This window comes from Actinacidiphila oryziradicis (genome assembly GCF_005047355.1).
Classification (GTDB): Bacteria; Actinomycetota; Actinomycetes; order Streptomycetales; family Streptomycetaceae; genus Actinacidiphila; species Actinacidiphila oryziradicis.
In genome coordinates, this window is sequence record NZ_SUMC01000019.1 from 1 (window position 1) to 113597 (window position 113597).

The 113597-nt window shown below is 70.7% G+C and carries 104 protein-coding genes, 1 tRNA gene, 2 pseudogenes and 1 riboswitch (1 of these 108 running past the window's edge); of the genes and pseudogenes, 60 read left to right on the forward strand and 47 right to left on the reverse strand.

Annotation, left to right across the window (positions count from 1 at the left end; translation table 11 throughout):
• Nucleotides 1–145 precede the first annotated feature (145 nt).
• The gene (tkt, locus tag FCI23_RS20195) at nt 146–2224 is read right to left on the reverse strand and encodes a transketolase (RefSeq protein ID WP_136725335.1); all 2079 of its coding nucleotides are present in this window, start codon (nt 2222–2224) and stop codon (nt 146–148) included.
• Nucleotides 2225–2617: 393 nt separating this feature from the next.
• On the opposite strand from tkt, the gene FCI23_RS20200 reads away from it, so the two are divergent.
• From FCI23_RS20200 to FCI23_RS20215, 4 genes are read left to right on the forward strand one after another with little or no spacing between them, the layout of a single operon-like run.
• Nucleotides 2618–3568, forward strand: a complete 951-nt coding sequence (locus tag FCI23_RS20200) for a heme o synthase (RefSeq protein ID WP_136725336.1) — start codon at nt 2618–2620, stop codon at nt 3566–3568.
• A gap of 27 nt (nt 3569–3595) precedes the next feature.
• A complete protein-coding gene (locus FCI23_RS20205; RefSeq protein ID WP_136725337.1) occupies nt 3596–3931 on the forward strand; it encodes a hypothetical protein in 336 nt (111 codons plus the stop codon).
• Between the two features lie 59 nt (nt 3932–3990).
• A complete protein-coding gene (locus FCI23_RS20210; protein WP_136725338.1) occupies nt 3991–5343 on the forward strand; it encodes a type I glutamate--ammonia ligase in 1353 nt (450 codons plus the stop codon).
• Nucleotides 5343–6449 (forward strand): amidohydrolase family protein, encoded by a 1107-nt coding sequence (locus FCI23_RS20215; protein ID WP_136725339.1) that lies wholly within the window; start codon nt 5343–5345, stop codon nt 6447–6449. The genes FCI23_RS20210 and FCI23_RS20215 overlap by 1 nt, the downstream gene beginning before the upstream one ends.
• A gap of 201 nt (nt 6450–6650) precedes the next feature.
• Here FCI23_RS20215 and FCI23_RS20220 read toward each other — a convergent pair whose 3' ends face one another.
• The 3 genes from FCI23_RS20220 to FCI23_RS20235 all read right to left on the reverse strand — a co-directional run bounded on the left by FCI23_RS20220 (nt 6651) and on the right by FCI23_RS20235 (nt 9839).
• Nucleotides 6651–7643, reverse strand: coding sequence for a COX15/CtaA family protein (locus FCI23_RS20220; protein WP_246143857.1), 993 nt, complete (start codon nt 7641–7643; stop codon nt 6651–6653).
• A 496-nt stretch (nt 7644–8139) separates the two neighbouring features.
• Nucleotides 8140–8916: an ABC transporter permease gene (locus FCI23_RS20230; protein WP_136725340.1), complete on the reverse strand. Its 777-nt coding sequence runs from the start codon at nt 8914–8916 to the stop codon at nt 8140–8142.
• Complete coding sequence (locus FCI23_RS20235; protein ID WP_136725341.1) at nt 8913–9839, reverse strand: ABC transporter ATP-binding protein; 927 nt, start codon at nt 9837–9839, stop codon at nt 8913–8915. The genes FCI23_RS20230 and FCI23_RS20235 overlap by 4 nt, the downstream gene beginning before the upstream one ends.
• A gap of 156 nt (nt 9840–9995) precedes the next feature.
• Here FCI23_RS20235 and FCI23_RS20240 point away from each other — a divergent pair, with 156 nt between their 5' ends.
• The 8 genes from FCI23_RS20240 to FCI23_RS20275 all read left to right on the forward strand — a co-directional run bounded on the left by FCI23_RS20240 (nt 9996) and on the right by FCI23_RS20275 (nt 16580).
• Nucleotides 9996–10724, forward strand: a complete 729-nt coding sequence (locus FCI23_RS20240; RefSeq protein ID WP_136725342.1) for a helix-turn-helix transcriptional regulator — start codon at nt 9996–9998, stop codon at nt 10722–10724.
• The gene (gene sufB / locus FCI23_RS20245; protein ID WP_136725343.1) at nt 10721–12142 is read left to right on the forward strand and encodes a Fe-S cluster assembly protein SufB; all 1422 of its coding nucleotides are present in this window, start codon (nt 10721–10723) and stop codon (nt 12140–12142) included. The genes FCI23_RS20240 and sufB overlap by 4 nt, the downstream gene beginning before the upstream one ends.
• A 59-nt stretch (nt 12143–12201) precedes the next feature.
• A complete protein-coding gene (gene sufD / locus FCI23_RS20250; protein WP_136725344.1) occupies nt 12202–13368 on the forward strand; it encodes a Fe-S cluster assembly protein SufD in 1167 nt (388 codons plus the stop codon).
• Complete coding sequence (locus FCI23_RS20255) at nt 13368–13685, forward strand: non-heme iron oxygenase ferredoxin subunit (RefSeq protein ID WP_136725345.1); 318 nt, start codon at nt 13368–13370, stop codon at nt 13683–13685. Before sufD ends, FCI23_RS20255 begins: the two co-directional genes overlap by 1 nt.
• A gap of 7 nt (nt 13686–13692) precedes the next feature.
• A complete protein-coding gene (sufC, locus tag FCI23_RS20260; protein WP_136725346.1) occupies nt 13693–14463 on the forward strand; it encodes a Fe-S cluster assembly ATPase SufC in 771 nt (256 codons plus the stop codon).
• Nucleotides 14460–15728 (forward strand): cysteine desulfurase, encoded by a 1269-nt coding sequence (locus tag FCI23_RS20265; RefSeq protein ID WP_136725347.1) that lies wholly within the window; start codon nt 14460–14462, stop codon nt 15726–15728. The genes sufC and FCI23_RS20265 overlap by 4 nt, the downstream gene beginning before the upstream one ends.
• A gap of 61 nt (nt 15729–15789) precedes the next feature.
• Nucleotides 15790–16245 carry a Fe-S cluster assembly sulfur transfer protein SufU gene (gene sufU / locus FCI23_RS20270; protein ID WP_136725348.1) on the forward strand — a complete coding sequence of 152 codons (456 nt, stop codon included), beginning with the start codon at nt 15790–15792 and terminating at the stop codon, nt 16243–16245.
• Entirely contained in the window at nt 16242–16580 is a 339-nt protein-coding gene (locus tag FCI23_RS20275; RefSeq protein WP_136725349.1) for a metal-sulfur cluster assembly factor, read from the forward strand. The genes sufU and FCI23_RS20275 overlap by 4 nt, the downstream gene beginning before the upstream one ends.
• Nucleotides 16581–16649: 69 nt before the next feature.
• Here the strand turns inward: FCI23_RS20275 and FCI23_RS20280 are convergent, their stop codons facing one another.
• Nucleotides 16650–17873 (reverse strand): serine/threonine-protein kinase, encoded by a 1224-nt coding sequence (locus FCI23_RS20280; protein ID WP_246143858.1) that lies wholly within the window; start codon nt 17871–17873, stop codon nt 16650–16652.
• 158 nt (nt 17874–18031) lie between these two features.
• Between FCI23_RS20280 and FCI23_RS20285 the strand changes: the two genes are divergently transcribed.
• From FCI23_RS20285 to FCI23_RS20310, 6 genes are all read left to right on the forward strand, one after another.
• Nucleotides 18032–18700: a ThuA domain-containing protein gene (locus FCI23_RS20285; protein ID WP_136725351.1), complete on the forward strand. Its 669-nt coding sequence runs from the start codon at nt 18032–18034 to the stop codon at nt 18698–18700.
• Between the two features lie 79 nt (nt 18701–18779).
• Nucleotides 18780–19100 (forward strand): DMT family transporter, encoded by a 321-nt coding sequence (locus tag FCI23_RS20290; RefSeq protein WP_136725352.1) that lies wholly within the window; start codon nt 18780–18782, stop codon nt 19098–19100.
• Nucleotides 19100–19645, forward strand: coding sequence for a TetR/AcrR family transcriptional regulator (locus tag FCI23_RS20295; protein WP_136725353.1), 546 nt, complete (start codon nt 19100–19102; stop codon nt 19643–19645). The genes FCI23_RS20290 and FCI23_RS20295 overlap by 1 nt, the downstream gene beginning before the upstream one ends.
• A gap of 125 nt (nt 19646–19770) precedes the next feature.
• Complete coding sequence (locus FCI23_RS20300; RefSeq protein WP_246143859.1) at nt 19771–20994, forward strand: MFS transporter; 1224 nt, start codon at nt 19771–19773, stop codon at nt 20992–20994.
• A 154-nt stretch (nt 20995–21148) separates the two neighbouring features.
• Entirely contained in the window at nt 21149–22141 is a 993-nt protein-coding gene (dapD, locus tag FCI23_RS20305; protein WP_136725354.1) for a 2,3,4,5-tetrahydropyridine-2,6-dicarboxylate N-succinyltransferase, read from the forward strand.
• Between the two features lie 564 nt (nt 22142–22705).
• Complete coding sequence (locus FCI23_RS20310; protein WP_136725355.1) at nt 22706–24187, forward strand: hypothetical protein; 1482 nt, start codon at nt 22706–22708, stop codon at nt 24185–24187.
• A 154-nt stretch (nt 24188–24341) separates the two neighbouring features.
• Here FCI23_RS20310 and FCI23_RS20315 read toward each other — a convergent pair whose 3' ends face one another.
• Nucleotides 24342–25550: a TerD family protein gene (locus tag FCI23_RS20315; RefSeq protein ID WP_136725466.1), complete on the reverse strand. Its 1209-nt coding sequence runs from the start codon at nt 25548–25550 to the stop codon at nt 24342–24344.
• A 123-nt stretch (nt 25551–25673) separates the two neighbouring features.
• Between FCI23_RS20315 and argG the strand changes: the two genes are divergently transcribed.
• The gene (argG, locus tag FCI23_RS20320) at nt 25674–27122 is read left to right on the forward strand and encodes an argininosuccinate synthase (protein WP_136725356.1); all 1449 of its coding nucleotides are present in this window, start codon (nt 25674–25676) and stop codon (nt 27120–27122) included.
• 192 nt (nt 27123–27314) lie between these two features.
• On the opposite strand, the gene FCI23_RS20325 is transcribed toward argG, so the two are convergent.
• Nucleotides 27315–27851 carry an alpha/beta fold hydrolase gene (locus FCI23_RS20325; protein ID WP_136725357.1) on the reverse strand — a complete coding sequence of 179 codons (537 nt, stop codon included), beginning with the start codon at nt 27849–27851 and terminating at the stop codon, nt 27315–27317.
• Nucleotides 27852–27880: 29 nt separating this feature from the next.
• Here FCI23_RS20325 and FCI23_RS20330 point away from each other — a divergent pair, with 29 nt between their 5' ends.
• On the forward strand, nt 27881–28171 hold the full coding sequence (locus FCI23_RS20330) for a hypothetical protein (protein WP_136725358.1): 291 nt from the start codon (nt 27881–27883) through the stop codon (nt 28169–28171).
• A 109-nt stretch (nt 28172–28280) separates the two neighbouring features.
• On the opposite strand, the gene FCI23_RS20335 is transcribed toward FCI23_RS20330, so the two are convergent.
• Nucleotides 28281–29090, reverse strand: coding sequence for an NAD-dependent epimerase/dehydratase family protein (locus FCI23_RS20335; protein ID WP_136725359.1), 810 nt, complete (start codon nt 29088–29090; stop codon nt 28281–28283).
• Between the two features lie 204 nt (nt 29091–29294).
• On the opposite strand from FCI23_RS20335, the gene FCI23_RS20340 reads away from it, so the two are divergent.
• The 3 genes from FCI23_RS20340 to FCI23_RS20350 are packed head-to-tail and all read left to right on the forward strand — an operon-like array spanning nt 29295 to nt 31760.
• Nucleotides 29295–30227 carry a 5-dehydro-4-deoxyglucarate dehydratase gene (locus tag FCI23_RS20340; protein WP_136725360.1) on the forward strand — a complete coding sequence of 311 codons (933 nt, stop codon included), beginning with the start codon at nt 29295–29297 and terminating at the stop codon, nt 30225–30227.
• A gap of 33 nt (nt 30228–30260) precedes the next feature.
• Nucleotides 30261–31472, forward strand: a complete 1212-nt coding sequence (locus tag FCI23_RS20345; protein WP_136725361.1) for a hypothetical protein — start codon at nt 30261–30263, stop codon at nt 31470–31472.
• Between the two features lie 42 nt (nt 31473–31514).
• Nucleotides 31515–31760: a hypothetical protein gene (locus FCI23_RS20350; RefSeq protein WP_136725362.1), complete on the forward strand. Its 246-nt coding sequence runs from the start codon at nt 31515–31517 to the stop codon at nt 31758–31760.
• A 79-nt stretch (nt 31761–31839) separates the two neighbouring features.
• On the opposite strand, the gene FCI23_RS20355 is transcribed toward FCI23_RS20350, so the two are convergent.
• Both FCI23_RS20355 and FCI23_RS20360 read right to left on the reverse strand, forming a co-directional pair.
• Nucleotides 31840–32241: a PIN domain-containing protein gene (locus tag FCI23_RS20355; protein ID WP_211265414.1), complete on the reverse strand. Its 402-nt coding sequence runs from the start codon at nt 32239–32241 to the stop codon at nt 31840–31842.
• A gap of 20 nt (nt 32242–32261) precedes the next feature.
• The gene (locus FCI23_RS20360; RefSeq protein ID WP_136725363.1) at nt 32262–32537 is read right to left on the reverse strand and encodes a hypothetical protein; all 276 of its coding nucleotides are present in this window, start codon (nt 32535–32537) and stop codon (nt 32262–32264) included.
• Between the two features lie 196 nt (nt 32538–32733).
• On the opposite strand from FCI23_RS20360, the gene FCI23_RS20365 reads away from it, so the two are divergent.
• The 4 genes from FCI23_RS20365 (at nt 32734) to FCI23_RS20385 (ending at nt 37661) form a co-directional block, all read left to right on the forward strand.
• Nucleotides 32734–33432, forward strand: a complete 699-nt coding sequence (locus FCI23_RS20365; protein ID WP_136725364.1) for a GntR family transcriptional regulator — start codon at nt 32734–32736, stop codon at nt 33430–33432.
• 147 nt (nt 33433–33579) lie between these two features.
• Entirely contained in the window at nt 33580–34485 is a 906-nt protein-coding gene (locus FCI23_RS20370) for a dihydrodipicolinate synthase family protein (RefSeq protein ID WP_136725365.1), read from the forward strand.
• A 35-nt stretch (nt 34486–34520) separates the two neighbouring features.
• On the forward strand, nt 34521–36239 hold the full coding sequence (gene araD, locus FCI23_RS20375; protein WP_211265415.1) for an L-arabinonate dehydratase: 1719 nt from the start codon (nt 34521–34523) through the stop codon (nt 36237–36239).
• 261 nt (nt 36240–36500) lie between these two features.
• Nucleotides 36501–37661: a serine hydrolase domain-containing protein gene (locus FCI23_RS20385; protein ID WP_136725367.1), complete on the forward strand. Its 1161-nt coding sequence runs from the start codon at nt 36501–36503 to the stop codon at nt 37659–37661.
• A gap of 82 nt (nt 37662–37743) precedes the next feature.
• On the opposite strand, the gene FCI23_RS56505 is transcribed toward FCI23_RS20385, so the two are convergent.
• From FCI23_RS56505 to FCI23_RS20405, 5 genes are all read right to left on the reverse strand, one after another.
• On the reverse strand, nt 37744–37893 hold the full coding sequence (locus FCI23_RS56505; RefSeq protein ID WP_169316864.1) for a hypothetical protein: 150 nt from the start codon (nt 37891–37893) through the stop codon (nt 37744–37746).
• Nucleotides 37894–37973: 80 nt separating this feature from the next.
• Nucleotides 37974–38819 carry a carbohydrate ABC transporter permease gene (locus tag FCI23_RS20390; protein WP_136725368.1) on the reverse strand — a complete coding sequence of 282 codons (846 nt, stop codon included), beginning with the start codon at nt 38817–38819 and terminating at the stop codon, nt 37974–37976.
• The gene (locus tag FCI23_RS20395; protein ID WP_136725468.1) at nt 38816–39700 is read right to left on the reverse strand and encodes a carbohydrate ABC transporter permease; all 885 of its coding nucleotides are present in this window, start codon (nt 39698–39700) and stop codon (nt 38816–38818) included. Before FCI23_RS20395 ends, FCI23_RS20390 begins: the two co-directional genes overlap by 4 nt.
• Nucleotides 39701–39830: 130 nt before the next feature.
• Nucleotides 39831–41105, reverse strand: a complete 1275-nt coding sequence (locus tag FCI23_RS20400) for an ABC transporter substrate-binding protein (RefSeq protein WP_136725369.1) — start codon at nt 41103–41105, stop codon at nt 39831–39833.
• 10 nt (nt 41106–41115) lie between these two features.
• Nucleotides 41116–42177 (reverse strand): carbohydrate kinase family protein, encoded by a 1062-nt coding sequence (locus FCI23_RS20405; protein WP_246143860.1) that lies wholly within the window; start codon nt 42175–42177, stop codon nt 41116–41118.
• A 120-nt stretch (nt 42178–42297) separates the two neighbouring features.
• Here FCI23_RS20405 and FCI23_RS20410 point away from each other — a divergent pair, with 120 nt between their 5' ends.
• The 5 genes from FCI23_RS20410 to FCI23_RS20430 all read left to right on the forward strand — a co-directional run bounded on the left by FCI23_RS20410 (nt 42298) and on the right by FCI23_RS20430 (nt 50989).
• Complete coding sequence (locus FCI23_RS20410) at nt 42298–43050, forward strand: DeoR/GlpR family DNA-binding transcription regulator (RefSeq protein ID WP_136725371.1); 753 nt, start codon at nt 42298–42300, stop codon at nt 43048–43050.
• Nucleotides 43047–44390: a 6-phospho-beta-glucosidase gene (locus FCI23_RS20415; protein ID WP_136725372.1), complete on the forward strand. Its 1344-nt coding sequence runs from the start codon at nt 43047–43049 to the stop codon at nt 44388–44390. The genes FCI23_RS20410 and FCI23_RS20415 overlap by 4 nt, the downstream gene beginning before the upstream one ends.
• Nucleotides 44391–44404: 14 nt before the next feature.
• Nucleotides 44405–47590 (forward strand): alpha-mannosidase, encoded by a 3186-nt coding sequence (locus tag FCI23_RS20420; RefSeq protein WP_136725373.1) that lies wholly within the window; start codon nt 44405–44407, stop codon nt 47588–47590.
• Nucleotides 47581–47859, forward strand: coding sequence for an endonuclease/exonuclease/phosphatase family protein (locus FCI23_RS20425; RefSeq protein ID WP_136725374.1), 279 nt, complete (start codon nt 47581–47583; stop codon nt 47857–47859). The genes FCI23_RS20420 and FCI23_RS20425 overlap by 10 nt, the downstream gene beginning before the upstream one ends.
• A gap of 139 nt (nt 47860–47998) precedes the next feature.
• The gene (locus tag FCI23_RS20430; protein ID WP_246143861.1) at nt 47999–50989 is read left to right on the forward strand and encodes a glycoside hydrolase family 2 TIM barrel-domain containing protein; all 2991 of its coding nucleotides are present in this window, start codon (nt 47999–48001) and stop codon (nt 50987–50989) included.
• Between the two features lie 131 nt (nt 50990–51120).
• On the opposite strand, the gene FCI23_RS20435 is transcribed toward FCI23_RS20430, so the two are convergent.
• A complete protein-coding gene (locus FCI23_RS20435; protein ID WP_136725375.1) occupies nt 51121–51765 on the reverse strand; it encodes a helix-turn-helix domain-containing protein in 645 nt (214 codons plus the stop codon).
• Nucleotides 51766–51936: 171 nt separating this feature from the next.
• Here FCI23_RS20435 and FCI23_RS20440 point away from each other — a divergent pair, with 171 nt between their 5' ends.
• Genes FCI23_RS20440 through FCI23_RS20455 form a run of 4 tightly spaced genes read left to right on the forward strand, consistent with a single transcriptional unit; the run spans nt 51937 to nt 55102 of the window.
• On the forward strand, nt 51937–52464 hold the full coding sequence (locus FCI23_RS20440; RefSeq protein WP_136725376.1) for a flavin reductase family protein: 528 nt from the start codon (nt 51937–51939) through the stop codon (nt 52462–52464).
• Nucleotides 52461–53357, forward strand: a complete 897-nt coding sequence (locus FCI23_RS20445; RefSeq protein WP_136725377.1) for an MBL fold metallo-hydrolase — start codon at nt 52461–52463, stop codon at nt 53355–53357. Before FCI23_RS20440 ends, FCI23_RS20445 begins: the two co-directional genes overlap by 4 nt.
• Nucleotides 53358–53408: 51 nt before the next feature.
• The gene (locus FCI23_RS20450; protein WP_136725378.1) at nt 53409–54263 is read left to right on the forward strand and encodes an FAD-binding oxidoreductase; all 855 of its coding nucleotides are present in this window, start codon (nt 53409–53411) and stop codon (nt 54261–54263) included.
• Nucleotides 54264–54319: 56 nt separating this feature from the next.
• Complete coding sequence (locus FCI23_RS20455; RefSeq protein ID WP_136725379.1) at nt 54320–55102, forward strand: creatininase family protein; 783 nt, start codon at nt 54320–54322, stop codon at nt 55100–55102.
• Nucleotides 55103–55146: 44 nt separating this feature from the next.
• On the opposite strand, the gene FCI23_RS20460 is transcribed toward FCI23_RS20455, so the two are convergent.
• From FCI23_RS20460 to FCI23_RS20480, 5 genes are all read right to left on the reverse strand, one after another.
• Nucleotides 55147–55758 (reverse strand): DsbA family protein, encoded by a 612-nt coding sequence (locus tag FCI23_RS20460; RefSeq protein WP_136725380.1) that lies wholly within the window; start codon nt 55756–55758, stop codon nt 55147–55149.
• 97 nt (nt 55759–55855) lie between these two features.
• Entirely contained in the window at nt 55856–56881 is a 1026-nt protein-coding gene (locus FCI23_RS20465; RefSeq protein WP_407646002.1) for a LacI family DNA-binding transcriptional regulator, read from the reverse strand.
• Between the two features lie 35 nt (nt 56882–56916).
• Nucleotides 56917–57813: a carbohydrate ABC transporter permease gene (locus tag FCI23_RS20470; protein WP_136725381.1), complete on the reverse strand. Its 897-nt coding sequence runs from the start codon at nt 57811–57813 to the stop codon at nt 56917–56919.
• On the reverse strand, nt 57810–58757 hold the full coding sequence (locus FCI23_RS20475) for a carbohydrate ABC transporter permease (RefSeq protein ID WP_136725471.1): 948 nt from the start codon (nt 58755–58757) through the stop codon (nt 57810–57812). The genes FCI23_RS20470 and FCI23_RS20475 overlap by 4 nt, the downstream gene beginning before the upstream one ends.
• A 17-nt stretch (nt 58758–58774) precedes the next feature.
• Nucleotides 58775–60070: an ABC transporter substrate-binding protein gene (locus FCI23_RS20480; RefSeq protein ID WP_136725382.1), complete on the reverse strand. Its 1296-nt coding sequence runs from the start codon at nt 60068–60070 to the stop codon at nt 58775–58777.
• 159 nt (nt 60071–60229) lie between these two features.
• On the opposite strand from FCI23_RS20480, the gene FCI23_RS20485 reads away from it, so the two are divergent.
• From FCI23_RS20485 to FCI23_RS20515, 7 genes and pseudogenes are all read left to right on the forward strand, one after another.
• The gene (locus tag FCI23_RS20485) at nt 60230–62233 is read left to right on the forward strand and encodes a beta-galactosidase (RefSeq protein ID WP_136725383.1); all 2004 of its coding nucleotides are present in this window, start codon (nt 60230–60232) and stop codon (nt 62231–62233) included.
• A 199-nt stretch (nt 62234–62432) separates the two neighbouring features.
• Nucleotides 62433–62858, forward strand: coding sequence for a glycosyl hydrolase 53 family protein (locus FCI23_RS20490; protein ID WP_407646001.1), 426 nt, complete (start codon nt 62433–62435; stop codon nt 62856–62858).
• Between the two features lie 95 nt (nt 62859–62953).
• Nucleotides 62954–64534 carry a glycosyl hydrolase 53 family protein gene (locus tag FCI23_RS20495; protein ID WP_136725384.1) on the forward strand — a complete coding sequence of 527 codons (1581 nt, stop codon included), beginning with the start codon at nt 62954–62956 and terminating at the stop codon, nt 64532–64534.
• A gap of 215 nt (nt 64535–64749) precedes the next feature.
• Nucleotides 64750–65634 (forward strand): alpha/beta fold hydrolase, encoded by an 885-nt coding sequence (locus FCI23_RS20500; RefSeq protein WP_136725385.1) that lies wholly within the window; start codon nt 64750–64752, stop codon nt 65632–65634.
• A gap of 47 nt (nt 65635–65681) precedes the next feature.
• Nucleotides 65682–66011: pseudogene (locus FCI23_RS20505) on the forward strand (alpha/beta fold hydrolase); the annotation flags it as partial.
• Nucleotides 66012–66146: 135 nt separating this feature from the next.
• Nucleotides 66147–66377, forward strand: a complete 231-nt coding sequence (locus tag FCI23_RS20510) for a Scr1 family TA system antitoxin-like transcriptional regulator (protein ID WP_136725386.1) — start codon at nt 66147–66149, stop codon at nt 66375–66377.
• Between the two features lie 11 nt (nt 66378–66388).
• Nucleotides 66389–66577, forward strand: coding sequence for a DUF397 domain-containing protein (locus tag FCI23_RS20515; protein WP_136725387.1), 189 nt, complete (start codon nt 66389–66391; stop codon nt 66575–66577).
• A 44-nt stretch (nt 66578–66621) separates the two neighbouring features.
• Here FCI23_RS20515 and FCI23_RS20520 read toward each other — a convergent pair whose 3' ends face one another.
• Both FCI23_RS20520 and FCI23_RS20525 read right to left on the reverse strand, forming a co-directional pair.
• The gene (locus FCI23_RS20520) at nt 66622–67599 is read right to left on the reverse strand and encodes an MBL fold metallo-hydrolase (protein ID WP_246143863.1); all 978 of its coding nucleotides are present in this window, start codon (nt 67597–67599) and stop codon (nt 66622–66624) included.
• The gene (locus tag FCI23_RS20525) at nt 67583–68170 is read right to left on the reverse strand and encodes an ArsR/SmtB family transcription factor (RefSeq protein ID WP_169316867.1); all 588 of its coding nucleotides are present in this window, start codon (nt 68168–68170) and stop codon (nt 67583–67585) included. The genes FCI23_RS20520 and FCI23_RS20525 overlap by 17 nt, the downstream gene beginning before the upstream one ends.
• A gap of 187 nt (nt 68171–68357) precedes the next feature.
• On the opposite strand from FCI23_RS20525, the gene FCI23_RS20530 reads away from it, so the two are divergent.
• Nucleotides 68358–68762 (forward strand): VOC family protein, encoded by a 405-nt coding sequence (locus FCI23_RS20530; RefSeq protein WP_136725390.1) that lies wholly within the window; start codon nt 68358–68360, stop codon nt 68760–68762.
• A 5-nt stretch (nt 68763–68767) separates the two neighbouring features.
• On the opposite strand, the gene FCI23_RS20535 is transcribed toward FCI23_RS20530, so the two are convergent.
• Together FCI23_RS20535 and FCI23_RS20540 are read right to left on the reverse strand one after the other, a co-directional pair.
• Nucleotides 68768–68841 (reverse strand) — tRNA-Trp (locus tag FCI23_RS20535).
• Between the two features lie 74 nt (nt 68842–68915).
• Nucleotides 68916–70445, reverse strand: a complete 1530-nt coding sequence (locus tag FCI23_RS20540) for an aldehyde dehydrogenase family protein (protein ID WP_136725391.1) — start codon at nt 70443–70445, stop codon at nt 68916–68918.
• Nucleotides 70446–70561: 116 nt separating this feature from the next.
• Here FCI23_RS20540 and FCI23_RS20545 point away from each other — a divergent pair, with 116 nt between their 5' ends.
• A complete protein-coding gene (locus tag FCI23_RS20545; protein WP_136725392.1) occupies nt 70562–71350 on the forward strand; it encodes an IclR family transcriptional regulator in 789 nt (262 codons plus the stop codon).
• Nucleotides 71351–71388: 38 nt separating this feature from the next.
• Here the strand turns inward: FCI23_RS20545 and FCI23_RS20550 are convergent, their stop codons facing one another.
• Both FCI23_RS20550 and FCI23_RS20555 read right to left on the reverse strand, forming a co-directional pair.
• A complete protein-coding gene (locus tag FCI23_RS20550; RefSeq protein ID WP_136725393.1) occupies nt 71389–72285 on the reverse strand; it encodes a hypothetical protein in 897 nt (298 codons plus the stop codon).
• Nucleotides 72285–72878: a SigE family RNA polymerase sigma factor gene (locus tag FCI23_RS20555; RefSeq protein ID WP_136725394.1), complete on the reverse strand. Its 594-nt coding sequence runs from the start codon at nt 72876–72878 to the stop codon at nt 72285–72287. Before FCI23_RS20555 ends, FCI23_RS20550 begins: the two co-directional genes overlap by 1 nt.
• Nucleotides 72879–73342: 464 nt before the next feature.
• Here FCI23_RS20555 and FCI23_RS20560 point away from each other — a divergent pair, with 464 nt between their 5' ends.
• The 3 genes from FCI23_RS20560 (at nt 73343) to FCI23_RS20570 (ending at nt 77222) form a co-directional block, all read left to right on the forward strand.
• Complete coding sequence (locus FCI23_RS20560; RefSeq protein ID WP_136725395.1) at nt 73343–74425, forward strand: amidohydrolase family protein; 1083 nt, start codon at nt 73343–73345, stop codon at nt 74423–74425.
• 1264 nt (nt 74426–75689) lie between these two features.
• Entirely contained in the window at nt 75690–75893 is a 204-nt protein-coding gene (locus FCI23_RS56510) for a hypothetical protein (protein WP_169316868.1), read from the forward strand.
• Nucleotides 75894–76202: 309 nt separating this feature from the next.
• Nucleotides 76203–77222: an SCO1860 family LAETG-anchored protein gene (locus FCI23_RS20570; protein WP_136725396.1), complete on the forward strand. Its 1020-nt coding sequence runs from the start codon at nt 76203–76205 to the stop codon at nt 77220–77222.
• 92 nt (nt 77223–77314) lie between these two features.
• On the opposite strand, the gene cobC is transcribed toward FCI23_RS20570, so the two are convergent.
• The 14 genes from cobC to FCI23_RS20645 all read right to left on the reverse strand — a co-directional run bounded on the left by cobC (nt 77315) and on the right by FCI23_RS20645 (nt 97609).
• A complete protein-coding gene (gene cobC / locus FCI23_RS20575) occupies nt 77315–78400 on the reverse strand; it encodes an Rv2231c family pyridoxal phosphate-dependent protein CobC (protein WP_136725397.1) in 1086 nt (361 codons plus the stop codon).
• Entirely contained in the window at nt 78384–79298 is a 915-nt protein-coding gene (locus FCI23_RS20580; protein WP_136725398.1) for a sirohydrochlorin chelatase, read from the reverse strand. Before FCI23_RS20580 ends, cobC begins: the two co-directional genes overlap by 17 nt.
• On the reverse strand, nt 79295–81265 hold the full coding sequence (cobJ, locus tag FCI23_RS20585; protein ID WP_136725399.1) for a precorrin-3B C(17)-methyltransferase: 1971 nt from the start codon (nt 81263–81265) through the stop codon (nt 79295–79297). Before cobJ ends, FCI23_RS20580 begins: the two co-directional genes overlap by 4 nt.
• Nucleotides 81262–82110 carry a precorrin-4 C(11)-methyltransferase gene (gene cobM / locus FCI23_RS20590; RefSeq protein WP_136725400.1) on the reverse strand — a complete coding sequence of 283 codons (849 nt, stop codon included), beginning with the start codon at nt 82108–82110 and terminating at the stop codon, nt 81262–81264. The genes cobJ and cobM overlap by 4 nt, the downstream gene beginning before the upstream one ends.
• On the reverse strand, nt 82107–82841 hold the full coding sequence (gene cobI / locus FCI23_RS20595) for a precorrin-2 C(20)-methyltransferase (protein WP_136725401.1): 735 nt from the start codon (nt 82839–82841) through the stop codon (nt 82107–82109). The genes cobM and cobI overlap by 4 nt, the downstream gene beginning before the upstream one ends.
• Nucleotides 82838–84439 (reverse strand): cobyrinate a,c-diamide synthase, encoded by a 1602-nt coding sequence (locus tag FCI23_RS20600; protein WP_136725402.1) that lies wholly within the window; start codon nt 84437–84439, stop codon nt 82838–82840. The genes cobI and FCI23_RS20600 overlap by 4 nt, the downstream gene beginning before the upstream one ends.
• The gene (gene cobO, locus FCI23_RS20605; RefSeq protein ID WP_136725403.1) at nt 84433–85038 is read right to left on the reverse strand and encodes a cob(I)yrinic acid a,c-diamide adenosyltransferase; all 606 of its coding nucleotides are present in this window, start codon (nt 85036–85038) and stop codon (nt 84433–84435) included. The genes FCI23_RS20600 and cobO overlap by 7 nt, the downstream gene beginning before the upstream one ends.
• Nucleotides 85038–87044 carry a putative cobaltochelatase gene (locus FCI23_RS20610; protein ID WP_136725404.1) on the reverse strand — a complete coding sequence of 669 codons (2007 nt, stop codon included), beginning with the start codon at nt 87042–87044 and terminating at the stop codon, nt 85038–85040. The genes cobO and FCI23_RS20610 overlap by 1 nt, the downstream gene beginning before the upstream one ends.
• Nucleotides 87045–87198: 154 nt before the next feature.
• Complete coding sequence (cobN, locus tag FCI23_RS20615) at nt 87199–91074, reverse strand: cobaltochelatase subunit CobN (protein WP_136725405.1); 3876 nt, start codon at nt 91072–91074, stop codon at nt 87199–87201.
• A gap of 41 nt (nt 91075–91115) precedes the next feature.
• Nucleotides 91116–92711 carry a cobyric acid synthase gene (locus FCI23_RS20620; protein ID WP_136725406.1) on the reverse strand — a complete coding sequence of 532 codons (1596 nt, stop codon included), beginning with the start codon at nt 92709–92711 and terminating at the stop codon, nt 91116–91118.
• The gene (locus FCI23_RS20625) at nt 92708–93907 is read right to left on the reverse strand and encodes a cobalamin biosynthesis protein (RefSeq protein ID WP_246143864.1); all 1200 of its coding nucleotides are present in this window, start codon (nt 93905–93907) and stop codon (nt 92708–92710) included. Before FCI23_RS20625 ends, FCI23_RS20620 begins: the two co-directional genes overlap by 4 nt.
• 80 nt (nt 93908–93987) lie before the next feature.
• A riboswitch (cobalamin riboswitch) is annotated at nt 93988–94178 on the reverse strand.
• A gap of 123 nt (nt 94179–94301) precedes the next feature.
• Nucleotides 94302–94499, reverse strand: coding sequence for a hypothetical protein (locus FCI23_RS20630; RefSeq protein ID WP_136725407.1), 198 nt, complete (start codon nt 94497–94499; stop codon nt 94302–94304).
• 23 nt (nt 94500–94522) lie between these two features.
• Nucleotides 94523–95758, reverse strand: coding sequence for an inorganic phosphate transporter (locus FCI23_RS20635; protein ID WP_136725408.1), 1236 nt, complete (start codon nt 95756–95758; stop codon nt 94523–94525).
• A gap of 459 nt (nt 95759–96217) precedes the next feature.
• Nucleotides 96218–97609, reverse strand: coding sequence for an NAD(P)/FAD-dependent oxidoreductase (locus FCI23_RS20645; RefSeq protein ID WP_136725409.1), 1392 nt, complete (start codon nt 97607–97609; stop codon nt 96218–96220).
• 117 nt (nt 97610–97726) lie between these two features.
• On the opposite strand from FCI23_RS20645, the gene FCI23_RS20650 reads away from it, so the two are divergent.
• From FCI23_RS20650 to FCI23_RS20660, 3 genes are all read left to right on the forward strand, one after another.
• Complete coding sequence (locus FCI23_RS20650) at nt 97727–98419, forward strand: class II aldolase/adducin family protein (protein ID WP_136725410.1); 693 nt, start codon at nt 97727–97729, stop codon at nt 98417–98419.
• A gap of 190 nt (nt 98420–98609) precedes the next feature.
• Entirely contained in the window at nt 98610–99725 is a 1116-nt protein-coding gene (locus FCI23_RS20655) for an alpha/beta hydrolase family protein (protein ID WP_136725411.1), read from the forward strand.
• Nucleotides 99726–100013: 288 nt separating this feature from the next.
• Complete coding sequence (locus tag FCI23_RS20660) at nt 100014–101396, forward strand: hypothetical protein (RefSeq protein WP_211265416.1); 1383 nt, start codon at nt 100014–100016, stop codon at nt 101394–101396.
• 30 nt (nt 101397–101426) lie between these two features.
• Here FCI23_RS20660 and FCI23_RS59850 read toward each other — a convergent pair.
• Nucleotides 101427–101847, reverse strand: a pseudogene (locus tag FCI23_RS59850) (VOC family protein).
• Between the two features lie 248 nt (nt 101848–102095).
• Between FCI23_RS59850 and FCI23_RS20670 the strand changes: the two are divergent.
• From FCI23_RS20670 to FCI23_RS20680, 3 genes are all read left to right on the forward strand, one after another.
• Nucleotides 102096–103694, forward strand: coding sequence for an ABC-F family ATP-binding cassette domain-containing protein (locus FCI23_RS20670; protein ID WP_136725412.1), 1599 nt, complete (start codon nt 102096–102098; stop codon nt 103692–103694).
• 391 nt (nt 103695–104085) lie between these two features.
• On the forward strand, nt 104086–104307 hold the full coding sequence (locus FCI23_RS20675; protein ID WP_211265417.1) for a helix-turn-helix domain-containing protein: 222 nt from the start codon (nt 104086–104088) through the stop codon (nt 104305–104307).
• A gap of 119 nt (nt 104308–104426) precedes the next feature.
• Nucleotides 104427–105218 (forward strand): enoyl-CoA hydratase/isomerase family protein, encoded by a 792-nt coding sequence (locus FCI23_RS20680; RefSeq protein WP_136725414.1) that lies wholly within the window; start codon nt 104427–104429, stop codon nt 105216–105218.
• A gap of 300 nt (nt 105219–105518) precedes the next feature.
• Here the strand turns inward: FCI23_RS20680 and FCI23_RS20685 are convergent, their stop codons facing one another.
• Nucleotides 105519–106157 (reverse strand): nucleopolyhedrovirus P10 family protein, encoded by a 639-nt coding sequence (locus tag FCI23_RS20685; protein ID WP_136725415.1) that lies wholly within the window; start codon nt 106155–106157, stop codon nt 105519–105521.
• A gap of 135 nt (nt 106158–106292) precedes the next feature.
• On the opposite strand from FCI23_RS20685, the gene FCI23_RS20690 reads away from it, so the two are divergent.
• Genes FCI23_RS20690 through amaP form a run of 5 tightly spaced genes read left to right on the forward strand, consistent with a single transcriptional unit; the run spans nt 106293 to nt 108566 of the window.
• On the forward strand, nt 106293–106787 hold the full coding sequence (locus FCI23_RS20690; RefSeq protein WP_136725416.1) for an Asp23/Gls24 family envelope stress response protein: 495 nt from the start codon (nt 106293–106295) through the stop codon (nt 106785–106787).
• Complete coding sequence (locus tag FCI23_RS20695) at nt 106784–106966, forward strand: hypothetical protein (RefSeq protein ID WP_136725417.1); 183 nt, start codon at nt 106784–106786, stop codon at nt 106964–106966. The genes FCI23_RS20690 and FCI23_RS20695 overlap by 4 nt, the downstream gene beginning before the upstream one ends.
• Before the next feature lie 4 nt (nt 106967–106970).
• Nucleotides 106971–107342 (forward strand): Asp23/Gls24 family envelope stress response protein, encoded by a 372-nt coding sequence (locus FCI23_RS20700; RefSeq protein WP_246143865.1) that lies wholly within the window; start codon nt 106971–106973, stop codon nt 107340–107342.
• Entirely contained in the window at nt 107339–107962 is a 624-nt protein-coding gene (locus tag FCI23_RS20705; protein ID WP_136725418.1) for a DUF6286 domain-containing protein, read from the forward strand. The genes FCI23_RS20700 and FCI23_RS20705 overlap by 4 nt, the downstream gene beginning before the upstream one ends.
• A gap of 7 nt (nt 107963–107969) precedes the next feature.
• A complete protein-coding gene (gene amaP, locus FCI23_RS20710) occupies nt 107970–108566 on the forward strand; it encodes an alkaline shock response membrane anchor protein AmaP (RefSeq protein ID WP_136725419.1) in 597 nt (198 codons plus the stop codon).
• 91 nt (nt 108567–108657) lie between these two features.
• On the opposite strand, the gene FCI23_RS20715 is transcribed toward amaP, so the two are convergent.
• The 4 genes from FCI23_RS20715 to FCI23_RS20730 form a co-directional block, all read right to left on the reverse strand.
• Entirely contained in the window at nt 108658–110442 is a 1785-nt protein-coding gene (locus tag FCI23_RS20715) for a glycoside hydrolase family 15 protein (protein ID WP_136725420.1), read from the reverse strand.
• A 49-nt stretch (nt 110443–110491) separates the two neighbouring features.
• Nucleotides 110492–111310, reverse strand: a complete 819-nt coding sequence (locus FCI23_RS20720) for an SURF1 family cytochrome oxidase biogenesis protein (RefSeq protein WP_136725421.1) — start codon at nt 111308–111310, stop codon at nt 110492–110494.
• Nucleotides 111311–111360: 50 nt separating this feature from the next.
• Nucleotides 111361–111612, reverse strand: a complete 252-nt coding sequence (locus tag FCI23_RS20725) for a hypothetical protein (RefSeq protein ID WP_136725422.1) — start codon at nt 111610–111612, stop codon at nt 111361–111363.
• Nucleotides 111613–111704: 92 nt separating this feature from the next.
• The gene (locus FCI23_RS20730) at nt 111705–112685 is read right to left on the reverse strand and encodes a DEDDh family exonuclease (RefSeq protein ID WP_136725423.1); all 981 of its coding nucleotides are present in this window, start codon (nt 112683–112685) and stop codon (nt 111705–111707) included.
• 103 nt (nt 112686–112788) lie between these two features.
• Here FCI23_RS20730 and FCI23_RS20735 point away from each other — a divergent pair, with 103 nt between their 5' ends.
• Nucleotides 112789–113597: the 5' portion of a zinc-dependent alcohol dehydrogenase family protein gene (locus FCI23_RS20735; protein ID WP_136725474.1), read on the forward strand. 235 nt of this gene lie beyond the right edge of the window; only the first 809 of its 1044 coding nucleotides appear in the window; it begins with the start codon at nt 112789–112791; its stop codon lies off the right edge, out of view.

A 113597-nucleotide genomic window follows, 5' to 3' on the forward strand; every position in this document is an offset into this window, starting at 1 on the left:
CTGGAGTCGATCAGCTCGGCGAGGTTACCGGACGTGATCCGCTTGCGGGACAGGTCGTCGAGCCAGATCGCGACGCCTTCGTCGGAGAGGCGCTTGAGTGCGTCTGTCATGGGTTCTGCATCTCCTCAGAGTGAAATACGTCAGCTCAGCGGTCCGCGGCGGTCAGCGAGTCGCGGGCGGCGCCGACCACGGCCTCGGCGGTGAGACCGAACTCGCGGTAGAGCACCTTGTAGTCGGCGCTTGCCCCGAAGTGCTCCAACGACACGATCCGGCCGTCCTCGCCGACGAAGCGGTACCAGGTGAGAGCGATGCCGGCTTCGACGGCGACACGCGCCTTCACCTCACGGGGCAGGACCCTGTCGCGGTAGGCCTGGTCCTGCTCCTCGAACCACTCCACGCAGGGCATGGAGACCACCCGGGTGGGGATGCCGTCTGCCTGCAGCTGCTGTCGGGCCTCGACGGCGAGCTGGACCTCGGAGCCGGTGCCGATGAGGATGACCTGCGGGGTTCCGCCGTCGGCCTCGAACAGGACGTAGCCGCCCTTGGCCGCGTCCTCGTTGGCCTCGTACGTCGGCACGCCCTGGCGGGTGAGGGCCAGGCCGTGCGGGGCGGGCTTGGTGGCGTGGCGCTTGAGGATCTCGCGCCAGGCGGTGGCGGTCTCGTTGGCGTCCGCCGGGCGGACGACGTTCAGCCCGGGGATGGCGCGCAGCGCGGAGAGGTGCTCGACGGGCTGGTGGGTCGGGCCGTCCTCGCCCAGGCCGATGGAGTCATGCGTCCACACGTAGGTGACCGGGAGCTTCATGAGGGCGGCGAGGCGGACGGCGGGGCGCATGTAGTCGGAGAACACCAGGAAGGTGCCGCCGTAGATGCGGGTGTTGCCGTGCAGGGCGATGCCGTTCATCGTCGAGCCCATGGCGTGCTCGCGGATGCCGAAGTGCACCGTGCGGCCGTAGGGGTTCGCCTCCGGCAGCGGGTTGTCGGCCGGGAGGAAGGAGGACGAGGCGTCGATGGTGGTGTTGTTGGATCCGGCGAGGTCGGCGGAGCCGCCCCACAGCTCCGGGATGACCGCGCCGACCGCTTGCAGGACTTTGCCGGAGGCGGCACGGGTCGCGACGGCCTTGCCGGTCTCGAAGGACGGCACCGTCTCCTGCCAGCCGGCCGGCAGCTCGCCCGCGGAGATGCGGTCGAACGCGGCGGCGCGCTCGGGGTTGGCGGTGCGCCATTCCTCGAACCGCTTGTTCCAGCGGGCGTGTGCCTCGCGGCCGCGGTCCAGGACCTCGCGGGTGTGTGCCAGGACCTCGTCGGCGACGTCGAAGGACTTGTCCGGGTCGAAGCCCAGCACGCGTTTGGTGGCGGCGACCTCGTCGGCGCCGAGGGCGGAGCCGTGGGCGGCTTCGGTGTTCTGCGCGTGGGGGGCGGGCCAGGCGATGATGGTGCGGGCGGCGATGAGGGAGGGGCGGTCGGTGACGGCCTGTGCGGCCTGGTAGGCGGCGTGCAGGGCCTGGATGTCGAAGTCGCCGTCTGCTGAGGGCTGGATGCGCTGGACGTGCCAGCCGTAGGCCTCGTAGCGTTTGTCGACGTCCTCGGAGAAGGCGGTGGCGGTGTCGCCTTCGATGGAGATGTGGTTGTCGTCGTACAGGGCGATGAGGTTGCCGAGTTTTTGGTGTCCGGCGAGGGAGGAGGCTTCGGCGGAGATGCCCTCTTCGAGGTCGCCGTCGGAGACGATCGTCCAGATGGTGTGGTCGAAGACGGATTCGCCGGGGGCGGCGTCGGGGTCGAACAGGCCGCGTTCGTAGCGGGCGGCCATCGCCATGCCCACCGCGTTGCCGATGCCCTGGCCCAGTGGGCCGGTGGTGGTCTCCACACCGATGGTGTGACCGTGCTCGGGGTGGCCGGGGGTGAGCGAGCCCCAGGTGCGGAAGGCCTTGAGGTCATCGAGCTCAAGTCCGTATCCGGACAGGTAGAGCTGGGTGTAGAGGGTCAGGCTGGTGTGTCCGGGCGAGAGGACGAAGCGGTCCCGGCCAGTCCAGTTCGGATCCGCCGGGTCATGCCGCATCAACTTCTGGAACAACAGGTACGCGGCGGGCGCCAGGCTCATGGCCGTACCTGGATGGCCGTTACCGACCTTCTGCACGGCATCGGCCGCCAGAACCCGGGCGGTATCAACGGCCCGCCTGTCCAGCTCGGTCCAGTCGAGATCTGTGGTGGTCGGCTTGGTGCTCACCCTCGGTCAGGGCTCCTCTCCACATGTTCGAACGCCGGTGACTCGATGCCTACCGGCGCTGCCGAGCCTACCCCTGCGGGGGTGTTCACCTTTTCGAACCGTGGGCTCGACGCCTGGGGCAACCAGTCTCCGGTATCGGGCATTCCCGGCGCCAGAGCCGGCCTGTATCCAGCCTCTCCCGGCCAGCCTGAATCCGCCCGTTGAACACAATGAAGCAAGCACAGGACACCCCAGTAGTGATAAGGCGTCCAACACGTGCCGCGGCGTGCCACCCCCCCCGGGGCAGGCGGAGCATCGGCTGCGTCTAGAGTGGCGTGGTAAGCGCAAGGACTCACCGGGTTTTTATGTCATCCCGGACTTGCTTGACTTCACTTCGTCTGTGCAGGGGTGTTCGTGACGGCCGTCGAATCCCGACCCGCAGGGGCCATTGGGTCCAACCAAGCTCCGGGTCACCGGCCGTTCGGAGCCCGCGTCATGGCGTTTATCGCGCTGACCAAGCCCCGGATCATCGAGCTGTTGCTGCTCACCACGGTCCCCGTGATGTTTCTGGCGGCCGGCGGCGTCCCGGACCTGTGGCTGGTCGCGGCCACCATGCTCGGCGGCTATATGTCCGCCGGGGGTGCCAACGCGCTCAACATGTACATCGACCGCGACATCGACGCGCTCATGCACCGCACCGAGCAGCGTCCGCTGGTCACCGGCATGGTGTCACCGATCGAGTGTCTGGTGTTCGGCATCGGTCTGGCAGTGGTCTCGACTGTGTGGTTCGCCGTCCTGGTGAACCCGTTGTCCGCGGCACTGTCACTCGCGGCCATTCTCTATTATGTGTTCGTCTACACCCTCGGCCTCAAGCGGCGCACCTCGCAGAATGTCGTGTGGGGCGGTATCGCCGGGTGCATGCAGGTGCTCATCGGCTGGTCGGCGGTGCGCGACGAGCTCTCCTGGGCCGCCTTCGTTCTTTTCCTCGTCCTTTTCTTCTGGACACCGCCGCACACCTGGCCCCTCTTCATGAAGGTCAAGGACGATTACGAGCGGGCCGGCGTGCCCATGCTCCCGGTGGTCGCCGGCAACCAGGTCGTCGCCCGGCACATCGTGATCTACAGCTGGGTCATGGTGCTGGTCTCCCTCACCCTGTGGTGGCCGCTCGGCGCCACCGGCTGGCTCTACCCCGTGGTGGCGGCGGTGCTCGGCGCCCTCTGGCTCAAGGAGGCGCACGCGCTGCAGGCCCGCGCGAAGGCCGGTGTGATGGGCGCCAAGCTCAAGGAGATGCGGCTGTTCCACTGGTCCATCACCTACGCGACACTGCTGTTTGTGGCGGTCGCGGTGGACCCGTTCCTGCGCTAGCCGCTACCCGCCGGTAGCATGCTTCCCATGGCTGACACCACTGAGCGCCGCGTCGCACGGCTCGCCAAGCAGATCAACGCCTTCGCGAAATCGCACGGAGGCAGTGCCGAGGGCAGTCTCGCCTATATAGGCAGGATCGGCACTCGTATCGTCCTCGTCGGCGAGAACGGCGAGTGGGGCGACCTGGTGGCGCCCACGCACGACATTGCCCAGCGCGCGGCCGAACGTGCCGGGATCACCGTCCACGAGACCCTCGACGGCGATCTCGCGGCCAAGATACGTACCGGCCCGTACGAGTGGAAGCGTATGGCGGCCCCCCTCTCAATCCGACGCAGCCAGATCGGTGCTCCCGCCAACACCTGACGCCGTGCCCGTCCGTTAGGACCATACAGAGAAGTGGTCCGGCAAACGGGAGGCGTGCGGTGGAACCCGGGACAAGCGCGGCACGGGAGCGGCAGCGGCTGCTGGCGCGGCAGGAGGCGGCGCGGCTGAGTGCCGAGGGCGTACGGGCGGTTGCGCTCACGTTCGTCGACAACGCGGGCATCACGAGAGTGAAGAGCGTCCCGACCGCCCGGCTCGCCCACGCCGCGCACCGCGGCGTGGGGATGTCGCCGGCCTTCGACGTCTTCACCTCTGACGACTCCATCGCCGCTTCCCCACACCTGGGCGGACCCGACGGCGATCTTCGGCTCTTCCCCGACCTGAACCTGCTCACCATCCTCGCCGCCCAGCCGGGATGGGCGTGGGCGCCGGTCGACCGCTACGACCAGCAGGGCGTTCCGCACCCCGCGTGCCAGCGGCAGTTCGCGCGCCGCATGACGGCGCTGGCGGCGGAGCGCGGCCTGGAGCCGCTGATGGGCTTCGAGACCGAGTGGATCGTGGACCCGCCAGGCAGCGGGCCCGCGTACGGGATGGCCCGGGTCGTGGAGCGGTCCGAGTACCTTCTCGAACTCCACGACGCGCTCGCCGCGCAGCGCATCGAGGTGCTCCAGATCCACCCCGAATACTCCCCGGGCCAGTTCGAGGTCTCCACCGCCCCCGCCGACCCGGTCCGCGCCGCCGACCAGCTGATCCTGGTCCGCGAGACCGTACGGGCCGTCACCGCCCGGCACGGACTGCGCGCGTCCTTCGCGCCGGCCTTCACCGCCGGACAGGTCGGCAACGGCTGCCACCTCCACGTGGGCCTGCGGCGGCCGGGCGGCGGCAACCCGCACCGTGACCCGGACCGGCCGTACGGCCTCGCGGCGGACGCCGAAGCGTTCCTCGCCGCTGTCCTGCGCTCGCTGCCCGCCCTCTGCGCGGTCGGCGCCCCCTCACCCGCCAGCTATCTGCGGCTCGTCCCCTCCCACTGGGCCGGGCCCTACCGCTGCTGGGGAGTGGAGAACCGGGAGACCGCACTGCGGCTGGTACCGGGCGACCCCACCGACCCGGACGACGGCCACGCGGAGCTGAAGTGCTTCGACGCCGCAGCCAATCCGTATCTCGTCGTCGGCGCCGTACTCGCGGCCGGGCTCGCCGGGGTCGACGCCGGTCTTGAGGCGGGGTACGCACTGCCCGAGCCGGTGCGCGGCGACCCGGCGGCCCGCGGCGACCAGGAGCGGCTGCCGGCTTCGCTCACCGAGGCCGCCGCCCACTTCGAACGTGACGACGTGCTGCGCGAGGCATTCGGCGAGGTCCTGCACGGCGCGGTGCTCGCGGTCCGCAGGGCAGAGGCGAAGCGCTTTGCCGACAGCACCCCGGAGGAGATCGCCGACGCCACCCGGTGGAGCTACTGATGATCGAGCTGCCACCGCTGGTCGACCATCACTGCCATGGGATTGTCCGTGGCGAGCTCGGCCTCGGCTCCTTCGAGGCCTATCTCTCGGAGGCCGCAGCCCCGGCCACGCCCGGCACCACCTTCTTCGACACCCAGACCGGCTTCGCGGTCCGCCGCTGGTGCCCGCCGCTGCTCGGCCTGGAACCGCACTGCTCGCCGGCCCGTTACCTCGCCCGCCGCCGCGAGCTCGGCGCCTACGAGACCTGCCGCCGGCTACTGCGGGCCACCGGCATCGGCACCTACCTGGTCGACACCGGGCTCCCCGGCGATCTCACCTCCCCGGCCGAACTCGCCTCGGCCGGCGCCGCCGCCGCGCACGAGGTCGTCCGCCTGGAACAGCTCGCCGAGCAGGTCGCCGACACCTCCGGGTCGGCCGAGGCCTTCGTCGCCAATGTCGCCGAGGCCGTGCACAGCGCCGCCCAGCACGCCATCGGCTTCAAATCCATCGCCGCCTACCGCCACGGCCTCGCCCTCGCCCCCGACCCGCCCGGCCCTGCCGACGTCCGCCGCACTGCCGCCGACTGGCTGGCCGAGCGCCCCGTCGGTGGCCGGCTCACTGACCCCATACTCCTGCGCCACCTGCTCTGGACCGCGGTTGCCACCGGCCGCCCACTCCAGCTCCACACGGGCTTCGGTGACCCCGACCTCCGCCTCGACCACGCCGACCCAGCGCTCCTCACCGGCTTCGTCCGCGCGACCGCCGGCCTCGGCACGGATCTTGTGCTGTTGCACGGCTACCCGTACCACCGGAACTCTGCCTACCTCGCCAACGTCTTCCCGCATGTCTACGCCGACATCGGCCTCGCCCTCACTCACACCGGCTCCCGCGCCGCCGCCGTCCTCGCCGAGTTCCTGGAACTGGCCCCCTTCGGCAAGCTCCTCTTCTCCACCGACGCCTACGGACTGCCCGAGCTCTACGTCGTCGGCGTGGCCCTCTTCCGCGACGCGCTGACCCGGCTGCTGGCCGGGTGGGTCACGGAGGGCGCGTGGTCTGCGGCGGACGCGTGCCGGGTCGCGGCGATGGTCGGCGCGGATAATGCGCGCCGGCTCTACGGGCTGGACTGACGCGGGGTCACCTGGGGCGGGGCCTTCCCCAGAATTTACCGGCGTTGTGGTCAGACGTGGCGCAGGGCGATGGGGGCACCTCCCATGCCCTTAAGGCTATGGGGGAGGGTGAGCACAACGCCAACCACCGGCCCGCACATGAACGCCGGGGCCCGGGGCAGAGCCCCGGTTTCGGGAAGGACAGCGGCAGGCGCCGGCCCGCTACGCGGTCGGGGCGGGCTGCGGCGCCTGTAGTTCCGCCGGCGCGGGGACGGGCGTATCGGCGTGGGGGCGCTCACGCAGGGACAGCAGCACCCGCACCACCGCGATCCAGATCAGCGCCGCGCCGAGCATGTGCAGCCCGACCAGCAGTTCGGGCAGGTGGGTGAAGTACTGGACGTAGCCGATCACGCCCTGGGACAGCAGCACCACCAGTAGATCGCGCACCCGGTGGCGCGGCCCGCCAGGGGCGTCCACCGCGCGCAGCATGAACCAGAGGGCGGTGGCCAGGCCGCAGACCACCCACGCGAGGTCGGCGTGGAGTTGGGCGATCGTCTTCCAGTCGATGGGCACGCGCGGCACATCGCTGCGGTCACCCGCGTGCGGCCCGGCGCCGGTCACCAAAGTGCCGACGGCGATGAGGGCTCCGGTGGCCGCGGCCAGCACCCAGGTGAGCTGGACGACGGGCTTGCCGACAAGCGGGCGGGGCGCGCCGTCGCCCTCGCGGGAGCGCTGCCAGGTCAGCACCGCGAACGTGATCAGCAGGGGGGAGAGCATGAAGTGCGAGGCGACAACGTACGGATTCAGGTGGGTCAGCACCGCCGCCCCGCCGAGCACCGCGTTGCCCATGACCACCCAGAACTGCGCCCAGCCGAGCCGGGTCAGGCCGCGCCGCCAGGGCTTGGCCGAGCGGGCTGCGATGATGGCCCAGCCGACCGCCGCGCACAGCACATAGGTGAGCATGCGGTTGGTGAACTCGATCGCGCCGTGGATGCCCATCGCGCTGGTCGTGGTGAGGCTGTCGTTGGTGCAGGTGGGCCAGGTGGGACAGCCGAGGCCCGAGCTGGTCAGCCGCACCGCGCCGCCGGTGACCACGATGAGGACGCTCATCACGACCGCGGCCATGGCCGCCCGCCGGACCGTCCCGGGGGAGGGGGTCCAGTGCTGGGCGATATAGGCGAGCGGGTTTCGCACGGCTTGGGTTGCGTTCGGCACCCGCTCATCGTAGGCGCCCCGCACCGTCGGACGGAGTGGGGGTGGGCCGTGGCGCCAGACAGGCACGCAGCTTCAGGCCGTCGGCATCTGCTCTACGCAGGCGCGGCCAAGGGTGACGGCACCACCGACGACAGCACGGCCTTCGCCGACGCATACGCGTACGCCGAGGGGCGCCTCCAGGACCACAGCGCCCGGACGGCGATCGACATCCCGCCGGGCAAGTTCCTGATCACCGAGCCCGGCGGGCCTGGCGCTTCAGGGGCTCGGGCCTGCGGAGCAGCGAGATCGTCTTCGCGCCGAAGACCGCTCAGGACGCCTTTCTCTGCCGAAGGGGCGACAGGTGCCGGAACATCGCCTTCGAGGGACTCCGCTTCACCTCCGGGCCCTGCTCGCCAGCCACGCCAGGGACGCCTTCCTCACCCTGGACAAGGGGCGGGACACGGGCCTCGCACGCTTCACGGACTGCGTCACGCCGTCCTGAACGCGGGCGCGACGGCTACTCCCAGCGGAACCAGCGCGCCGCCGCCCCAAGCCCCAGCACGGCCCAGACCGCCAGGATCCCGAGGTCGCCCCAAGGCATCCCCGCGCCGTGCTGGAGGACATCCCGCAGCCCGCCCGACAGCGCCGAGATCGGCAGCAGCCGCAGGCCGTCCTGCGCCGCGGCCGGGAACTTGTCCAGCGGCACCATGACCCCGCCGCCGACGAGCAGCAGCAGGAACACCAGGTTGGCGGCGGCCAGGGTCGCCTCGGCCTTGAGGGTCCCGGCCATCAGCAGCCCGAGTCCGGAGAACGCGGCGGTGCCGAGCACCAGCAACAGAAGGACGGACAGGGGGTTGCCGTGCGGCGACCAGCCCAGAGCGAAGGCGATCACTGTCAGCAGCATGATCTGCAGCACCTCGGTGACCAGCACCGATCCGGTCTTCGCGGTCATCAGCGCCCAGCGCGGCAACGGCGACGCTCCGAGCCGCTTGAGCACTCCGTACCGCCGCTCGAAGCCGGTGGCGATGGCCTGCCCGGTGAAGGCGGTGGACATCACCGCGAGCGCCAGGATGCCTGGGGCCAGGAAGTCGACGGCCTTGCCGGCACCGGTGTCGAGGATGGAGACGGCGCTGAAGAGCACCAGCAGCAGCGTCGGGATGACGACGGTGAGCAGTAGCTGCTCGCCGTTGCGCAGCAGCATCCGGGTCTCCAGCGCGGTCTGGGCGCCGATCATGCGGGAGAGCGGAGCCGCGCCGGAAGCGGGGGCGAATGTTCCAGTGGCGCTCGTACTCATGCGCGCAGCTCCTTGCCGGTCAGCTCAAGAAAGACGTCCTCCAGCGTGCGCCGCTCGACCGCGAGGCGGTCCGGCATGACGCCGTGCTGCGCGCACCAGGAGGTGACGGTGGCGAGCATCTGCGGATCGACCTTGCCCTCGATCCGGTAGCTGCCGGGCGTCAGCTCGGCGGCGGCGGAGTCGGCGGGAAGCGCCTTGAGGAGGGAGGCGAGATCGAGCCCCGGCCGCCCGTTGAAGCGCAGGGTGTTCTCGGCGCCGCCGCGGCACAGCTCCTCGGGGGTGCCGTGGGCTATGGGCCGGCCGTGGTCGATGATCACGACGTCGTCGGCGAGGTGTTCGGCCTCGTCCATGAAGTGCGTGGTCAGTACGGCTGTCACGCCGTCGGTCCGCAGCTCCCGTACGAGGTCCCAGGTGGCCCGGCGGGCCTGAGGGTCGAGCCCGGCGGTCGGCTCGTCGAGGAAGACCAGCTCGGGGCGGCCGACCACCGCCATGGCCAGCGCCAGCCGCTGCTGCTGCCCGCCGGACAGCCGCCGGTAGGGGGTGCGGCCGCAGGAGTCGAGGCCGAGCCGTTCGATCAGCAGGTTCACGTCGACCGGGTGGGCGTGGAGTTTCGCGGTGTGCCGCAGCATCTCCTCGGCGCGGGCGCCGGGGTAGACACCGCCGGACTGGAGCATGACGCCGATCCGTGGCCGTAGAGCCGCCGCGTCGGTGATCGGATCGAGCCCCAGCACCCGTACGGTCCCGGCGTCCGGCCGCCGGTATCCCTCGCAGGTCTCGACGGTTGTGGTCTTCCCGGCGCCGTTGGGCCCGAGGACGGCGGTGACGGTGCCGCGGGCGACGGTCAGGTCGAGCCCGCTCACTGCCGTTTTGGCGCCGTACCGTTTGACCAGTCCGGCCACCTCGACCGCAGGCTCGATTCGCATACCGGTGAGTCTAGGGAGCCGCGCCGGGGCACCGTACGGCCCCCCGGAAATGCGTCTGGGCGGCCCAGCCCTTAGGGGTGCCTAAGTGACGCACCCCACCGTGGACCACGCGGACGCCGCTTGCAGGAGTCCGGTGAATTAAGCAACACTGTCATTGTGGAAATCACGGGAGAGGCTCAGGAGGAGCAGACGACCGGGGAGCGGAGCACCCGCAACCGGGTCGCCCGGTCCATCCTGGACCACGGCCCGTCCACCGCCGCCGATCTGGCCCAGCGGCTCGGTCTCACCCAGGCGGCCGTACGCCGCCATCTGGATGCCCTCGTCGCCGAGGACGTCGTCGAACCGCGCGAGCAGCGGGTCTATGGCGCGCGCGGCCGCGGGCGTCCGGCCAAGGTCTTCGCGCTGACCGACTGCGGCCGGGACGCCTTCGACCAGGCCTATGACCAGCTGGCGGCCGACGCGCTCCGCTGGATCGCCCAGTCCGCGGGCGGTGGGGAGACCGGAGAGGCCGCGGTGTCGGCCTTCGCCCGGGCCCGCCTCGCCACTCAGACCGAGCGCTACCGGGCCGCGATCGAGGCCGCCGAGCCGGAGGAGCGCACCCAGGCTCTCGCCAGGGCTCTGAGCAAGGACGGGTACGCTGCCACTACGCGCGGTGCGCCCGCCTCCGCCGGTGAGCAGCTCTGCCAGCACCACTGTCCGGTGGCGCATATCGCCGAGCAGTTCCCGCAGCTGTGCGAGGCGGAGGCCGAGGTCTTCTCCAGCCTGCTCGGCACCCATGTACAACGTCTGGCCACCATCGCCCATGGCGACGGGGTGTGCACGACTTTCATTCCGCAAGCTCATATCACCACATCCGCTAGCACTTCCGGGAGGAACCCCGCATGACTGCTCCCACGGAGACCACTCACCCGGAGCTCGACGGCCTGGGCACCTACGAGTTCGGCTGGGCCGACTCCGACGTGGCCGGTGCCGCTGCCAAGCGGGGCCTGTCCGAGGAGGTCGTCCGCGACATCTCGGGGAAGAAGTCCGAGCCCGAGTGGATGCTCAAGCTGCGGCTGAAGGGTCTGAAGCTCTTCGGGAAGAAGCCCATGCCCACCTGGGGCTCGGACCTTTCCGGCATCGACTTCGACAACATCAAGTACTTCGTCCGGTCGACGGAGAAGCAGGCGGAGTCCTGGGAGGACCTGCCCGAGGACATCAAGAACACCTACGACAAGCTGGGCATCCCGGAGGCCGAGAAGCAGCGCCTTGTCTCCGGTGTCGCCGCCCAGTACGAGTCGGAGGTCGTCTACCACCAGATCCGCGAGGACCTGGAGGAGCAGGGCGTCATCTTCCTGGACACCGACACCGCGCTCAAGACGCACCCGGAGCTCTTCCAGGAGTACTTCGGCACCGTGATCCCGGTCGGCGACAACAAGTTCGCCTCGCTGAACTCGGCCGTGTGGTCCGGCGGATCGTTCATCTACGTCCCCAAGGGTGTCCACGTCGACATCCCGCTCCAGGCCTACTTCCGGATCAACACGGAGAACATGGGCCAGTTCGAGCGGACGCTGATCATCGTCGACGAGGACGCCTACGTCCACTACGTCGAGGGTTGTACGGCGCCGATCTACAAGTCGGACTCGCTGCACAGCGCCGTCGTGGAGATCATCGTCAAGAAGGGCGGCCGCTGCCGCTACACGACCATCCAGAACTGGTCGAACAACGTCTACAACCTGGTCACCAAGCGTGCCGTGGCCTACGAGGGCGCGACCATGGAGTGGGTCGACGGCAACATCGGCTCCAAGGTGACGATGAAGTACCCGGCCGTCTACCTGATGGGCGAGCACGCCAAGGGCGAGACGCTCTCCATCGCCTTCGCCGGCGAGGGCCAGCACCAGGACGCGGGCGCCAAGATGGTCCACATGGCGCCGAACACCTCGTCCAACATCGTCTCCAAGTCCGTGGCGCGTGGCGGCGGCCGCACCTCCTACCGCGGTCTGATCGAGATCGGCGAGGGCGCCGAGGGCTCCAAGTCCAACGTCCTGTGTGACGCCCTGCTGGTCGACACGATCTCCCGCTCGGACACGTACCCGTATGTGGACGTCCGTGAGGACGATGTGTCCATGGGCCACGAGGCGACCGTCTCCAAGGTGAGTGACGAGCAGCTCTTCTACCTGATGAGCCGGGGTATGACCGAGTTCGAGGCCATGGCGATGATCGTGCGTGGCTTTGTCGAGCCGATCGCCAGGGAGCTCCCGATGGAGTACGCGCTGGAGCTCAACCGGCTGATCGAGCTGCAGATGGAAGGCGCGGTCGGCTAGCGCCCACCCCCCTTCCCCACCAGCGACGTCCATCCAGAGAGAGAGCTGTACGACAAGCCATGGCTGAGACCATCCCTGCCGGCGCCACTACTGACGGGGCCATCACGGTGGGCCACCCCGCCGATGCCCGGGTGAGCGCGGCCCCGTCCTTCGACGTGGCCGACTTCCCGGTGCCGCACGGCCGCGAGGAGGAGTGGCGGTTCACTCCGCTGGAGCGGCTGCGCGGCCTCCATGACGGCACCGCCGTCGCCGATGGCGGCGTCAAGGTCGAGGTGACCGCGCCGGAAGGCGTGATCGTCGAGACGGTCGGTCGCGACGACGCCCGGCTCGGCCGGGCCGGCAAGCCGGTGGACCGGGTCGCCGCGCAGGCGTACAGCTCCTTCGAGAAGGCGTCCGTCATCTCGATCCCCAAGGACACCGTGCTCACCGAGCCGGTCCGGATCGCCGTCCACGGCGAGGGCGGCATGGTCTACGGCCACCAGGTCATCGAGATCGGCGCCTTCTCCGAGGCGGTCGTGGTCCTCGACCACACCGGCGAGGCGACGCTCGCCGCCAATGTCGAGTACCTGATCGGCGACGGCGCCAAGCTCACCGTCGTCTCCGTACAGGACTGGGGCGACACCGCCGTCCACGCTGCCCAGCACACCGCGCTGGTCGGCCGTGACGCCACCTTCAAGTCGGTGATCGTCACCTTCGGCGGCAGCCTGGTGCGGCTCAGCCCCCGGGTCGTCTACGGCGGCCCCGGCGGTGAGGCCGAGCTCTACGGCCTGTACTTCACCGACCAGGGCCAGCACCAGGAGCACCGGCTCTTCATCGACCACGACACGCCGCACTGCCGCTCCAACGTCGCCTACAAGGGCGCGCTGCAGGGCCAGGACGCGCACGCGGTCTGGATCGGCGACGTACTCATCCGCGCCGCCGCCGAGGGCACGGACACCTATGAGCTCAACCGCAACCTCGTCCTCACCGACGGCGCCCGCGTGGACTCGGTCCCCAACCTGGAGATCGAGACCGGCGAGATCATCGGAGCCGGCCACGCATCCGCGACCGGCCGCTTCGACGACGAGCAGCTCTTCTACCTGATGGCCCGCGGGATCCCCTCCGACGAGGCCCGTCGGCTGGTCGTACGCGGCTTTTTCGGCGAGCTCGTCCAGCAGATCGGCCTGCCCGATCTGGAGGAGCGCCTGATGGCGAAGATCGACGCCGAACTGGAGGCGTCCGTCTGATGCCTTTCGTACGCGTGTGCGCGCTCAGCGAGCTGGAGGACGACACCCCGAAGCGGGTGGAACTCGACAGCACCCCGGTCGCGCTCGTGCGCACCTGTGGCGAGGTGTTCGCGATCAACGACATCTGCTCGCACGCGAACGTCTCGCTGTCCGAGGGCGAGGTGGAGGACTGCCAGATCGAGTGCTGGCTGCACGGCTCCAGCTTCGACCTGCGGACCGGAAAGCCGTCCGGGCTGCCCGCCACGCGGCCGGTCCCCGTATATCCCGTAAAGATCGAAGGGGACGATGTGCTCGTCTCCGTCACACAGGAGTCCTGAGGCATCCATGGCAACGCTTGAGATCCACGACCTGCACGTGACCGTCGACACGGAATCGACAGACCGCCCCCTCGAGATCCTGCGCGGTGTCGACCTGACCGTGAAGCAGGGCGAGACCCACGCCATCATGGGCCCCAACGGCTCCGGCAAGTCCACCCTCGCCTACTCACTGGCCGGACACCCCAAGTACACCGTCACCGGCGGCACCGTCACCCTCGACGGCGAGAACGTGCTGGAGATGACCGTCGACGAGCGCGCCCGCGCCGGTGTCTTCCTCGCCATGCAGTACCCGGTGGAGATCCCCGGAGTGTCGGTCTCCAACTTCCTCCGCACCTCGGCGACCGCGATCCGCGGCGAGGCCCCCAAGCTGCGCACCTGGGTGAAGGAGGTCCGGGAGGCCATGGAGCGCCTCCAGGTGGACCCGTCCTTCGCCGAGCGCAATGTCAACGAGGGCTTCTCCGGCGGCGAAAAGAAGCGCCACGAGATCCTCCAGCTGGAACTGCTCAAGCCGAAGATCGCGATCCTCGACGAGACCGACTCCGGTCTGGACGTCGACGCGCTCCGCATCGTCTCCGAGGGCGTCAACCGGGTCCGTGAGACCGGCGAGGTCGGCACCCTGCTGATCACCCACTACACGCGCATCCTGCGCTACATCAAGCCCGACTATGTCCACGTGTTCGCAGCCGGCCGGATCGCCGAGTCCGGCGGCGCCGAGCTCGCCGACAAGCTGGAGAACGAGGGCTACGAGGCATACACGAAGGGCGGCGCGTCCGAGTGACTTCCCCCCGTCATGGGCTCGCGGATCTCCTCGACACAGAGGCGATCCGTAAGGACTTCCCGATCCTGGACCGGCTGGTCCACGACGGGAGGAAGCTCGTCTACCTGGACAACGCCGCGACCTCGCAGAAGCCGCGCCAGGTGCTCGACGTGCTGAACACCTACTACGAGCGGCACAACTCCAACGTCCACCGCGGCGTGCATGTGCTCGCCGAGGAGGCCACGGCGCTGTACGAGGGCGCGCGTGACAAGGTCGCCGCCTTCATCAACGCGCCCAGCCGCGACGAGGTCATATTCACCAAGAACGCCTCCGAGTCGCTGAACCTCGTCGCCAACATGCTGGGCTTCGCAGACGAGCCCTATCGCGTGGACCGCGAGACCGAGATCGTCATCACGGAGATGGAGCACCATTCCAACATCGTGCCGTGGCAGCTGCTCTCGCAGCGCACCGGCGCGAAGCTGAAGTGGTTCGGCCTGACCGACGACGGCCGGCTCGATCTGTCCAACATCGAGCAGGTCATCACCGAGAAGACGAAGATCGTCTCCTTTGTCCTCGTCTCCAACATCCTGGGCACCATCAACCCGGTCGAGGCCATCGTCCGCCGCGCCCAGGACGTCGGCGCCCTGGTGCTGATCGACGCCTCCCAGGCCGCCCCGCACATGGTGCTGGACGTGCAGGCGCTCGGCGCGGACTTCGTGGCCTTCACCGGCCACAAGATGTGCGGTCCGACCGGCATCGGCGTCCTCTGGGGCCGCCAGGAGCTGCTGGAGGACCTGCCGCCCTTCCTCGGCGGCGGCGAGATGATCGAGACCGTCTCGATGCACTCCTCCACCTATGCCCCGGCACCGCACAAGTTCGAGGCCGGTACGCCGCCGATCGCCCAGGCGGTCGGGCTCGGCGCGGCGGTGGACTACCTCACCGCGATCGGCATGGAGAAGATCGCCGCCCACGAGCACGCGATCACCGGGTATGCCGTCCAGCGGCTCCTGGACGTCCCCGGCCTCAGGATCATCGGTCCCGCCACGACGGAGGACCGCGGCTCCGCGATCTCGTTCACCCTTGGCGACATCCATCCGCACGATGTGGGGCAGGTGCTCGACGAACAGGGCATCGCCGTCCGTGTCGGCCACCACTGCGCGCGGCCGGTCTGCCTGCGGTACGGAATTCCTGCGACCACGCGAGCGTCGTTCTATCTGTACTCCACCCCGGCCGAGGTCGACGCCTTGGTCGACGGGCTGGAGCAGGTACGGAACTTCTTCGGTTAATGAGGCGCAGCGGTCGATCGGACGCAGCGGTGACGAGGACGAGGACGAGGACGGCTGACTGGTGAAGCTCGATTCGATGTACCAGGAAGTGATCCTGGACCACTACAAGCATCCGCACGGGCGGGGACTGCGCGACGGCGACGCCGAAGTGCACCACGTCAATCCCACGTGCGGCGATGAGATCACACTCCGCGTCAAGCTCGACGGCGCGGTCATCGGGGACGTTTCGTACGAGGGGCAGGGCTGCTCCATCAGCCAGGCCAGTGCCTCCGTACTCAACGAACTGCTGGTGGGCAAGGGCCTTCCGGAGGCGCGGAAGATCCAGGAGACGTTTCTGGAGCTGATGCAGTCCAAGGGCCGGATCGAACCGGACGAGGCGATGGAGGAGATCCTGGAGGACGCGGTCGCGTTCGCCGGTGTCTCCAAATACCCGGCGCGCGTAAAGTGCGCTCTGCTGAGCTGGATGGCGTGGAAGGACGCGACCGCCCAGGCGCTGTCCCAGGAGGAAACCGCATGAGCGACAACGAGACCGTCACCCTCAAGCCCGCGAGCGAGGAAGAGGTCCGCGAGGCCCTCTACGACGTCGTCGACCCCGAACTGGGCATCGACGTCGTCAACCTCGGCCTGATCTACGGCATCCATGTCGATGACTCCAATGTCGTCACCCTCGATATGACGCTCACCTCGGCGGCCTGTCCGCTGACGGATGTCATCGAGGACCAGGCGAAGTCGGCGACGGAGGGCATCGTCAGCGACCTCAAGATCAACTGGGTCTGGATGCCGCCGTGGGGCCCCGACAAGATCACCGACGACGGCCGCGAGCAGTTGCGGGCGCTGGGGTTCAACGTCTGAGGTATGTCCGGTACGGCTGAGGGGCGCCACTCGCCAGTGGCGCCCCTCAGCCGTACCCCATGTCGTTGCCTACTCGTCTTTCACCTTCTTCGGCTTCTTGGTCTTCTTGGCTTTCGCCGTTGCCGTCGCCTCCGCGCTCGTGGCTGCTGCCGCCGGTGTGGTCGGAAGGCTGTCGCTGGCCGGGGCGGATAACCCGGTGGAGGCGGTGGATGCGGTGGAAAGCGCTGGCGCGGGAGGCGTCATGGCGGAGGACGGGCCGGCGGAAGCCGTGCCTGCGGTCGGCGTCGCGGTGCCCGGCGCGGGAGTGGTGCCCGGCGTCCGCGCATTCTCGGCGGGCGGGCGGTCGAGGGCGCCGTTCTTGTCGTGGTAAGAGGACACGCCGACGAACACCGCAGTTGCCAGTGCTAAGGCGCCGGCCGCACCTGTCGCCAGCCTTCTCGCTCCGGCCCTGGGCGACAAGTGGGGGGGCGTCTCCTCGACGGTGTCCTGCTGCGACGACTGTGCGGGCGCCGGTGCGGCTTTGGCCACCGGGACCACCGCCAGGGCCGGGGAGGCGAACCAGCCGGCGGCCTGCCGGGCGGTGGGGCGTTCGGCGGGGTCCTTGGCCAGCATGCGCAGCAGACGGGCCTCGAAGGCTTCCGGCAGGTCCGGGCAGAGCTGCCGTGGCGGCACCGGTGAGTCGTGGACGTGCTGATACATGACGGACGCGGGTGTATCCGACCGGAAGGGCGGATGGCCGGTCAGGAGCGCGTAGAGGACGCATCCGAGGGCGTACACATCGCTGGCCGGATCGGTGGGGTGTCCGACGACGCGTTCCGGGGCGAGATAGTCGATGGTGCCCATGACATGGCCGACCCGGGTAAGGGCAGTGGACGACTCGTTGGTGAACCGGGCGAGGCCGAAGTCGCCGACCTTCACGGTGCCGTCGGAGGCCAGCAGCAGATTGGCCGGCTTGATGTCCCGGTGGATGATTCCCTGAGCGTGTGCGGCGGCCAGCCCGGCGGCGGCCTGGGCCGCGATGGCGGCGGTGCGCGGGTGGTTCAGCGTCCCTGTCATGGCCAGTTCGCGCTGCAGACTGTGCCCGTCGACCAGCTCCATGACCAGGTACAAGCGTTCTTCGTGGGCGCCGAAGTCGTACACGGTCACCACATGGGGATGGTTCAGTCGCGCGGCGGTCCGGGCCTCCTGGCGGAACCGGGCGGTCGTCGCTTCGCTCTCGAAGACGCCCCGGAGCAGCTTGACGGCCACCGGGCGCCCCAGCAGTTCGTCCGACCCCCGCCAGACCTCGCCCATGCCCCCTTCACCGAGCCGCTCCCCAAGCCGGTACCGGTCTGCCACCAACACCCGTGCGCCACCCCCTAGTTCAGGCCAACGAGCGATTCAGCGTACCGACTGGTTATGACAAAGAGAACACCTTCTCGATCTAGGAACGCTCATGGGACGCTTTGCTCATGCCGTCGTCACACCTGCCAGGCGGTGTCCTGGTCTTCACCCGCACCACTGCCTACCGTCACGACTCCATTCCGGCGGGCATCGACGCCCTGGGCGAGCTGGCCGCCGGTGAGGGACTGAAGACGTACGCCACCGATGACCCCGGTGTCTTCACCGCGGGTGACCTCGCCTCGTACTCGGCTGTCGTCTTCCTCTCCACCAGCGGCGATGTCCTCACAGAGGAGGGCAAGGCCGCCCTGGAGCGGTACATCGGCTCGGGTGGCGGCTTCGTCGGGGTGCATTCGGCGGCCTGCACCGAGTACGGGTGGCCGTACTACGGCGAGCTGGTGGGCGCGCGGTTCGACGGGCACCCGGACATCCAGCCCGCCGTGGTCACTGTGGAGGACGCCGGCCATCCGGCCACCGCGCACCTTCCCGAGCGGTGGGAGTGGACCGACGAGTGGTACAACTTCCGCGCCAACCCGCGCCCCGGCGTCCGGGTCCTGGCGACCGTCGACGAGCGGCTCTACGAGGGCGGCACCATGGGGAATGACCATCCCCTGGTGTGGTGCCACCGGCTCGGCGACGGCCGGGCGTTCTACACCGCCCTCGGCCACAGCGCCGAGGCCTATGCCGATCCGGCCTTCCGCGCCCATCTGCTGGGCGCGCTGCGATGGGCCAGGGGATAGACCTGGCCCAGGGCCTTTCCAGGCGGGGCAAGAGAGGCGATACGTACAGTCGTACACATCGTTGTGTACGCTTGTACACATGCCATATGTGATCCTGGGCACCGCCATACTCGCCGAAGTGCTCGGAACGACCTCGATGAAGTACAGCGAGGGCTTCAGCAAGCTGTGGCCCTCGCTCGGCTCCGCCGCCGGGTACCTGATCGCGTTCGCGCTGCTCGCGCAGGCGCTGAAGACCATGCCGGTCGGTACCGTGTACGCGATCTGGGCCGGCATCGGCACTGCCGCCGTCGCCGCGATCGGCATGGTCTTCCTCGGCGAGGCGGCCACCGCGGCCAAGATGATCGGGCTGCTGCTGGTGATCGCCGGTGTGATCGTCCTCAACCTCGGCGGGGCCCACTGATGGTCCGGCGCTACGACCCCGAGCGGCGCCAGCGCCTCATCGACGCCGCGATCAGAGTCGTCGGCGAACGCGGCATCGGCGGTCTCAGCCACCGGGCCGTCGCCGCCGAGGCGGATGTCCCGCTCGGCTCGACCACGTATCACTTCTCGACCCTCGACGACCTGCTGGTGGCCGCCCTCCACCAGGTCAATGAGCGGTTCATGCTGGAGATCACCAGCTGGGAGGCGCTCGTCGGACCGGAGGACGACTTCGCCGACGCGCTCGCCCGCCTCGTCGAGGAGCTGATCACCCGGGACCGGCCCCGGATCGAGCTGGAGTACGAGCTCTATCTCGCCGCGCTGCGCCGCCCCGCCGTGCGGCCGATCGCGGCGGAATGGGTGGATCTGATGGCCGACATCCTGGCCCTGCGCACCGACCGCGGTACCGCGCAGGCGCTCGCCGCGCTGATCGACGGTATGTCACTGCAGGCACTGCTGACCGGTCGTGCATTTGACCGCGAGCAGGCTCGGCGAATGTTTGATCGAATCCTCATGGACCCCCGCTGACCTTGCCTTTTCCGGTTCCGCGCTGGCCGATACCGGCCGCGACCTAATCCGTCCACCGGTGCTCCCCGCACGGGCCTGCGGAATAGATCGATTCTTGTGCAGAGGCGATTCCAAGGGGCAGGTAGATGAAGCAGGCGATGAAGGACATACCGAAGGCCGTATGGCTGCTGGCCGCAGGCATGTTCGTCGTCGCCGCGGTGAGTTTCACCTTTGTCTACCTCTTCGTCTACCTCACCGGCCCGCGGGGCCTCAGCACCTCCGAAGCGGGCCTGATCGCCGGCATCGGCGGCGTCGGCATGGTCGCCGGCAACTTCACCGGTGGCTGGTTCGGCGACCACCTGGGCCACCGCCGTACCGTCATCGCGGGCATGGTGGTCTCCGGTGCCGGGCTCGCCCTGCTCCCGCTCGTCCCGACCGGCGCGCTGCTGATCCTCTTCCCGGTCTGCCAGTACGGCACCGGCATGACCCGCGCCTCCAACGGCGCACTCATCGCCTTCTCTGTCCCCGAGGGCTCCCGCCGCCAGGGCTTCGCCCTGCTGCGCTTCTTCGCCAACGCGGGCGTCACTGTCGGACCGCCGCTCGGCGCGCTGATCGCCGCGCACTACTCGTACGGCTGGCTCTTCGTCGCCGACGGCGCCGGCATGCTCTTCTTCGCCGTCTGGGCCGCCATGATCCTTCCCGCCAACGGCAACAAACGCCAGCGGAAGGAGGACCTCCCCGCGGACGCCCCCAGCCTGTGGACCGCGCTGCGGGGCCGTCCCGCGGTCCTCGTCGTCCTCGCCGCGGTCCTCGTCGCCGACACCATCTACCGCCAGCAGTACTCCACGCTGCCGGTCTTCCTCGACGACCACGGCTTCAGCACCGGCTTCTACGGCGCGCTCATCGCCATCAACGGCGGCCTCGTCATCCTGCTGGAACTTCCCGTCACCGTCGCCCTCCGCAGGCGGGCGCCCCTGCTGGTGATCGGCTCCGGCCTGCTGCTCGTCGCCCTTGGCTACGCCGCCCTCATCGCGGGCGGCCACATCGCCACCGCCATCGTCATGATGGCGCTGCTCACCGTCGGCGACATCCTCTACAAGTCGCCCTCCACCGCCTACGTCGCCGACCACGCCCCCGACCACCTCCAGGGCCGCTTCCAGAGCATGTACTCGGGCGCCTCCATCAGCGGCGTGGTCCTCGCCGCCCCTCTCGGCGGCGTGCTCTACCAGGCCGCGCCGGGCCTGCTCTGGCCGCTCTGTACCGCGCTCGGCGTGGCCGCCGCCATCGCGGTGCTCGGTGCCCACCGCCGCCACGGCCTCCGGCCCGCCCTGGCCGACCAGAGCCCGGTGTCGGCAGCGGCCCAGTCCTGACGCCGCACCTGTGGCCCTTTCAGGGCAGGGGAGCACGTCAAGGGCATGTTCCCGCCCCTAGGAGCCAGGCGCCTCGGGACGGCCGCCGCGGACGCCGGTCTCGCACTCCGGGCCGGTTGGGCAACGGGCCGGACCAGCGGCTAGCGTTCGACGCATGACTGACTCGACCACCCTTACCCCCACCACCGGTGCCGTGGCCGCCGGCCTGGCCACGATCGCCGCCGACGGCACCGTCCTCGACACCTGGTTCCCGGCGCCGGTGCTCAGCGACGCGCCCGGGCCGGCCGGAACCGAGCGCCTTGGTGCCGACCATGTCGCGGAGCTGCTGGGCGACAACGCACGGAAGGCGCTGGGCCCGGACCCACGCCGAGGGGTCGAGATCGTCGCCGTACGCACCGTTATCGCCTCCACCGAAGACAAGCCTCTCGACACGCATGACGTGTATCTGCGCCTGCACCTGCTCAGCCACCGCCTGGTGAAGCCCAACGGCCAGAGCCTCGACGGCATCTTCGGCCTGCTCGCCAATGTCGCCTGGACCTCCCTCGGCCCGGTCGCCGTCGACACGCTCGAGAGCGTCCGCCTCGCCGCCCGCGCAGAGGGCCTGCATCTCTCTGTTTACGGCATCGACAAGTTTCCCCGCATGACGGACTACGTCGCCCCCTCCGGCGTCCGTATCGCCGACGCCGACCGCGTCCGCCTCGGCGCCCACCTCGCCGCCGGCACCACCGTCATGCACGAGGGCTTCGTCAACTTCAACGCTGGCACCCTCGGCACCTCCATGGTCGAGGGCCGCATCAGCCAGGGTGTCATCGTCGGCGACGGCTCCGACATCGGTGGCGGCGCCTCGATCATGGGCACCCTCTCCGGTGGCGGCAAGCAGATCATCTCCATCGGCGAACGCTGCCTCCTCGGCGCCGAATCCGGCATCGGTATCGCCCTCGGCGACGACACCGTCGTCGAAGCCGGCCTCTATGTCACCGCCGGCACCCGCGTCACCCTCCCCGACGGCAAGATCGTCAAAGCCCTTGAACTCTCCGGCGCCAGCAATCTGCTCTTCCGCCGCAACTCCACGACCGGCACGGTCGAGGTCCTGCCCCGCACCGGCTCCTGGGGCGGCCTGAACGAGGTGCTCCACAGCCACAACTGACCTGCCCGCGCGCCGTGGCCGCGATGGCCTCCGGCCCGGGCTGCCGGTCGCGGTGGCCCGGGCACCGTCGAGCCGCGCCGCTTTGGCCTCTGTCCGCCGCGGCGGACAGAGGGGCGACGGGGCCGCCGGGCGCCGGCCATGTGCCGGCGCGACGCCGCAGCCCGGAGCCGATCCACGGCTCTGCCGGGCGGATCCTCGGGGCCGTTGCCGCGCCGATACCGCGCCGTGACGGCGAGACGTGCGGTGGTGCGGACCGCGGTGGCGGACCGGTAGCAGCCCGGATGCGCACTGGAGCATCGGCCACGCCGCGTCGGCGGGCCGGGGTTGCGACCGCTGGACGGGCCCCGGTTCTCAAACGCCGTCCGGCACAGGACACAGCGCAGGCACAGCCACACCGTTCCGGTCTGATCCGGAAGTGGACGCCCGGGTTTCTACGCGCGTCAACCCGCTGCTCCGCCAAGGTCGTTGTCCAAGCACCGGACATGCGGTGGCCGGGCCCGAAGACGTCTAGGCTATGAGGGCGCTTCTCGCGCACCCCGCCCCCGTATGAGGAGATGTTCCGCCATGGCCGCTGACCGCCTCGACCTGCCGCCCGTACGGCTGCTCCCCGAGGACGAGCTGGCGCGGCAAGCGCTCGCCGCACCTCTGCTCCAGCGGGCGGTACTACTGGCGCGCTGGGCCGCACCGCATGTCCAGGTGGACGCGATGGGCGAGCTGGCCGAGGCCGACCTGCGGCGCGCCGCCGCCGAACTGGGACTGGAGGACGAGCCGGACGGCCTGCCCGACACCGCGCAGGCATGGGGTGTCGCCGTCGACTCCGGGCTGGTCGAGCTGGAGGTCGACGAGTCGGCGGCGGAGGCCGCGGGGCTCGACGAACCCGCCGGACAGGCGGCGCCCGGCGAGGCGCTCACGCAGCTGGACGGCGGCCGGCCGCAGGACGTGCTTGAGGTATGGCTGGCGGCGGTGGAGACCGCGCTCGCCGAGGCCGCCTCGCCCGACCTGGAGGGGCTCCTCGACGATCTCGGCCCGGACGGCGAGGTCGACCAGGACGCGACCGGCTGGGACCCGGAGGAGGAGGCCGAGTTCCTCGACGGGGCGCTGGGCAACCTGTACCTCTTCAGCGCGCTGGAGGAGAACGAGACCGGGACGGTGCCCCTCCCCGTGCTGGCCGCCTCCATGGTGGTGCCGGAGGAGATGGAGGACCCGACGGACGCGGTCCTGGAAGAGGTCACCGAGGTGATGATGCGCCTCGACGAACACTTCCGGCTGCTCATCAGCACCGGCCTGATCGACTACGAGCCGGTCGACGAGGCGCTGATCGAGGAGGAGGACCTGGAGGACGACGAGGCGGCCACGACGATGCAGCAGCTCGACCCCGACGAGGTGTCCCGCTACGGCCTGGTCCGGCTCACCCCGCTCGGCGTCTACGGAGTGCGCGCCCGCATGATCGAGACAGGCGTGCACGCGCCCGCCTCCGGGGATCTCGCCGACCAGCCCGCCACCGAACTGCTCGAAGCCCTCTTCGACTACCCCGACCATGCCGCCCGCCGCGAGGCCGACCAGTGGCTCGCCGCCCGCAAGCCCGCCGACGCCGCCCGCGAGCTGCTGCACGCGGCACGCGGCGACGACCGCAACGCCCCGGCCCGGCGGCTGGTCGCCCAGCAGACCCTCAGCCTGCTCGGCGGCGAGGCCGAGGGCGCTCTCCGTGAAGTCCTCGAGGACCGGCAGCTCGGTGGCCTCGCCCGGGTGTGGCTTGCCGAACGGGACGCCACCGACGTACCGCCGCCGGACGAGGAGATGGTCTTCTGGCTGACCATCGACACCCTCGCCGCCCAGCTCGACGCCGATGACGACGCGGAGCTGCTGGAAGAGCTGGTCACCGATCTCGTCGCACGGCACGACGGGTTCTTCTCGACGGCCTGGCGGGTCGACCACCCGGCGACCGCGGATGTGCTGGAGGCCATGGGGCGGCTCCACCCCGACAAGCAGCTCGCCAAGGAGGCCAGGAAGGCCGCTTTCAAGGCGCGGTCGGCCAACAGCGTCTGAGCGCGAGAAATCGCGCGGTAGTCCCCGCACTTTACGTGTGGCAGAGACAGCCGGGTCCGGCGCCGCCCCCGGCTACGGACCGCTCGCCGACCCGGCGGCCCTGCTCGCGCTGTGACGGGTGGGCGCCCTGCCCCGCGGGGCGCCCACCTCCTTGTCAGAGCACTTGTGCGGCTGGCTTGACCATCCCCTTCGCCGTGCGGGAGTCGACGAACTCGCCGAGCGCCGTCATCTCCCACTCCCCGGTGGCCTGCCGGACCAGCTTGGCCATCATCACGCCCGTGCGCGCCTCGGCGTTCGTCAGGTCGAAGCGCACCAGCTCCTCGCCGCTCGTGCCGTCGATCAGGCGGCAGTAGGCATTGGCGACATGGTTGAACTTCTGGCCGGAGAACGAATTCACGGTGAAGACCAGCCCGGTGACCTCCGGCGGCAGGCCGCCCAGATGGACCGTGATCGACTCGTCGTCGCCGCCACCCTCACCGGTGAGATTGTCCCCGGAGTGCTGAATCGCGCCATTGATGATCGAGAGCCGTCCGAAATAGCAGGTCTCGATGTGATTGTGCTCGGGGCCGTACGCGATCACCGAAGCGTCCAGGTCGATTGCCTTGCCCCCGCGCGCCGGCTCCCAGCCGAGGCCCATCTTCACGGTCGACAGCAGCGGCTTCCCGCCCTTGACCAGCGACACCGTCTGATTCTTCTGCAGGCTCACCCGGCCCTTGTCCAGGTTGACCTTCCCGGTCCCCGGCGCGGGCGCGGGTGCCTGCGCCGCGGGCGGGCCGGACGGCGGCGGGGGGAGGTGAACGGCGGGGGCGCCCGTCGGCGGCGGACCGAAGCTCTGCGGGGCCGCGGCCGGGGCTTCGGCCGCCTCGTCGACGCTCACCCCGAAGTCCGTGGCGACGCCGGCCAGCCCGTTCGCGTACCCCTGCCCGACCGCACGGACCTTCCAGGCGCCGCCACGCCGGTAGACCTCGACCACCACGAGCGCGGTCTCGGTGCTGAGCCGGGGAGGCGTGAAAGTCGCGAGCACACTGCCGTCGTCCGCGCTGCGGATCGTCGCGGTCGGTTCAAACCCGGCAAACGTCGAGCCGGCGCCGCCCGCCGCGTCCGGGCTCACGGTCACGACGATCTTCTCGATCTCCGCCGGCACGGCCGCCGTGTCGACGCTGATGGCGTCGGGGGTCGCGCCGCCGCCCGGCCTGTGGGTCACCCCAGGCCCCTGCGGCTGGTTGTAGAAGACGAAGTCGTCGTCCGAGCGCACCTTGCCGTCAGCGGTGAGCAGCAGGCCGGACACGTCCAGCCGCACGGGCGCGGAGACGTCCACGGTCACGCGGGGCACCGACAGCGGGATGTTCGAGCCGGGAGTCATATCGGTCATGCCACCAATAACGATCCTCGGCGCTTTGCAGTTCCATTACCTCGTACGACTCAATGCCGATCCCAAAGGATCCCGCGCTTTGCATGATCATGCATCGTTCTGCATACTCTTCCCATGTCCAAGGTTCTCACCTCCCTGCCCACCGGCGAGCGCGTCGGCATCGCCTTCTCGGGCGGCCTCGACACCTCGGTCGCGGTCGCGTGGATGCGCGACAAGGGTGCCGTCCCGTGCACCTACACCGCCGATATCGGCCAGTACGACGAGCCAGACATCGCTTCGGTACCCGGCCGCGCGTCGACGTACGGCGCCGAGATCGCGCGCCTGGTCGACTGCCGCGCGGCGCTGGTCGAGGAGGGCTTGGCCGCACTCGCCTGCGGTGCGTTCCACATCCGCTCGGCCGGGCGCCCCTACTTCAACACCACGCCGCTCGGTCGTGCCGTCACGGGGACCCTGCTGGTCCGGGCGATGTTCGAGGACGACGTACAGATCTGGGGCGACGGCTCGACATTCAAGGGCAACGACATCGAACGGTTCTATCGGTACGGCCTGCTCGCGAACCCCCACCTTCGCATCTACAAGCCCTGGCTCGACGCGGACTTCGTATCCGAGCTCGGCGGCCGCAAGGAGATGTCGGAGTGGCTCCTCGCCCACGGCCTGCCCTACCGCGACAGCACCGAGAAGGCCTACTCAACCGACGCCAACATCTGGGGCGCCACACACGAGGCCAAGACCCTGGAGCACCTCGACACCGGCATCGAGACCGTGGACCCGATCATGGGCGTGCGATTCTGGGATCCCGCAGTCGAGATCGCTGCCGAGGACGTGACGATCGGCTTCGACCAGGGCCGCCCGGTGACGATCGACGGCAAGGAGTTCGCCACCCCGGTCGACCTGGTGATGGAGGCGAACGCGATCGGTGGACGGCACGGCATGGGCATGTCGGACCAGATCGAGAACCGGGTGATCGAGGCCAAGAGCCGCGGCATCTACGAGGCGCCTGGGATGGCGTTGCTGCACGTGGCGTACGAACGGTTGGTCAACGCGATCCACAACGAGGACACCCTGGCGCAGTACCACAACGAGGGACGGCGGCTTGGCCGGCTGATGTACGAGGGCCGCTGGCTCGACCCGCAGGCGCTGATGGTGCGAGAGTCACTGCAACGCTGGGTCGGTACGGCGGTCATCGGCGAGGTGACGCTGCGGCTGCGGCGTGGTGAGGACTACTCGATCCTGGACACCTCCGGCCCGGCTTTCAGCTACCACCCGGACAAGCTGTCGATGGAGCGCACCGAGGACTCGGCGTTCGGTCCGGTGGACCGGATCGGCCAGCTCACCATGCGTAACCTCGACATCGCCGACTCGCGCGCCAAGCTCGAGCAGTACGCCGGCCTCGGCATGGTCGGCACCACCCATCCTGGGCTCATCGGTGCCGCCCAAGCAGCCGCGACCGGACTGATCGGCGCGATGTCGCAGGGCGGCGCCGAAGTCATCGCCTCACGCGGCGAGGTCTCCGGCGACGACGAGATGCTCGACCGCGCCGCGATGGAGTCCGGCACCGACTGACTGGCCGGTGGACGTCGCGGCCCGACGAGTTGGAGCGCCGGGCCGCAGCACTGCCGGCGGATGAACTCCGCCCGCCGCACCGGATCGCCGGCTCGGCGCCGGCGGCATTGAGCTGTTCCTCTCAGGCCGCGTGCCACACGTCGTCGACAACACGCGACAGTTGAATACGTGTCCCCACCAGTACCGAAGCCGTTACCTGCGCGTTTTGCGAAGTAGATCTGCGATTGCTTGGAGCACGGCATCGGGGCGGTCCTCGTGGAGCCAGCCGTGCCCGGCGTCATCGAGGATCTGGTGCTCACCGTGCGGGACGGATGCAGCCAGTTGCGCGTGCAGCGTGGTTTTGGCGTCGTTGATCTGACGCAGTGTTTCTTCGGGCCACAGCTGGGCCTGGGTGTCGTCGTGCCCCAGGACGGTGAGCACGAGCAACGGCACGTCGGGGAGATCCGGTGCGCGCCGGAGTTCACCGGCGACCTCGCCGTATAGGTTCCGGTCCTCGTGCAGGCCGGCCTTCCACGCGGTGGTGAGGTGGTGTTCGATGAGCGGCTGGCGGACGGGCTCCGGCCATTTCGCGAAGAGCGGTGCGGCTTGGTCGCGGGCTTGCTGGAGCTGCTCCGGCGTCGGCTCCGGCCACTCCTGGTTGTGCATCTGCTCCACCTTCTCCCGCGCCTTCTGGGGTGCGCGGTCGTGGAGGTCCTCGTGGAAGGGATCCATCAGGAGCAGGCCGGCCACCTCGTCGGGGAAGCGCTGCGTGTAGTGGCGTGCGTACGCCCCTCCCAGGGGCCTACGCCAGTTGCGACCGGAAGGCCACCTACGCTGGGCTGGCGGACTATGACGCGCCCTTCCACGACCGCTTCACCGGTGGCACCTTCCTGCCGTCCCTGTCCCAGCGCCGAGACTTCGCCGAACTCACTGCGGCGAACGAACTCGATCTTGCCCTCGTCAACCCGGAGTTCCGCGCCCGGGTGGGGCGGAGCCCTGCGGGAACTCTTCACCGGTTCCGGCCGCTGCTCAGCGATCAAGCGTGGACTGTCGTAGAGGAAGTGTTCTGACAGGAACGTGGATCGGTGGGCCCGAGCGGTGAGGACGGGCTGATACCCGCTCCGACGGAGGTATCGCGGCGCCGGTAGCCGGTGGCCAGGGCCGTCAGAACCGGCCCTGTCAGTGCGGCCAGGTCGGCGGGTTCGTGGTGAAGGCGCCGCCCAGGTAGGTGTGGTCGGGGTTGGCCGGGTCCAGCTCGCCGTGTTCGGCGATGAGCTTTCCGGCGTACGGCTCGGAGTCGTCCTGCGGGTCGTAGCCCAGTGCCCGGGCGGTGGAGAGGTCCCACCACAGCCGGGTATTGGCCGAACTGCCGTAGATGACGGTGTGCTTGACGTCCTCCGCCGTGAGCGCCGCGTGCAGAAGCCGGGCGCAGTCGGCCGGGCTGAGCCAGATCGACAGCATCCGTACGTTCGTCGGCTCGCGGAAGCAGGAGCCGATGCGGACCGATACCGTCTCCACGCCGTGAAGGTCCCAGTAGAGCTGGGCGAGGTCCTCGCCGAAGCCCTTCGAGAGGCCGTAGAAGGTGTCGGGACGGCGCGGGGTGCTGACGGGGATCAGCGGATCGTCACCCACCGGGCGCGGGGTGAATCCGACGGCGTGGTTGCTGGAGGCGAAGAGGACACGCCGTACGCCTTCTTCGCGCGCAGCCTCGTAAAGGTTGTAGGTGCCCTCGATGTTGGCGCGGAGGATCTTCTCGAAGGGGGCTTCGAGGGAGATGCCGGCGAGGTGGATGATCGCGTCGATTCCTCGTACGGCCTCGCGTAGCGCGTCCTTGTCGGCGAGGTCGGCGGTGATCGCGTCGGGTGCGCCGTCGACGGGGACGAGGTCGAGGAGCCGCAGTTCGTAGCCGTACTGGGGCAGGAGTTCGCGCATCAGGGTGCCCACGCCGCCGGCGGCGCCGGTGAGCAGGACGGTGCGGGGAGCGGGCATGGCGCGGGGTCTCCTCGGTCGGCTCGGCAGATGCGTGGACACGATTCACATCCGTGGGCAGGCTAAGGAGCGCGTTCTTGCCCGTCAAGGCTGCTCACGCAAGGGCCGGCCGCTTGACCCGCACTTATGTGCTGCTTTAGCGTAGCCGTGTTCACAAGCATGGACGTCAATCACATGAGCGTACGGAATGGCAGGGAGCCCCTGATGAGCTCGACCTCACTCGCCGAACGTCTCGACGGACTGCTCTTCTTCCCTGTGACGGCCTACCGCCCGGACGGCTCTCTGGACCTCGACGTCTTCCGTGCGCATGTCCGGGGCGGCATCGAGGCCGGCGCGGCGGCCGTCTTCGCGTGCTGCGGCACGGGCGAGTTCCACGCGCTCACCCCTGAGGAGTTCAGACTCTGCGTCATTGCGGCGGTCGAGGAGACGGCCGGGCGTGTGCCGGTGGTCGCGGGTGCGGGCTACGGCACCGCGCTCGCCCTGCAGTACGCGCGCATCGCGGAGGAAGCGGGCGCCGACGGACTGCTCGCGATGCCGCCGTACCTCGTCGTACCGGACCAGGCGGGGCTGTTGCGGCACTATGCTGCGCTCGCCGCCGGGACGTCGCTGGACGTCATCGTCTACCAGCGCGACAACGCGGTGTTCGCCCCCGCGACCGTCGTCGAGCTGGCAAAGGTCCCGGGCATCATGGGGCTCAAGGACGGCCTGGGCGACCTCGGCCTGCTCCAGCACATCATCAGCGAGGTCCGCACCGCGCTCCCCGCGCAGCCGTTCCTCTACTTCAACGGCCTGCCCACCGCCGAAATGACCGGCCTCGCCTACCGGAGTATCGGCGTCACGCTCTACTCCTCGGCCGTCTTCGCCTTCGCGCCAGAGATCGCCCTCGCCTTCCACCGCGCGCTGGGAGCGGGTGACGACGCCACCGTCAACAAGCTCATCGACGGCTTCTACCGTCCCTTCGTCGACCTCCGCAACCAGGGACGCGGTTATGCGGTCTCCCTGGTCAAGGCCGGTGTCCGGCTGCGCGGCCTGGACGTCGGCGAGGTCCGCCCGCCGCTCTCGGAGCCGACGACCGCGCACATCAAGGAGCTGGCCGAACTGATCGAGCGCGGCACGGCACTGCTCGCCCACAACTGAGCGCTGCTCGCCCACAACTGACCGGGAGCCCCGTTGAGAGCCGCCACCTATCTCTACCCCTGGGACATCGTCGGCGATCCCGACGCCCCGCGCCGCATCGCCGATCTCGGCGTCGAACAGGTCACCCTCGCCTCCGCGTACCACTCCACCCGCGCCCTCACTCCCCGCCACCCGCGCCACCGCATCGTCACCGCCCCCCACGCCGCCGTCCTCTACCGCCCCGACCCGGCCCGCTGGACCGGCCGCGCCCTGCGCCCCTACCCCCAGACCTGGATACCCTGCGCCGACCCGTACGCCGAGGCCGCCGAAGCTCTCGCCGCCGCAGGGCTCTGCGTCCACTCCTGGGTCGTCCTCGCCCACAACTCCCGCCTCGGCGGGGAGTTTCCCCGTACCTCCGTGACCAACGCCTACGGCGACCGCTACCCCTGGGCTCCCTGCATCGCCCAGCCCGGATTCCGTGCGTACGCCACCGCCCTCGCCGCCGAGGCCGCCGTCCGCCCCGGCACCGACGGCACCGAACTGGAATCGGCCGGCTGGTACGGCGTGGCCCACCTCCACGCCCACGACAAGATCGGCGGTGTTTCGCTCCCCGGCGCCGCCCAGTACCTGATGTCGCTCTGCTTCTGCGACACCTGCCAGGACGGCTACGCGAGCCTCGGCCTGGACGCCGACGATCTCCAGTTGGCGGTACGGGCGGCCCTCGCGCCCATCTGGTCCGGCGAATACGCCCCCGCCCCCGGTGCGCCCACCGACCGCACCGCCGAATGGGCGGAGGTCGAAAGGCTCCTCGGCACCGACCTCGCCACCGCCACCCTCGCCCACCGCACCGAGGCCGCCAGCACCCTGCAGCGGGACCTCATCGCCGCCGTACGGGCCGAAGCCGCCGACCCCGCCTTCCAAGTCCTCCTCCACGCCGACCCCGCGCCCCACCGCGCGGGCGCCAACGCCGGGGTCGACCCTGCCGGCATCCTCGCCCACGCCGACGGCCTCGTCCTCCCCTGCACCGGCGCCCCCGACGCCCTCATCCCCTTCGCCGCGCACCGCCGCCCCGGCACCACCCTCGCCGCCAACCTCGGCATCGTCACCGGCATGGGCGGCACCCCCCACACCCTCGTCGCCGACGCCGCGCGAGCAGCTGCCCTGGGCGCCACCGAGCTGCGGCTCTACCACGCGGGCCTGGCCGCCGACGCCGACCTCGCGGCAGTGCGCGAGGCCCTCGCGGAGCTGCGCAGGCCCTCGCCCTGATAGAACTGGGCCACTCGTTCTTCTGCCTGTGGGGGGCCTTCCGTGCGTGCAGTACGTCCCGTCGTCATCGCCGTATTCGCCGTATCCGTCACGCTCTGCCTGGCGGGGTGTTCGGCCACGCACAAGAGCGCCGGCGCCGATCCTTCGCCGTCGATCTCACCGTCGCGCGCCGGCTTGCCCTCGGCCGCTCCGCTGTCGACCGCCGGCCGGCCGGCGGGGGCGGGTCTGCCGAACATCCAGGACGCAAGCCAGTACCCGGGAGCCAAGCACACCACCACCGCACCGTGAGGTGGCCGCCGAGGTGGCATTCCTGCCGCCGGTAACCCGATGAGGCCGTAGCCGTAGCCGTAGCGGCAGACGGTGGGGCTCACAGGAGTTTGAGTGAGGTTCGCTTCCCGCTCGGCCCCAGGTGGTCGAGGAGATGCCGGATGTCCTCGGGGTCCGAGGTGGCGACCACGGCACCAAGGCTCGCCGCGATCACCGCCACTGCGCCATCAACGGGGTCGGAGGTCGAGGCGCGGCCCAGGAGTTCGCCGATTTCGCGCGCGGAAGTGTCGTCGAGGGGCGCGATGTCGCAGCCTTTCAGGAGCTGTGCCGCCCGGGCTTGCCGGGAGCCGTCGCGCCAGACTTGTGCGACAACTGGTGCGGGCACCAGGGGCACGCCTCCTGCCGTCAGGTAGGAGCGGTGGGTGCGCCAGATGTCCACCCGGCCGCGTTCGGCGGCGATCAGAGCTCCGGCGTCGTAGACGACCGGCCGCAGTACAGCCACGCTGAATCCCCCTTGTGTGCTCAGGCCACATCGTGGGCCGAAGCGGTGTCCTCCGGCGGCGCCGGTCGCGTGACCTCGTCCATGAAGTCGTCCACCCACACCTGTCGCTCGGGCGTGGGAGGCCCGATCTCCGCGAGTACTTCCTCTGCGGCGCTCAGCCCGGCCTGGATCTTCGCGGCGCGCTCGGCGGCCTTCGACAGCCAGGCGGACACGCTCAGGCCTTCGTTCTCGGCCGCCTCCTTGGCTGCGGCGAGCGTCTCACTGGGGATGGTGATGGTGACCCGCTCCAGGCTCATACTGTCGATCTTACTGCTGGGCTGCTCTTTGGATACCTCGTAACGCTTCACGTCACCCGAACGAGTGCCAGGCTCCCGTCAGTCAATTCTGTCCGGTCCATTGACGTATCTCTGCCATCGCCTTAGCTTCAACGCGTTGTGCTTCGTACGTCGTATATGAGACGCGGTACGCGATACGCGAGATCTGAGAGCTGTCATGGTGGATGCCGCGGCGACCCCGCCCGCGTTGTCGGCCGGCTTCGCGCCGGCCCCGATTCCCTCCCGCACCCAGTACGTCCTGGAGACGATCAAGCACGGGATACTCACCGGGCAGTTGCGCCCCGGCCAGGCACTGGTCGAGACGGAGCTGGCCGCGCGGTTCGGGATCTCCAAGACTCCGGTGCGCGAGGCGTTGAAGACGCTGGCCGGCACCGGGCTGGTGGTGATGAGCCAGTACAAAGGCGTGACCGTACAGACGGTGGACGCGGAGATGGCGCGTCAGATCTATGACGTGCGAGTGCTGTTGGAGCCGGAGGCGCTGCGCCGCACCGTCACAGCCGGAGCGTCGCTCGAAGCGGCTTCGGAGGCGTTGCGGCGCGCTGACGGCGCGGCGGACCGGGCGGACCGGTCGCTGGCCAACAGGGACTTCCACCGGGCACTGTACGCCCAGTGCGGGAATCCGCTGCTGGCGCGGATGCTGGACGACGTACGGGACCAGGCGGCGCTGGTGTCGGCCGTGGTGTGGCAGGTGACCCCGTCGTGGGAGCGGGAGGCGCGGGAGCACCGGGAGATCCTGGCCCACGCGCTGGACGGCGACGCGGAAGGCGCGGGGCGCCTGCTGCACGCGCATATCGCGGACTTTGTGGCACGGGCCTTCCCGGACGTGAACGCGGGCGCGGGCGGCGGTATCCCGTAGCTGCGGGCGCGCGGAGCGAGGGGACAGTCCTCCGCGCGCCCGCACCCCGGACCGCGAGGACCCGTCCCGCCCTGCATCGCCGTACCGCGCACAGCGACACCGCAGCACCGCAGCACCGCACCCCAAGACCCCCAAGAGGACGTACGAATGTCATTCGCAGAGCAGTCGTCGGCACTCGCCGATGTCGTGGCGATCCCGGTGACCCCGTTCGACGCCGAAGGCGGCGTGGAGCACGGCACGTACCGTGCGCTGCTGCGCAGGCTGCTCGACGGAGGGGTACGGACCGTCACCCCGAATGGCAACACGGGGGAGTTCTACGCACTGGCGCCGGACGAGCGCCGCTTGGTCGTCGAGTTGACGGTGGCGGAGGCGGACGAGGACACGCAGGTGATCGTCGGGGTCGGGCACGATGTGCCCACCGCTGTGGCGGCGGCCCGACACGCCCGGGAGACGGGTGCGCAGATGATTATGGTGCACCAGCCGGTCCATCCGTATGTGTCGCCGGAAGGGTGGGTGGACTACCACCGGGCCATCGCCGAGACGGTCCCGGAGCTCGGTGTGGTGCCGTATCTCCGCAATCCGCTGCTGGGCGGCGAGCACATCGCCCGGCTCGGCGAGCTGTGCCCGAACGTCATCGGAGTGAAGTACGCGGTGCCTGACGCGGCGCGCTTCGCGGCGGTGGCACGGGACGCCGGGCTGCACCGGTTTGTGTGGGTGGCGGGGCTGGCGGAGCTGTACGCGCCGTCGTACTGGGCCGTGGGGGCCACAGGGTTCACCTCCGGGCTGGTCAATGTGGCGCCGAGGGTGTCGCTGGAGATGCTGAGGGCGCTGCGCGACAACGACTACGCCGCCGCGATGAAGGTCTGGGAGCAGATCAGGGAGTTCGAGGACCTGCGAGCCGCGCAGCAGTCCGCGAACAACGTCACGGTCGTGAAGGAAGCGCTCGCCGTGCAGGGCCTGTGCCGCCGCGAAGTACGCCCCCCGGCCCGGCTGCTGGCCCCGGAGCAGCGCGAGCAGGTGGCCGCCCTGCTCGCCGGCTGGGACCTCTCCTGAGCATGAGCATGAGCATACGGAAGGCACCCAAGCACATGAGAAAGCCGGAACAGCTCCGCAGTCACCAGTGGTACGGCACCGACGGCCTGCGTACGTTCAGCCACCGGGCGCGTACCCGGCAGCTCGGGTATCTGCCCGAGGAGCATCTCGGCAAGCCGGTGATCGCGATCCTCAACACCTGGAGCGACATCAACCCCTGCCACTCGCATCTGCGCGAACGCGCCCAGGCGGTCAAGCGCGGGGTGTGGCAGGCGGGTGGCTTCCCGCTGGAATTCCCGGTCTCGACGCTCTCTGAGACCTTCCAGAAGCCGACGCCGATGCTCTACCGCAATCTCCTCGCCATGGAGACGGAGGAACTGCTCCGCTCCTACCCTGTGGACGGCGCCGTGCTGATGGGTGGCTGCGACAAGTCCACCCCGGCACTGCTGATGGGCGCCGCCACCGCCGACCTGCCGGTTGTCTTCGTACCGGCGGGGCCGATGCTGCCAGGCCACTGGCGCAACGAGGTGCTGGGTTCCGGCACCGACATGTGGAAGTACTGGGACGACAAGCGGGCCGGACTGATCGGCGACTGCGAACTGTCCGAGCTGGAGAGCGGCCTCGCCAGGTCTCCCGGCCACTGCATGACCATGGGCACCGCCTCCACCCTGACAGCGGCGGCGGAGGCGCTGGGAGTCACCGTCCCCGGCGCGTCGTCCATCCCGGCGGTCGACTCCGGCCACGACCGGATGGCGGCGGCGTCCGGGCTGCGGATCGTGGAGCTGGTGTGGCAGGACCTGAGGCTGTCGAAGATCCTCACCCGGGAGGCGTACGAGGACGCGGTCCCGACCGTGCTCGCGCTCGGCGGCTCGACCAACGCCGTCATCCACCTCACCGCCATGGCCGGCCGTTCGGGTGTGAAGCTCACCCTGGACGACTTCGACCGCATCGCCCGTACGGTGCCGGTGCTGGCGAACGTGCGTCCCGGCGGCAGATACCTGATGGAGGATTTCCACTTCGCGGGCGGCCTCCCCGCCTTCCTGGCCCAGATCAAGGACCTCCTTCACCTCGATCGTCCCACCGTCGCGCACGCCACCCTGCGCGAGCAGCTCGAGGGCGCCCTCGTCCACAACCCGGACGTCATCCGCCCGCTCGACAACCCGCTGGCCGAGGAAGGCGGGGTGGCCGTCCTGCGCGGCAACCTCTGCCCGGACGGCGCCGTTATCAAGCACATCGCCGCCGAGCGGCACCTGCTGAAGCACACCGGCCCGGCGGTCGTCTTCGACGACTACCGGACGATGCAGCGCACCATCAATGACCCCGGGCTCGGCATCACCGAGGACACCGTCCTGGTCCTGCGCGGCTCCGGGCCGCTGGGCGGCCCCGGAATGCCCGAGTACGGAATGCTGCCGATCCCCGACCACCTCCTCAAGAAGGGGGTACGGGACATGGTCCGGATCTCGGACGCCCGGATGAGCGGTACGTCGTACGGCGCCTGCGTGCTGCACGTCGCACCCGAGTCGTATGTCGGCGGCCCGCTCGCCCTCGTGAGGACCGGCGACCTGATCACTCTCGACGTCGAGGCGCGCGCCCTGCGCCTGGAGGTCGGTGACGAGGAGCTGGAGCGCCGCCGGGCGCTGTGGCAGGCCCCGCCGCCCCGCTACGGACGCGGCTATGGCGCGCTCTACCAGGAGCAGATCACCCAGGCCGACACCGGCTGCGACTTCCGCTTCCTGGCGCAGGCCGGCGAAGTGCCGGAGCCGTACGCGGGGTGAGCAGCTCCCCGGGGCAAGAACGCCCGGGTCACGGGTCGAGCCATGACCCACTTCGCCACCGGCGCCGCCCGCCTCGGCAAGAACCTTGCCGTGTCCGACAGCGGCGGCCCCGTCTCCGCCTCCAGCTCGGTGGTCCCGGCCGGAACGCGTCCACGGTCTACAACGCCCGCCAGCCCGACGGTTCGCTCCCGGTTACGACCCGCTTGACCGCCGGGAGTACAACCATAGGGTCGACCATGAACCAGTGACGAAGGAGAGTCCATGACCAGTGAGACCACCCCGCCGCTGTCCGCCGGAACAGCCGCCGAGGGCTTTGAGTCCTTGCGGGAGGCCTTCGACACCGTCCTTGCCGCCGATCCCGAACACGCCGCGCAGGTCGCGGTCTACGCGGACGGCCGCCAGGTGGTGGACCTGTGGGGCGGTCCGCTGATCACCGGGGACTCGCTGCTGGGCGTCTTCTCCTCCACGAAGGGCGCCGCCCACCTCAGCGTCGCGCTCCTCGTCCAGGACGGCGCTCTCGACCTGGACAAGGAAGTGCGCCACTACTGGCCCGAGTTCGCGGCCGAGGGCAAGGAGAGCATCACTCTGCGCACCCTCATCACCCATCAGGCGGGCCTGATCGGCACCGACGCGGGCTTCAGTGCGGAGGAGGCCGTCGACGACCGGGCGATGGCCGCCCTGCTCGCCGCCCAGCGCCCGTTCTGGCGTCCCGGCACCGCCCACGGTTACCACGGGATGACCATCGCCGCCCTCACCGGCGAGCTGGTGTTCCGTACGACCGGGCTGAGCCTGGCGGAGTACTACGCCCGCCATATCGGGGACGCCCGTGGTGTCGATCTCTTCATCGGTCTGCCCGGGACGCACGAGCACCGCGTCCTGGACGTCCAGCCGATGCGGACCACCGCCGCCCAGCGCGCCGCGCTCGCGGTCGGCGCCGAGGCCCCCGGCAGCCTCAGCGGGATCGCCTTCAACCGGCACCGCGCCCCGGCCTCGGCCGATGAGCCGCTGCCGCGAGCCGTTCTGGCCGCCGGCCCGGCCTCGTACGGCGGCACCTCATCCGCCCGGGGCCTGGCCCGGATGTACGCCAACGCCATCAGTACGGTCGACGGCCGGCCGCCATTGCTCACCGCGTCCACCGCCGCCGAGTTCGCCCAGCCGCACTCCGTCGGCCAGGACCTGGTGCTGCGCCGGCCGACCGCTTTCGGCCTGGGCTTCCAGTCGTACGGCGACCGGATGCCCTTCCTCAGCGCGGGTGCCTTCGGCCATGACGGCTACGGCGGTTCCCTCGGCTTCGCCGACCCGCGCACGGGCCTGGCCTTCGGCTATGTACGCCGCAGCATCCCCTTTCCGGGCGGCCTGGGCGAGGACGTAATTACTCTCGCGAAGGCGGCAACCTTTTGCGCCGCGGCGGCGACTGAATAGTGCGGACCGTGCCGGAGGAGGGAGCGCCTCCGGCACGGTCCGCATCTCTCAGCCGCGGTTACGGCGGTCGCAGCGGTCTCCGTCAGCCGGCGGCCAGGTGCCCGACCGTGTTGCAGCCGATCAGCAGGGCGTCTCCGGCCGCCTGCCGGATCGTCCGGTAGATCCGGAGCAGCACCTCGGCATTGGTCAGCGTGCGGTCGGCCGGGTGCCGGCCGGGGTCGGTGAGCCCCATGCCACGTCGGCGAGCGCGGTGGGCCGGGCCGGGGGAGGGAGCGCGTGCCCCGGTACGGCCCGCCTTTTCGCGCCGCGCCTCTACCCTCGTACGGCTCCCTCGGTCGCCCCGGCGATGAAGCCGCGTGCGAACAGCGCGAACACCACGACCAGCGGTATGGAGGCCATGAGCACCCCGGCCATCACCATGCTGTAGTCGGTGCTGTGGCCGACGTTGAGCTGGGCGAGCGCCACCTGAAGGGTGAGGTGGGTGGGGTCGGTCAGCGCGATGAGCGGCCATATGTAGTCGTTCCACGCACCGACGAAGGCGTAGATGCCGAGGAAGGACATCGCGGGCCGGATCATCGGCAGCACCACGTTCCAGTACTGCCGCAGGAAGCCGCAGCCGTCCATACGGGCGGCGTCCAGCAGTTCGTCCGGCACGCCGCCGCTGATGTACTGACGAAGCCAGAAGATGCCGAACGCGTTTGCGAGAGCGGGCGGTATCAGTGCCTTGAGGGTGCCCACCCATCCGAGGTGGGACATGATGATGAACTGTGGCAGGGCTCCCAGCTGGAGCGGCAGCATCATGAAGCCCAGAAGGGCACCGAAGAGCAACTTGCGGCCGGGGAACTCGAACTTGGCGAAGGTGAAGGCTGCCAGGGAGTCGATCAGCAGTACCAGCACGGTGGTGACGCAGGCGACGATGACCGTGTTGAGCATCGACCCGAAGAAGTCGATGCTGGTGAGCACATGCCGGATGTTCTCCATCAGATGCGAACCGAAGGTCATCTTCGGCGGGCTGTGGTAGATGTCCTGGGTGGTGTTGGTCGCCATGACGATCGTCCAGAAGAACGGGAAGACCGAGATCAGGACGGCCAGGGCGAGGAAGATGTGAGGGGTGAGCCCCTTGGGGCGCCGGGCCCACGCCTTCGGTGCGGCGCTCATGCCTTCCTCCCTCGTTGTACGACGCGCCAGTTGATGAGGACCAGCACCACGATCAGGATGAAGAACGCCCAGACGATGGCGGCGCCGTAGCCGTAGTCGTTGTTCATGAAGGCCGACTGGTAGAAGTACAGCAGTGTGGTCAGACCGGCCTGGCCGGGGCCGCCGAGACTGGCGTTGGCGGCGTTGGTGCCGAACAGGACCTGGGGCTCGCTGAAGCTCTGCAGGCCGTTGATGGTCGAGATGATGACGGTGAACATGATGATGGGGCGCAGGATCGGGATGGTGATCCGGAGGAAGACCCGGACCGGGCCGGCGCCGTCCATCTTCGCCGCCTCGTAGATCTCCAAGGGGATGGCCTGCAGGCCGGCCAGATAGATGATCATGTTGTAGCCGGTCCACATCCACGTCATCAGCAGGGCGATGACCCCCTTGATCAGCCATGGATTGCTCAGCCACGGGACCGGCGAGATGCCCACCGTCCCCAGGATCGCGTTGACCAGGCCGAAGTTGTTGCTGAACACCGCGCCGAAGAAGATCGCGACCGCCACGATCGAGGTGACGTTCGGCAGGAACAGGGCGATCCGGTAGAAGCCCTTGAAGCGGCGCACCGAGTGCAGCAGCGTGGCGAGCACCAGGGCCCCGAGGAGTGTGGGCACGGTGGAGAACACCCAGATCACCAGGGTGTTGCGGATCGACAGCCAGAAGACCGGATCCTTCCACAGGAAGCGGAACTGCTGCCATCCGACGAACTGCATCGTCCCGATGCCGTCCCAGCGCTGGAAGGCCAGATACAGCGAGAAGAACACCGGGAAGAACGAGAAGACGATGAAGACGATGTAGAAGGGCGAGATCGCCAGGTACTGCCGCCAGAAGGACAGCACGCCCCGCTTCGGCCGGGCGTTGGCGGTGGCATTGGCGGGCGCGGTGCGGCGGGGCCGGAACCGGGCCGGCCCCGGCCCGCCGCGGTGTGTGGGTGCCGCGGCGGGGCCGGTGGTCGGAGGTGACGTCAACTCAGTTCACCCCCTGGCGCTGGGCGATCTGCTTGGCCTGGCTGACCGCGTCCTTCCATGCGGCGTCCGGGTTCTTGCCCTTGGCCTCGATGTTGCTCAGCTCGGTGTAGTACGGCGCGGCGACCGCGGCGTCCGCCGGGGCCTCGAAGCTGACCGGGATCGCCTGGGCGGCGGGCCCGAAGACCTCGATGATCTTCTGGCCACCGAAGAAGGCGTCACCGCCGGTCATGGCCGGCAGCTTGTACGCGGCCGGGGCGGCGGGGAAGATCGCGGCGTCGGTGAAGCCGCGGGCGTCGTTCGCCGGGCTGAGGATCCAGCTGATGATCTTGAAGGCTTCCTCGGGGTTGCGGCACTGCTTGGGCAGCGCCAGGTAGGAGCCGCCGTTGTTGGCCGGCCCGCCGGGCATCGGGGCGACCCGCCACTTGCCCTTGGTGCCCGGCGCCGCCTGCTCGATGTCCAGGGCGTGCCAGGCGGGCCCCAGCTCGCTGCCCAGGACGCCCTTGCTGACGGCCGCGTTCCAGCTGCTGTCGTTGATCTTGCCGTCGATGCCGAGCTGGTACGGGCGTACCGCCGTGGTCCAGGCGGTGCGGATGTGGTCCTGGTCGCCGATGAAGTGGTTGTTGGCGTCGATGAAACGCTTGGTGCCCTGGCCGACGACGTTGCTGAAGACCGCGCTGGTGTTGTTCACCAGGAACGTACCGGGCAGGGCCTTGTGCAGCTCGGTGCCGAGTGCGAAGTACTCCTCCCAGGTCTTTGTCTGGGCGGCCAGCTTGGCGGGGTCGGTCGGCAGCCCGGCCTTGGCGAACAGGTCCTCGCGGTAGTACAGCGCGGTCGGGCCGATGTCGATCGGGAAGCCGATCTGCTTTCCGTCCTTGCTCTGGGCGAGCTTCACCTTCCAGTCGAGGTACTGGGAGGAGATCTTCTTGAAGCCCAGCTCGTTGAGGTCCAGGAAGCGGTTCGCGTTGGGCAGGAAGGACGCGATGTCCTCGCCCTTGACGCCGGTGATGTCGGGGACGGAAGTGCCGGCGGCCAGAGTCGTGACCAGCTTCTGCTTGAAGTCGCCGCCGACCTGCGCCGCGGTCAGCTTCACCTCGGTGAAGTGCGTCTTGGCGTCCGCGACGACCTTGTCGCTGAGCCCGCCGCCCCAGTACCAGAGGGTGAGGTTCTTGCCGTTCTTGGTGCCGGTCGAGCCGGAGCCGCCGCACGCGGCGGTCAGGCCGGCGGTGGCGGCGGTCAGCGCGGCCGCCGACAGAAATGATCTACGGGACAGGTCCACGGGGTGTCTCCTACGGTTCGACGTGCTGTTCGACGTGCTCGGCGGTGCCCGTGAACGGGCCGTTCGTGGGTTCTGGCGACGGGATGACGTCGTCCAGGAAGGCGTACTCCCGGCGCAGGTCCGCCGCCTTGGGCGCGGTGGCGAGGGCGCGCCACCAGAGGGCGATGTCGGGCCAGCGGGGGGCCGCCGCCGCTCCGCCGATCCGCTGTACGGAGAGCGATGCGACGAGGTTGGCGAACCGCAGCCGGTCGGCGAGCGGCCAGCCGGCGAGTGTGGCGGCGACCAGGGCGGCGCCGAAGACATCACCGGCGCCCGTCGCGTCCAGCGCGTCGACCTTCAGCCCGCGCACCGAGGCGCTCTCGCCGGTGGTGCTGTCGACGGCGTACGCGCCCTCGCTGCCGCAGGTGACGACCGCGAGCGGCACCAGGTCGGCCAGCCGCGACAGTGCCGCCTGCGGGGTGGCGGTGCGGGTGTAGGCCATGGCCTCGTCGGCGTTGGGCAGGAAGGCGTGGCAGAGGGCAAGCTGCTCCAGGACGGCGCCGCCCCAGCGCTCGGCCTCCTCCCAGCCCGCGTCCGCGAACACCATGGTCCCGGCCTCGGTTGCCCGGCGGATCCACGTCTGCGGCTCCGGGCCGAGGTGGGCGACGGCGGCGCGGCTGGGCGGCGGGGTGCCGATCAGCTCGTCCGGGCTCAGCGGCGGCGCCTGGCCGTGGGTGACCAGGGCGCGGTCGCCGTCGTAGGCCAGCGAGACGGTGATCGGGGTCGGCCAGCCGGCGAAGCGCCGGGAGTGCGACAGATCGACCTTCTCGGTGCCGGCCAGTTCTTCCCAGAGTTGCGTACCGGTCAGGTCGTCGCCGAAGGCGGCGGCGAGCGAGGTGCGCAGGCCCAGTCTGCTCAGCGCGACGGCGAAGTTGGCTATGCCGCCGGGGCTGGACCCCATGCCCTTCGTCCAGATCTCGGTGCCCGGCGCCGGGGGGGTGTCCAGGCCGGTGAAGCCGATGTCGTAGAAGAGCAGGCCCGAAAGGAAGACATCGGGCACCGCCCCTATGGAGGGTTCCTCTGGTGCTGCCACTACCGCGCAACCTTCTGTTCGGGACGAATTGGCAAGAGCTTGCACCCGATGCGCGAAGTTGACAAGAGTCGAGCAGAAAAATGCGTGACTGTGCTCGACTTTGAAGAGTATGGTCAGCCCATGCTTCCCGACCGACGACATGAGCTGATCCTGCGCGCACTGCGTGCGGACGGCCCAATCACTGTCACCGTGCTGGCCGACCAACTCGGCGCCAGCCAGGCGACGATCCGCCGCGACCTCCTCCAGCTGGAGGACGAGGGTCTGCTCAAGCGGGTCTACGGCGGCGCCGTGCCGGTGGTCGGGGAGGACGACCCCTTCACGGATGTGGCGGGGGTGCGGGTGGAGGCCAAGGAGGCCATCGCCGCGTGGTGCGCCGCACTCGTACGGGACGGCGAGACTGTCCTGCTCGACATCGGCACCACGGCACATCGGGTGGCCAGACAGCTGCGCGGCCGCGCCCTCACCGTCATCACCAGCAATCTCGCCGTGTACGAGGAGCTGCAGGACGACAAGGACATCCAGCTCGTACTGCTCGGCGGCGTCGTCCGGCGTGATTACCGCTCCCTGGTCGGCTTCCTCACCGAGGACAATCTCCGCCAGGTCCGTGCCGATGTGCTGTTCCTCGGCACCAGCGGAGTGCGGCCGGACGGCCAGATACTGGACACCACAGCTGTGGAGGTACCGGTGAAGCGCGCCATGATCTCAGCGAGCGACAAGGTGGTGCTGGTGGCGGACGCCGCGAAATTCCCCGGCACCGGGATGGCCCGGGTGTGCGGTCCCGAAGATCTTGACGTCGTGGTGACCAACGCACCGGCGGACGCAACGACCCGTACCTCGTTGAGCGAGGCAGGGGTGGAGGTGGTCGAAGTATGAAGTTGACGATTCTCGGCGGCGGGGGCTTCCGGGTCCCGCTCGTCTACCGTGCCCTCCTGGCGGACCAGGGCGAGGGCAGGGTTACTCATGTCACCCTGCACGACCTGGACGCCTCGCGGCTCGACGCCATCGTCAAGGTGCTGCGCGAACAGGCGGCGGATCATTGCGATCCGCCCGAGGTCACCGTCACAACGAATCTCGACGAGGCTGTCACGGGCGCGGACTTTGTCTTCTCCGCCATCCGGGTCGGCGGCCTCGCCGGACGCGTCATCGACGAGCGCGTCGCGCTGGACGAGGGCGTTCTCGGGCAGGAGACGGTCGGCGCGGGCGGCATCTCGTACGGACTGCGCACCATCCCCGTCGCAGTGGACATCGCCCGCCGGATCGCGCGGCTCGCGCCCGAGGCCTGGGTCATCAACTTCACCAACCCGGCGGGCATGGTCACCGAGGCCATGTCCCACCACCTCGGTGACCGCGTCATCGGCATCTGCGACTCCCCGGTCGGCCTCGGCCGGCGGGCCGCGCGGGCGCTCGGCATCGACCCGCAACGCGCCTGGTTCGACTACGCGGGCCTCAACCACCTCGGCTGGCTGCGCGCCATCCGCGTCGACGGCGTCGACGTACTGCCCCGCCTGCTCGCCGACGAGACCGCGCTGACCTCCTTCGAGGAGGGCAAGCTCTTCGGCGCGGACTGGCTGCGCACCCTCGGCTCGGTGCCCAACGAATATCTGCACTACTACTACTTCAACCGCGAAGCCGTCGCCGGAGCCCGCGCCGCCCAGCAGACCCGGGGCGCCTTCCTCCTCGGGCAGCAGTCACGCTTCTACGAGCGGATGGAAGCCCCCGGCACCCCGCCCTTCGAGGCATGGGACGCCACCCGCCTGGAGCGCGAGGCCACCTACATGGCCGAGAACCGCGAGGCTGTCGGCGGCGGCGAGCGCAACTCCTGCGACCTGGAGTCCGGCGGCTACGAACTTGTCGCGCTCGCCCTGATGCGGGCCATCGCCCTCGACGAACGCACCACCCTGATCCTCAACGTACGAGGAAGACGCGTGCTGGAGCCGCTGGACGCCGAAGCCGTTGTCGAGGTGCCCTGCCACGTCGACGCCAACGGCGCGCGCCCGATCGTCGGCGACCCGCTGCCGGATCACGCCATCGGCCTGGTCACCTCCGTCAAGGCCGTCGAGCGCGCCGTCATCCACGCCGCGACGACCGGCGAGCGGGCGGCGGCACTGCGGGCCTTCGCCCTGCACCCGCTCGTCGACTCCGTCACCGTCGCCCAGCGGCTGCTCGACGGCTACCAGAAACACGTACCCGACCTCGCCTACCTCCGCGACTAGGAGCCTGACGACCCATGCATGACGACCGCAAGCAGGTCGAGGGCCGCCTCGACCGCGTCCTTGAGCAGCGGATCCGCCCCGCCGTGTACGCCGCGTCCATCCCGCTCACCCTCACCGCCTGGCACGTCCCCGACGAGCCGGTCCCCGTCGCCGAAGCCCTGGCCGCCGACTACGCACCGTTCGCCGTCGGCGAGCGCTGGGGCAGGCCCTGGTCGACGACCTGGATCCGCGCCACAGGCACCGTGCCCGCCGCATGGGCCGGGAAGCGTGTCGAGGCCGTCTTCGACCTGGGCTTCGTCGGCGACTGGCCCGGCAACCAGGCCGAGGCCCTGGTCCACGACGCCGCCGGGCAACCCGTCAAGGGCATCGAGCCGCGCAATCAGTACGTCCCCGTCGCCAACCCCGCCGACGGCGGCGAGCCGGTCGAGCTGCTCCTCGAAGCCGCCGCGAACCCCGACATCCTGGCCAACGGCTTCCTGCCGACCCCCTTCGGCGACAAGCTGACCGCGCCGCCCGAGCCGATCTACACGATGGGCCGCGCCGACCTCGCCGTACTCGACGAGAACGTCTGGCACCTCGTGCTCGACATCGAGGTCGCGGCCGAGCTGATGCGAGAGCTCTCCGACGGCGACCCGCGCCGTCATGAACTGCTGCGCGCCCTGGAACAGATGCTTGATGCCCTCGACATCGCCGATGTCGCCGGCACCGCCGCCGCTGCCCGCGAGCAGCTCACCGACGTGCTCTCCCGGCCCGCCAACGCCAGCGCGCACACCCTCTCCTCGGTCGGCCACGCCCACATCGACAGCGCCTGGCTGTGGCCGCTGCGCGAGACCGTACGCAAGACCTCGCGCACCTTCTCCAACGTCACCGCGCTCGCCCAGGACTACCCCGACTTCGTCTTCGCCTGCTCCCAGGCGCAGCAGTACGCCTGGGCCAAGGAGCACTATCCCGAGGTCTACCAGCGGATGCAGGACGCCGCGAAGGCCGGCAACTGGGTCCCGGTCGGCGGCATGTGGGTCGAGGCCGACGGCAATCTGCCCGGCGGCGAGGCGATGGCCCGCCAACTCGTCACAGGCAAGCGGTTCTTCGCGGAGGAGTTCGGTGTCGAGTGCGAGGGGGTGTGGCTGCCCGACTCCTTCGGCTACACCGGCGCGTATCCGCAGCTCGCACGGCTGGCCGGGATGCACTGGTTCCTCACCCAGAAGATCTCCTGGAACCAGACCAACAAGATGCCGCACCACACCTTCTGGTGGGAGGGCATCGACGGCAGCCGGGTCTTCACCCACTTCCCGCCCGTCGACACCTACAACGCCATCTTCTCCGGTGAGGAGATGGCCCACGCCGTCCGCAACTACGCCGACAAGGGCGGCGGCACCCGCTCCCTGGTGCCCTTCGGCCACGGCGACGGCGGTGGCGGCCCCACCCGCGAGATGATGGAGAAGGCCCGCCGCCTGCGCGACCTCGAAGGCTCGCCCAAGGTCGTCGTCCAGGATCCCAACGCCTTCTTCCGCGACGCCCAGGCCGAGTACGAAGACGCCCCCGTCTGGTCCGGTGAGCTCTACCTGGAGCTTCACCGCGCGACCTACACCAGCCAGGCCCGCACCAAGTCCGGCAACCGGCGCAGCGAGCACCTGCTGCGCGAGGCCGAACTGTGGGCCGCGACGGCGGCGCTGCGGGCGGGCTCGGAGTACGCGTACCCGTACGAGGACCTGGACCGGCTGTGGAAGACGGTGCTGCTGCACCAGTTCCACGACATCCTGCCCGGCAGCTCGATCGCGTGGGTGCACCGCGAGGCAGAGGCGACGTACGCGCGGGTCCGCGAAGAGCTGGAAAAGCTGATCGCAGCGGCTACCAAGGTTGTGGGCAATCGTCCCGCAGGGCCGAGCGAAGCGAGATGGGGGCACCTCCCAGCGGTAGCTGGGGGAGGGTGGGCACAACCCGGCCACCGGCCCGCACCGTGGGTGTTCAACACCAGCCCCCGCGACCGCACCGAGGTGATAGCGGTCCCGTCAGACCTCGCCCCGGCCGAAGGCCAGCCGCTGTCCGACGGCACGACAGCCGTCTACACGACGGTGCCCGGCTCCGGCGCCGCCCCGCTCGCCGCAGAGGCGGCACCCGTCGCACCGGTCACCGCGGCGGACCGCACCCTGGCCAACGGCCTCGTCCGCGTCGAGTTCGACGACGACGGTCTCTTCGTCTCCGTACGCGACCTGGTCGCCGACCGCGAGGTCCTGGCGCCGGGGGAGCGGGGCAACCTGCTGCGGCTGCACACCGACCTGCCCAACGAGTGGGACGCCTGGGACATCGACAAGCACTACAAGCGCCGGTACACCGACCTCACCGCTGTCGACTCGATCACGGTCGTGGAGAGCGGCCCGCTGGTCGGCGCCATCCGGGTCGAGCGCTCCTTCGGCTCGTCCAAGGTCGTGCAGACCGTGACACTGCGGGCCGGCAGCCCGCGCATCGACATCGACACCGAGCTCGACTGGCACGAGACCGAGAAGATCCTCAAGGCGGCCTTCCCGCTGGACGTCCACGCCGACCGCTCGGCGGCCGAGATCCAGTTCGGGCATGTGTTCCGGCCCACCCACACCAACACCAGCTGGGAGGCGGCCCGTTTCGAGGTCTTCTGCCACCGCTGGGTCCATGTCGCCGAGGCGGGCTACGGAGTCGCGGTCCTCAACGACTCGACCTACGGTCATGATGTCGGCCGCACCGCCCGGGAGGACGGCGGCACCACCACGACCCTGCGGCTCAGCCTGGTACGGGCACCCCGCGTCCCCGACCCGCACGCGGACCAGGGTGCGCACCGGATGACGTACTCCCTGCTGCCCGGAGCCACGATCGCCGACGCGGTGGAAGGCGGCTACGCGCTCAACCTACCGCTGCGGGTCGAGCCGGGAGCCGCCGCGGAGGCGCCCGCGCCGCTGGTGGGTATCGAGGGTACGGCGGCCTCGATCGAGGCCGTCAAGCTGGCCGACGACCGGTCCGGGGATGTCATCGTACGAATGTATGAATCCCTGGGCGGGCGGGCTCGCACCAGGGTGACCCCCGGCTTCCCGGTGGCGAACGCCCAGGTCGTCGACCTCCTGGAACGTCCGCTGGACGAGGACCCGATCGAGCCTGACGCCGACGGCGGCATCCCGGTGAGTCTGCGGCCCTTCCAGATCCTCACCCTGCGCCTCACACCGTGCGCGTAGCCACACTCGACATCTGGAGCCGGTCCGGCCCCCGGCCGGACCGGCTCCGGCCGGTCCGCAGCGAACTCCAGCGGCTCGCCCCCGACGTCATAGGCCTCCAGGAGTGCGTCCGGTACCTCGTCCTGGAACCGCAGGAGAGCGCACTGCGGCTGGACCGACGCCTGGTCAAAGGCCGGGAACGGCGCCCCGTGCGTAGTCGTTCGCCCAGGCCAACGACTACGCACGCGAGTGGGAAGAACCGGATGAGCGCCTGGACTGTCTCTTCATAAGCGGCTCAGGCCTGACACCCCGCAACACCCGCCTCGCCTTCGCCACGCCCCACGGGGCAGTCTGGCCCTCCGACCACTTCGGCGTCGTGACCGACCTCCACGCCGCCGCGCACTGACCACTTCCCGGGAGGGAAACCCCATGCCGGAGCACCACCCCGCCGTTCCGCTACGCCCCTGGGACTCCCCGGAGACCGTCAGCTGGCGGCGACTGCCCATGCACGCCGTCATCCGGCCCGACACCGTCTCACCCGCCCTCCCGCTCGACGGCAGCTGGCGGTTCCAGCTGCTCCCCGCCCCCGAGGCGCCGCTCGCCGGGCGCTGGGCCGAGATCGACGTACCCGGGTGCTGGACCGTCCAGGACTTCGACGACATCCACGGCGTCAACGACCTTCCGCAGTACACCAACATCCAGATGCCGTGGCCCGAGCTCCCGCCGCGTGTGCCCGCCGCCAACCCGACCGGCGTCTTTGAGCGGGATCTCGACCTCCCGGCCGAGTGGGCGGGACGCCGTATCGTCCTGCACATCGGCGCCGCCGAGAGCGTCCTCACCGCCACCTTCAACGGCACCCCCGTCGGCATCGGCAAGGACTCCCACCTGGCCGGCGAGTTCGATGTCACCGACGCCGCCCGCCCCGGCGAGCGCAACACCGTGCGCCTCACCGTCGTCAAATGGTCCGACGCCACCTTCATCGAGGACCAGGACCAGTGGTGGCACGGTGGCATCACCCGCCCCGTCCGCCTCTACGCCACCAACCCGCTGCACCTGGCGGACGTGCAGATCACGGCCGACGCCTCGGGTGGACTCAGCGTCGCCCTGTCGGTGCGGACCACCGCGGACGGCGGCATACTCCCGTCCGGCTGGACCGTCTCCGGCGTCCTGGAAACCGCGTCCGGCCCCCTGGAGATCGCCGCCGACCAGGACTTCGCCGACGCCTGCACCGCGAGCGGCCGCGTCTCCGACTTCCTCGGCGAGGCCCGCCTCAACGCCGCGGTCCCCGCTGTCCAGCCCTGGTCCGCGGAGATCCCCGCCCTCTACGACCTCACCGTCCGCCTCCACCACCCCGACGGCACCCTCGCTGACGAGTCGCGGCAGCGCATCGGCTTCCGCGACGTCAAGATCGCCGGCACCGACCTCCTCGTCAACGGCGTCCGCGTCTACATCCGAGGCGTCAACCGCCATGACTTCCACCCCCTCACCGGCCGCGTCGTCACCCCCGACGACCTGCGCGCCGACCTCAACCTGCTCAAGGCCTACGGCTTCAACGCGGTCCGCACCTCCCACTACCCGCCGGACCCCGCCCTTCTCGGCCTCACCGACGAACTCGGCTTCTACGTCGTCGACGAGGCCGACATCGAGTCCCACGAACACGCCCACGAGATCGCCGACGACCCCCGTTATCTCGCCGCCTTCACCGACCGCGTCTCCCGTATGGCGCTGCGCGACAAGAACCACCCCAGCATCATCATCTGGTCCCTGGGCAACGAGAGCGACTACGGCGCCAACCATGACGCCGCCGCCGGCTGGCTGCGCCGCTACGATCCGACACGCCCGATCCAGTACGAAGGCGCCATCAAGGACGACGAGGGCCACTGGGACAAGCCGCAGACCGCCAGCGACATCCTCTGCCCGATGTACGCCTCCATCGAGGCCATCACCGCGCACGCCCGCTCCGGCCGGCAGACCATGCCGCTCATCCAGTGCGAGTACTCCCACGCCATGGGCAACAGCAACGGCACCCTCGCCGAATACTGGCAGGCCATCGAGTCAACCCCGGGTCTCCAGGGCGGCTTCATCTGGGAGTTCTGGGACCACGGCATCCTCCAGCGACTCGACGGGAAAGACGGGAAGGCACCCGGTCGCCCCGCCGGACCGGCCGCCGACCCAGCGGCCTACGCGGACGGAGTCACCGCCCCCGGCTACCGCTGGGCGTACGGCGGGGACTTCGGCGACACGCCCAACGACGGCAATTTCTGTGCCGATGGTGTCGTGTTCCCCGACCGCACCCCCAAGCCCGCCATGGCCGAGCACCGCGAACTGGCCGCCCCCGTACGCCTGGAGCTCACCCCCGAGGGCGAGGTCCGCGTCACCAACCACCAGCACTTCCGGGATCTGTCCTGGCTCACCGCGCAGTGGCGGCTGGAGGCGGGCGGCACCGCCCCCGCCGACCTCCCCGACCTAGCGCCCGGCGCCTCCGCTGTCATCCCGCTGCCCCCGGTCGCCGAGGCCCTCGCCACTCTCCGTGTCACCAGCGCCGACGGCACCCTCGTCTGCACCCCGCAGCTCACCCTCCGCCCCGACGACCGCGATCTGCTCACCCGCGCCGACGCCGTCGGCATCTCCTCCGTGTCCCCGATCCCGCTCGACGACGACGGCCTGCTCGTCCACCCCCTCTTCGCCTCCGCGCCCACCCTCAGCGTCTGGCGCGCGCCCACCGACAACGACCGCTGGGGTGGCATCGCGGAGCGCTGGCAGGCCCAAGGGCTGGACGCCGTCCAGCGCAAACTGGTGTCGGTCGAGCGGCGGGCCGGGCGTGTCGCAGTACTGGCCGAATACACCACCGACTGTGCCGGAACCATCCGCCACGAGCAGGTCATCACCCCGCTGGTGCGCGCCGACGGCCTCTCCGGACTGCTGATCGAGGAGACCGCGGTCCTCCCCGACGCCCTCACCGACGTCCCGCGCGTCGGCACCGTCTTCGAGACCGTCCCCGGCCTGACCACCCTCGACTGGTACGGCCACGGCCCCGGCGAGACCTACCCCGACCGCCGCGCCTCCGACCCCGTCGGCCACCACCGGTCCTCCGTCGACGCCCTCTTCACGCCGTACCTGCGCCCGCAGGAGAGCGGCGGCCGGAACGCCGTACGCCACTTTGCCCTCGCAGGGCCGGGCGTCGCCGGTGCCACGATCCACCTTGACGCTCCCCGTCAGGTCAGCGTTACCCGCTACCGCGCGGCCGACCTTGCTGCTGCCGCTCACCATGACGAGCTCGTTCCACGGGCCGCTTGTGTCGTGCATCTAGACGCCGCTCACCGGGGGCTTGGCACCGCGTCCTGCGGGCCGGACACGCTGCCGCGCTACCTCATCGGGCCGGGCACGTACCACTGGTCGTGGACGCTCTTCCCGGCGTGACGCCTGTGGGGTGGGCATGTGCGGGGCGGGGGCTCCGTTGTGCCCACCCTCCCCCAGCTACCCCCCAGCCTTCGGCCGGGAGGTGCCCTCAGGAGTTCGCTCGGCCCTGCCGCACGCCTGCCCACAACGGGTCAGGGGTGCGGCTCTGTGGCGCTCTGGACGGTGAGGATCCGGATTGGCTCGGGGGCGCCGACCGCGCGCCAGCGGTGCGGGGTGCCACCGGGGTAGCAGATGCTGTCGCCGGGGCCGAGGCGGTGGAGGCGGGGGCCGTCGAAGGTCTGCAGGTCGATCTCGATCTCGCCGTCGATCAGGTAGAGGAATTCGTCTCCCGGGTGGTCGTAGTACTCCTCGAAGGCCGGCGGGGCTCCGGTGTACTCGACGGGGTGCCAGGCGTAGGAGGCGGCTCCCAGCATCCGGGCCACCCCGCCGGAGTTGCTCACAGGGAGGCCTTCACCGGCGCGTACGAGGTGCACGGAGCTGGCCGGGGTGTCAGGGTGCGATACCGCTGTGGCGACCATGAGGGCCTGCTGTGTGGTGCCCAGGGCGCGGGCGATGCGGTGCAGTGAAGGCATGCTCGGCCGGGTCAGGCCCCGTTCCAGCTGGCTGAGGAAGGGGTGCGACAGCTCGGCCAGCCGGGCGAGTTGGACAAGTGTCAGGCCTCGCTCCTTGCGCAGCCGCCGGATCGCCGCGCCGAGCCCGGCGCGCAGTACCGCGTCCTGGTCCGGGGCGGTGGACTGGGCGGCGGGCGCTGTGCGGCTTGCGGGCTGGGCTGGCATGACGGGAATCCTAAGCGGTCGTGGTCGGGGGCCCGGTCGCTCCGGTGGAGGCGGCAGCCGGGGTTTTACGCCGCCGAAACACCGGGGTCCTACGCTCAATGTTGATGTCACGAACATTCTCAGTGTAGTCCTGTGCCGTCAGCCCGCCGCCCAGCCAGCCAGGGAGCCCGCATGACCGCGACCACCGCCGACCGTTCCGCCGGAGTCCCACCGGAAGCCGCTTTCGTCGATGCCATGGCAGCGCTGGCCGGTGGAGTCTGCGTTGTCACGGCCCCGACACCCGAGGGCCGCCCGGTGGGCTTCACGAGCACCGTCGTGATGAGCCTGAGCCGTGAGCCGCAACCGCTCGCGGTCGGTGTGAACCGGGCCGGCCGCACCCTGCCCGTGCTGCTCGGCGGCCGGAGATTCGCGCTCAACATCCTGCACGCGGGCGCCGAGCACGTCGCCCGCCGGTTCGCCGAGGGTACGGCCGACAGGTTCGCCGCCCTGGAATGGTCCGCTGACGGGACAGGACTGCCGCTGCTGAGGGCGTACAGCTCCTGTGTCCTCGTGTGCCGCGTCGATGAGGACCTGCCGGCCGGGGACCACCGGCTGCTGATCGCCGCGGTGGAACGGATCATGCCCGGCACGGGCGGCCCGACCGCCCTGGTCCACCACGGCCGCCGCTACCACGCGCTCGACGCGGCCCCGGCCGCATGACCGGTCCCCAGTGGTTCTCCGTACGCGAGACCGGCCCCGGCGCCTATGTGATCGCCGAACCCGGCCACGTCAACAGCTACCTCCTGCTCGGCGACGACCTGGCCCTGCTCTACGACACCGGAATGGGCATGGACGACATCGGCGGGGAGGTCCGGAAGCTGACCGCGCTGCCCCTGCTGGTCGTCAACTCCCACCACCACTTCGACCACCGCGGCGGCAACGCCTCCCTGGCCGGATACGCCAAGGACATCGCCGTCCACGCCGACGGCGCCGACCTGCACACCACCCCGGCGCCGCGCGAGTGGCTGGAGTCGTACGGGCACATCGCACGTGGGCTGCGGGAGAGATACGAGGAGTTCCACGCGCTGGACACCGGCGGCTTCTTCCTCACCGACTCCCGCATCGAGGTCCGGCCCGTGCCCGAGTTGGCGGACTGGCGCATCGAGGCGGTGCGGCCCACCCGGCTGCTGCGCGAAGGCGATGTGCTCGACCTCGGCGGCCGGCGGCTGGAGGTGCTGCACACCCCCGGCCACTCGCCCGACGGCATCTGTTTGTGGGAACCGGAGACCGGTCTGCTGCTGGCCGGGGACACCCTGATCAGCGGCACCTTCTTCGCCCATGTGCCGGGCGCCGACGTGGCCGCCTTCGCCGCCTCGACCTGCCGCCTGGCGCGACTCCCGGTCACCACCGCACTGCTCGGCCACAATCTGCGGCACCGCGGGTCCCGCACCTTCGTGGGGCAGGTGGCCGAGGCGTTCGAGGCCGTACGGGACGGCCGCACCCGCCCCACCGCGTCGGCCGACATGTTCGGCGTACCCGTCCGCCGCCACGACTTCGACGGCTTCGCGGTGCTCACCGCCCCGCTCACGACCCCGCGGGAATCGGTGCGATGACCCTGCCACAGCTGCTGCTGCGCGACGCGCGTCTCCCCGACGGGGCGGTCCGTGACCTGCTGCTCGACGGCGTCGACGGCCTCGTCCGCCGGGTCGCCGCCCCCGGCCTGCTGCCCGCCGGGCCGGACGAAATCGACCTGTCCGGAAGTCGTCCCCTGCACGGCGGACGCCGAGCCCTTCACCGTACGGGGCGCCGACGCACTCCTGTACATCCACGCCTACGGCACCTCCGGCATCACCGCCACCGCGACCGTGCGGCTGCAGCGGGCCCGCGACTGGACCGGGCTCTTCGCGGCCTTCGACGACTGGCGGCCGGCCACCGCCGCACTGTCCGATCTCGTACGTCTCGAACCGGCACCGCGCCTCGCGTCCCTGGACGAGGCCGGGCTCGTCCGGGCCTTCCAGCCCGACCCGGCACTGGACCCGGCGGCTCTCAGCCTGCGCGCCATCGTCGAGGCCGGGGCGGCCGGGACCGCGCGGGCGATCATCTCCCGGCACGGCGGAAGAGTCCTGGAGGTCCGGCCCGCGCCGGAAGGCCCCGCGCTGGTCAGCTCGCTGTCCTTCAACCACCCCACGTACCACCTGATGAAGGCAGAGGACGGCTGGTTCCACCTGGAGATCGGCGGTGACGTGCTGCTCGGCGACCCCGCGGAGATCAGGAAGGTCTTCCCCGGCACCCTGCTGCACCTGGAAGGGATGCGCTCCGGGACCGTCGGGATGCTGATGGCGCGATACGAGGACGAGCAGACCGTCTACGACGGCATCGCCGCCCTCGAAGTGCTGGGGGTCGGTGTGCACAGCCCGCACAACTGGTACGTGGACCGCCGGGTCGATCTCGTACGGAGCGCTGCGCGCGCCGCTGACCCACGGGGCTTGCTCAACCCCGGCAAGCTGCCGGCGCCGTAGCCCGTGTCACCACGGCCACGGCCCGGACAAACACGTATACCCAGGAAGGAGTTACCGTGGCATTCACCCGCTTCATCGACCTCACCGCTCCGGCCGCCGAGCGGCTGCGCGAGGACACCGTCGCCGTCCTGCCGATCGGCGCGATCGAGCAGCACGGGCCCCATCTGCCCGTCGCCACCGACTACTACATCGCCGAGGCCATCGCCGAGGGAGCCGCCCGAGCCGCCGGGGAGACCTGCGACATCACCCTGCTGCCAGGGCTGGCGTACGCGAAGTCCGACGAACACGCCTGGTCCGGCGGCACCCTGTGGCTCGGCGCCCGCACCCTGCTGGCCGTGCTCGACGACATCGGGCGCTCCCTGGCCGCGGGCCCGGTGCGCCGGCTGGCCTTCCTCAACGCCCACGGCGGCAACAGCGCCCTGCTCGGCGTCGTGCTCCGCGAACTGCGCACCCGGCACGGCCTGCGGACCTTTCTGCTCCACGCATCGCTCCCCGCCGACCAGGGGGGCACCTCGCCCGCCTCGGAACTCGGGCTCGGCGTGCACGGCGGGCTCAATGAGACCGCCGCGATGCGCCACCTCCACCCGGAGCTGGTGGACATGGCGCAGGCCCGCCGCAGCGTCCCGGACCATCTGACGGCGTACGAGTACATCGGCTTCGGCAAGCCGGTCTCCTTCGGCTGGACCAGCGACGACTTCGGCACCGGAAACGGCGTCATCGGCGATCCCGCACCGGCCACACCGGAACTCGGCCGCAAACTCGTCGAAGCGGCGATCGCCAACAACGCCGCCGCACTGCGCGAATGTGCCCGTTTCCTGCCCTACCGCCCGACCGGCTGACGGGAGCCCGCCGCCGCCATGGCCGTGCCGTCGCGTCGCGTCGCTCAGACCAAGCCGCTGAGGCGATGGTCCAGCTGGTGGGCCGTTGCGTGGCCGACGGCCACCACCGTGGTCTGCCCGCCATCCACCGCCAGCAGCGTCGGAAAGTCATCGACCCCCAGCTCCCGCGCCCGGCGGAAGTCGGCCCGAGCCGCGGTGTCGGCGCCGGAGGACCGGAAGGCGGCGACAATGGTGTCGGCGTCCAGCCCGTTCGCGTCGGCGATCTTCCGGTAGGTCGCGGGATCGGACAGGCTCAGCCCGTCCACGTAGAACGCCGCCTGGAGCGCCGCGGCCAGCCCCGTCGCCCGGCGCGGAGCGGCCTCGCGCAGGACCGCCATGCCTCGCGCGGCGGCTTCGGAGTCCATGACGAACGAGCCGTCGGCGATGAGCCGCTCGTAGCCGTCACCGAAGGAGACCCCGGTGAGCCGGCTGATCTTGGCATTGGCGGCCTGGACGTGGCCGAACTGGCGGACCGGGACCCGACGGGTGCCGGTGAACAGGCCGCCCGAGACCACCTCGACAGGGCTGTCCGGGTGACGGTCGGCCAGGTCGGCGAGGGTCCTGGCGAACCCGTAGGACCAGCCGCAATAGGCGTCGAAGACGTAGACGAGCTGCATTCCCGTGCCTCCAGCTCATGCGGTGCCCGCGAGGTGCGGGCCCGTCCAGCTTCGGCCGGGTATCTCGTCGCCGCAAACCGGGGCAAAATCTCAAGGGTCAGGATGACTCGCGCCGCACCAGCTCGGTCGGCAGAATGACCGCCGAGGGGTCGTCACCGGCGATACGGGCCAGCAGCAGGCGCACCATCTCAGTGCTGATCCGGTCGAACGGCTGCCGGATCGTGGTGAGCGGCGGCCGGGTGGCCAGTGCGGCCGGCGAGTCGTCGAAGCCGCCGACGGCGACATCGTGCGGGACGCTGCGCCCGGCGTGTTCCAGCGCGACCAGCGCGCCCTGCGCCATGAGGTCGGAGGCGACAAAGACCGCGTCGAGGTCGGGGGCGCGCCGTAGCAGGGCCGTCATCGCGGCCTCGCCGCCAGCCCGGCTGTAGTCGCTCTCGGCGATCAGCGCCTCGTCGGCCGGGAGCCCGGCGGCGGCCAGCTCCTCTCGGTACCCGGCGAGCCGCTGGACGCCGCCCGGGGTGTCGAGAGGGCCCGTGATCGTCGCGATCCGGCGCCGTCCGCCGGCCGCGAGATGCCGGACCATCGCCCGGGCGCCGCCGCGCTCGTCGGCACCGACATAGGCGATCTGGCCGCCGAGCCCGAGCGGTTCACCGCAGGCGACGACCGGGATTTGGGCCTTGGCCAGCCGCTCGGCCATGGGGTTGCCGGAGTGGCTGGAGACCAGCAGCACGCCGTCGACATGGCCGCCGGTGATGTACCGCGTTATCCGGCGCCGCTCGGCCTCGTTACCGGCGATCATCAGCAGCAACGGGATGTCGTGCGCGGCCAGTGCCTGAGTGCAGCCGCGCAGCAGCACACTGAAGTTCGGGTCCTCGAAGAACCGCTCCTGCGGCTCGGTGAGCAGGAAGCCCACCGAGTCCGAACGCCCCGTGATCAGGCTGCGGGCGTGCCGGTTGACGACGTACCCCGTCCTGCGGATCGCCGCGTTGACCGCCGCCAGCGCCGTCGGACTGACGTTGTGCCCGCCGTTGAGCACCCGCGACACCGTGCCGCGCGAGACCCCGGCCTCGCGTGCCACATCGTGGATGGTCGGCGGGCGACGTCGTTCCTTCAAAGCGGGCAGCCTTTCCGTGGGTGTGAGGCGGGGTGTGCGGCTGGTCAGGACTTTACGGCCCCGGACAGCAGATCCAGGCTCCAGAACCGCTGGACCACCAGGAACAGCGCGATCAGCGGGACGATCGCCAGCAGCGCCCCGGTGATCACCAGGGTGTAGAGGGCCGGGGCGGAGTTACCTTGCTGGAGCAGGGTGTAGAGGCCCAGTGTGACCGGGAACTTGTTGTCGTCGCCCAGCATGATGAACGGCAGCAGGAAGTTGTTCCAGACCGCCACGAACTGGAAGAGGAAGACCGTAACCAGTCCCGGCACCATGACCGGCAGCGCGATCCGCTGGAAGATCCCCCACTCGCTCGCCCCGTCCATCCGGGCCGCCTCGATGACATCGTCCGGCACGGCGGCGGAGGCGTAGATCCGAGCGAGATAGATGCCGTACGGGGACAGGACGCTCGGCAGCAGGACCGAGAGATAGCTGTCCGCGAGGTTGGCCTTCGCCATCAGCAGATACGTCGGGATGGCGAGGATGACCGGCGGCATGAGTACCCCGGTGAGCAGGACGTTGAAGATGGACTCGCGACCCGGGAAGCGGTACTTGGCCAGCGCGTAGCCGCTCACGGCGGAGACGGCGGTCGACAGCAGCGCGCCGAAGCCCGCGTAGAAGAGGGAGTTGAGCATCCACTTCCAGTAGACGCCGTCGCGGTACGCCGTCAGGTCGGCGATGTTCTGGGTGAAGCCGGTGCCGGGCAGGAAGGTGAAGGTGGAGAACAGCTCGCGGCTGCTCTTGGTGGAGGCGACCAGCACCCATGCCACCGGCAGCAGGCAGTACGCGGCGCCGAACAGCAGCACGATGGTCGGGACCAGCCCGGGCCGGCGGGAGCGCTGGGCGGCAGCCGGTGCGGGCGCCGTCGGTGCGTCGGGGCGGGCGATGGTGGCGGCGCTCATCGGGATTCTCCCTGGCTCGTACGGGAGTTGGCCACCTTGAGGAAGGCGAAGGACAGGACCAGGGTCACGACGGCGATGACCACGCAGGTCGCGGCCGCCGAGTAGATGTCACCGCGTACGAAGGCGTCCTGGTAGACCTTCATCAGCGGGCTCCAGGTGGTGGAGATGGAGTTGGTCAGCGGCTTGAGGGTGGTCGGTTCGCTGAACACCTGCAAGGTCGCGATCATCGAGAAGAAGAAGGTAAGGACCAGCGCCGGCGCGAGGGTCGGGATCTTGATACGGAGCGCGATCTGCAGCTCCGAGCAGCCGTCGATCCGGGCCGCCTCGTAGATCTCGGCGGGCACCGCACGCAGCGATGTGTAGATCACGATCATGTTGAAGCCGGTGCCGCCCCAGACCGCGATATTGGCGAGCGCCCCGAACATGGCACCACCGGAGAGCAGGTCCGGGATCGGCAGGCCCAGCTTGCCCAGCACGAAGTCGAACGGGCTCACGGTGGGGAGGTACAGAAAGCCCCACAGCAGGGCGGCGACGACGCCCGGTACCGCGTACGGCAGGAAGATCGCGAGCCGGGAGAAGCCGCGCAGCCGGGTCCGGTTGGCGTCCAGCATCAGGGCGAAGAGGAGGGCGAGTCCCAGCATGGTGGGGATGACCAGGGCGCCGTATCCCACGATGCGTAGGGAGCCGTGGAGCAGTTCGGTGTCGCCGAGGACACCGCTGTAGTTGCTCAGGCCCGCCCACACCTGGTGGCGGGCGTTCTTGCCCAGGCCCAGGCCGCTGATCTTGACCTTGTGCAGGCTGAGGAAGACCGCGTAGCCGATGGGCAGCGCGAAGAAGAGCAGGAACAGGACGGTCGCGGGGACCAGGAAGCCGTACGGCGCGAAACGCGGCCCCGCGGCGCGCTGACGGGACGCGCGCGCGGGGGTGGCCTTCTTGGTGGCCATGGCGGTGGAGGTCATGATCAGGAGACCTTGAAGCCCTGCTTCTTCATGTCGGCCACGGTTGTGGTCTGCATGGCGGTCAGCGCGGTGAGGAAGTCGGACTTCTTCTGGGCGGCGTTGCCGAAGGAGTCCTTGAAGGCGCTGTACGCGACGTTGACGTTGGGGCCCCAGGCGGCGCCCGCGGTGGTCTTGGCGATCGCGGCGGCCTTGGTGTAGAAGTCCGGCTGGTTGGAGAAGAAGTCAGGGGCCTGGGCGAGCGCTCCGCCGGTCTGTGCCTCGGTGGCGGCCGGGTAGATGGCGCCGTTCTTCACCAGCGCGGCGACGGCCGTCGGATCGGTGTTGAGCCACTTGGCGAACGTGACTGCGGCGTCCTTGTGTGTGGAGTCGTTGGAGACGCCTGTGGTGGAGCCGCCCCAGTTGCCGGTGATGTTGTCGCCCGCGTTCCACTGGGGGAGCGGGGCCATGGCCCACTTGCCCTTGGTGTCCGGCGCCGCGGTGGCAAGGACACCGGGGGCCCAGATGGCGCTGACCCAGGCGATCTGGGTGCCGGTGTCGAGCGCCTTGTTCCAGGCCGGGGTGTACATCGGCTGGTTGTCGATGGCACCGCTCCTGACCAGGCCGCCCCAGAAGTCGGCGACCTTCTTGGAAGCCGCGTCATTGATGGCGACGTTCCACCTGTCACCGCTGGCGGTCCACCATTTGGCGCCGGCCTGCTGGGCCAGTCCCGCGAACAGCCCCGGGTCACCACTGGAGAATGTGGTCAGCGACTTCGTGCTGTCCTTCTTCTTCAGGGCCTTGGCGGTCGCCGCGAACTCGTCCCAGGTGGTGGGGACGGACAGCTTATACTTCTTGAACAGGTCCTGGCGGTAGTAGAACATCAGCGGCCCGGTGTCCTGCGGGATCGCGTACACCGCGTTCGAGCCGAGGGTGACCTGCTGCCACACGCCGTCCGCGAAGCTGCTCTTCGCGTCCCCGCCCTGCTTCGATATGTCGGCCAGGACGTCATTGCTGACCAGAGTGGGGAGCGCCTGGTACTCGACCTGAACCAGGTCCGGTGACTTGTGGGCCTTCGCGGCGGTGATGATCTTGGTGACCAGGTCGTCGCCGGACGCCTGCTTCTTCACCGTCACCTGGATCTTCGGGTGCGACTTGTTCCAGATCGCCACGACCTTGTCGAGGCCGGGTGCCCAGGCCCAGTAGGTGAGGTTGACCGGGCCGGAATCGGCCTTGCCGCTGCTGCCGGACGAACTGCAGCCCGCGAGCAGTGCGGCTGCCATGACGGCTGCGGTGGACGCCGCGAAGGCGCGGTGGTTCATGGGGTTCCTCCCCTGACGAGGACGCTGTGATCGTTCACAGTCGCGCTGTGGCGTTCACAGTAGAGAAACTTTCCGGACACTTGTCAATGCTTGTTGCCATGCGGTTATCTAGGCCGAGCCGCCGAGTTGGCGGCTGTGCACGTTCCCAAAGGAGATCCGATGTCACGTCTCGCTTACGGCGGTGACTACAACCCCGAGCAGTGGCCCGAGGAGGTCTGGCACGAGGATGTGGCCCTGATGCGCGAGGCCGGCGTCACCATGGTCAGCGTCGGCGTCTTCTCCTGGGCCCGGCTGGAAACGGCCCCTGGGGTCCACGACTTCGGCTGGCTCGACCGGCTCCTCGACCTGCTTCATGCAGGCGGCATCCGCGTGGCCCTCGCCACCCCCACCGTCGCGCCGCCCGCCTGGTTCTACGCCGCACACCCCGAGGCGTTGCCCGTCACCAAAGAGGGCGTACGGTACGGATTCGGCTCACGCGGCGCCATCTGCCACAGCTCCGCCGCCTACCGGCAGGCCGCCGCCGGGATCACCGAGCAGCTCGCCCGGCGCTACGGGAAGCACCCCGCGGTAGCGCTCTGGCACGTGCACAACGAGTACGGCGTGCCGGTCAACGCCTGCTACTGCGAGGCCTCCGGCGAGGAATTCCGCAGCTGGCTGCGCGCCCGGTACCAGACCCTCGACGCCCTCAACACCGCCTGGGGCACCGCCTTCTGGGGCCAGCACTACGGCGACTGGGCCCACATCGACGCTCCCCGTGTCACCCCGACCGTCGGCAACCCGGCACAGCAGCTGGACTACGCGCGCTTCACCGACGAGACCCTGCGCGGCAATTTCATCGCCGAGCGGGACATCCTGCACCGCCTCGCCCCCGGCGTCCCGGTCACCACCAACTTCATGACCGCGCTCAGCCAGTGCGACTCCATGGACTACTGGGCCTGGGGCCGCGAGGTGGACCTCGTCGCCCAGGACCACTACCTGATCACCGACGGCCGCCGCACCCACGTCAACCTCGCCATGGCCGCCGACCTCACCCGCTCCGTCGCGGGCGGCGCCCCCTGGCTCGTACTGGAGCACTCCACCAGCGGCGTCAACTGGCAGCCCCGCAACCCCGCCAAACGCCCCGGCGAAATGGCCCGCAACAGCCTCGGGCACGTGGCGCGCGGCTCCGAGGGCGCGATGTTCTTCCAATGGCGGCAGTCCAGGCAGGGCGCCGAGAAGTTCCACTCCGCGATGCTTCCGCACGCCGGGACCGCCAACCGCGTCTGGCGCGAAGTGGTCGCCCTCGGCGCGGACATCGGCGCGCTCGCCGGCATCGCCGGCAGCCGGACCATGGCCGACGCCGCGATGGTCTGGGACTGGCAGTCCTGGTGGGCGCAGAACCTGGAGTGGCGGCCCACCGAGGACCACGACGCCCGCGAGCGCGCCGACAGTTTCTACGAAACGCTCTACGACCGGCACCTCACCGTCGACTTCGCACACCCCGAAGCCGATCTCTCGGCCTACCCCCTGGTCGTCGTGCCCGCCCTCTACCTCGCCACCGAGGCCGTCGGCCAGAACCTGCGCGCCTACGTCGAGGGCGGCGGCACCCTCGTCGTCTCGTACTTCTCCGGCATCGTCGACGAGCACGACACCGTCCACCCCGGCGCCTACCCCGGCGCCCTGCGCGATGTCCTCGGCCTGACCGTCGAGGAGTGGTCGCCGCTGCTCCGGGGGGAACGAGTCCGCATCGAGGCGGCCGACGGCTCCGTGCTACCGGCCGACGTCTGGACGGAATTCGTCGTCCCGAACGTCCCGCGCGGCGCCGAGCCCGTCTGGACCTACGCCGACGGCCGCGCCGCCGCAGGCCCGGCCATCACCCGGCACCAGCTCGGCCGGGGCGCCGCCTGGTACATCTCCACCCGGCTCGCTCCCGAGGCCCTGGACACCGTACTCGCCGCCGCTGCCGCCGACGCCGGGATCAGCCCGCGCGACGACCTCCCGCGCGATGTCGAGGTCGTGCGGCGCACCGGCGAGCACGGCTCGTACCTCTTTGCGATCAACCACACCGCCACGGAGGCCAAGGTGCCCCTTGGCGCCGCCGGCACCGAACTGCTCACCGGCGAGCGGGCCGCAGGCGTACTGGCGGTGCCGCCGGGCGCGGTGCGTGTAGTCCGCGCCGACTAGGGGTTGTGGGCAGTCGTTCCGCAGGGCGGAGCGAAGCCAGATGGGGGCACCTCCTGGGGGCACCTCCCGGCCGAAGGCTGGGGGAGGGTCAGGGGAAAAAGGCCCCCGCTACCCCGGACGGGCTCGATGGAAGCGAGCCCGTCCGGTCAGTCCCAAACCCAATCACACCCCACCCAGCCCGTTCGTCGAAGGGACAATGATGTTCCGACCGAGACGCACCATCCGGGCCACGGCCCGCACCCTCCTGCTCCCCGTGATCGCGGCCGTCGGCCTCACCGCCGCCCCCCTGCAGTCCGCGCACGCGGCCAGCACACTCACTAACGGCGGCTTCGAGTCCAACGGCGCCGGAACCGCCACCCCCACCGGCTTGTCCACCTACTCCGCCGCCGGGCAGAACAGCGCCTCGTACACCGAATCAGGCGGCCACTCCGGCTCGTACCGGCTCAGCCACTACTCGTCCTCCGCCTACAAGGTCGAGATCTACCGGGAGCCGACCTGGACCACCGTGACCGGCAACGGCTGGGACCCGACCGACGCCAACTCCGGTGACGCCTGGGAGAACCAGGCGCTCTTCGACTACGACGACAAGGCCCTCCCCGCGATGACCTGGTTCAGCCACCGCTGAGGCCTCTCCGGTCCGGCTGGCGCCGCCGAGCACAGGGACGCGGCGCCGCCCGGCCCACCACCAATCCCGCTGTCGAATGGAGCTGGACAACGACGATGTTCCACTCAAGACGCACCATCCTGACCCGCTCTCTCGCGGTACCGCTGATAGCCGCCGGGGTGGCCTCACTGCCCACGCAATCCGCCCAGGCGGCCGACACCAGCACCCTCATCAACGGCGACTTCGAGGCCGACGGCACCGGCGCGGCCACCCCCGCCGGCTGGAGCACCAACAACGCCGCAGGCCAGAGCGACGCCTCGTACACCGAGCCCGGCGGCCACTCCGGCTCGTACCGGCTCAGCCACTGGTCGGCCGCCGCCTACCGGGTCGAGACGTACCAGCACCTCTCCGGCCTGGCGAACGGGGATTACACCCTCACCGCCTGGGTCCGTTCCAGCGGCGGCCAGAACTCCGCCTACCTCGCCCTGAAGAACACCGGCCGAGCTGAGCAGCGCACCGATCTGCCGCCCACCCCCAACGGCGCGTGGATCCGGCTCGTCACCTCCGTCAGGGTGACCAATCACCAGTGCACCGTCAGCATCGTCTCCGACGCCAACGCGGGTAACTGGATCAATGTCGACGATGTGACCCTTACCCCCGGCTCGACGGGCCTCGCCATCAGGGGCGCCGACGTGTCGACCCTCAAGAAGAGCGAGGACTACGGCGGTGTCTACCGCTACCCGGGCGGCATCGCCGCCGACGCGCTGACCATCCTGCGCTCCGCCGGGATGAACTATGCCCGCCTCAAGGTGTGGGTCGACCCGGCCGACGGCTACAACAACAAGGCCCGCGTGCTCACCATGGCCAAGCGCATCAAGCGCCTCGGCATGGGCCTGCTGATCGACTTCCACTACTCCGACGCATGGGCCGATCCCGGCAAGCAGAACAAGCCCGCCGCCTGGGCCTCGGACTCCTTCGCGCAGCTGAAGGCGGACGTCTACAACCACACGTACGACGTCCTGCACGCCCTCAAAGCACAGGGCACCAAGGCCGACATGGTTCAGATCGGCAATGAGATCAACGGCGGCATCCTCTGGCCCGACGGCCGCTACGACAACTGGCCCGGCCTCGCCGCCCTCCTCAAGTCCGGCGCCGACGGGGCCAAGGCGGTCAGCCGCTCCACCCAGGTCGTCCTGCACCTCGCACAGGGCGGCGACGACTCCGGCGCCCGCTGGTTCTTCGACAACGTCGTCTCGTACGGCGTCCCCTTCGACATCATCGGCTTGTCCTACTACGGCTACTGGCACGGTCCCCTCAACGACCTCCAGACCACCCTGGACGACGTAGCCTCGCGCTACAGCAAGCCCGTCTTCGTAGCCGAGACCGCCTACGCCTTCACCTTGGACAACGACGACGCGCTGGAGAACAACATCGCGACCTCCTCCCAGCTCGTCGCCGGCTACCCGGCCACCCCCGCCGGCCAGGCGGCGAACCTGCGCGACATCATGAACGTCATCGAGGCCGTCCCCGACAGCCGTGGTCTGGGCCTCTTCTACTGGGAGCCCACCTGGACCGCCGTCACCGGCAACGGCTGGGACCCTGCCGACCCCTCCTCCGGTGACGCCTGGGAGAACCAGGCGCTCTTCGACTACGACGACAAGGCCCTGCCCGCGATGCGCTGGTTCAGCCACCGGTAGGCGCGGGCCCCGACACCTGCCCGGCGCCGCGCTCGCCGGGCAGGCTGCCTCGGGATATGCGCCGGATTCACCGGCATTCGGCGCGGAATTTCACCCGAATTGATCGCTGAACATACAGAGTTTCGGCGAGCTATCCGGTCCTTTCATGCCTACTGTTGGTTCGTCGACCTTCAATGAACGTCGACCCACAAACAGTGGAGAGAGGATTGGCGCGCATGCCTGTACAGCTTGGTGACTACGCAACCGTCAACGGGATCAGAATCTACTTCCAGGACGATGGTGACCCGTCCGGCGAGCCGCTGCTGCTCATCATGGGGCTGAGTTCTCAGCTGATCGCCTGGCCTCAGGATTTCGTCGACGAACTCGGTAGCCGTGGCTTCCGGGTGATCCGGTTCGACAACCGTGATTGCGGCTTGTCGGACAAGATCGAGGGCAGGCCGTACGACTTGCTGGAAGCCGGTCAGAGAGCCAAGGCAGCGGCGTATCAGCTGACCGACATGGCCGATGACTCCGTAGGGGTGCTGGCGCACCTGGGGATCCAAGAGGCACACATCGTCGGCGCGTCGATGGGCGGAATGATCGCCCAGACCATCGCGATCCACCACGCCGAAAAGGTGCTGAGCCTGTGTTCGATCATGAGCACCACGGGCGCTCCTTTCGTCGGACTTCCTACCCTGGAAGCGGCCATCGCCGTTTCCCTCCCGACGCCCCCCGAGCGTGACAAGGCGATTCCGCATATCGCCAATGTGATGCGGATCATCGGTTCGCGGACGCATGAGGCGGCGGAGCGGAAATACCGGCTCAATCTGGCCACGGAATCCTATGACCGTATGTTCTACCCGGAAGGCGGAAAGCGTCAGTTGGCCGCGATTCTCGCGGCGCCCGACCGAACCAAGGATCTGCGCAACGTGAATGTCCCCACTCTGGTCGTCCACGGCGGTGAGGACTCGCTGATCAATATCAGCGGCGGAAGGGCTACCCGCGACGCCGTCCCGGATTCCACCCTTCTTGAGGTCCCCGCCATGGGACACGACCTGCCCCGAGCCGTACGGGCGGAGATCATCGCGGAGATCGACGCCAACGCCCGCAAAGCAAGTTAAGGCAGGGCGGCTGCGCAGCCCCTGACCGCCAAGCGGTCGGAGTCTGCGCCACGGCACACAGGCCCGGAACGTCAAACGGTCCGGGCCTTCTCCGTGCCAATGCCGATGCGCTGCCGTTGCTGGTGACACACGGGTGGCCCGGATCCATCGTGGAGTTCCTTGACGTCATCGGGCCCCTGACAGATCCCCGGGCACACGGTGGCGATCCGACTGACGCCTTTCACCTCGTGATCCCTTCCATTCCGGGATACGGATTGTCCGGGCCGACCCGGGAACCGGGCTGGGACGTGCACCGTGTCGCGCGGGCCTGGGCCGAGTTGATCCGACGCCTGGGCTACCACCGCTATGGCACGCAGGGCGGCGACTGGGGACACGCGGATGGCGTCCCGCCGGGTGGTGTAGGGGATTAAGGCACCGGAATCCACAGGTCGGGGACGGTGGCTCCGCCGGATCGGGTCTTCAACCCGCTTCAGCGGGAGGCTTCGCGGACTGCCGCCTCCACGGAGATCGTCATGAGCCTCGAACCGGAACGCGCAGCGCTTGATCCCCTACACCACGTCGTGGGACACGACCCCGTCCAGCAGCTCGATACCGTACAGATCGACGCCGCTCACGGGATGACCTTCCTGGACGCGGAGCCTCAACTCCGTGAGTACCGTGCCCTCTTCAGCGCAATGGAGGGCACGGCGCTGAGCGAGGTCAAGTCGCGAGATTTCATCCGCAGGATCACGCAGCAACTGTGAAGGGGTCACCGATGACGTCACCGATCGCATGGCAGAAGTCCTCCTTCTCCCACGGCGAGTGCGTGGAGCTGGCCGCGGTCGATGGAGCGATCCGGCTCCGGGAGAGCGACGACCCCGGTGTGGTGGTCAACACCAGTCAGTACCGGCTGAAGGCCCTGATATTGGCCGTCAAGGCGGGGGAGTTCGACGACTTGCGGTGATGCTGGACGCCTCCTCCGACACGGGACCCCAAGAGGCGGCGGGATCAGCGGCCCTGCCGATTCCGGCGATTGAGGGCGGCAAGGCTCAGGCGAAGCCTGTTGGTCAGCGCGCGGGCGAACAGCTTGGGGAGGGCGCTGGTGCAGGGGCCGTTGAAGATGATGAAGTCGTCGAACTTGTGGACGCCGGGTCGGCTGGCGACGGATTCGGCGGCGTCACGGATCGCTGTCAGCTGGACCACCGTCATTTGAAGTGGCACTTCGTCCGGCTGGTAGGTGGCGCCGAACGGGAAATCGCGGCCGGGTCGGCGGGTCATCTCGATGTGGCAGCCCAGTACGTGGGTCACCGGCCGGGACTGGGCGAACTCGACCAGCGTGCCCAGAGTGGCGGTGAACGCGGCGAAGTCGCGGACGTAGAGCCGGCCCGGGAGGACCGTGTCACCGGTCAGCAGGAACCCGGTCCACGGGTCGTAGACGGTGATCGCCGCCGCGTGGTGTCCGGGGGAGCCGATCACCTCCAGGATCCGTCCGCCGAGGTCGAATCGGACCGTCTCCTGCGCCCAGGCGTCGAAGCCGAAGAATGCCCGGACGGCATCGGCGTCCCTGGTCACCACCCGGGTGGCCGGGCGGTCGGCGAACTGCCCGTCTGCGGCGACATGGTCGCCGTGCCCGTGGGTGTGCGCGACGACGAGCTCGTAGTCAGGGCGCGGGTGCTGGGCGAGCCACTGGGCCAGGATCGTGTCGACGGTCTCCCGTAGTGGGAACAGCTCCGGATCCGCGATCGCGCCGGTGTCCAGCAGCAGGGCCCGCTCGTTGCCGAACAGCAGGAAGAGGAACGGCGCCTCGAAGCTCGTGGTCTTGCTCTGACGCAGGATGAAGGTGTGCGCGTCGTAGGCGTGGACCTGGATTTTCGGATCGCTGTTGCGCCGCTTCGAAGGTGAGCCGTGGATCCAGCGGACGTCGAGGGAGCCGGACACCGGTGCGCCGTCCACGAAGTCGATCAGGCTGTCATGTATCGGTTTCAACTTGACTGTCCCCCAGGTCGAGGTCGGGCAGCGGCGATGCCGCCAGAAAGAACCGGACATAGCGTTGGCCGTGCTGGAGCTGGGCGTCGTTCGCCTCCGTCTTGGCCAGGTAGGGCGCGAGGGTCTCGCGCCACTGCGCCTTGATGTCGGCGAGGTCGGCGGCGGACAGCGGGAGAGTCGCTGTCGTAAGAAGGTCTGCCTGCTGCCACTCGGCGGGCTCGCTGGGCCTGTGCTCGAGGTATGCGAGGACCCGCTCGGTCTCGCGCTTGGCGAGGACCTGGCCGAGCTGCTGGGTCACGATCGGGTCCAGGTTCTGGGCCGAGGGCAGGCGAAGACGCCGGTCCGTCAGCCGCCACAACCGCTCGCGGCGGTCGCGGCCTTGACCGGCGTCTTCTACGAACCCGTATCTGGCGAGCTGACGAAGGTGGAATGAGCAGCTTGCCTGCGAGACGTCAAGGATCCGTCCGCACCGTGCGGCTGTTGCCGGGCTGATTGCGCCCAGCAGTTCGATGAGGTCGAGCCGCAGGGGGTGCGCCAGGGCCTTGATGGCTTTGGGGTCGCCGATCTCCATATCCCAAAGAGTACTTTGGGATATGGAGATGTCAACGACCTCTTTGGCTTTTCGGGGCCGGGCCGTCAGGTCTTCCGCACGTCGGCCACGCGCCCGAGCTATAGGATTATGGGTGCGGCATCGCGTGTCGGTCACCGGCCGGGTGAGGCATGGAGGTGGCCGTGAGATGCCTTGCGGAGGCATTCACATGTCAGTCGAGCTGAATCACACCATCGTGCACGCCCGGAACAACCGGGAATCCGCCGAGTTCCTGGCGAACATCCTGGGCCTTGAGGTCGGGACCGAGTGGGGCCCGTTCATTCCTGTCGCCACCAGCAACGGCGTCACGCTGGACTTCGCCACCGTCCCCGCCGAGTCGATCACCATGCAGCACTACGCCTTCCTCGTCTCCGAGGAAGAGTTCGACGCGGCGTTCGGGCAGATCCAGCAGGCGGAGATCACCTTCTACGCCGATCCGTACCGGAAGCAGCCCGGCGAGATCAACCACAACGATGGCGGGCGCGGGCTGTACTTCATGGATCCGGCCGGCCACGGCATGGAGATCATCACCCGCCCCTACGGCGGCCACGAGGCCACACGTCCGGCGCGGTGAGTGAGCAAGGGCGGCAGGATTCGAAGCTGCGACGTGCGGGTTTGGAATCCGCTGCTCTGGCCGGCTGAGCTACGCCCCTTTGTTGCGTCCGCCCTCCCGGCACCGGGAGGGCGGACGCAACAGGATTTTCCGGCCCTGGCCGGGCCACGGCCGTCAGGCCTCGCGGACGCCGTCCACCCGGCGCGGCAGCCCCAGCGGGTTGTCGTCGCGGAGCTCGGCCGGCAGGAGCGCCGGCGGTGCGTCCTGGTAGACGACGGGGCGGAGCCAGCGCTCGATGGCGGTGCCGCCGACCGAGGTGGACGTCGTCGTGGTCGCCGGGTAGGGCCCACCGTGGTGCTGGGCCGGGGCGACGGCGACGCCGGTGGGCCAGCCGTTGACGACGACGCGGCCGGCGAGGGGGGTGAGGGAGGCCAGCAGTTCGGTGCCGCGCCCCTCTTCGCCGGAGGCCTCGGCGGAGGAGAGCTGGAGGGTGGCGGTGAGGTTGCCGGGGAGGCGGGAGAGGACGGCGGCGGCCTCGGCGTCGTCCTCGTAGCGGGCGACGACGGTCACCGGGCCGAAGCATTCCTCAAGGAGCAGCTCGTGCGGCCCGTCCTCGGTGAGCCGGGCGGCCGGGACCGTGAGGAATCCGGCGCGCACCGAGTGCTCGCCGCCCTCGCCGGGGGTGACCGGGGCCTCGACGTCGGGGAGCGCGGCTCGTTCCCGTACGCCGGCGATGAAGGCGTCGCGCATGCGGTGGTCGAGGAGCACGCCTTCCCCCGTCTCGGCGACGGCCGTGGTGAGGGACTTCAGGAGCCGGTCACCGGCCTCGCCGACGGGGGCGAGGACCAGGCCGGGCTTGACGCAGAACTGCCCGACGCCGAGCGTCGCGGACCCCGCCAGGCCCGCGCCGATCTGCTCGGCGCGCTCCTCGGCGGCGGCCTCGGTGATGACGACGGGATTGAGGGAGCCCAGCTCGCCGTAGAAGGGGATGGGGGCGGGGCGGGCGGCTGCGGCGTCGAACAGCGCCCGGCCGCCCCGGACCGAGCCGGTGAAGCCGGCGGCGGAGACAAGCGGGTGCTTGATCAGGTCGATGCCGGCCTGGAAGCCGTGGACGACGGAGACGACATCCGCCGGCAGCCCGACCTGGACCGCCGCCCGGCGCAGCGCGTTGGCGGCGAGTTCGGAGGTGGCCGGGTGGTCGGGGTGGGCCTTGACGACGACCGGGTTGCCGGCCGCCAGCGCGCTCGCGGTGTCGCCGCCGGGGACGGAGAAGGCGAGCGGGAAGTTGCTGGCCGAGTAGACCGCGACGACGCCCAGCGGGATCTTGTAGCGCCGTAGATCCGGCCGGGGCGGGGCCAGTGAGGTATCGGCGTGGTCGATGATCACGTCGAGGAACGCGCCCTCGTCGATGCTGTCGGCGAACGCCCGCAACTGGTACGTGGTGCGCCCGAGTTCGCCGGTGAGCCGTCCCGGGCCGAGTGCGGTTTCCGCGTCGGCCGCCTCCAGCACCTGCGGTCCGGCCTCTTCCAGCAGATCGGCGGCGGTACGCAGCAGACGGGCGCGTACGGCGCGGTCGGCGAGCGCCGGGATGGTCGCCGCGGCGGCGCGGACGGCGGTGTCGACCTCCTCGGCCGTGGCCTCCGTCGCCACCTGCTCCCGCTGCTTCCCCGTGCGAGGGTCGACGCTCCAGACTGGTACAGCCACCGCGGGTACCTCCAGGTTGTGCCGTTCGATATGCTGAACAACATCTGCATGTGTGAATATGAATCTGCTCGGGAGCCTACGTTGGGGGATCCCGGCCGAACAAGAGGGGTCCCGCTATGGCTGCTGGCGAGGGCGGAGGACCTGGCGGACCTGGCGGGTCACAGGTCAAGTCCGCGGTCCGGACGGTGGAGCTGCTGGAGTTCTTCGCGGGAAGCCCCGGCATGCACAGCCTCGCCGCCGTACAGGAGGCGGTCGGCTATCCGAAGTCCAGCCTTTACATGCTGCTTCGCACGCTCGTCGAACTGGGCTGGATCGAGACCGACGCCACTGGCACACGCTACGGCATCGGCGTACGGGCTCTCCTCGTCGGCACCTCCTACATCGACGGCGACGAGGTCGTCGCCGCCGCCCGCCCCACGCTCGACCGGCTCTCGGACGACACCACCGAGACCATCCACCTCGCCCGCCTCGACGGCACCAACGTCGTCTACCTGGCGACCCGCCAGTCCCAGCACTACCTGCGGCCCTTCACCCGCGTCGGCCGCCGCCTGCCCGCCCACTCCACCTCCCTGGGCAAGGCTCTGCTGGCGACCTACAGCGACGAGCAAGTGCGGAAGCTGCTCCCCGAGACCCTCGACGCGCTGACCGAGCACACCCACACCGACCGCGAGAAGCTCATCGCCGAGCTGGAGCAGGTCCGTGAGCAGGGATACGCCGTCGACCGCGAGGAGAACACCCTCGGCCTGCGCTGCTTCGGCGTCGCCATCCCTTACCGCACGCCGGCCCGCGACGCCATCAGCTGCTCCGTGCCGGTCGCCCGGCTGACCCCGGCGCACGAACAGCTGATCAAGGACGCCCTCCTGGACGCCCGGGACCGCCTGACCCTGGCGACCCGTCGGCTGTAGCTTCCGTGTACCTTCCGGCCTGCCCACCGGCCTGGGGGTCAGAAGAAGTCGCCGCGGACCTCGACCGCGCCACCCGTGCCGCCACCCCGCGCCGCGTACAGATCGCCGCCCGCGTCCCGGACGCCCTTCGCGTGGTTGTACTGCCCCGCGAAGGTGTACGTCCCGGCGGCGAGTGTCTTGCCGCTCTTGAGCGTCCAGCGGTAGACCAGCGCACCGTTGTCCTCGGTGATGGTCACCGTGTAGTTGTCCGCCGCGAGCGTCGACCACGAACCGGTGCTGGCAACCGAACCGGTCAGGGCGATCCGCAGCTCGACGGTGAGCGTGGTCAGCGGCTTCTCGTTCTTGACCGTGACATCGCTCTCCGCCCAGAAGGTGTTGCTGTTCTTGGCCACCAAGCCGTCCGACCACAGGTAGCCGTCCCGCGGGTGGTTGCCGCGGCGTGTGTCCGGCGAGGCCGAGGAGGAGGCCCCGGCCGACGGATTGCCGGTCGGCGTATGCACCATGCCGGGAGCGGGGTTCGTCGTGCCGCCCGTGCCGGGTGAGGAGGTCACCGGCTTGTGGGTCGGTGACCGGGTCGGCATCGACAGGTCCGGCGGCGCCGCCGGACCTGGGGAGGTCACCACCGACTGGCCGCCGTGGTCCTTGCCGTCCGTGGTCAGCCCCACTGCCAGCCCGCCCACGGCGAAAGCGCTCACCAGCCCGGCGGTCACCCCGACCACCCGCGCCCACGGTGCCGGTCCGATCGGCGACCGGTGGCCGCCCCGGCCGAGCCAGCCGCCCCGGGCCGCCGGGCGGGGCGCGGCCATGCCGTGCTCGACCCGCCTCAGCATGCGCTCCCGGTCCGGCCGGTGCGAGTCCGCCGCCTCCCGCAGCTGGGTCCGCAGGTCGCTGAGCACCTCCGGACGCCGCTCGTCGTTGTTGTAAGGGTCGCCCATCAGTTCCTCCGTCCCGCATGTCCGGCGGCTGCCGCCGTCTCGCTGCCGCCGCTGCGCCGTCCGCGGGGTGCGCCCAGATCCCGTACGGCATCGGAACCGCCCAACAGCCGCTCAAGCTCGGCGATCCCGCGCGAGGTCTGGCTCTTCACGGTACCGACCGATATCCCGAGCGTCGCGGCGGTCTCCCGCTCCGACAGATCGAACGCGTGCCGCAGCACCACGCAGGCGCGCTTGCGGAACGGCAGCCGTCGCAGCGCCTCCCGTACATCGAGCACCGCCGGCACATCGGGATCATCGGTCCGCTCACTGCGCTGCGACCAGAACAACGCGACTCTGCGACGCTCCCGCACCATGCTTCGTATGCGCGTACGGGCCAGGTTGGCCACCACTCCACGGGCGTACGCGGCTGGATGGTCGGCGGCTCTCACTCGGTCCCACTGGTGCCACATCGCGACCAGCGCGTCCGCGGCCAGGTCGTCGGCCGCGTCCGAATCGCCGGTCAGAAGGTAGGCCAGCCGGGCCAGTTCGGCATAGTGCCGTTCGAAGAACTCGTGGAACTCGGCGGCAGCCGCGGTGTCTATGGCTGTGCCCACGATGACCTCTCCCCTTGCCTCGCTGTGCGCCGCCGCGTTCGCGAATTGGTGCGTGAGCGTAGCAGTGTGGGGGCGGCTGTTCGAGGTCACAGGGATCAAAACTGAACAAATAACACCACTGGTCCGGGCCCCGACGGGGCGGCCCGAAAATCTGGATCTCGCGGCAGCCTTCCCGCGACCAGCGGGGGCAACCAGTCTGTGGGACTCGCAGGTTGGCCCCTCCGTGTCCCACCCCCGCCACCCGTGGCCGGGCCAGTGCTCCGGCCCCGGTCAACGGCCCCGCCACGGGCGGCTATTACGCACACCGCACCCGGGACCGCGGCAGGGCGCCCATCCGCTGTTCGATCTCGGTGCGGACGGTGCGGACGGTGAGAGAGTTGCGCACGGTGCCGGCGGTGAGGGGGCGCCGGCGATGAGGGGGGGTGTGCGGGCCGTGGCTGTTCACTGCCTCGTACAGTGCACATATGGCTGATCTGCACATCAGGGGCCGAGTGCTCGTCGGGCCCGAGGACGTCCGGGACGAGCTGTGGGTCGTCGACGGCCGCATCACCTACGACCGCCCCGCCACGGCTCGCGACCTCCGCACGACGGACGGCTGGGTACTGCCCGGCCTCGTTGACGCCCACTGCCATGTGGGCCTCGGGGTCGACGGTCCGGTCGACGCCGCCGTCTCGGAGAAGCAGGCCCTCACCGACCGCGACGCCGGGACCCTGCTCCTCCGCGACGCCGGCTCCCCGTCCGACACCCGCTGGGTCGACGACCGCGAGGACCTGCCCCGCATCATCCGGGCCGGCCGTCACATCGCCCGTACCCGCCGCTACATCCGCAATTTCGCCTGGGAGGTCGAGCCCGAGGACCTCGTCGCCTACGTGACGCAGGAGGCCCGCCGCGGCGACGGCTGGGTCAAACTCGTCGGCGACTGGATCGACCGCGAGGCCGGTGACCTCACCGCGTGCTGGCCGCGCGGTGCCGTCGAGGCCGCCATCGCCGCCGCCCATTCCGAGGGCGCCCGCGTCACCGCCCACTGCTTCGCCGAGGACTCCCTTCCCGACCTTGTCGAGGCCGGCATCGACTGCGTCGAGCATGCCACCGGCCTCACCGAGGACACCATCCCGCTCTTCGCCGCCCATGGCGTCGCCATCGTCCCCACCCTGGTCAACATCGCCACCTTCCCCGCCCTCGCCGCCCCGGGCGAAGCCAAGTACCCCCGCTGGGCCGCCCATATGCTCCGCCTCCACGCCCGCCGTTACGACACCGTCCGGTCCGCCTACGACGCCGGCATCGCCATCTACGCCGGCACCGACGCCGGTGGCTCCCTCGCCCACGGCCTCATCGCCGATGAGGTCGCCGAGCTGATCCTGGCCGGCATCCCGGCCCTCGACGCCCTCTCCGCCTCCACCTGGGGAGCGCGCGAGTGGCTCGGCCGGGAGGGGCTTACGGAAGGCGCTCCGGCGGACCTGGTCGTGTACGGGGAGGACCCGCGCGCAGACGTGCGGGTGCTGGCCGCCCCGAAGCGCGTTGTGCTGCGGGGGCAGGTAGTGGGCTGACGCGCCCCCTCACGTGCGCTTGCGCCGATCGGGTGAACTGTGCGCCGTCGGGCTATCAGCGGAACGGGATATTCCGTTCAATGAGGTGTCAGAGCCTCCGGCCCGGAGGACGGCCGGGGGCTGCGGCAGCTCGCCTCGGGGGCAAGCATGGTCGGTCAGGGTCCGCAGAAGTATCCGGGTGCTTCGAGGAAGTACTGGTACCAGGACGACTACGGCGGGGACGTGATGGAGGTAACACCGTCGTCCTGCACACGACGGAGGGCCGGACGGTGCCGTCGTACGGAGGTGGGAGCGTCGCGCCGAATCTGACGGCGCTTCCGGACCTCGACGCACGGAAGCTGGTCTGGTATCAGCACTTCGACATCGACATCTCGTCCAGAGCCCTGGCCAACAGGCCGGGCGGGGTGGAGACGAACACGCTCAACGTGTGCCAGGTGGAGCTGGTCGGCACGTGTGATCCGAAGACGCACGCCGAGTGGGGCGACGCGCCGCACATCTACTGGCCCCAGGCGCCGGAGTGGGCGCTGCGCGAGGTGGCGCGTTATCTGGCGTGGATGCAGCAGGAGCACGGGGTGCCATTGAGCGGGCCCAAGGCGTGGCTGCCGTATCCGGAGTCGGCCGGGAGCAGGAACGGGCAGCGGATGTCGGGAAAGGCGTGGAACGCCTTCAAGGGGATCTGCGGGCATCAGCATGTGCCGGAGAACTGTGTGCATCCGGACACACCCATCCTGCGAGCCGATCTCACCTGGGTTCCTGCCGCTGATCTCCGAGTGGGAGAAGAGATCGTTTCCTTCGACGAGGAGACGATCGCGGTGGGCAGCACCAACGGCGGACGCAGGTACCGCCGTGGAGTGGTGACACGCAACGATCCGGGGCTGAAGGACTCGTACCGGGTCGGGACGGCCGGCGGTGAGGTGGTGGCCACGGCCGATCATCCGTGGCTGGTGCGAATTCCGTTTGCGAACCGGGGGTCCCGGACCGCCTGGGTCGTGAGCAGGGATCTGGTCCCGCTCGATCACCGGATCATCAGCATCGGCAGGCCCTGGGGGCTGGAGGACACCGGCATCGTCGGCCGGCCGGCGCTCCGGATGCCGACGGCCACGCCTTCGCCGGGGGACAGGACGGCTCATGGGCCGACGCCGGCCAGGTGGGCGGGGCGGTCCTCGACCGGGGGTCGTGCCGCTCGACGGGGATTCTATTGCCCGAGCAGTCCGGGCGGCCCCAGTGGCTTCTCCCGGCGGCGGAGCGTACGTGGGAGGGCGCGATGGTCGGCAGGACGACCGGCGACGTGGTCGTCCTCGGGCTGGAACACATCGGGGAGCAGCCGATCGCATCGATCTCCACATCCACCCGCACCTATATCGCGAACGGCTTGCTGTGCCACAACTCCCATGGGGATCCGGGTGCGATCGACTTCGCGGCGCTGCTCACCTACGCCAAGGAGGACGCGGGCGTCGATCCGGGTTGACGCGGCGTGACGCGCGGCGCACGTCGGTCGTTGTCTGTGACCGCGTGCGCCACTTTGACCTGTTGCTCGGGCCACAGGCGGGAACGGGCGTACTGAAAGGTGCGAACGAATTCGAACGTAACGGCGGAAACCACCCATTGGAGTGAACTGACGCCAGGCGGCGGCGCATTCACTCCCGGTGCGTAAATATTGCGGGGTCGGAGTTGCCGACGAGCGCGCTGTTACTTCAGTGGCGCCGGTGGCCCTTGACCATTCGTACTGCCATGCCATTCGTGGGGGGTTCCCATTTTGTACAGCGCTACCTTCAGCATGCCCGCACGCCGTTCGGCGGCTGTCACCGCAGCCGCGGCCGCCCTGCTGCTCGCCGCGGCGCCCGCCCAGGCGACCGGCGGACCGGCGGAGGGAGGAACGGGCGAGGGCAGGGCGTCGGCCGCCGTCCTGCGGACGGGACTCGACGTCTCGCTGCTCGACAAGACGGCCGGTGTGCCACTGAACCTCTCGCTCAATGAGGTGCAGGCGCCGGCCAGCGCCGAAAAGACCGCGTTGACCGCGAAGCTGGACGGGGTGGACCACGGCACGCCCTTCAACGTCCTGCGGGCAGAGGTCGCCACGGCGCGGGCAACCGTGGACAAGCACAAGGCCGAGGGCTACGTGAATCTGGTACGGGCGCAGGTGCATGTGCCGGGGCTGCCACTGCTCGGGCTGATAAAGCTGCGCGCGGTGACGTCGGAGGCGACGTGTGAGGCGGGCAAGCGACCGACGGCGGCGTCCAATCTGCTCGGGGACGTGGTGGTCCTCGGCAAGAAGGTCACGGTGACGGCCGGCGGTCCGACGAATGTCACGGTGCCGGGGGTGGGGGAGGTGCGGCTCCATCTGTCCAAGGCGGAGACCACCTCCCGTACCGCGGCGGCGACGGCGCTTGAGCTGGACGTCAGGGTCAAACCGCTGAATCTGAACGTCGCGGAGGTCGCCGGTCGGATGACGCTGGCCAAGGCGAGCTGCGAGTCACCCAAGGGCGGCGGTACTTCCTCGTCCGCAGGTGATCCCAGCGGTGCCCCCAGCAGTGAGCCCGCCAGCGGTTCTGCCGGTGCACCCGCCGACGGCGCACCGACCCCGACCGCCGCGAAGGCGGACGGCGAGGCTGACACAAAGGTCGGGACCGGGACCAGGACCGGTTCCGGGGCCGCGGCCCAGGGCCTCGCCGAGACCGGTGCCGGTTCCAGCACTCCCTTCCTCGCCGCCGGGGCAGGCGCCCTGGTCGTGGTCGGTGCCGGAGTGCTCTACGCCGTCCGTCGCCGCAAGGCGGCGGCTGAGGACGCCCGGGCCTGACGGACCCGGGTGGCCCCGGGGGGGCCAGGGGCCGGGGGGAGAGCGTGGAGGGTGGCGACAGTGTCCGGCGCCGCCCTCCACATCTGCCGCGCTCAGCCGGTGAGGGCCTTGGCGAGGGCCACCACGAACCGGTCGGTGGTCCGTCCGTCGCGGACGGCCAGCCGCAGCCAGTCCGGGCCGAGCCCCGGGAAGGTGTCCGCTCGGCGGACCGCGAAGCCGAGCCCGCGCAACCGCTCACGGACCTCGGCGGCACCGGCCAGCCGGATGAGGAGGAACGGGCCGCGGGCCGGGCCTGCCACCGTGACCTCCGCGAACTCGCCCAGCCGGGCGGTCAGATATGCCCGGTCCTCGGCGACGGCGGCCGCCGCGCGCTCCGCCTCGGCAAGCGCGGCGGGCTCACTGCAGGCCACCGCTGCCGCCAGCGCCGGCGTGGACACCGGCCACAGCGGCTGGCACCGCGCCAGGCCGGCGATCCGCCCCCGGTCGGCGAGTACGTAGCCGATCCTGAGCCCGGCCAGGCCCCAGGTCTTGGTGAGACTGCGCAGGACGACCAGCCCTGGCAGATCACGGCATCCGGCCAGCGACTCGCGCTCGCCGGGTACGGCGTCCATGAAGGCCTCGTCCACGACCAGGGTCCGGCCCGGGCGGGCGAGCCCGGCGATGCCGGCTGCGGGGTGCAGCACGGACGTGGGATTGGTGGGGTTGCCCAGCACCACGAAATCCGCGTCCTCGGGGACCGCGGAGGCTTCGAGCCGGAAGCCGTCGGCAGCGTCCAGCACTACCCGCTCCACCGGGTGGCCCGCGTCCCGCAGGGCCGCCTCGGGCTCGGTGAACTGCGGGTGCACCACGACCGCGCGGCGCGGTGCGAACGCCCGGGCAAGCAGGACGAAGGCCTCCGCCGCGCCCGAGGTCAGCAGTATTTCGTCACTAGGGCGACCATGTCGTACGGCCACGGCGTGTCGTGCCGCCCGCCCGTCCGGGTAGGCGGCCAGACCGTCCAGGGACGCGATGACACGCTCCTTCAGCCACGGCGGGGGAGTGCCGGTACGGACATTGACGGCCAAGTCCGTGAGCCCGTCACCGACCTCGGCGTCCCCGTGGTGCCGCAGGTCATAGCCGTCGTCCGTGGCGCTCTCGGCGCTCTCCGTGTTCTCAGTGTTCTCAGTGGGAATGGGCATGGCCGCCGTGGTGGTCGTGGTGGTGGCCGGAGCCGTGGCCGCCCGAGGAGTCCTCGGGGTGGTGGTGCGGCTGCTGCGGCTGACCGACACGGTCCTCGAAGCCGGGGAGCTTGACGCGGTACATGCAACTGTCGCAGTTCATCCGCAGGTCGCCCTTGAGGGTTTCCCGGTACCGCTCCATCACCAGCTCGGCGAGCTCCGGCTCCGGGCCGATGACGTCCGCCTGCCGCACGTCGACCTCCGGGTGCGCCGCGGCCCAGCCCTCCGCCTGCTGCCGTACCCGGTCCGGAAGGATCCCGGTGAACAGGAAGTAAGGCAGTACGACGACCCGCCTGGCGCCGAGCTTGGCACACCGGTCGAGCCCTGACGGCACGTCGGGCGCGGCCAGCGACACGAAGGCCGGCTCCACGCCCGCGTAACCACGGCCCTCCCACAGCAGCCGCGCCACCTTGCACACCTCGGCGTTGGCGTCCGGGTCGGTGGACCCGCGCCCGACAAGCAGCACGGTGGTCTCCCCCCGCTCCTCCAGCGAGACCTGCTCGTCCAGGCGGCGCTCCAACACCGTCAGCAGCGCCGGGTGGGGGCCCAACGGCCGCCCGTACGCATACGACGTGCCCGGGTGGCGCTGTTCCTCACGGGCGAGCGCCGCGGGGATGTCGCCCTTGGCATGCCCCGCCGACACGAGGACCAGCGGCACGGCGGCGAAGCTCCGTACGCCCTTTCCCGCCAGCTCCCGCACGGCGTCGGCCAACGGCGGCGGAGACAGCTCGATGAAGCCGCCGCCCACCGGCAGTCCCGGATTCTGCTCGCCGAGCTGCCGGACGAACGCCCGGAACGCTTCGGCTCCGGCCTCGTCCCTTGTGCCATGGCCTACGAGGAGGAGTGCGGGCGGGGTCACTGGTCGTTCTCCTTGGTGTTCTCGGTCGCTGCGGTGTTCTGGGTGCCTTGGGGCTGTGCCTGCCACCGGTAGCCGCGCGGGGTGACCATCCGGCCCGCCACCTCGCGGGTGGCGGTGTTGCCGACGGTGACGACGGTGACCATGTCGACGGCTCTCACATCGAGCGCGGCCAGGGTGGTCACCGCGCTGCGCTCGTCGGGGCGGGACGCCGCGTGCACGATGCCGACGGGCGTGGTGGGCGCACGGTGCTCGCCGAGGATGCCGAGAGCCTTGGGCAGCTGCCAGTCCCGGCCGCGGCTGCGCGGGTTGTAGAACGTGACGACCAGATCGGCCTCGGCGGCGGCCCGCACCCGGCGTTCGATGACCCCCCACGGCGTGTGCAGATCGGACAGGCTGATCGACACATGGTCGTGGCCGAGCGGTGCCCCGAGCACCGCGGCTGCGGCGAGCGCCGCCGTCACTCCGGGCACCCCGACCACGTCGATGTCGGTGCCCGCCTCGGCGAGGGCCGGGGACGCCATCGCGTAGACCCCCGCGTCGCCGCTGCCGATCAACGCGACCGCGTGGCCCTCCTGGGCCTCCGCCACGGCGCTGCGGGCCCGCTCCTCTTCCGCGCCGAGCCCTGACTCCAGCACCCGGGTCCCCGGGCGCAGCAGATCACGGATCTGGTCGACGTACTGGTCCAGGCCGACGATCACCGACGCCCGGCGCAGCTCCTCCCTGGCACGCGGGGTCAGCAGATCGCGTGCCCCCGGGCCCAGCCCCACGACCGCCAGCCTGCCGCGAGGGCCGCGCCGGGCGACTGCCGCGGTCGCCATCGCGGACTTCCGCTTGGGCACGAGGAGTCCGCAGCCCGACGCGGACGCCGCGAGAGCGGCCGCCTCGGCGACCGACGGCGTGCCGACAGCGGCGAGTGGTGCGGCCGACGGATTCGGCACCTCGATCGCGGCGAGCTCCGCTGCCCCGTACGTCGCCAGCGGCACGCCGAGCCGTTCAGCGGCCTCGACGATCCCGGCCTCGTCCGCCTTGGCGTCGACAGTCGCCAGCACCGCCACGGACCCGGCCGCCAGCCCGGCGTCCGCGAGCGACTGCCTGATCAGCGCCAGCACCTCGTCGGCCGAAACTCCCCGGCTGCCGCCGACGCCGACCACCAGCGACGGCGGCCGCAACACGGCGGTGCGCGCGTCCAGGGGCACGACCCGGTCGGTCACCCACAGCGTGAACCTGCCGTCACCGGCATCGCCGCCGCCCTGAGGGCCGCCCGCGCTCTCCTCCGCCGCCAGGGGCGCCGAGCCGGCCCCGGGCCCGACCTGGCGGTCCCCACGGCCGGCCGCCCCCGAGTCCGCCGCGACGCCGATTCGCGGGACGGCGGAGTCCGGCGGTGCCGAACCCGTCTTCGCCATCGCGCTGTCGGTGGTGCCGGCCGTGTCCCGCCCTGCCGGGACGGCCAGCCGTGCCGGACCCGCCTCGGCCGACACGTTCGCCGGCAGCGCAGGCAGCGGCCACACCGCGTCCGTGCGCAGCGCGACCCGCTCGCCGTCGAGGATGGCGCGGCCGACGACGGCGAGCGCGCCTTCGGCCGGGAAGCCGAGCGTGTCGAGGCCCGGGGTACCCACCGCGTCGGTCGCGGTGGTGATGACCGGCGCGGCGCCGAGTACGTCGCAGACGGCACGGGCCAGCGTGTTGGCGCCGCCGCCGTGGCCGCCGAGCAGGGCCACGGCGTGCTGATGGGCCTCGTCGACGGTCACGATGCCGGGGTCGGAGTCCTTGCCGCGCAGCAGCGGCGCGACGAGCCGCACGACGGCGCCCGTGGCGAGGAAGCACACGAGCTGATCGCACTCGGCGAAGGCGCGCTCCAGGGCCGGTGCGACCGGGGCGTCGTAGACGCGCGTTCGGTCCGGCCAGGCGGCGGCCAGGCGTTCACAGCCGCGCCGTCCCGCCGCGGTGGCGGCTATCAGGCCGATCAAGGGTGTGCTCCTTTGGTTTCGGTACCGCCGGCCTTGCCGGCAGCAGCGGCCCGCAGGGCCCTGCGGGCCGCGGGATCGGCCCGGCGGAAGCCGTGGAAATGGCCCGGATGGTAGAGGTGTGACCGAGTTCCGGCCGCAGAGAGAGCGGGCCCGACAAGGAAGAGGGTGTGTTTCCAGAGCTTGTGCTCCTTGACCGTCTCCTCCAAGGTGCCGATCGTGCAGCGCAGCACCAGCTCCTCCGGCCAGGTCGCCTGGTACGCGATCACGACCGGCGTGTCAGCCGGGTAGCCGCCCTCCAGCAGCTCCTCCGCGAGCTGTCCGGACCGGGCCGCCGACAGGAACAGCGCCATGGTCGTGCCGTGCCGGGCGAACTCCCGTACCTCCTCGCTGGGCGGCATCGGCGTCTTGCCGCCGCCCAGCCGGGTCAGGATCACGGACTGCGCGACCTCCGGAATGGTCAGCTCCCGCTGCACGATCGCCGCGACGGCCGAGAACGCCGACACGCCCGGCACGACCTCGACCGCGATGCCTATGTGCGCGAGGCGGTCGAGCTGCTCCTGTGTGCCGCCCCACAGGGCCGGGTCGCCGGAGTGGATCCGGGCCACCTTCAGCCCCTCGCGCCGCGCCCGTTCGTACACCACGAGCACGTCCTCCAGCGACATCGTCGCCGAGTCCAGGATCTCCGCCCCCTCCCGGGCGTGCTCCAGGACCTCGGCCTGCACAAGGCTCGCCGCCCAGATCACCACATCCGCGTCCGCGATGGCGCGGGCGGCGCGGAACGTCAGCAGATCCGCCGCGCCCGGGCCCGCCCCGACGAACGTCACCTTGCCGCTCGTGGCAGTCACAGCTTCCCTCCCCGGGACTCGCGCGCCGCCGGAGCGATCAGCGTCGACAAATACGGCAGCGGCCCGTCCAGCAACTCCTCCGCCGGCCGGATCGACTCCTCCGGCAGGCCCAGCGCCGAACCCCACACCGCCCCCTCGGTCCGCCCCGTCTCGCGCAGCGCGGTCGCGACCTCCTCCGCCAGCCGCCCGAACTTGTACGCCACCACCGTGCCGGGCCCCTCCAGCGCCTGCTTCAACACCGCCGAGCCGGCGGTCACCGGGACCAGCGTCAGCGGCTCCGTCCCCTCGGCCAGAACTGACCCGCTGCGCGCCGCCAGGTCCTGCATCGCGGTGATCCCGGGCACGGTGTCGACGCTCATGCCGTCCACCAGGCCGGCGACGGTCTGCGCGAGATAGGTGAAGGTGGAGTACACATTCGGGTCGCCGATCGTCGCGAACGCCACCGTGCCATGCGCCCGCAACAGCTCCGCGACCCGTTCGCCCGCCGCGTCCCACGCCGACTCACGGCGAAGGCGGTCGGTGCGCTCGTTGAGCGCGAAGACGACGCGTACGACCTTCGCCGCGTCCACGTAATGCAGCACGGTCGCCTCCGCACGGCCGCGCTCACCTGTATCCATGACGGGTACGACCACCACGTCCGCCGCCCGCAGCGCGTTCACGCCCTTCACTGTCACCAACTCCGGGTCGCCGGGCCCTACCCCGACCCCGATCAGCCGACTGCCGCCGCTCATGTCCCACACCTCTCGACGAACCTCCGGGCGAGCGATGGCTCGGCCGCCCAGTGCACATGCAGATACGAGGCGTGCACCCCCTCCTGAACAAAACCCTCGACGCGCCGGGACGGCTCGGTCAGCCCCCACGCGGGCGCAGCCCCCGCACCCGGCGAAACAACCGTCCGGTGGAACTCGTGCCCGCGCAGCCGCGTCCCGGCCGCCGCCAGCGCGCTGTCCGACAGCGCCACCGCCTCGCGATACCCGAGAGTCAGCCGCTCCGACATCCGCGCCTCCACGTCCAGCACCCCGCACATCGGCAGGCCGTCCAGTTCGCGTGCCAGATAGAGCAGCCCCGCGCACTCGGCGGCGACCGGTGCCCCGGACGCGGCGAGTTCCGCCACCGCTTCGCGCAGCGGCTTGTTCGCCGACAGCCGGCCCGCGTGCTCCTCGGGGAAGCCGCCGCCGATCACCAGGCCCGCGGCCTGCTCCGGAAGGGATTCATCCCGCAGAGGGTCGAACGTGACGACCTCCGCCCCGGCCGCCGTCAGCAGTTCGGCGTGCTCCGCGTACGAGAACGTGAACGCGGCCCCGCCCGCCACCGCGACGACGGGCCGCCTGCGGCGGGCGTTCTCCCCCACCCCGCCCCTTCCCGAGACCGGGGGCTGCGCCCCCGGCCCCCCGCTGGCGCTCCGCCCCGGACCCCGGTCCTCAAACGCCGGACGGGCTGGATTGTCACCCGGTTGTGGGCAAACGTTCCGCAAGGCGGAACCGGTGGGCACAACCTGGCCACCGGCCCGCGCATGTCCACCGGGGTCCGGGGCGGAGCCCCGGTTTCGGGAAGGGGCGGGGCTGGGGGAAGGGCCGCCGCAGGCGACCGCCGTCGCCGGGTCCCAGGGCGTGGCCGTAAGCGGCGGCGCACTACGCGCCAGGGCCAGCAGGCCCTCCAGATCGCACCCAGCCCGCACCCGCGCGGCCAACGCCGCCACCAAGGCGACGGCGTCGCCGTGCCGCTCCGCGACCGGCACCAGCCCGAGGTGCCTGCTCGGCGCCGCGACATCGTCCGCGCGCCGCAACGCGCCGAGCACCGGCACCCCGGACTCCTCCATCGCCTCCCGGAGCAACTCCTCGTGCCGGTCCGAGCCGACCTTGTTCAAGATCACGCCCGCGACCCGCACCTGAGGGTCCCAGGACGCGAAGCCGTGCACCAGCGCCGCCACCGAGCGGGACTGCGACGAGGCGTCGACCACCAGCACCACCGGCGCCCGCAGCAACTTCGCCACATGTGCCGTCGACGCGAGCTCGCCCTGCCCGGCGGCCCCGTCGTACAGGCCCATGACGCCCTCGACCACCGCTATATCGGCGCCACGCGCCCCGTGGAGGAAGAGCGGGGCGATGAGTTCCGGCCCGCACATATATGCGTCGAGATTGCGGCCCGGCCGGCGTGTCGCCAGTGCGTGGTACCCCGGGTCGATGTAGTCCGGGCCGACCTTGTGCGGGGACACGGCGAGCCCGGCCTCGCTCCAGGCCGCCATCAGGCCGGTGGCGACGGTGGTCTTGCCGCTGCCGGAGGCCGGCGCGGCGACGACCAGCCGGGGGACAGGGTCGGCGGTTACCACTCGATGCCCTTCTGGCCCTTCTGACCCGCGTCCATCGGGTGCTTGATCTTCGTCATCTCGGTGACGAGATCAGCCACCTCGATCAGCTTCTCCGGCGCGTTGCGCCCCGTGATGACCACATGCTGCGTCCCCGGACGGTCCCACAGGACGGACACCACCTCGTCGGTGTCGATCCAGCCCCAGTGCATCGGATACGCGAACTCATCGAGTACGTAGAGGCGGTACGTCTCGGCCGCCAGGTCCCGCTTGACCTGCTCCCAGCCCTCGCGGGCCGCCTCCTCGCTGGTCGCTGCCTCCCTGACATTCCGCTGCACCCAGGACCAGCCCTCGCCCATCTTGTGCCAGGCGACGGTCCCGCCCTCACCCGAGTCGCCGAGCACCCGCAGCGCCCGCTCCTCGCCGACCTTCCACTTCGCCGACTTGACGAACTGGAACACCCCGATCGGCCAGCCCTGGTTCCAGGCGCGCAACGCCAGCCCGAACGCGGCCGTCGACTTGCCCTTCCCGATGCCCGTGTGCACCACGACCAGCGGGCGGTTGCGGCGCTGCCGCGTCGTCAGCCCGTCCTCCGGTACGACGCTCGGCTGTCCCTGCGGCATTACGCGGCCCTCCGTACATCTCGCACCAGCGCCGCGACGCTGTCCGCGCGCAGCTCGTCCAATGTCACCGCGGCGCCCTGCAGATCGCGCGCCAACGCCCCCGCCAGCCCCAGCCGCACCGGTCCCGACTCGCAGTCCACCACCACCGACGCCGTGCCCTCCGCTGCCAGCAGCCGCCCGGCGCGGGATGCGAGTGCCACCGGCTCCGGCCCGCCGGTCGCCCGGCCGTCCGTGACGACGATGAGCAGTGGGCGCCGCGCCGCGTCACGCAGCCGCTCCACGCGCAACACCTCACGAGCCTTCAGCAGCCCGGCCGCCAGGGGGGTCCGGCCCCCCGTCGGCAGCTTCTCCAGCCTTGCCGCGCCCGCCTCCACCGAGGACGTCGGCGGCAGCACGAGCTCGGCCCCGGTGCCCCGGAAAGTCACCAGCCCCACCTTGTCGCGCCGCTGATAGGCGTCCAGCAACAGAGACATCACCGCGCCCTTGACCGCGCTCATCCGCTGACGCGCGGCCATGGACCCGGACGCGTCGACGACGAAGAGGACCAGATTGCCTTCCTTCCCCTCCCTGGCGGCCTGCCGCAGATCGTCCTTCCTGACGATGAGGCCCGGGCCGCTGCGCCCACGTGCGTGCTGATGCGGGGCCGCCGCCTGCACGGTCGCCGCCAGGTGCAGTTTCGTCAGCGCGCCCCGGGGCCGCCGGGCCCCGGTCGTCCGCCCGTGTTCCGTACGGGCCCGTGAACGCCGGCCCGAGGCGCCCTCGCCCAGCCCCGGCACGCTCAGCGCCTTGGTCTTGAACGGTTCCCCGGCCGGGGCGGCCGCCTGCTCGCCGCCGGTGCCCGCGCCGGCCTCGGTCCGGTCGCCCTCGTCCGCCTCTCGCGGCGCCGGTACGTCCGGGCCGTCGTCGTCCGGACCGTCCTGCGGCGGCTGCCCGCCGCCGTCGGGGCCATCCGGATCGGGGTCCGAGTCCCCGTCCCCGCCCTCGCCCTCGCCCTCGCCGCGGTTCTGCTCCAGCGTCTCGTCCAGCTTGTCCTCGTCCAGACCGGGCGCGTCGAACGGATTCCGGCGCCTGCGGTGCGGCAACGCCAGCAGCGCCGCCTGCCGTACGTCCTCGGCGATGACCTCCGTGCGTCCCGCCCAGGCCGCCAGCGCGGTCGCGGCGCGGGCCATCACGATGTCCGCGCGCATGCCGTCCACCTCGAACGCCGCGCAGGTCGCCGCGATCTGCCGCAGCGGCCCGTCGCCGAGCCGCACCGACGGCAACAGGGCGCGGGCGGCGGCGATCCGCTCACGCAGCGCGGTCTCCTCGGCGTCCCAGCGCGCGGCGAAGGCAGCCGGATCGTCGTCGTACGCAAGCCGTCGGCGTACGACCTCGACGCGCTCGTCCGTCTCCCGCGAGGCCGCGACCTCCACCGTCAGCCCGAACCGGTCGAGCAGCTGAGGCCGTAGCTCGCCCTCCTCCGGATTCATGGTCCCCACGAGCAGAAAGCGCGACGCGTGCCGTACGGAGACGCCTTCGCGCTCCACGTACGACGCCCCCATGGCAGCGGCGTCCAGGAGCAGGTCCACCAAGTGGTCGTGGAGCAGGTTCACCTCGTCGACGTACAGCACGCCCCGGTGGGCGTCGGCGAGGAGTCCCGGCTCGAACGCCTTCACTCCTTCGGAGAGCGCCCGCTCAATGTCCAGCGCCCCTACCAGGCGGTCCTCGGACGCGCCGACCGGCAGCTCCACCATCCGCGCCGGGCGCGCCGCCCCGGTCCCGGGCTCATGCGGCCCGTCCGGGCACCCGGGGTCCGGCGCCCCCGGGTCGCAGCTGAACCGGCACCCGGGGACGACCTCGACCTGGGGGATGAGTGTCGAAAGCGCCCGTACGGCCGTGGACTTGGCGGTGCCCTTCTCGCCGCGAACGAGGACGCCGCCGATCGAGGGCGAGAGTGCGTTGAGCAGCAGCGCCAGCCGCAGATCGGGCATCCCGACGATCGCGGTGAAGGGATACGGGGTGCTCACACTGGCTCCTCGGTCGTATGGATGCGGCTCGGTGCCGCTGCGCCTGCGGCGGGCTTTCCCCGCGCGCCCTCGCGGTTGCGCCGCTCGCCGCGGCGAGGCATCTGTTGGTGGCGTTCTTGTGTGCTCCCCGCGCATGCGGGGCTCCCGGGGGAGATCACTCGCCTCCCTCCAGATCACCCTCGAGTTCGAGGTAGATCTCGCGGAGCCGGTCCAGGGTTTCCTGGTTCGGCTCCGCCCACAGTTGCCGGTCGGCCGCTTCCAGCAGCCGTTCCGTGATGCCACGCAGCGCCCATGGGTTGGACTTCTTCATGAAGTCCTGGTTCTCCTGGTCGAAGGCGTACTCGGAGGCCAGCTTCTCGTACATCCAGTCGTCCACGACGCCGGCTGTAGCGTCATACCCGAACAAGTAGTCCACAGTGGCCGCCATTTCGAAGGCCCCCTTGTAGCCGTGCCGCCGCATCGCCGCCATCCAGCGCGGATTGACCACCCGGGCCCGGAAGACCCGGTGCGTCTCTTCGCCCAGCGTCCGCGTTTTGACCTGGTCGGTGTTGGCACTGTCGCCGACATACGCCTCCGGGGAGACCCCCGTGAGGTGCCGGACCATGGCGACCATACCGCCGTGGTACTGGAAGTAGTCGTCGGCGTCGACGAGGTCATGTTCCCGGGTGTCGATGTTCTTCGCGGCCACCTGGATACGCCGGAAGGCCGTCTCCATGTCGCCGCGCGCCGCGCGCCCGTCGAGCCCGCGCCCGTACGCGTAGCCGCCCCAGACGGCGTACACCTCGGCGAGGTCGGCGTCCGAGCGCCAGTTCCGCGCGTCGATGAGCGGCAGCAGACCGGCGCCGTAAGCCCCCGGCTTGGAGCCGAAGATGCGGGCCGTGGCGCGCCGCCGGTCGCCGTGCTCGGCGGTGTCCTGGTCGGCGTGGGCGCGGACGAAGTTCTGGTCGGCGGGCTCGTCGAGCTCGGCGACGGCCCTGACGGCGTCGTCGATCAGCGAGACGACATGGGGGAAGGCATCGCGGAAGAAGCCGGAGATCCGGACCGTCACGTCGATACGGGGCCGGCCCAGCTCCTCCAGTGCGACCACCTCGAAGCCGGTGACCCGGCGGGAGGCGTCGTCCCAGACCGGGCGGCAGCCCAACAAGGCCAGGATCTCGGCGATGTCGTCGCCCTGGGTGCGCATGCAGGAGGTGCCCCAGACCGTCAGGCCGACGGACCTGGGGTAGGCGCCGGTGTCGGTGAGATGCCGGGCGAGCAGGGAGTCGGCGAGGGCGGTGCCGACATCCCAGGCCAGCCGGGAGGGGATGGCCTTGGGGTCGACGGAGTAGAAGTTGCGGCCCGTGGGGAGGACGTTGACCAGCCCGCGCGTGGGCGAGCCGGACGGCCCGGCGGGGACATAGCCGCCACGCAGTGCGCGCAGGATGTTGTCGATCTCGTCGGTCGTCCGGGCGAGGCGGGGGACGACCTCGTCCGCGGCGAACTCCAGGACCCGCACCGCGTCGTGCACTTCTTGGCCGAATACCTCCGTGACCACCGACTTTGCCGCGCCGTGCGCCCAGTCGCGGGCCTCCATGGCCTCGGTGAGCCGCCGCGCCAGCAGCTCGATGAGGTCGATGGCGTCGGAGGCACTGCGGGACGGCCCCTCGGCCAGCGCGGTGAGCGCGGCCGGGACCTCGGCGCGGGCGCCGGGCTCGGCCAGCAGCTCTTTCTCGTCCAGCCCGAAGTGGGCGGCCAGCGCCGTCCGCAGGCCGGGCAGGGCGCTGCCGACGCCGCCCCAGACCTGGGCGGAACGGAGGATGGCCAGCACGAGGTTGACGCGGGCTTCGCCGGTGGGACCGCCGCCGAGGATATGGAGGCCGTCGCGGATCTGGACGTCCTTGATCTCGCAGAGCCAGCCGTCGACGTGCATGACGAACTGGTCGAAGGCGTCGTCGTCCGGCTGGTCGTCGACGTGCAGGTCGTGGTGGAGTTCCGCGGCCCGCACCAGGGTCCAGATCTGGCTGCGGACGGCCGGGGCTTTGCTCGGGTCGAGGTCGCTGACCAGCGCGTACTCGTCGAGCAGCTGTTCCAGCTTGGCGAGGTCGCCGTAGGAGTCGGCGCGCGCCATCGGCGGCACGAGGTGGTCGACGACCGTGGCGTGGCCGCGCCGCTTCGCCTGGGTGCCCTCGCCGGGGTCGTTGACGATGAAGGGGTACACGAGCGGCAGTTCGCCGAGCACCGCGTCCGGCGCGCAGCCGGCCGAGAGGCCCAGTCCCTTGCCCGGCAGCCACTCCATGGTGCCGTGCTTGCCCAGGTGCACGATGGCGTCGGCGCCGAAGCCGCCCTCCGATGTCGCGGTCTCAAGCCACCTGTACGCCGCCATGTAGTGGTGTGAGGGCGGCATGTCGGGGTCGTGGTAGATCGCGATGGGGTTCTCGCCGAAGCCGCGAGGCGGCTGGATCATGATGACGACACTCCCGAACTGGAGGGCGGCCAGCACAATGTCGTCGCCGTCGACATAGAGACCGCCCGGCGGCTCGCCCCAGTGCTCCAGCATGCCGGCGCGCAGCTCGGGGTCGAGGGTGGCGAACCACCGCTGGTAGTCGGCGAGCGGGACCCGCGCGGGGGCGGCGGCCAGCTGCTCCTCCGTCAGCCACTCCACATCGTGGCCGCCCGCGGCGATGAGCCGGTGGATCAGCTCGTCGCCGCCTTCGGGGTAGCCGTCGACGTCGTAGCCCGCGGCGCGCAGCGCGTGCAGCAGCCCGACTGCCGAGGCCGGGGTGTCCAGGCCGACGGCATTCCCTACCCGGGAGTGCTTGGTGGGGTAGGCGGTGAAGACCAGCGCCAGCCGCTTCTCCGCGTTCGGTTTGTGCTTCAGCGCCGCGTGCCGCACCGCGATGCCGGCGACACGCCCGGCCCGCTCCGGATCGGCCACATATACCGGCACATCGTCCGGGCCCTGCTCCTTGAAGGAGAACGGCACAGTGATCAGCCGGCCGTCGAACTCCGGGATGGCGACCTGCATCGCCGCGTCCATCGGCGACAGCGCCGCGCTCGACGCCTCCCAGGCGGCCCGGGACGAGGTCAGGCACAGGCCCTGCAGTACGGGTACGTCCAGCTCGCCGAGCGCGCCGATGTCCCACGCCTCGTCGTCCCCGCCCGCCGAGGCGTCCGACGCCCGGGTCCCGCCCGCCGCGAGCACGGTGGCGACCAGCGCGTCGGCGCGGCCCAGCAGCTCGTACAGCCCGGCGTCGGAGCCGCGCCCCTCTGTCGTGCGCGCTTCGCCTTGACTCCGCTGCGGGCGGGTGCCGGTCGCTCGTTCCTCGCTCCCGACCCCCACCCTCCGCTGCATCTCGGCTACGCCGCGCCCCTCTGTCGTGCGCGCTTCGCCTTGACTCCGCTGCGGGCGGGTGCCGGTCGCTCGTTCCTCGCTCCCGACCCCCACCCTCCGCTGCATCTCGGCTACGCCGCGCAGCGAACCGCAGTAGACCGGCAGCGCGTTGGCGCCCTTCGCCTCGATGGCGGCGCACAAGGTGTCGACGAAAGCCGTGTTGCCGGACAGCTCGTGCGCCCGGTAGAAGAGCACGCCCACGGTCGGCCGGCCCTCCTTGTAGGCGTACGAACCATGCACCCCGTACTCCGGCATCGCGGCCGGCGGTTCGAAGCCCTCGCCGGTCAGCAGCACGGTGTCGGAGAGGAAGTGCGCCAGCTCGCGCAGATTCTCCGGGCCGCCCTCGACGAGGTAACGCAGCGCTTCAGCCACCACGCCCGCCGGGACGGACGACTCGGCCATCAGCTCCGCGTCCGGCACCGTCTCGCCGCCAAGGAGCACGGTCGGAACCCCGGACGCGCGCAGCGCGGCAAGCCCGTCCTCCCAGGCGCGCTTGCCGCCGAGCAGCCGTACGACGACGAGGTCCGCGCCGTCCAGCAGCGCGGGCAGTTCGGTGGCGCCGTCTACCCGGGTCGGATTGCCGATGCGGTACGGCGTGCCGCAGGCGCGGGCCGCCAGCAGATCGGTGTCGGCGGTGGAAAGCAGCAGGACCGTGCTCACGGTGCCCCCATCAGTCAATGGCTTGTCGTTCACGGCGTCGTTCACGGTGCCCCCGGCGGGACGAAGGGCAGTCCTGGCGGTGCCCCGCCTTCGATGAGCCGCATGAGCGCGGCGGTGTCCGCGTGCTCCTCGATCAGGTCGCCGAGGCGGTCGAGCTGTTCCTCGCGCAGTGCGCCGAACGCCGTATCGGGCGCGGGGACGAATCGGCGCCCCGCCGCCTCCGCCACCCGGCGCAGGAAGGCCCGCCGGAAGCCGTCGCTCTCCAGCGAGCCGTGCCAGTGCGTGCCCCAGACGGACCCCGCCCGGCACCCGTCCAGGCTCTGCCCCTGGCCGTCGAAGATGAACCCCTCGCCGCCGTCGCCCACATCGGCGACGCCGTGATGGATCTCGTACCCGGTATCCACCCGCTCGCCCAGCGCCACGCCGACCGGCCGGGCCAGGGTCTTCTCCGGCGCGAAGCGCACCCGTACCGGCAGCAGCCCCAGCCCGTCGACACGCCCGGCCCGCGACTCGACGTCATCCTGGATGGTCTCGCCGAGCAGCTGGAATCCGCCGCATATGCCGAGCACCGGCCGCCCCTCCGCCGCCCGCCGCGCGATCGCGTCGGCCAGCCCGCGTGCCCGCAGCCACTCCAGCGCCCGTACCGTCCCACGAGTACCAGGCAGCACCACGAGGTCCGCGTCGGCCAGTTCCTCCGGCCGGTCCGTGAACCGCACCACAACGCCCGGTTCGGCCGCCAGGGCGTCCACATCCGTGAAGTTCGACATCAGCGGCACAGCGGCGACCACCACCCGGAGCAAATCCTCGCCGTACGGCGGCGCGCCGCTGCTCTCCCGTACGGTCCCGTGCCGCGACATGCGCAGCCCGTCCTCCTCATCGATGCCGAGACCGTGCCGGTACGGCAGTACGCCCATGACCTGCCGCCCGGTCAGGCCGCGCAGCATGTCGAGGCCCGGCTCCAGCAATGCCACATCGCCCCGGAACTTGTTGACGATGTAGCCGGCGACCAGCGCCTGGTCCTCGGCGCTCAGCAGCGCCGTCGTCCCGAAGAACGACGCGAACACCCCGCCCCGGTCGATGTCCCCGACCACGACGACCGGCAGCCGTGCGGCCCGCGCCAGCCCCATGTTGACGATGTCGGTGCGCCGCAGATTGATCTCGGCAGGGCTGCCCGCACCCTCACAGATCACCGCGTCGTACTGTCCCCGCAGCTCCTCCAGGCACCCCGCCACCGTCCGCAGCAGCTCCGCCCGGTGCTCCGAGTACGGTGCTGTCCCGGGGGACGGCCCCCGGACCCCCGCCCAAAAGCCGCGTGCGCTCATCTCACCGACCGGCTTGCCCAGCAGTACCACCTGGCTGCTGCGGTCACTGCCCGGCTTCAGCAGCACCGGATTCATCAGCGCGGTCGGCTCGATACGGGCCGCCTGCGCCTGCATCGCCTGGGCACGGCCGATTTCGGCGCCCTCGCGGGTCACGAACGAGTTCAGCGACATGTTCTGCGCCTTGAAGGGCGCCACGCGCACGCCCTTCCGGGCCAGCCAGCGGCAGATCCCCGCCGTCACCACACTCTTGCCCGCGTCGGACGTGGTCCCGGCGACCAGCAGCCCGCCGCCGGTCTTACCGCTGACGCCGCTCATGCGCCCCTCCTGTGGTTGTGGGCAGTCGTTCCGCAGGGCCGAGCGATGCGGGATGGGGGCACCTCCTGGGGGCGCCTCCCGGCCGAAGGCTGGGGGAGGTAGCTGGGGGAAGGTGGGCACAACCCGGGGGCCCGGGGGCCGGCCCCCGGTTTCGGGAAGGGGCGGGTCAGGCAAGAACTCCCGCCCGCCCCGGCGCCCTTGGCCGCACCCACCGCCGCCCACACCAGCCGGCCGCCCACAGCCGCGGCCAGCGCCAAGAGGCCCACCCGGCGGGACAGCCGCACTGCCCGCTCGATGTCCCGCACCTCGACCGGCCGGTTCCCGGCGCCCAGGACCGGCCGGTGCTCCGCCCGCCCCGCGTAGGCGAGCGTGCCGCCGAGGCGTACGCCCAGCGCACCAGCGAACGAGGCCTCGACCGGACCGGCGTTGGGGCTCGGGTGCCGCGCGCCGTCCTGCCGCCACACCCGCCACGCCCCGCGCGGGTCGGGACCGGCCAGCACGGCCAGGACCGCGGTCAGTCGCGCCCCCGGCCATCCGACGACGTCGTCGAGCCGGGCCGAGGCCCAGCCGAACCGGCGGTGGCGGGGCGACTTGTGGCCGACCATCGCGTCCAGGGTGTTCACGGCACGGAACCCGGCCAGCCCGGGGACTCCGCCCAGCGCGCCCCAGACCAGGGCGCCGACGACCGCGTCCGAGGTGTTCTCGGCGACCGACTCGACGACCGCCCGCGCGATCTGCTGCCCGTCCAGCGCCTGCGGGTCCCGCCCGCACAGATGCGGCAGCCGCGCACGGGCCTCCTCGATGTCCCCGGCCTCCAGCGCGGTGCCCACCGCCCGCGCCTCACGGCCGAGCGACGTGCCGCCCAGCACGGCCCAGGTGACGGTGGCCGTCAGACCCGCGGACGCGGCGGGGGAGTGGCGTACGGCCCGGGCGGCGAGCGCGGCGGCGGCCACGGTCCCGCCGGCGCACAGCGCGGTGTATGCCGCGCCCCGGCCCCGGTGGTCGCGCCACAGCCGGTGCTCCAGCGCGGCGGCCGCGCGCCCGAAGGCGGCGACGGGGTGGCCGCGGCGCGGGTCGGCGGCGGCGAGGTCGGCGAGGTAGCCGAGGGCGGCACCGTAGGCGAAGGCGCGCTGCGCACGCGCGGCGGAGTACTGCGTTCTCCCGGGGAGCGACCCCCGGTACCCCCACGAAAGCATGGGGTCAGCCCGCCGTAATGGCGGGTGTTCGGCGGCAGCCGGGCATGGCAGGGGTCCTCACTCAGGGTCCGCGCCCTGGTTCGACGTGACCGGCGGTGAGAGTCTCCTGGCTCCCGGATCCGCGCATCCCCGGCCTTCCAGCCGATCGCTCGGCCGTGACCTAGGTGGGGGTGCACTCCCCGGTGACAGTGGCGGGACCGCGCCGGATTCGCACCGGACTTCCTCTCCTGCCGCCGTATGGCTACGGCAGTCCACCACGTGCCGCGAATGCCCGTCAACTCACGATTGACCTGCGAAGAGGGATGTGTGAAGACACACACGAGCGGGGTACGTATCAATGTCCGTACCCCGCATGTCAGATGTACTGCGTCGTCCGAGGGCCGTCCGGCGCCCGTCAGGCGACGATCAGGAAGATCCCGTACGCCACCGCGGCCGCGCACAGCGCGAAGCAGGCACAGGCGCCGGTACGGGCGAGGACGGCGCCCTCCTTGCTGAGGCCGACGATGCCGAGCGAGAAGAGGCCGACGAGGCCGACGGTCATGACGAGGCTGACGCCGAAGACCGCCCCGAGGGCTTGCCAGTCGATGTGCATGATGGGTGCTGGTCCTTCCGGTCTCAGGCGGAGGCTTGGGCGGGGTCGGCGGTGGTCGTCAGGGGCGCCGGGGCGGGGATGGTTGCCTTGAGCTCGCCGCCGACGGGCGCGATGGCGGTGGTGATGACACCGGGCGGCTCTTCCTCGGCGCCGCCACCGGCTTCGTTGACGTTGGTGTGGTCGATCGGCCTGCGGCGCGAGGCGGCCCGGATCGCCGCGCAGGCGGCGAGCGCGAGGACGGCCACGGCCGTGATTCCCCAGGCGCCCTGGTCGGCCAGGAGGGCCGCGCAGGCGGCGACGAGGCCGGCCGCCGGAAGGGTCAGCACCCAGGCGGCCGCCATCCGGCCGGCGGTGCCCCAGCGCACCACCGCGCCCTTGCGGCCGAGGCCGGAGCCCATGACGGAGCCGGAGCAGACCTGGGTGGTGGAGAGGGAGAAGCCGAGGTGTGAAGAGGCGAGGATGACGGTCGCGGCGCCGGTCTGGGCGGCGAAGCCCTGGGGCGGCTGGATGTCGGTGAGGCCCTTGCCCATGGTGTGGATGATCCGCCAGCCGCCGATGAAGGTGCCGAGAGCGATGGCGAGGCCGGCCGAGACGATCACCCACACAGGCGGGTCGGAGTGGGGGGCGACGACGCCGCCGGTGATCAGGGCGAGGGTGATGACGCCCATCGTCTTCTGGGCGTCATTGGTCCCATGGGCGAGGGAAACCAGGCCGGCGGAGGCGATCTGGCCGGCGCGATAGCCCTTGGCGGTCGCCGCGGGGTCCGCGTCGCGGCCGATCCGGTAGGTGAGGCGGGTAGCGAGCATCGAGGCGAGGCCGGCCACGATGGGCGCGGCGGCGGCCGGGATGAGGATTTTCATGACGATCGCGTCGCCATTGACGCCATTGGCGCCGACGGCGACCAGAGTGGCGCCGATGAGACCGCCGAAGAGGGCGTGCGAGGAGCTGGACGGCAGTCCGGCCAGCCAGGTCAGCAGGTTCCAGAGGATGGCGCCTACCAGGCCGGCGAAGATCACTTCTGGTTTGACGCCCGCGGACTCGTCGATGATGCCGCCGGAGATCGTCTTGGCGACCGCGACGGAGAGGAATGCTCCGGTCAGGTTGAGTACGGCGGACATGGCCACCGCCGTCTTGGGTTTCAGGGCACCGGTGGAGATGGTGGTTGCCATCGCGTTCGCGGTGTCGTGGAAACCGTTCGTGAAGTCGAACACGAGAGCGGTAACGATCACGATTCCGATCAGGAGCGTGATGTGTTCCATTTACCCAGGCAATCGTTTGATCGGTCAGTGGCGATGGCGACCGTACGGAGGCAGGATGAACGGAAGGTGAACTTGGGGCGGCTTAGGGGTGCCGTGGTCGGAGGGTCGGCCCTTGGTGAGTTCTTTCAGCCGTGTGAGTGACCCGTTGAAGGCGTCCTGCTCGCCCGGGAGGGTGCCGGAGTTGTCGTACTGCCAGAAGGTCCACGCTTCCCACCCGGCCGGCCGAGGCGGCGGGCTGCGACTTCCCCCGCCCGCGCAGGGCCGAACTTTGGCCGGAAAACCGCGCCCTCTCTTGCGGGCGCCGACCGGTGCACCGCAACGCCGCTTTAGCGCGGGGCCCAGCCCAAACCACCTCAGGGCAAGGTGCCTCAGCTCACGACATCTCAGCTGACGACACCTCAGCCCGCAACACCTCAGCCCGCAACGCCCTCAGCCCGCAACGCCTCAGCGCGGACCGGCTCAGTGCCGCCCGGTGACCCGGTCCGCGAACTTCGCGACCCGGTCCGTCTCCCCGCTGCGACCGGCCTGCTCACGGCGGTCCGCGCTCCGGTAGGCCGCGTACATTCCGTGCACCCCGAGCCAGCGCAGCGGCTCCGGCTCCCAGCGGCGTACCCGGTGGCCCACCCACGGCAGCCCGGTCAGCTCGGTCTGCCCGCCCTGACCCGAATCCAGCTGCACCAGGTCGCGCAGGGTGCGTGCCGCCAGATTCGAGGTGGCGACACCGCTGCCCACATAGCCCCCCGCCCAGCCCAGCCCCGTGGAGCGGTCCAGCTCAACGCTCGCGCACCAGTCGCGCGGTACACCCAGCACGCCTGACCAGGCCTGCTCGACCGCCACCCCGGCGGCGGCGGGGAAGAAACGCACCAGGATCTCGCGCAGCGCGTCAATGGTGGCGGCCTGTGTACGCCCGTTGTTGTCCGTCCGCGAGCCGAAGCGGTACGGCACTCCCCGGCCGCCCAGCGCGATCCGGTCGTCGGCCGTGCGCTGCGCGTACATATACGCGTGCGCCATGTCGCCGAGTGTCTCGCGGCCCTCCCAGCCGATGGTGTCCCACACATGCTGCGGCAGGGGCTCGGTCACGATCATCGATGAGTTCATCGGCAGCCAGGCCCGTCTCTGGCCCTTGATCGACGCTGTGAAGCCCTCAGTGCAACGCAGCACATATGGCGCGCGTACGGACCCGTACGGTGTCACCGCGTGCTTCGGCCGGATCTCGGTCACCGGTGTCGACTCGTGGATCACCACGCCCAGCGCCTCGACCGCCCCCGCCAGCCCCTGCAACAACTTGACGGGTTGCACCCGCGCGCCGTGCGGCGTCCAGGTGCCGCCCGCCGTCCCGGCCACCCTGATCCGCGCCGCCGACTCGGCCGCGCTCAGCAGCAGCCGGTCCTTCTCGCCGAAGGCGGCCTCCGCCGCGTGAAAGGCCTTCAGCCGGGACAGCTGGGCGGGGGAGTGCGCCACCTCCAGCACACCGCCCATGTGGATGTCGGCTTCGATGCGCTCCTCGGCGGCGACCCGCACCACCTCGTCCACCGTCTCGTTCATCGCGCGCTGCAGCGCGAGCGCGGCGTCCGGGCCGTGCAGCTTCGCATAGCGGTCGCGGCCGGCGATGCCGTTGTACAGCCAGCCGCCGTTGCGGCCTGAAGCCCCGTAGCCGCAGAACTTCTGCTCCAGCACGGTGATCCGCAGGAACGGCACCGCCTTCTTCAGGTAGTACGCGGTCCACAGACCGGTGTACCCGCCGCCGACGATGCACACATCGGCGGTCGTGTCGCCGGGTAGCGGCTCCCGCGGCGTGGGGACGCCGGTCTGCGCGTACCAAAAGGAGATACCGCCATTGACGGTGGTCATATTGCCTCTGCTGTCCGTATGACTGATCGAACCTCGCGGTGTGCCGGGACGTTACTGCGCCCCGCGGGCGCGCGGCAACGCGCAACCTGTCAGGATCGGGGCTCGGAGGTGGCGTGTATGTCAGTACGAGACGGACAGCGGGACGGGCGGCGACGCGACAAGCTGGAACTGGCCTGGTCGGAGCTGGTGACCACAGCGCGGCGCACAGTCGCGGACGGGCTGGTGGTCGGTACGTCCGGCAATGTATCGGTACGCGTGGGTGAACTGGTGCTCGTCACTCCAAGCGGCATCCCGTACGACCGCATCCGCCCGACTGACACGGTCGGCGTCGACCTCGACGGCAAGCAGGTGGTAGGCGAGCTCCGGCCCAGCAGCGAACTCCCCATGCACCTCGCGATCTACCGCAACACCGACGCCCAGGCCGTCGTCCACACCCATGCCGTGCACGCCACCGCCGTCTCCACGCTCCTCTACGAGCTGCCCGCCATCCACTACATCGCCGCAGAACTCGGCGGCAAGATCCGCGTCGCCGACTACGCCACCTACGGCAGCGAGGAGCTCGCCGCCAATGTGCTCCGCGCACTGCGCGACCGCACCGGCTGCCTGCTGCGCAACCACGGCACCATCGTCTACGGCGACGACCTCGACCAGGCCTACGACCGCACTGCCCAGCTCGAATGGATGTGCCAGGTATGGCTCGCGGCGCGCTCCGTGCAGGGCTTCTCGCCGTCCTTGCTTTCCAAACGCGAACTCGCCCGCGTCGCCGAGAAGCTCCGCGGCTACGGCCAGCCCGGCGCACCGTCCGAGTAATGCCTGGTCAGTTCCCATAACTGCCGGTGCATCGGGCAGCGCGTGGGACGGCGCAGCCCTTGGCCCACCGCCCGGCCGAAGGCTGGGGGACGGCGCCGAGCCCGCAGCAGACCACCGGAATCCCGGTGGGCGTCACCCGCCCGGCCGCCCCCACTGGCTGTGAGGCGCCGGCGCGGTGACACTGGAACGGATGCGCCTTCGTACAGCTGCGGCCGTGGCCGCCACCACTGTCATCGGTGCCGGAGTGGCCGCTGTGGCGGCCGGCCGGTACGTCTCCGGCCTGGCCCTGAAACCGCACCCGAACGGCCCGGAAGCCGAGCCGCTGCACACCGTGCACGCCACCACCACCGGACGGGTCACACTCACCCGCAGCGTCGCCTCCAGCCGCCCGGGCATCTACGGGCTGGCCGGTGACGATGTGCATGCCGTGGCCGGCGAGGTACTGTCCACCACTCCCGACACCGTGACGCGCAGTCTGGAGCGTGTGCAGCGCGGGGCCCTGACCCCCGGCACCCGCGTCCGGATTACACCGCAGCTCTACGAGGGCGATCCGAGCAGCGCTCTCGGCCTCGGCCACGCCGAGGTCGAGATCCCCGGCGAACTCGGTCCGCTGCCCGCCTGGTTTGTCCCCAGCGCCCGCGACACCTGGGTCATCACGGTGCACGGCATCGGCACCACCAGGGAACACCCCCTGAACGTCATGCCGGCCCTGTGCGGCCAGCTGTTCCCCGTCCTCGACATCGCCTACCGCAACGACCCCGGCGCCCCGGAGTCACCCGACGGCCTCGCGCACCTCGGCGACACCGAATGGCGTGACCTCGACGCGGCGATGCGCTACGCGGCGAGCCACGGGGCGGACCGGTTCATCCTCTACGGATGGTCCACCGGCGCCACGATGGCGCTGCGTGCCGCCGCCCACTCCCCGCTGAGCGACCGCGTCAGCGGACTGGTCCTGGACTCACCCGTGCTCGACTGGCAGTCCACGGTCCGGGCCACCGCCGCCGCACGCGGTGTCCCCGGCGCGCTGCTGCCGCTCGGCGTCCGCGCCGCGGAGGGCCGCACCGGGCTGCACGCCGCGCGCATCGCCGACGCAGCCGAACCCAGCCGGCTGCGCGTACCCACCCTCATCTTCCACGGCCCCGACGACACCATCGCGCCCTGGGGCCCCTCACGCGAGCTCGCCGCCCGCCGCGCCGACCGCGTCGTCCTCCACCCCGTCCCCGGCGCCCCGCACGCCGCGATGTGGAACGTGGACCCCCACAGCTATGAGGAGACGCTACGCCGCTTCCTCACACCCTTGGCCTAGGCCCTGGTCGGCGTCGTCTTCGTAGCCGGGCTACTCGGGCGATTCGACAACGCAGCGAGCGTGTGGGCGCCCGCCGCGCTGGGCGGCGGCGAAGGGGCCGCTCACGATCCGCCGGACGCACGAGCCGCGGCCGTCCGCCGGGCCGTGCTCCCACCGAGCGGGGCGCGACGGCAGAGCGGGCTTCCGCCCGGCGTGGCCGACGGAATACTCCCACCGTAGGCGGGCAATTCGCACACTGCCCGGTCCAGCGTTTGGGATTCCGGGCACCCAACCGCAAGACTGCTCCTCGTGACGTCCCGTACTCCGCGAGACACGCCGCTGCGCCTCGTCCCCCGCAGGCCGCTGGCCGCCGCGCGTCGTGCCGCCACGACGAGCAGGTCCCGTCCGCCCAGGCCGCCCGAGGGGACCCCGGCGCTGGCCGAGCTTTCCCGCCGGGCCCGCGCCGAGCTCGTCGATGCCGTACGACTGGCCCGCTGGGCCGACGCCGTGTCAAGCGGCGCCGCGCCCGGCTCGACCGGCATATTGCGCGATGCCGATGTGCGGCGGGCCGCGGCGGCACTAGGACTGACGGACCGGGAGGTCCGGGCGGCCTGGGACCGGGCCCGGCTGGCCGGTCTCATCGAGCTGCACAAGGGAGCCGCCCGCCCCGGCTGGCGGCTGCGGGCCTGGGACCGTGACGACACGGCGGTGCTACGCGGCTGGGTCGCCCTCTTCGACGCCTGGTCCCTGGCCCATCCCGCGGCCGACGACCCGGCGTGCACGGATGTCGACCCGTCACTCGTCGCCGAGGCGATCGAGGCCGCCCCCCAGCTCCTCTCACTGCTGCACCTGTCGTCCGGCCCGGTCGCGGTCGCCGCGCTGCTCGACCTGCTCCGCCAGCGGGTGGCCGAGCTCCGCGAGGAGCGTCACGAGCCGCCGGCCGAGGGCAGCGGCGACCCGCTGCCGGTGCTTCTGGACTGGACACTCGACGCATTCGCCCGCGTGGGCGCCCTGCATCCGCGTGACTCCGCCAGGCCCGGCGAGGTCACCATCACTGCCCTCGGCAGCTGGGCGGTCTGGGTGAAGCTGGAGCAGATCTGCGTCGCCGCCCAGGGGCCGGCCGGGCACATCGAGCAGTCCGCCGAGGAGATGCTCAAGGCGTGCGTGGGTCTCTCCCCGGGCCCCGCCCGCGCCGAGCACCAGGCTTGGCTCGCCGCCCGCCCCGCCGCGCAGGCGGTCGCGGAGCTGCTGGAGGTCGGCCGCGGCGAGGACGCCCTGTTGCGCGGGCTGGCCTTCGAAGCGCTGCGCGTCGTCGGTGCCCCCGCCGAGCCCGCCGTACGCGCCGTGGTGGAAGAGCCGCCGCTGCGCCCTTACGCGCTGCTGTGGCTGGCCGAGCAGGAGGGCCGCGACCCGGAGGACGTCGCCGATCTGCTCACCCGTGACGAGGCCACCTGGCTGTGGGTGGACACGGCTGCGGCCGTCGCCGATCACGGCGAGAGCCATCTCCTGGTGAGCCACCTGGACGCCGCCGTCCAGGGCTCCGTCCCCCGATTGCTCAAGGAGCTCCGCGCCGTCGGGCACCCCCGCACCGTCCAGGTGCTGGTCGCTCTCGCCGCCGCGCATCCCGATCCGGCGCTGGCCAAGGCGATGCGCCGCGCCGCCTTCCAGCTCCACACCGGCGGCGAGGAGTGACATCGCCCCGGCCACCCGGCACCCACCCGGCTACCCAGGTATTTCCGGCGCGTAGGTGCCGAAGGTCCACAGATTGCCTTCCGGGTCGCGGGCCGTGTAATCCCGCGACCCGTAATCCTGGTCGATGAGCGGCAGAACGATCTCCGCGTCGTGTTCCGACCGCCCGCTCGAAGTGCGCGTCGGGGTCCTCGACCACCACATACAGCGAGACCGGGCCCAGATCCTCGGCCGCCCTGCGGAACGGCGTATCGGCCTGGGCCGTACCGAGCATCACCGCCCCGTTGCCGTAGGCGAGTTCGGCGTGGTGGACGGTGCCGTCCTCACCCGCGTACACCGCGAGCTCGGTGAAGCCGAACGCCTCCTTCAGGAAGGCGATCGCCGCCCGCGCCTGGCGGTACCGCAGCGCGGGGTAGATGGCCGGCCGGCCGTCTCCGGGGCCGGTGACTGCCATGACGATCACGCTCCCTCTTCCGGTGCCATCCGATGTGACCTGAATCTCAGTCTTGCATCCGGGTCCGACAACACTCCCCGGGCCGCCTGCGCGAACGGCCGCCCGGCCGGAAATAACGTGGCGATCGGGCCGCGCGTCCCCGGTAGACTGACTCGTATGGCAGTTCTCCTCGCGTCTTAGACGGCGTCGCGCACCTCACCCGCCCGCCCGTCCCGACTGCCGTCCGCCACGCCCTGGAGCTATTTCCCGTGATCACTGCCACCGGTATCGAGCTGCGCGCCGGAGCCCGCGTCCTCATCGAGTCCGCCTCCTTCCGTATCGCCCGGGGCGACCGCATCGGCCTGGTCGGCCGCAACGGTGCGGGCAAAACCACCCTCACCAAGGTGCTGGCCGGCGAGGGCGTCCCCGCCGCCGGCACCATCACCAAGTCCGGTGAGGTCGGCTATCTGCCGCAGGACCCCCGCACCGGCGACCTCGACATGCTGGCCCGGGACCGGGTCCTGTCCGCCCGCGGCCTGGACGCCGTACTGCGCAAGATGCGTGAGAACGAGGAACGGATGGCCACCGGCAAGGGCGCCACCCGCGAGAAGGCGATGAAGCGGTACTCGAACCTCGAGACCGAGTTCCTCACCAAGGGCGGTTACGCCGCCGAGGCCGAGGCGGCCACCATCGCCGCCGCCCTCGGACTGCCCGACCGGGTTCTGGGCCAGCCGCTGCACACTCTCTCCGGTGGCCAGCGCCGCCGTGTGGAGCTGGCCAGGATCCTCTTCTCCGACGCCGACACCTTGCTGCTCGACGAGCCCACCAACCACCTCGATGCCGACTCGATCGTCTGGCTCCGCGACTACCTCAAGACGTACCGCGGCGGTTTCATCGTGATCTCCCACGACATCAACCTGGTCGAGACGGTCGTCAACAAGGTGTTCTACCTGGACGCCAACCGCTCCCAGATCGACGTCTACAACATGGGCTGGAAGCTCTACCTGGCCCAGCGCGAGGCGGACGAGAAGCGCCGCAAGCGCGAGCGCCAGAACGCGGAGAAGAAGGCCGCGGCCCTCAACTCCCAGGCCGACAAGATGCGCGCCAAGGCGACCAAGACCGTCGCCGCGCAGAACATGGCCCGCCGCGCGGAGCGGCTGCTCTCCGGTCTGGAGGCGGTGCGGGCCGAGGACAAGGTCGCCAAGCTCCGCTTCCCCGATCCGGCCCCCTGCGGCAAGACACCCCTGATGGCGTCGGGCCTCTCCAAGTCCTATGGCTCACTGGAGATCTTCACCGACGTCGACCTGGCCATCGACAAGGGCTCGCGGGTCGTCATCCTCGGCCTCAACGGTGCCGGCAAGACGACCCTGCTGCGGCTGCTGGCCGGCGTTGAGCAGCCCGACACCGGGCAGGTGGAGCCGGGCCACGGACTCAAGCTCGGCTACTACGCGCAGGAGCACGAGACCCTCGACCCGGCGCGCACCGTGCTGGAGAACATGCGCTCGGCCGCCCCCGACACGGACCTGGCCGAGGTCCGCAAGATCCTCGGATCGTTCCTCTTCTCCGGGGACGACGTCGACAAGCCGGCCGGGGTGCTCTCCGGCGGCGAGAAGACCCGCCTGGCCCTCGCGGCCCTTGTCGTCTCCAGCGCCAATGTGCTGCTGCTCGACGAGCCCACCAACAACCTCGACCCCGCCAGCCGCGAGGAGATCCTGGGCGCGCTGCACACCTTCAGCGGCGCCGTCGTCCTGGTCACCCATGACGAGGGCGCGGTGGAGGCGCTGCAGCCGGAGCGGATCATCCTGCTGCCGGACGGTGTCGAGGACCTGTGGGGCCAGGACTACGCCGATCTGGTGTCCCTGGCCTGAGGAATGAGCACTTCCTGAGCGCGCCCGGCGCGCCCAGGTCACCCGGGTGGATCAATCTCTGGATCATTCGGCCGACAGGTGATCCATCATCTGTGTGAGAAGAGCTCGTACCCCGGCGTGCCGCAGTGCGGAGTCCAGCGTTTGAAGTCGATCAGCCGCATGACCCGGGAGAACTCCTTACCGACCGTGATTGACCTGCCCTTTTCTTGCGGGGTTCGCCGAGAGATCGAAACCCGACCGGCGGAATCTCTGATTCCGCCCACCCTGTGGGGACTCCCCGGGCGTGCGTCGGCGCAAATGTTGTCGCATGGACCTTGCCGAATGGGTGGCCATGAGGCGCCCGAGGGGTGATCATGAGAGTCCGAAGCGCACTTCCCTGGAGGAGGCACGGGTGGCCGAGACTCTGAAGAAGGGCAGCCGGGTGACCGGCGCCGCGCGCGAAAAGCTCGCGGCAGACCTGAAGAAAAAGTACGACTCCGGTGCAAGCATTCGAGCGCTGGCCGAAGAAACCGGTCGCTCTTATGGCTTTGTGCACCGGATGCTCAGTGAGTCCGGCGTGACCCTCCGTGGTCGCGGCGGAGCGACCCGAGGCAAGAAGACCGCCTCGGTCTGACGGGCCTGGGTGCCTCATGCAACCCGGAATGTCCGCTGCAGTACCACCCGGTCGCCTTGTGCGCCGACCGGGTGGTTACTCTTCGGTAATCCAGTCCGTGGCTTGCTCGGAGGTGCCCGATGTCCGACCCCAATGTGCTGCTCGAGCGTGACGGCGTACGGCTTACTTCAGAAGACGCCGTTGCCACCGTCACGCTCTGCAATCCGGACAAGCGGAATGCTCAGTCGCCCGCCCTCTGGCGGGCCCTGACCGAAGCGGGCCGACTGCTGCCGGGCAGCGTAAGGGTGGTCGTGCTGCGGGCGGAGGGCGTGTCGTTCTCCGCCGGGCTCGACCGGCAGGCATTCACCCCCGAGGGGTTCGAGGGCGAGCCCTCCTTCGCCGATCTCGCGCGCGGCTCCGAGAAGGAACTCGACGTCACCATCGCCGCCTACCAGGACGCGTTCACCTGGTGGCGCCGCAACGACCTCATCACCATCGCCGCCGTCCATGGCCACGCCATCGGCGCCGGCTTCCAACTCGCCCTCGCCTGCGATCTGCGCGTCGTCGCCGACGACGCGCAGTTCGCCATGCGCGAGACCAGCCTCGGCCTTGTCCCCGACCTCGGAGGCACCAAGCCGCTCACCGACCTCGTCGGCTACGGCCGCGCCCTCGAGATCTGCGCCACCGGCCGCTACGTCCACGGCGCCGAAGCCGAACGCATCGGCCTCGCCAACCTCCTCGTCCCCGGCGCCGACCTCGACGCCGCCGTCCTCGACCTCGCAGCCGCGATCCTGGCTGCGCCGCGGGACGCCGTCATCGAGACCAAGGCTCTTCTCCGCGATGCCTCCGGTCGCGCTTACGACGACCAGCGCGCCGCGGAACGGGCCGCCCAGGCGCGCCGCCTGCGCGACCTCGCCGGCGTCGGCGAGTAGGCGCCTGCGCCTGGGCCGGTGGCTCCGTTGTGCCCACCCTCCCCCAGTTGCCTCGCCCAGCCTTCGGTCGGGAGGTGCCCCAGGAGGTGCCACCGTCTCGCTTCGCTCGGCCCTGCGGAACGCCTGCCCACCACGCTGGCCCAATCCGGTCCGTCCGGCGGGGGACTGGGGGTGGAGCCCCGGCAACAACCCAGCCCGTCCGGCGTCTGAGGACCTGGGGGTCCCCCCACGCGGCGCCAGCCGCATATCGGACGGCGCCGCGAAGGGGCGGGGAGGGGGAAAGCACCGCAGGCGGCAGCGTCAGCCGATGTCGGTGACCACGACCGGCGCGCCGACCGTCGCGCGCACGGCGCGGGCGACGTCCAGAGGGCGGTAGCCGGCTGCGACGGCGATCTGGACCCCGGAGCCGAAGCCGCCGAGGCGTGAGGTGAGCCGTGCGACACCGGGCACGGCGACGGTACCCGGCGCGGAGGGCCGGCCGGGCGAGGGGCTCTCGATGGCCGGCGCTGCGGCCGGCCCGGGGCCGGCGGTGTCGCCGTCGTCCAGGAGGCCCGTGACCGTCAGGTCGACGACGGTGACGGCGAGCCCGATCCCTTCGCGTGCCGAGTCCCACAGGGCGTGCCGGAGGCGGTCGGCCGTGTCGGGCAGCGGCCGCTCGGGGGAGGCCTCGAAGGCAGCCTCGATACGGAGCGGCCGGCGCGGGAGCGAGCCAGGGGGCGCGTCGGCGGGGACGCCCGGCCCGGAGCCGGCGGCGAGGCCGATCCGGAGCGCTGCGAGCCGTACCCCGCCGCCCACCGCGCGGCCGTGAGCGGCGCGCCGCAGGACGACCACCGCGGCGTGTTCGGTGATCCAGGTGCCGTCATCGGCCTCGCCGAGCGGAAGGACGGGCCCAGGCGCCAACTGCTCCCGTACCGCATCCGCCAACCGGTCCACGGACACCGGCTCTCGCCTCCTCTTTCTCTTTTCGAATCCTCGCCCGACTGCCGCATCCCCGCAGCACCACGGGGCATGCGCACATAGTGTGGGGCATGCAGCGGCGCGTACCGCTCCGTTGAGCCGAAGGGACGATTGCCGATGACCGAGACAGCGAACTGGAGCCGGCAGGAACCCTCCGCGAAGGAGGCAGAGGGCGAGGCCAGGACGTTGGACAAGGGACGTGTGCCGCTGGGCGATCCGGCGAGCCGCGGGCGGACCACCATCGCGGACGGCGTGGTGGAGAAGATCGCAGGGCTGGCGGCCCGTGATGTGGTCGGCGTCCATGCCATGGGCACCGGCTTCTCGCGCACCTTCGGCGCCGTACGGGACCGGGTGCCCGGCGGCGGGAAATCCGCAACCCGGGGCGTGAAGGCGGAGGTCGGCGAGGTACAGACCGCCCTCGATCTGGACATCGTGGTGGAGTACGGCGTCTCGATCGTGGAGGTGGCCCGCGCGGTGCGGGAGAATGTGATCGTCGCGGTCGAGCGGATGACCGGCCTCGAAGTGGTCGAGGTCAATATCGCGGTCGGCGATGTGAAACTTCCGGATGACGCGGACGATGACGGTGCAGAGCCGGAGCAGAGGGTCCAATGAGCAATGCCGCACTGGGTCTGATTGTGGGAATGGCGCTCGGCTTCGCCGGATACTTCGGCGGATTCGGGGCCTTCCTCCTGGTGGCCGCGCTCGGCGCGATCGGGTTTGTCGCGGGGCGGCTCCTCGACGGCGACGTCGAGCTGGGCGACTTCTTCCGGCCTCGCGACCGGCGGCGGTGAAACGGTGACTTCGGCGGTGCCGGCCCAGGTGCCGGCGGCGGACCGGGGCGCGCTACGGATCGCGGACCGCGTCGTCGCGAAGATCGCCGCCCACGCCGCCCGGGAGGTGCTGGTGGACGCGCCGCAGGCCGAGCATGTGCCAAGGGGCACCGCCCCGCACGCCTCGGTGTCGGTGCGCCGGAAGGCGGCCCGGGTACGACTGTCGGTCGAGCTCGGCTATCCCAGTGACATCGGCTCGGTGTGCCGCTCGGTGCGGCAGCATGTCACCGAGCGGGTACAGGCGTTGACGGGCATGGCAGTGCCGGAGGTGGCTGTCGAGGTCGAGCGACTCCACTCGCCGGCGACGCGCAAGGCGGACGAAGAGAGAGTCCGATGAGCGAGCGTACGAACGACCCCATCGCTACGACCCAGCCCCTGCCGCCCGTCGGGACGGTACCGGCACCGGAGCCCGAAGGCCGCGCCCGCCGCTTCTGGTCGGCCCGGCGCATCCCGTCCGCGCTCACCGCGTTCGTCGTGCTCGGCGCGGCCGGACTCCTGCTGTACGACGTCGCCGCGGTCCGCGCCGGACGCCCCGCGATGCAGTGGCGCAAGACCCTCGCCGATGAGCTGGCCACCCGCCCGCTGGACGACCCCTGGGTGCTGGCAGGCGCCGCCGGAGCCGTTGTCGTAGGGCTGTGGCTGATCGTGCTGGCTGTCACCCCGGGGTTGCGCGATGTGCTGCCCATGCGCCGCGACACGCCCGGGATCCGGGCCGGGCTCGACCGGCATGCCGCCGAACTCGCCCTGCGTGACCGCGCTATAGAGGTGTCCGGCGTGCGCTCCGCGCGTGTCGCGGTCAGCCGGCGCGCTGCCAAGGTCCGCGCGGAGGCGCACTTCCGGGAGCAGGAGGAGGTCCGCGGCGACCTGGAGGCAGTGCTTGCCGAGGGTATCCGGCATCTCGGGCTGGACCGCCCGCTGCGGCTCGAACTACGGCTCAGCCGCCTGGGGAAGGGGTGACCGGCCCATGCTTGGCAAGCTCAACCGGACCCTCCTCGCGCTGACCGGCCTGGTGCTGCTCGCGGCCGGACTCGCGGTGCTGGTCGGCGGCCTGGACCTACAGCGCCGCTGGGGGTTCACGATGCCGGACGAGTGGCCCTTCGACGGACCGAAGGACGTACTCCTCAGCACGAGCGAAAGGACCCGCTACCGGAACGAGGACTGGTGGTGGCCCACCGTCATCGCGGCACTCGGCGTGGTTGTCGTCGGGGCGCTCTGGCGGCTGCTGGCCCAGCTCCGCAGCCGCCGGCTCCGCCAGGTGTTCGTCGACAGCGGCGACGGGGCAGGCGCGGTGCTGCGCGGCCGGGCCCTGGAGGACGTCGTCATCGCCGAGGCAGAGGCCCTCGATGGCGTCGAGCGTGCCCGGGTCGCCCTCACCGGCAAGCGCGACGCTCCCAGGGCCTGCATAGTGCTGGCCCTCGCCCCGTATGCCGAGCCCGGCAGGGTGCTCGACGGTCTGCATTTTGACGTCCTGGAGAGCGCCCGCACCTCGGCCGGCCTGGCGGCGCTGCCTGCCGAGGCCCGGCTGCGGGCCGTCAGCCACCGGGCGGCGCGGGTCATGTAGGCGGTGTCCGGCGCGGGGGCGGGTCACGGGCGAATCCCGAATCCCGCGCCGGCGAATCCCGCGCGGCTCCCAGGACGTGGCCGCTGCCCCGCTAGCGGGCCGTCCCCGCGCCGGACAGCGCCAACGCCGTGTTGACCAGCCCGATATGACTGAACGCCTGCGGGAAGTTGCCCAGTTGGCGCCCGGCCAGCGGGTCCCACTCCTCGGCGAGCAGTCCCACGTCGTTGCGGAGCGACAGCAGCCGCTCGAACAGCTCGCGTGCCTCCCCCTTCCGGCCTGTGGAGTGCAGTGCGTCCGCCAGCCAGAAGGAGCAGGCCAGGAACGCCCCTTCGCCGCCCGGCAGCCCGTCGACGGTGCTGTCGTCCAGCGTGTAGCGGCGCACGAACCCGCCGTGGTCCAGCTCCCGCCGCACCGCGTCGACCGTGCCGACGACGCGCGGGTCGGATGGCGGCAGGAAGCCGGTCTGCGGGATCAGCAGCGTCGCCGCGTCGAGCTCCTGGGACCCGTAGAACTGGGTGAAGGTGTTGCGTTCGGTATCGAACCCCTTGTCGCACACCTCGCGGTGCACGTCTTCGCGCATCGCCCGCCAGGACGCCGGGTCGCCCTTGCGATGCGGCTGCCGCTCCAGCGTGCGTACGGCGCGGTCCGCGGCGACCCAGGCCATGACCTTCGAATGCACGAAGTGCCGCCGGGGGCCGCGCACCTCCCACAGGCCCTCGTCGGGCTCGCGCCATTTGGACTCCAGGAAGTCCATCAGCGAGCGCTGCACATTCCACGCGTGCCGCTTCTCGGCCAGCCCGGACTCATGGCCGAGGTAGAGCGAGTCGAGGACCTCGCCGTACACATCGAGCTGTAGCTGCTGGACGGCGGCGTTCCCGACGCGGACCGGCGAGGAACCCTCGTAGCCCGCCAGCCACGGAACCTCGAACTCCGGCAGCCGCCGCTCGCCCGTGAGGCCGTACATGATCTGCAGATCGGCGGGATCGCCCGCCACCGCGCGCAGCAGCCAGTCGCGCCATTCGCCCGCCTCCTTGAGGAAGCCGGTGGAAACCAGCACATTGAGTGTGAGGGTGGCGTCGCGCAGCCAGCAGTAGCGGTAGTCCCAGTTCCGTACGCCCTGGATCTCCTCGGGCAGCGAGGTGGTGGCGGCGGCGACAATGCCGCCGCTCGGGGCGTAGGTAAGGGCCTTGAGGGTGATGAGGGAGCGCAGCACGGCGTCCCGCCAGGGGCCTTCGTAGCGGCATTGGGAGGCCCACTTCGTCCAGTCCTCCAGGCTGTGCTTGAGGGACTTGTACGGGTCGACCCGCTGCGGCTGCTTCTCGTGCGAGGGGTGCCAGGTGAGGACGAAGGCCACCCGCTCGCCCGCGGCGACGGTGAAGTCGGCGTAGGTGCAGAAGTCCTTTCCGTACATCCGCACTTCGGGCTCGCTGCGAAGCCATACCGAGTCCGGGCCGGCGACGGCCACCCGGTGGCCGTCGGTGCGCCGCATCCACGGGACGATGCTGCCGTAGTCGAAACGCAGCCGGAGTTCGCCGCTCATGGCGACCCGGCCGGATATGCCCTCGACTATGCGGACCACATCGGGCGCCTTGTCCCGCTGCGGCATGAAATCCGTGACCTTGACGGTGCCGGAGGGGGTCTCCCAGAAGGTGTCCAGGACCAGGGTGTCACCCCGGTAGGCGCGGTTGGTGCAGTCGGCGGCGCCAACCGGGGCGAGCAGCCAGTGGCCGTTGTCCTGGTCGCCGAGGAGTGCCGAGAAGCACGCGGAGGAGTCGAAGCGCGGGAGGCAGAGCCAGTCCATGGAGCCGTTCTTGCCGACCAGCGCTGCGGTCTGGAGATCGCCGATGATCGCGTAGTCCTCGATCAGTCCTGGCACGGTACCGCCCTTCTGCCGGGGAGCCGGGGTACTTGAGGAAGCCGGGGACTCAAGGAGATGACGCGGTCGCCGCGGCGACCGGTTCGGCGGTCCGGCCGCCCTCCTTCTCGCCGGCTTTCTCCTGGTCCTTGCGTTCTCGTCTCACCAGGATGACCCATGCGACCGGAACCATTGCGGTGAACAGCCACCACTGGATGGCGTAGGCCATGTTCAGCGAGGCGTCGACGGGGCTCGGCCTCGGGATCAGCTCGGGCTGGTGGCCGGCCGGCCGGGGCGAGGTGGCACTGAGCTCCACATAGCCGTCGACGAGCTTCTCGGGGACGGCTTTCGCCAGCATCGTGCTGTTGATCAGCATGATCTGGCGGGCGGGCAGTCCGGCCCGGTTCCGGATGCCGGTGATCGAGGTGGTCTCGTCCGGCCGGAGCCGCCCGGTGACCGTGATCTCGCCGTTCGGTGCCGCGGGCACCTTGGGGAACGTGGTGAGGTCGCTTCCCGCCGCGATCCAGCCCCGGTTGACCAGGACCGCCCTGCCGTCCGCCATCACCAGCGGGGTGATGACGTGGTACCCGATGGTGCTGTCGTCGGCCGCGGTGCGCTGCCGGGCGACCATCTCGTGCGCGGTGTCGTAGTGACCGCTCGCGGTTACCGTCCGGTAGGTGTACTTCTTCGGTACGGTCCCGCCGGGAGCGGTCAGCTTCTCGACCGGCACCGGGGCGGCGGTGAGATTGTCCGCGGTCAGCGTGTTGTTCGAGACCTTGGACTCATGTCGGTGCAGCTGCCAGAAGCCCAGCCTGTACATCGTGGGCATGACGAGCAGGCCGATGAGGGTGAGGATCACCCATTGCCGGGACAGCAGGAAGCGGTACACGACATCGACGGTACAACTCGGGCGGCGGCCGTCTGCAGGAGGGGCGCGCCCTACGTCGCCGGGACTGATCCGATACGGTCGACGATCCCGTGCACGCCCTCCGCCTTGGCGCAGTGGGCGCCGCAGAAGAACCGGCCGTCGGCCTCCACGCCCTTGCCGGTGATCCGCACCCGGCAGTGCTCGCAGACGGGGGCCATCCGGTGGATGGCGCAGTCGAAGCTGTCGAACGTATGGCGGACGCCCTGCGCTTCGATATGGATCGGCATCGAGTAGTCGTTTCCGCAGACTTCGCATCGTGTCATGAGGCCCAGCGTGCGGCCGGTCGCGGCGCCCGGCAATCGCAGGCCGGGCGCGCCGCCGCCGCTCCACCCGATCAGCCGTGCGCTCCCGCTGATCAGCCATGTACTCCTTGCGCCGGGGACACCGCCTTGAGCAGCTCCGCGAAGCGGTGCTCGTCCATGACCGGGGTGCCGAACTGGCGGGCCTTGGTGGCCTTGGTGCTGGGGGAGTCCGGGTCGTTGGTGACCAGCAGACTGGTGAGGCGGCTGAGGCTGGTCGCGACATGCAGTCCGGCGTCGGTGGCCCGGTCCTCCAGCAGCTCGCGGTCGATGCCGGTGTCCCCCGAAAAGGCGACCCGCATGCCCTGGACGAGGGGGCCGTCGGGGGCCAGGCGCCCCGGGTTGGGGTAGGGGCAGGCAGGGCGCTTGCGGGCGGGCCGCCAACTGGTCGGCCGGTAGGAGACACCATTGCGCTCGGCGGAACGCGTCGAGGGGCCGTCCACCCATTCGGTGAGCGGGCGGCAGGCGTGCAGCGGCAGCCGCAGCCCGGCGGCGGCCGCGAGGTGCAGGCTGGGACGGAAGGCCTCGGCCAGGACGCGGGCGTCGTCCAGGGCATGGTGGGCGCGCTGCTGGACGACACCGTAGTGCGCGGCCAGTGACTCCAGCCGGTGATTGGGCAGCGGGAGAGCGAGCTCCTTGGAGAGCACGATGGTGCACAGACGCTGCTCGACGGGTGCGGCGGTCCGCGCGCGGGCGTACTCCCGGGACAGCATCGACCAGTCGAAGACCGCGTTGTGCGCGACCAGCACCCGGCCGGCCAGCCGCTCGGCCAGCTGTCCCGCGATCTCCGGGAAGAGCGGTGCGTCGGCGAGCATTTCGCTGGTCAGTCCGTGGATCCAGACCGGCCCCGGATCGCGCTGCGGGTTCACCGGCGAGTACCAGTGGTCCTGGACCTCCCCTTGCGCGTCCAGCCGGTAGACGGCGGCCGACACTATGCGGTCGTCGCGGCCGAGCCCGGTGGTCTCGACGTCGACAACGGCGTATCCGTCCGGGTAAGCGGCGGGCCACGGTGCTTGGGGGAGCTGGGACGCGTGCATGGTGGAACACAATACGGGCCGCCACCGACAGCGGTTGTACGGTGAGAGAGCCCCGTAATTACCGCAACTCGGACAAACAATCTCAGTGAGCAAGGACATCGCCATGCGTGCCACCGTCATCCGCGCCCCCCATGACATCGCGGTCGAGGAAGTGGCCGATCCGGTGGTCCAAGCTCCCGGGGACGCGGTTGTGCGGGTGGTGCTCGCCTGCGTCTGCGGCAGCGATCTGTGGGCGTACCGGGGGGAGTCGCCGCGGCGGCCGGGACAGCGGATCGGCCATGAGTTCCTGGGTGTTGTCGAGGAGACCGGTCCGGGCGTGTCCCGGCTGGCGGCCGGTGACCTGGTCGTGGCGCCCTTCGTGTGGTCCGACGGGACCTGCGAATACTGCGCCGAGGGTCTGACCACCTCCTGCCCGCAGGGCGGCTTCTGGGGCTCGGTCGGCTCGGACGGCGGCCAGGGTGAGGCGGTACGGGTTCCGTACGCGGACGCGACACTGGTGCGGCTGCCGGACGGAGCCGCCTCCGACGAGCGGCTGCTGACGGCCCTCCTCACCCTCTCCGACGTGCTGGGAACCGGCCATCACGCGGCCGTTGGCGCGGGCGTGCGGCAGGGCTCCACGGTCGCCGTGGTCGGTGACGGCGCGGTCGGCCTGTGCGGGGTGCTCGCAGCCCGGCGGCTGGGCGCGGGGCGGATCATCGCACTGGGCCGGCATGAGGCACGGACCGGGATCGCCCGGAAGTTCGGGGCGACGGATGTGGTCGCCGAGCGCGGCGAGGCCGCGGTGGAGGCGGTACGGGAGCTGACGGGCGGTCAGGGCGCGCAGTCGGTGATCGAGGCGGTCGGCACCGAGCAGTCGATGGTCACGGCTGTGCACATCACCCGCGACGGCGGGGCGATCGGCTATGTCGGCGT

Excerpts from the sequence above, each read along its gene's own strand:
- FCI23_RS20205 (WP_136725337.1), top strand. The coding sequence starts at position 3,596 with ATGGCTGACACCACTGAGCGCCGCGTCGCACGGCTCGCCAAGCAGATC.
- FCI23_RS20215 (WP_136725339.1), top strand. The coding sequence starts at position 5,343 with ATGATCGAGCTGCCACCGCTGGTCGACCATCACTGCCATGGGATTGTC.
- FCI23_RS20230 (WP_136725340.1), bottom strand. The coding sequence starts at position 8,916 with ATGAGTACGAGCGCCACTGGAACATTCGCCCCCGCTTCCGGCGCGGCT.
- FCI23_RS20235 (WP_136725341.1), bottom strand. The coding sequence starts at position 9,839 with ATGCGAATCGAGCCTGCGGTCGAGGTGGCCGGACTGGTCAAACGGTAC.
- sufB (WP_136725343.1), top strand. The coding sequence starts at position 10,721 with ATGACTGCTCCCACGGAGACCACTCACCCGGAGCTCGACGGCCTGGGC.
- sufD (WP_136725344.1), top strand. The coding sequence starts at position 12,202 with ATGGCTGAGACCATCCCTGCCGGCGCCACTACTGACGGGGCCATCACG.
- FCI23_RS20255 (WP_136725345.1), top strand. The coding sequence starts at position 13,368 with ATGCCTTTCGTACGCGTGTGCGCGCTCAGCGAGCTGGAGGACGACACC.
- sufC (WP_136725346.1), top strand. The coding sequence starts at position 13,693 with ATGGCAACGCTTGAGATCCACGACCTGCACGTGACCGTCGACACGGAA.
- FCI23_RS20275 (WP_136725349.1), top strand. The coding sequence starts at position 16,242 with ATGAGCGACAACGAGACCGTCACCCTCAAGCCCGCGAGCGAGGAAGAG.
- FCI23_RS20280 (WP_246143858.1), bottom strand. The coding sequence starts at position 17,873 with ATGGGCGAGGTCTGGCGGGGGTCGGACGAACTGCTGGGGCGCCCGGTG.
- FCI23_RS20285 (WP_136725351.1), top strand. The coding sequence starts at position 18,032 with ATGCCGTCGTCACACCTGCCAGGCGGTGTCCTGGTCTTCACCCGCACC.
- FCI23_RS20290 (WP_136725352.1), top strand. The coding sequence starts at position 18,780 with ATGCCATATGTGATCCTGGGCACCGCCATACTCGCCGAAGTGCTCGGA.
- FCI23_RS20295 (WP_136725353.1), top strand. The coding sequence starts at position 19,100 with ATGGTCCGGCGCTACGACCCCGAGCGGCGCCAGCGCCTCATCGACGCC.
- FCI23_RS20300 (WP_246143859.1), top strand. The coding sequence starts at position 19,771 with ATGAAGCAGGCGATGAAGGACATACCGAAGGCCGTATGGCTGCTGGCC.
- dapD (WP_136725354.1), top strand. The coding sequence starts at position 21,149 with ATGACTGACTCGACCACCCTTACCCCCACCACCGGTGCCGTGGCCGCC.
- FCI23_RS20310 (WP_136725355.1), top strand. The coding sequence starts at position 22,706 with ATGGCCGCTGACCGCCTCGACCTGCCGCCCGTACGGCTGCTCCCCGAG.
- FCI23_RS20315 (WP_136725466.1), bottom strand. The coding sequence starts at position 25,550 with ATGACTCCCGGCTCGAACATCCCGCTGTCGGTGCCCCGCGTGACCGTG.
- argG (WP_136725356.1), top strand. The coding sequence starts at position 25,674 with ATGTCCAAGGTTCTCACCTCCCTGCCCACCGGCGAGCGCGTCGGCATC.
- FCI23_RS20335 (WP_136725359.1), bottom strand. The coding sequence starts at position 29,090 with ATGCCCGCTCCCCGCACCGTCCTGCTCACCGGCGCCGCCGGCGGCGTG.
- FCI23_RS20340 (WP_136725360.1), top strand. The coding sequence starts at position 29,295 with ATGAGCTCGACCTCACTCGCCGAACGTCTCGACGGACTGCTCTTCTTC.
- FCI23_RS20360 (WP_136725363.1), bottom strand. The coding sequence starts at position 32,537 with ATGAGCCTGGAGCGGGTCACCATCACCATCCCCAGTGAGACGCTCGCC.
- FCI23_RS20365 (WP_136725364.1), top strand. The coding sequence starts at position 32,734 with ATGGTGGATGCCGCGGCGACCCCGCCCGCGTTGTCGGCCGGCTTCGCG.
- FCI23_RS20370 (WP_136725365.1), top strand. The coding sequence starts at position 33,580 with ATGTCATTCGCAGAGCAGTCGTCGGCACTCGCCGATGTCGTGGCGATC.
- araD (WP_211265415.1), top strand. The coding sequence starts at position 34,521 with ATGAGAAAGCCGGAACAGCTCCGCAGTCACCAGTGGTACGGCACCGAC.
- FCI23_RS20385 (WP_136725367.1), top strand. The coding sequence starts at position 36,501 with ATGACCAGTGAGACCACCCCGCCGCTGTCCGCCGGAACAGCCGCCGAG.
- FCI23_RS56505 (WP_169316864.1), bottom strand. The coding sequence starts at position 37,893 with ATGGGGCTCACCGACCCCGGCCGGCACCCGGCCGACCGCACGCTGACC.
- FCI23_RS20390 (WP_136725368.1), bottom strand. The coding sequence starts at position 38,819 with ATGAGCGCCGCACCGAAGGCGTGGGCCCGGCGCCCCAAGGGGCTCACC.
- FCI23_RS20410 (WP_136725371.1), top strand. The coding sequence starts at position 42,298 with ATGCTTCCCGACCGACGACATGAGCTGATCCTGCGCGCACTGCGTGCG.
- FCI23_RS20415 (WP_136725372.1), top strand. The coding sequence starts at position 43,047 with ATGAAGTTGACGATTCTCGGCGGCGGGGGCTTCCGGGTCCCGCTCGTC.
- FCI23_RS20420 (WP_136725373.1), top strand. The coding sequence starts at position 44,405 with ATGCATGACGACCGCAAGCAGGTCGAGGGCCGCCTCGACCGCGTCCTT.
- FCI23_RS20430 (WP_246143861.1), top strand. The coding sequence starts at position 47,999 with ATGCCGGAGCACCACCCCGCCGTTCCGCTACGCCCCTGGGACTCCCCG.
- FCI23_RS20435 (WP_136725375.1), bottom strand. The coding sequence starts at position 51,765 with ATGCCAGCCCAGCCCGCAAGCCGCACAGCGCCCGCCGCCCAGTCCACC.
- FCI23_RS20440 (WP_136725376.1), top strand. The coding sequence starts at position 51,937 with ATGACCGCGACCACCGCCGACCGTTCCGCCGGAGTCCCACCGGAAGCC.
- FCI23_RS20445 (WP_136725377.1), top strand. The coding sequence starts at position 52,461 with ATGACCGGTCCCCAGTGGTTCTCCGTACGCGAGACCGGCCCCGGCGCC.
- FCI23_RS20460 (WP_136725380.1), bottom strand. The coding sequence starts at position 55,758 with ATGCAGCTCGTCTACGTCTTCGACGCCTATTGCGGCTGGTCCTACGGG.
- FCI23_RS20470 (WP_136725381.1), bottom strand. The coding sequence starts at position 57,813 with ATGAGCGCCGCCACCATCGCCCGCCCCGACGCACCGACGGCGCCCGCA.
- FCI23_RS20475 (WP_136725471.1), bottom strand. The coding sequence starts at position 58,757 with ATGGCCACCAAGAAGGCCACCCCCGCGCGCGCGTCCCGTCAGCGCGCC.
- FCI23_RS20480 (WP_136725382.1), bottom strand. The coding sequence starts at position 60,070 with ATGAACCACCGCGCCTTCGCGGCGTCCACCGCAGCCGTCATGGCAGCC.
- FCI23_RS20485 (WP_136725383.1), top strand. The coding sequence starts at position 60,230 with ATGTCACGTCTCGCTTACGGCGGTGACTACAACCCCGAGCAGTGGCCC.
- FCI23_RS20490 (WP_407646001.1), top strand. The coding sequence starts at position 62,433 with ATGTTCCGACCGAGACGCACCATCCGGGCCACGGCCCGCACCCTCCTG.
- FCI23_RS20495 (WP_136725384.1), top strand. The coding sequence starts at position 62,954 with ATGTTCCACTCAAGACGCACCATCCTGACCCGCTCTCTCGCGGTACCG.
- FCI23_RS20500 (WP_136725385.1), top strand. The coding sequence starts at position 64,750 with ATGCCTGTACAGCTTGGTGACTACGCAACCGTCAACGGGATCAGAATC.
- FCI23_RS20510 (WP_136725386.1), top strand. The coding sequence starts at position 66,147 with ATGAGCCTCGAACCGGAACGCGCAGCGCTTGATCCCCTACACCACGTC.
- FCI23_RS20515 (WP_136725387.1), top strand. The coding sequence starts at position 66,389 with ATGACGTCACCGATCGCATGGCAGAAGTCCTCCTTCTCCCACGGCGAG.
- FCI23_RS20525 (WP_169316867.1), bottom strand. The coding sequence starts at position 68,170 with ATGGAGATCGGCGACCCCAAAGCCATCAAGGCCCTGGCGCACCCCCTG.
- FCI23_RS20530 (WP_136725390.1), top strand. The coding sequence starts at position 68,358 with ATGTCAGTCGAGCTGAATCACACCATCGTGCACGCCCGGAACAACCGG.
- FCI23_RS20545 (WP_136725392.1), top strand. The coding sequence starts at position 70,562 with ATGGCTGCTGGCGAGGGCGGAGGACCTGGCGGACCTGGCGGGTCACAG.
- FCI23_RS20550 (WP_136725393.1), bottom strand. The coding sequence starts at position 72,285 with ATGGGCGACCCTTACAACAACGACGAGCGGCGTCCGGAGGTGCTCAGC.
- FCI23_RS20560 (WP_136725395.1), top strand. The coding sequence starts at position 73,343 with ATGGCTGATCTGCACATCAGGGGCCGAGTGCTCGTCGGGCCCGAGGAC.
- FCI23_RS56510 (WP_169316868.1), top strand. The coding sequence starts at position 75,690 with ATGGTCGGCAGGACGACCGGCGACGTGGTCGTCCTCGGGCTGGAACAC.
- FCI23_RS20570 (WP_136725396.1), top strand. The coding sequence starts at position 76,203 with ATGCCCGCACGCCGTTCGGCGGCTGTCACCGCAGCCGCGGCCGCCCTG.
- cobC (WP_136725397.1), bottom strand. The coding sequence starts at position 78,400 with ATGCCCATTCCCACTGAGAACACTGAGAACACGGAGAGCGCCGAGAGC.
- cobI (WP_136725401.1), bottom strand. The coding sequence starts at position 82,841 with ATGAGCGGCGGCAGTCGGCTGATCGGGGTCGGGGTAGGGCCCGGCGAC.
- cobO (WP_136725403.1), bottom strand. The coding sequence starts at position 85,038 with ATGCCGCAGGGACAGCCGAGCGTCGTACCGGAGGACGGGCTGACGACG.
- FCI23_RS20620 (WP_136725406.1), bottom strand. The coding sequence starts at position 92,711 with ATGAGCGGCGTCAGCGGTAAGACCGGCGGCGGGCTGCTGGTCGCCGGG.
- FCI23_RS20625 (WP_246143864.1), bottom strand. The coding sequence starts at position 93,907 with ATGCTTTCGTGGGGGTACCGGGGGTCGCTCCCCGGGAGAACGCAGTAC.
- FCI23_RS20630 (WP_136725407.1), bottom strand. The coding sequence starts at position 94,499 with ATGCACATCGACTGGCAAGCCCTCGGGGCGGTCTTCGGCGTCAGCCTC.
- FCI23_RS20635 (WP_136725408.1), bottom strand. The coding sequence starts at position 95,758 with ATGGAACACATCACGCTCCTGATCGGAATCGTGATCGTTACCGCTCTC.
- FCI23_RS20645 (WP_136725409.1), bottom strand. The coding sequence starts at position 97,609 with ATGACCACCGTCAATGGCGGTATCTCCTTTTGGTACGCGCAGACCGGC.
- FCI23_RS20650 (WP_136725410.1), top strand. The coding sequence starts at position 97,727 with ATGTCAGTACGAGACGGACAGCGGGACGGGCGGCGACGCGACAAGCTG.
- FCI23_RS20655 (WP_136725411.1), top strand. The coding sequence starts at position 98,610 with ATGCGCCTTCGTACAGCTGCGGCCGTGGCCGCCACCACTGTCATCGGT.
- FCI23_RS20680 (WP_136725414.1), top strand. The coding sequence starts at position 104,427 with ATGTCCGACCCCAATGTGCTGCTCGAGCGTGACGGCGTACGGCTTACT.
- FCI23_RS20690 (WP_136725416.1), top strand. The coding sequence starts at position 106,293 with ATGACCGAGACAGCGAACTGGAGCCGGCAGGAACCCTCCGCGAAGGAG.
- FCI23_RS20695 (WP_136725417.1), top strand. The coding sequence starts at position 106,784 with ATGAGCAATGCCGCACTGGGTCTGATTGTGGGAATGGCGCTCGGCTTC.
- FCI23_RS20705 (WP_136725418.1), top strand. The coding sequence starts at position 107,339 with ATGAGCGAGCGTACGAACGACCCCATCGCTACGACCCAGCCCCTGCCG.
- amaP (WP_136725419.1), top strand. The coding sequence starts at position 107,970 with ATGCTTGGCAAGCTCAACCGGACCCTCCTCGCGCTGACCGGCCTGGTG.
- FCI23_RS20725 (WP_136725422.1), bottom strand. The coding sequence starts at position 111,612 with ATGACACGATGCGAAGTCTGCGGAAACGACTACTCGATGCCGATCCAT.
- FCI23_RS20730 (WP_136725423.1), bottom strand. The coding sequence starts at position 112,685 with ATGCACGCGTCCCAGCTCCCCCAAGCACCGTGGCCCGCCGCTTACCCG.